Annotated in this window: 97 protein-coding genes, 5 tRNA genes, 1 pseudogene and 1 riboswitch (2 of these 104 running past the window's edge); of the genes and pseudogenes, 75 read left to right on the forward strand and 28 right to left on the reverse strand. The window is 62.2% G+C overall.

Features of this window, described 5'->3' with window-relative positions:
* On the reverse strand, positions 1–338 hold the 5' end (the start) of the coding sequence (locus LK434_RS09245; RefSeq protein WP_006720543.1) for an ABC transporter ATP-binding protein. It extends 1,333 nt beyond the left edge of the window; only the first 338 of its 1,671 coding nucleotides appear in the window; the start codon lies at positions 336–338; the stop codon falls past the left edge of the window.
* Positions 335–880 (reverse strand): ECF transporter S component, encoded by a 546-nt coding sequence (locus tag LK434_RS09250; protein ID WP_006720544.1) that lies wholly within the window; start codon positions 878–880, stop codon positions 335–337. Before LK434_RS09250 ends, LK434_RS09245 begins: the two co-directional genes overlap by 4 nt.
* Before the next feature lie 7 nt (positions 881–887).
* Positions 888–1,035: riboswitch (FMN riboswitch) on the reverse strand.
* 681 nt (positions 1,036–1,716) lie between these two features.
* Here LK434_RS09250 and murB point away from each other — a divergent pair.
* The gene (gene murB, locus LK434_RS09255) at positions 1,717–2,667 is read left to right on the forward strand and encodes a UDP-N-acetylmuramate dehydrogenase (protein WP_006720546.1); all 951 of its coding nucleotides are present in this window, start codon (positions 1,717–1,719) and stop codon (positions 2,665–2,667) included.
* A gap of 172 nt (positions 2,668–2,839) precedes the next feature.
* Here murB and LK434_RS09260 read toward each other — a convergent pair whose 3' ends face one another.
* Together LK434_RS09260 and LK434_RS09265 are read right to left on the reverse strand one after the other, a co-directional pair.
* Entirely contained in the window at positions 2,840–3,910 is a 1,071-nt protein-coding gene (locus LK434_RS09260; protein ID WP_006720547.1) for an FAD:protein FMN transferase, read from the reverse strand.
* Positions 3,897–4,592, reverse strand: a complete 696-nt coding sequence (locus LK434_RS09265) for a Gx transporter family protein (RefSeq protein ID WP_006720548.1) — start codon at positions 4,590–4,592, stop codon at positions 3,897–3,899. Before LK434_RS09265 ends, LK434_RS09260 begins: the two co-directional genes overlap by 14 nt.
* A gap of 56 nt (positions 4,593–4,648) precedes the next feature.
* On the opposite strand from LK434_RS09265, the gene LK434_RS09270 reads away from it, so the two are divergent.
* A complete protein-coding gene (locus LK434_RS09270) occupies positions 4,649–5,008 on the forward strand; it encodes an arsenate reductase family protein (RefSeq protein ID WP_006720549.1) in 360 nt (119 codons plus the stop codon).
* 269 nt (positions 5,009–5,277) lie between these two features.
* Here the strand turns inward: LK434_RS09270 and nagA are convergent, their stop codons facing one another.
* The 5 genes from nagA to LK434_RS09295 form a co-directional block, all read right to left on the reverse strand.
* Complete coding sequence (nagA, locus tag LK434_RS09275) at positions 5,278–6,438, reverse strand: N-acetylglucosamine-6-phosphate deacetylase (protein WP_006720550.1); 1,161 nt, start codon at positions 6,436–6,438, stop codon at positions 5,278–5,280.
* A gap of 9 nt (positions 6,439–6,447) precedes the next feature.
* Positions 6,448–7,269, reverse strand: a complete 822-nt coding sequence (locus LK434_RS09280) for a sugar phosphate isomerase family (protein ID WP_006720551.1) — start codon at positions 7,267–7,269, stop codon at positions 6,448–6,450.
* Positions 7,270–7,399: 130 nt separating this feature from the next.
* Positions 7,400–8,470 (reverse strand): ABC transporter substrate-binding protein, encoded by a 1,071-nt coding sequence (locus LK434_RS09285; protein ID WP_006720552.1) that lies wholly within the window; start codon positions 8,468–8,470, stop codon positions 7,400–7,402.
* 163 nt (positions 8,471–8,633) lie between these two features.
* Positions 8,634–9,425, reverse strand: coding sequence for an ABC transporter ATP-binding protein (locus tag LK434_RS09290; RefSeq protein ID WP_006720553.1), 792 nt, complete (start codon positions 9,423–9,425; stop codon positions 8,634–8,636).
* On the reverse strand, positions 9,401–10,183 hold the full coding sequence (locus tag LK434_RS09295) for an ABC transporter permease (protein WP_006720554.1): 783 nt from the start codon (positions 10,181–10,183) through the stop codon (positions 9,401–9,403). The genes LK434_RS09290 and LK434_RS09295 overlap by 25 nt, the downstream gene beginning before the upstream one ends.
* Before the next feature lie 410 nt (positions 10,184–10,593).
* Between LK434_RS09295 and LK434_RS09300 the strand changes: the two genes are divergently transcribed.
* From LK434_RS09300 to mazG, 12 genes are all read left to right on the forward strand, one after another.
* Entirely contained in the window at positions 10,594–11,643 is a 1,050-nt protein-coding gene (locus LK434_RS09300; protein WP_006720556.1) for a LacI family DNA-binding transcriptional regulator, read from the forward strand.
* A gap of 77 nt (positions 11,644–11,720) precedes the next feature.
* Positions 11,721–12,878, forward strand: coding sequence for a class II fructose-bisphosphate aldolase (locus tag LK434_RS09305; RefSeq protein ID WP_006720557.1), 1,158 nt, complete (start codon positions 11,721–11,723; stop codon positions 12,876–12,878).
* A 2-nt stretch (positions 12,879–12,880) separates the two neighbouring features.
* Positions 12,881–14,041: a diphosphate--fructose-6-phosphate 1-phosphotransferase gene (locus LK434_RS09310; protein WP_227917733.1), complete on the forward strand. Its 1,161-nt coding sequence runs from the start codon at positions 12,881–12,883 to the stop codon at positions 14,039–14,041.
* A gap of 124 nt (positions 14,042–14,165) precedes the next feature.
* Positions 14,166–15,005: a triose-phosphate isomerase gene (locus LK434_RS09315; RefSeq protein ID WP_006720559.1), complete on the forward strand. Its 840-nt coding sequence runs from the start codon at positions 14,166–14,168 to the stop codon at positions 15,003–15,005.
* Positions 15,006–15,073: 68 nt separating this feature from the next.
* Positions 15,074–16,570, forward strand: a complete 1,497-nt coding sequence (locus tag LK434_RS09320) for a lactate racemase domain-containing protein (RefSeq protein ID WP_006720560.1) — start codon at positions 15,074–15,076, stop codon at positions 16,568–16,570.
* A 95-nt stretch (positions 16,571–16,665) separates the two neighbouring features.
* On the forward strand, positions 16,666–16,968 hold the full coding sequence (locus tag LK434_RS09325; RefSeq protein ID WP_006720561.1) for a PTS sugar transporter subunit IIB: 303 nt from the start codon (positions 16,666–16,668) through the stop codon (positions 16,966–16,968).
* 509 nt (positions 16,969–17,477) lie between these two features.
* Positions 17,478–18,248 (forward strand): nickel pincer cofactor biosynthesis protein LarB, encoded by a 771-nt coding sequence (larB, locus tag LK434_RS09330; RefSeq protein ID WP_006720563.1) that lies wholly within the window; start codon positions 17,478–17,480, stop codon positions 18,246–18,248.
* A gap of 356 nt (positions 18,249–18,604) precedes the next feature.
* Positions 18,605–20,182, forward strand: a complete 1,578-nt coding sequence (larC, locus tag LK434_RS09335; protein ID WP_227917734.1) for a nickel pincer cofactor biosynthesis protein LarC — start codon at positions 18,605–18,607, stop codon at positions 20,180–20,182.
* Positions 20,183–20,308: 126 nt separating this feature from the next.
* Positions 20,309–21,481: a DNA (cytosine-5-)-methyltransferase gene (dcm, locus tag LK434_RS09345; protein WP_006720565.1), complete on the forward strand. Its 1,173-nt coding sequence runs from the start codon at positions 20,309–20,311 to the stop codon at positions 21,479–21,481.
* Positions 21,462–22,679 (forward strand): type II restriction endonuclease, encoded by a 1,218-nt coding sequence (locus LK434_RS09350; RefSeq protein WP_006720566.1) that lies wholly within the window; start codon positions 21,462–21,464, stop codon positions 22,677–22,679. The genes dcm and LK434_RS09350 overlap by 20 nt, the downstream gene beginning before the upstream one ends.
* 25 nt (positions 22,680–22,704) lie before the next feature.
* Positions 22,705–23,274, forward strand: coding sequence for a phosphodiesterase (gene yfcE / locus LK434_RS09355; protein WP_006720567.1), 570 nt, complete (start codon positions 22,705–22,707; stop codon positions 23,272–23,274).
* Entirely contained in the window at positions 23,274–24,146 is an 873-nt protein-coding gene (gene mazG / locus LK434_RS09360) for a nucleoside triphosphate pyrophosphohydrolase (protein ID WP_006720568.1), read from the forward strand. Before yfcE ends, mazG begins: the two co-directional genes overlap by 1 nt.
* On the opposite strand, the gene LK434_RS09365 is transcribed toward mazG, so the two are convergent.
* On the reverse strand, positions 24,133–24,564 hold the full coding sequence (locus tag LK434_RS09365) for a hypothetical protein (protein WP_006720569.1): 432 nt from the start codon (positions 24,562–24,564) through the stop codon (positions 24,133–24,135). The genes mazG and LK434_RS09365 overlap by 14 nt on opposite strands.
* Before the next feature lie 225 nt (positions 24,565–24,789).
* On the opposite strand from LK434_RS09365, the gene LK434_RS09370 reads away from it, so the two are divergent.
* Positions 24,790–26,001, forward strand: coding sequence for a septum formation initiator family protein (locus LK434_RS09370; protein WP_227917735.1), 1,212 nt, complete (start codon positions 24,790–24,792; stop codon positions 25,999–26,001).
* 3 nt (positions 26,002–26,004) lie between these two features.
* Positions 26,005–26,994 (forward strand): Ppx/GppA phosphatase family protein, encoded by a 990-nt coding sequence (locus LK434_RS09375; RefSeq protein ID WP_006720572.1) that lies wholly within the window; start codon positions 26,005–26,007, stop codon positions 26,992–26,994.
* A gap of 296 nt (positions 26,995–27,290) precedes the next feature.
* Here LK434_RS09375 and LK434_RS09380 read toward each other — a convergent pair.
* A tRNA-Leu gene (locus LK434_RS09380) sits at positions 27,291–27,377 on the reverse strand.
* A gap of 249 nt (positions 27,378–27,626) precedes the next feature.
* On the opposite strand from LK434_RS09380, the gene LK434_RS09385 reads away from it, so the two are divergent.
* Positions 27,627–27,711: transfer RNA gene (locus LK434_RS09385), tRNA-Leu, on the forward strand.
* Between the two features lie 426 nt (positions 27,712–28,137).
* Here LK434_RS09385 and LK434_RS09390 read toward each other — a convergent pair.
* Positions 28,138–29,490, reverse strand: a complete 1,353-nt coding sequence (locus LK434_RS09390) for a hypothetical protein (protein WP_006720573.1) — start codon at positions 29,488–29,490, stop codon at positions 28,138–28,140.
* 214 nt (positions 29,491–29,704) lie between these two features.
* Between LK434_RS09390 and LK434_RS09395 the strand changes: the two genes are divergently transcribed.
* The gene (locus tag LK434_RS09395; protein ID WP_006720574.1) at positions 29,705–30,682 is read left to right on the forward strand and encodes an SPFH domain-containing protein; all 978 of its coding nucleotides are present in this window, start codon (positions 29,705–29,707) and stop codon (positions 30,680–30,682) included.
* A gap of 128 nt (positions 30,683–30,810) precedes the next feature.
* Complete coding sequence (locus LK434_RS09400) at positions 30,811–31,230, forward strand: hypothetical protein (RefSeq protein WP_006720575.1); 420 nt, start codon at positions 30,811–30,813, stop codon at positions 31,228–31,230.
* 82 nt (positions 31,231–31,312) lie between these two features.
* On the opposite strand, the gene LK434_RS09405 is transcribed toward LK434_RS09400, so the two are convergent.
* Positions 31,313–32,398 carry an acyltransferase family protein gene (locus LK434_RS09405; RefSeq protein WP_227917736.1) on the reverse strand — a complete coding sequence of 362 codons (1,086 nt, stop codon included), beginning with the start codon at positions 32,396–32,398 and terminating at the stop codon, positions 31,313–31,315.
* Between the two features lie 129 nt (positions 32,399–32,527).
* Here LK434_RS09405 and proC point away from each other — a divergent pair, with 129 nt between their 5' ends.
* Positions 32,528–33,316 carry a pyrroline-5-carboxylate reductase gene (gene proC / locus LK434_RS09410; RefSeq protein ID WP_006720577.1) on the forward strand — a complete coding sequence of 263 codons (789 nt, stop codon included), beginning with the start codon at positions 32,528–32,530 and terminating at the stop codon, positions 33,314–33,316.
* 82 nt (positions 33,317–33,398) lie between these two features.
* On the opposite strand, the gene LK434_RS09415 is transcribed toward proC, so the two are convergent.
* Positions 33,399–33,566: a DUF6724 family protein gene (locus LK434_RS09415; RefSeq protein WP_006720578.1), complete on the reverse strand. Its 168-nt coding sequence runs from the start codon at positions 33,564–33,566 to the stop codon at positions 33,399–33,401.
* A 135-nt stretch (positions 33,567–33,701) separates the two neighbouring features.
* Here LK434_RS09415 and serS point away from each other — a divergent pair, with 135 nt between their 5' ends.
* On the forward strand, positions 33,702–34,994 hold the full coding sequence (gene serS / locus LK434_RS09420) for a serine--tRNA ligase (protein ID WP_006720579.1): 1,293 nt from the start codon (positions 33,702–33,704) through the stop codon (positions 34,992–34,994).
* A gap of 368 nt (positions 34,995–35,362) precedes the next feature.
* Here the strand turns inward: serS and murQ are convergent, their stop codons facing one another.
* Both murQ and LK434_RS09430 read right to left on the reverse strand, forming a co-directional pair.
* On the reverse strand, positions 35,363–36,271 hold the full coding sequence (gene murQ, locus LK434_RS09425) for an N-acetylmuramic acid 6-phosphate etherase (protein WP_006720580.1): 909 nt from the start codon (positions 36,269–36,271) through the stop codon (positions 35,363–35,365).
* An 11-nt stretch (positions 36,272–36,282) separates the two neighbouring features.
* Positions 36,283–36,633 carry a PTS lactose/cellobiose transporter subunit IIA gene (locus tag LK434_RS09430; RefSeq protein WP_040360861.1) on the reverse strand — a complete coding sequence of 117 codons (351 nt, stop codon included), beginning with the start codon at positions 36,631–36,633 and terminating at the stop codon, positions 36,283–36,285.
* A 395-nt stretch (positions 36,634–37,028) separates the two neighbouring features.
* On the opposite strand from LK434_RS09430, the gene LK434_RS09435 reads away from it, so the two are divergent.
* From LK434_RS09435 to LK434_RS09480, 10 genes are all read left to right on the forward strand, one after another.
* Positions 37,029–37,874, forward strand: a complete 846-nt coding sequence (locus tag LK434_RS09435) for a MurR/RpiR family transcriptional regulator (protein ID WP_006720584.1) — start codon at positions 37,029–37,031, stop codon at positions 37,872–37,874.
* 17 nt (positions 37,875–37,891) lie between these two features.
* Positions 37,892–38,194: a PTS sugar transporter subunit IIB gene (locus tag LK434_RS09440; RefSeq protein ID WP_006720585.1), complete on the forward strand. Its 303-nt coding sequence runs from the start codon at positions 37,892–37,894 to the stop codon at positions 38,192–38,194.
* A 44-nt stretch (positions 38,195–38,238) separates the two neighbouring features.
* Entirely contained in the window at positions 38,239–39,522 is a 1,284-nt protein-coding gene (locus LK434_RS09445; protein ID WP_006720586.1) for a PTS sugar transporter subunit IIC, read from the forward strand.
* 102 nt (positions 39,523–39,624) lie between these two features.
* Positions 39,625–40,722 carry a DUF871 domain-containing protein gene (locus LK434_RS09450; protein WP_040360862.1) on the forward strand — a complete coding sequence of 366 codons (1,098 nt, stop codon included), beginning with the start codon at positions 39,625–39,627 and terminating at the stop codon, positions 40,720–40,722.
* A gap of 2 nt (positions 40,723–40,724) precedes the next feature.
* Positions 40,725–41,630 (forward strand): N-acetylglucosamine kinase, encoded by a 906-nt coding sequence (locus LK434_RS09455; protein WP_006720589.1) that lies wholly within the window; start codon positions 40,725–40,727, stop codon positions 41,628–41,630.
* A 10-nt stretch (positions 41,631–41,640) separates the two neighbouring features.
* Entirely contained in the window at positions 41,641–42,813 is a 1,173-nt protein-coding gene (gene anmK, locus LK434_RS09460; RefSeq protein WP_006720590.1) for an anhydro-N-acetylmuramic acid kinase AnmK, read from the forward strand.
* Entirely contained in the window at positions 42,813–43,259 is a 447-nt protein-coding gene (locus LK434_RS09465) for a hypothetical protein (protein WP_006720591.1), read from the forward strand. Before anmK ends, LK434_RS09465 begins: the two co-directional genes overlap by 1 nt.
* A 459-nt stretch (positions 43,260–43,718) precedes the next feature.
* Complete coding sequence (locus LK434_RS09470) at positions 43,719–44,066, forward strand: hypothetical protein (protein WP_227917737.1); 348 nt, start codon at positions 43,719–43,721, stop codon at positions 44,064–44,066.
* Positions 44,067–44,192: 126 nt separating this feature from the next.
* Positions 44,193–44,269, forward strand: a tRNA-Arg gene (locus LK434_RS09475).
* A gap of 176 nt (positions 44,270–44,445) precedes the next feature.
* Positions 44,446–44,522, forward strand: a tRNA-Arg gene (locus LK434_RS09480).
* A 508-nt stretch (positions 44,523–45,030) separates the two neighbouring features.
* Here the strand turns inward: LK434_RS09480 and LK434_RS09485 are convergent.
* Positions 45,031–46,005 (reverse strand): DUF5692 family protein, encoded by a 975-nt coding sequence (locus tag LK434_RS09485; protein WP_006720594.1) that lies wholly within the window; start codon positions 46,003–46,005, stop codon positions 45,031–45,033.
* 153 nt (positions 46,006–46,158) lie between these two features.
* Positions 46,159–46,791, reverse strand: coding sequence for a TetR/AcrR family transcriptional regulator (locus tag LK434_RS09490; RefSeq protein ID WP_006720595.1), 633 nt, complete (start codon positions 46,789–46,791; stop codon positions 46,159–46,161).
* 175 nt (positions 46,792–46,966) lie between these two features.
* Here LK434_RS09490 and hypB point away from each other — a divergent pair, with 175 nt between their 5' ends.
* The 3 genes from hypB to LK434_RS09505 all read left to right on the forward strand — a co-directional run bounded on the left by hypB (position 46,967) and on the right by LK434_RS09505 (position 51,584).
* A complete protein-coding gene (gene hypB / locus LK434_RS09495) occupies positions 46,967–47,791 on the forward strand; it encodes a hydrogenase nickel incorporation protein HypB (RefSeq protein ID WP_006720596.1) in 825 nt (274 codons plus the stop codon).
* 524 nt (positions 47,792–48,315) lie between these two features.
* On the forward strand, positions 48,316–51,111 hold the full coding sequence (locus LK434_RS09500) for an FAD-dependent oxidoreductase (RefSeq protein WP_006720599.1): 2,796 nt from the start codon (positions 48,316–48,318) through the stop codon (positions 51,109–51,111).
* Positions 51,112–51,212: 101 nt separating this feature from the next.
* Complete coding sequence (locus tag LK434_RS09505) at positions 51,213–51,584, forward strand: hydrogenase maturation nickel metallochaperone HypA (protein WP_006720600.1); 372 nt, start codon at positions 51,213–51,215, stop codon at positions 51,582–51,584.
* Between the two features lie 79 nt (positions 51,585–51,663).
* Here the strand turns inward: LK434_RS09505 and baiCD are convergent, their stop codons facing one another.
* Together baiCD and LK434_RS09515 are read right to left on the reverse strand one after the other, a co-directional pair.
* Complete coding sequence (gene baiCD / locus LK434_RS09510; RefSeq protein ID WP_006720601.1) at positions 51,664–53,583, reverse strand: bile acid Fe-S flavoenzyme BaiCD; 1,920 nt, start codon at positions 53,581–53,583, stop codon at positions 51,664–51,666.
* Positions 53,584–53,672: 89 nt separating this feature from the next.
* Positions 53,673–54,956, reverse strand: a complete 1,284-nt coding sequence (locus tag LK434_RS09515) for an ATP-binding protein (protein ID WP_006720602.1) — start codon at positions 54,954–54,956, stop codon at positions 53,673–53,675.
* Positions 54,957–55,801: 845 nt separating this feature from the next.
* Here LK434_RS09515 and LK434_RS09520 point away from each other — a divergent pair.
* Complete coding sequence (locus LK434_RS09520) at positions 55,802–60,607, forward strand: discoidin domain-containing protein (RefSeq protein WP_006720605.1); 4,806 nt, start codon at positions 55,802–55,804, stop codon at positions 60,605–60,607.
* A 426-nt stretch (positions 60,608–61,033) separates the two neighbouring features.
* Here LK434_RS09520 and cysE read toward each other — a convergent pair whose 3' ends face one another.
* Positions 61,034–61,819, reverse strand: coding sequence for a serine O-acetyltransferase (gene cysE / locus LK434_RS09525; protein WP_083784197.1), 786 nt, complete (start codon positions 61,817–61,819; stop codon positions 61,034–61,036).
* 261 nt (positions 61,820–62,080) lie between these two features.
* Here cysE and LK434_RS09530 point away from each other — a divergent pair, with 261 nt between their 5' ends.
* The 5 genes and pseudogenes from LK434_RS09530 to LK434_RS09550 all read left to right on the forward strand — a co-directional run bounded on the left by LK434_RS09530 (position 62,081) and on the right by LK434_RS09550 (position 68,070).
* A complete protein-coding gene (locus tag LK434_RS09530) occupies positions 62,081–62,731 on the forward strand; it encodes a DedA family protein (RefSeq protein WP_006720609.1) in 651 nt (216 codons plus the stop codon).
* A gap of 472 nt (positions 62,732–63,203) precedes the next feature.
* A pseudogene (locus LK434_RS09535) lies at positions 63,204–64,247 on the forward strand (branched-chain amino acid aminotransferase); the annotation flags it as partial.
* A gap of 271 nt (positions 64,248–64,518) precedes the next feature.
* A complete protein-coding gene (locus LK434_RS09540; RefSeq protein WP_006720613.1) occupies positions 64,519–66,324 on the forward strand; it encodes a fibronectin-binding protein FnbA in 1,806 nt (601 codons plus the stop codon).
* A gap of 201 nt (positions 66,325–66,525) precedes the next feature.
* Positions 66,526–67,209, forward strand: coding sequence for an orotate phosphoribosyltransferase (pyrE, locus tag LK434_RS09545; protein WP_006720614.1), 684 nt, complete (start codon positions 66,526–66,528; stop codon positions 67,207–67,209).
* A gap of 300 nt (positions 67,210–67,509) precedes the next feature.
* Positions 67,510–68,070 carry a hypothetical protein gene (locus tag LK434_RS09550; protein WP_006720615.1) on the forward strand — a complete coding sequence of 187 codons (561 nt, stop codon included), beginning with the start codon at positions 67,510–67,512 and terminating at the stop codon, positions 68,068–68,070.
* A gap of 245 nt (positions 68,071–68,315) precedes the next feature.
* On the opposite strand, the gene LK434_RS09555 is transcribed toward LK434_RS09550, so the two are convergent.
* The gene (locus LK434_RS09555; protein ID WP_006720616.1) at positions 68,316–68,987 is read right to left on the reverse strand and encodes an HAD family hydrolase; all 672 of its coding nucleotides are present in this window, start codon (positions 68,985–68,987) and stop codon (positions 68,316–68,318) included.
* Positions 68,988–69,317: 330 nt separating this feature from the next.
* Between LK434_RS09555 and LK434_RS09560 the strand changes: the two genes are divergently transcribed.
* Positions 69,318–69,719 (forward strand): type II toxin-antitoxin system HicB family antitoxin, encoded by a 402-nt coding sequence (locus LK434_RS09560; RefSeq protein ID WP_006720617.1) that lies wholly within the window; start codon positions 69,318–69,320, stop codon positions 69,717–69,719.
* 90 nt (positions 69,720–69,809) lie between these two features.
* Here LK434_RS09560 and LK434_RS09565 read toward each other — a convergent pair.
* The 3 genes from LK434_RS09565 to trxA all read right to left on the reverse strand — a co-directional run bounded on the left by LK434_RS09565 (position 69,810) and on the right by trxA (position 71,447).
* Positions 69,810–69,883: transfer RNA gene (locus LK434_RS09565), tRNA-Gln, on the reverse strand.
* Between the two features lie 45 nt (positions 69,884–69,928).
* Complete coding sequence (locus LK434_RS09570) at positions 69,929–70,837, reverse strand: peptidoglycan-binding domain-containing protein (RefSeq protein ID WP_006720618.1); 909 nt, start codon at positions 70,835–70,837, stop codon at positions 69,929–69,931.
* A 289-nt stretch (positions 70,838–71,126) separates the two neighbouring features.
* Positions 71,127–71,447 carry a thioredoxin gene (trxA, locus tag LK434_RS09575; protein ID WP_006720619.1) on the reverse strand — a complete coding sequence of 107 codons (321 nt, stop codon included), beginning with the start codon at positions 71,445–71,447 and terminating at the stop codon, positions 71,127–71,129.
* A 145-nt stretch (positions 71,448–71,592) separates the two neighbouring features.
* Here trxA and LK434_RS09580 point away from each other — a divergent pair, with 145 nt between their 5' ends.
* The 5 genes from LK434_RS09580 (at position 71,593) to LK434_RS09600 (ending at position 76,252) form a co-directional block, all read left to right on the forward strand.
* The gene (locus tag LK434_RS09580; protein ID WP_006720620.1) at positions 71,593–72,180 is read left to right on the forward strand and encodes a uracil-DNA glycosylase family protein; all 588 of its coding nucleotides are present in this window, start codon (positions 71,593–71,595) and stop codon (positions 72,178–72,180) included.
* Between the two features lie 148 nt (positions 72,181–72,328).
* Positions 72,329–73,321: a quinolinate synthase NadA gene (gene nadA, locus LK434_RS09585; protein WP_083784198.1), complete on the forward strand. Its 993-nt coding sequence runs from the start codon at positions 72,329–72,331 to the stop codon at positions 73,319–73,321.
* Positions 73,322–73,347: 26 nt separating this feature from the next.
* On the forward strand, positions 73,348–74,754 hold the full coding sequence (locus LK434_RS09590) for an L-aspartate oxidase (RefSeq protein WP_006720622.1): 1,407 nt from the start codon (positions 73,348–73,350) through the stop codon (positions 74,752–74,754).
* Positions 74,755–74,793: 39 nt separating this feature from the next.
* On the forward strand, positions 74,794–75,645 hold the full coding sequence (gene nadC / locus LK434_RS09595) for a carboxylating nicotinate-nucleotide diphosphorylase (RefSeq protein ID WP_006720623.1): 852 nt from the start codon (positions 74,794–74,796) through the stop codon (positions 75,643–75,645).
* Between the two features lie 49 nt (positions 75,646–75,694).
* Positions 75,695–76,252, forward strand: a complete 558-nt coding sequence (locus tag LK434_RS09600) for a transcription repressor NadR (protein WP_006720624.1) — start codon at positions 75,695–75,697, stop codon at positions 76,250–76,252.
* A gap of 740 nt (positions 76,253–76,992) precedes the next feature.
* On the opposite strand, the gene LK434_RS09605 is transcribed toward LK434_RS09600, so the two are convergent.
* A complete protein-coding gene (locus tag LK434_RS09605; RefSeq protein ID WP_050754962.1) occupies positions 76,993–77,352 on the reverse strand; it encodes a helix-turn-helix domain-containing protein in 360 nt (119 codons plus the stop codon).
* A gap of 337 nt (positions 77,353–77,689) precedes the next feature.
* Here LK434_RS09605 and LK434_RS09610 point away from each other — a divergent pair, with 337 nt between their 5' ends.
* The 15 genes from LK434_RS09610 to LK434_RS09680 all read left to right on the forward strand — a co-directional run bounded on the left by LK434_RS09610 (position 77,690) and on the right by LK434_RS09680 (position 92,506).
* Positions 77,690–78,268 carry a transcription termination/antitermination NusG family protein gene (locus tag LK434_RS09610; RefSeq protein ID WP_006720627.1) on the forward strand — a complete coding sequence of 193 codons (579 nt, stop codon included), beginning with the start codon at positions 77,690–77,692 and terminating at the stop codon, positions 78,266–78,268.
* A 148-nt stretch (positions 78,269–78,416) separates the two neighbouring features.
* Positions 78,417–79,247 (forward strand): sugar transferase, encoded by an 831-nt coding sequence (locus LK434_RS09615; RefSeq protein ID WP_227917739.1) that lies wholly within the window; start codon positions 78,417–78,419, stop codon positions 79,245–79,247.
* Complete coding sequence (locus LK434_RS09620; RefSeq protein WP_006720630.1) at positions 79,248–80,021, forward strand: WecB/TagA/CpsF family glycosyltransferase; 774 nt, start codon at positions 79,248–79,250, stop codon at positions 80,019–80,021. It abuts the gene before it with no gap.
* On the forward strand, positions 80,022–81,071 hold the full coding sequence (locus LK434_RS09625; protein ID WP_006720631.1) for a polysaccharide biosynthesis protein: 1,050 nt from the start codon (positions 80,022–80,024) through the stop codon (positions 81,069–81,071).
* Complete coding sequence (locus tag LK434_RS09630; protein ID WP_006720632.1) at positions 81,071–82,288, forward strand: polysaccharide biosynthesis C-terminal domain-containing protein; 1,218 nt, start codon at positions 81,071–81,073, stop codon at positions 82,286–82,288. The genes LK434_RS09625 and LK434_RS09630 overlap by 1 nt, the downstream gene beginning before the upstream one ends.
* A 4-nt stretch (positions 82,289–82,292) precedes the next feature.
* Positions 82,293–83,474 (forward strand): UDP-N-acetyl glucosamine 2-epimerase, encoded by a 1,182-nt coding sequence (locus tag LK434_RS09635; protein ID WP_006720633.1) that lies wholly within the window; start codon positions 82,293–82,295, stop codon positions 83,472–83,474.
* 2 nt (positions 83,475–83,476) lie between these two features.
* Positions 83,477–83,992 (forward strand): acyltransferase, encoded by a 516-nt coding sequence (locus LK434_RS09640; protein ID WP_227917740.1) that lies wholly within the window; start codon positions 83,477–83,479, stop codon positions 83,990–83,992.
* Between the two features lies 1 nt (position 83,993).
* Positions 83,994–85,064 carry a glycosyltransferase family 4 protein gene (locus LK434_RS09645; protein WP_040360867.1) on the forward strand — a complete coding sequence of 357 codons (1,071 nt, stop codon included), beginning with the start codon at positions 83,994–83,996 and terminating at the stop codon, positions 85,062–85,064.
* On the forward strand, positions 85,051–86,358 hold the full coding sequence (locus tag LK434_RS09650) for a hypothetical protein (protein ID WP_006720636.1): 1,308 nt from the start codon (positions 85,051–85,053) through the stop codon (positions 86,356–86,358). The genes LK434_RS09645 and LK434_RS09650 overlap by 14 nt, the downstream gene beginning before the upstream one ends.
* Positions 86,327–87,595: an oligosaccharide flippase family protein gene (locus LK434_RS09655; RefSeq protein WP_156777680.1), complete on the forward strand. Its 1,269-nt coding sequence runs from the start codon at positions 86,327–86,329 to the stop codon at positions 87,593–87,595. The genes LK434_RS09650 and LK434_RS09655 overlap by 32 nt, the downstream gene beginning before the upstream one ends.
* 4 nt (positions 87,596–87,599) lie before the next feature.
* Positions 87,600–87,950, forward strand: a complete 351-nt coding sequence (locus LK434_RS09660) for a hypothetical protein (RefSeq protein WP_040360870.1) — start codon at positions 87,600–87,602, stop codon at positions 87,948–87,950.
* A gap of 23 nt (positions 87,951–87,973) precedes the next feature.
* Entirely contained in the window at positions 87,974–88,795 is an 822-nt protein-coding gene (locus tag LK434_RS09665) for a LicD family protein (protein ID WP_006720639.1), read from the forward strand.
* 42 nt (positions 88,796–88,837) lie between these two features.
* The gene (locus LK434_RS09670; RefSeq protein WP_006720640.1) at positions 88,838–89,944 is read left to right on the forward strand and encodes a pyridoxal-phosphate-dependent aminotransferase family protein; all 1,107 of its coding nucleotides are present in this window, start codon (positions 88,838–88,840) and stop codon (positions 89,942–89,944) included.
* Positions 89,941–91,317, forward strand: a complete 1,377-nt coding sequence (locus tag LK434_RS09675; RefSeq protein WP_006720641.1) for a Gfo/Idh/MocA family oxidoreductase — start codon at positions 89,941–89,943, stop codon at positions 91,315–91,317. The genes LK434_RS09670 and LK434_RS09675 overlap by 4 nt, the downstream gene beginning before the upstream one ends.
* Position 91,318: 1 nt before the next feature.
* Positions 91,319–92,506, forward strand: a complete 1,188-nt coding sequence (locus tag LK434_RS09680; RefSeq protein WP_006720642.1) for an ATP-grasp domain-containing protein — start codon at positions 91,319–91,321, stop codon at positions 92,504–92,506.
* 229 nt (positions 92,507–92,735) lie between these two features.
* Here the strand turns inward: LK434_RS09680 and LK434_RS09685 are convergent, their stop codons facing one another.
* Positions 92,736–93,437: an IS1595 family transposase gene (locus tag LK434_RS09685; RefSeq protein ID WP_227917741.1), complete on the reverse strand. Its 702-nt coding sequence runs from the start codon at positions 93,435–93,437 to the stop codon at positions 92,736–92,738.
* Positions 93,438–93,676: 239 nt separating this feature from the next.
* On the opposite strand from LK434_RS09685, the gene LK434_RS09690 reads away from it, so the two are divergent.
* The 3 genes from LK434_RS09690 (at position 93,677) to LK434_RS09700 (ending at position 97,118) form a co-directional block, all read left to right on the forward strand.
* A complete protein-coding gene (locus tag LK434_RS09690; protein ID WP_006720645.1) occupies positions 93,677–94,441 on the forward strand; it encodes a glycosyltransferase family protein in 765 nt (254 codons plus the stop codon).
* Between the two features lie 51 nt (positions 94,442–94,492).
* Complete coding sequence (locus tag LK434_RS09695; RefSeq protein WP_006720646.1) at positions 94,493–95,356, forward strand: HD domain-containing protein; 864 nt, start codon at positions 94,493–94,495, stop codon at positions 95,354–95,356.
* A gap of 478 nt (positions 95,357–95,834) precedes the next feature.
* A complete protein-coding gene (locus tag LK434_RS09700; RefSeq protein ID WP_006720648.1) occupies positions 95,835–97,118 on the forward strand; it encodes a sensor histidine kinase in 1,284 nt (427 codons plus the stop codon).
* A gap of 92 nt (positions 97,119–97,210) precedes the next feature.
* On the opposite strand, the gene LK434_RS09705 is transcribed toward LK434_RS09700, so the two are convergent.
* Positions 97,211–98,269 carry a ribonucleotide-diphosphate reductase subunit beta gene (locus tag LK434_RS09705; protein WP_006720649.1) on the reverse strand — a complete coding sequence of 353 codons (1,059 nt, stop codon included), beginning with the start codon at positions 98,267–98,269 and terminating at the stop codon, positions 97,211–97,213.
* A 348-nt stretch (positions 98,270–98,617) separates the two neighbouring features.
* Between LK434_RS09705 and LK434_RS09710 the strand changes: the two genes are divergently transcribed.
* The 11 genes from LK434_RS09710 to LK434_RS09760 all read left to right on the forward strand — a co-directional run.
* Positions 98,618–101,377, forward strand: a complete 2,760-nt coding sequence (locus LK434_RS09710; protein ID WP_006720650.1) for a ribonucleoside-diphosphate reductase subunit alpha — start codon at positions 98,618–98,620, stop codon at positions 101,375–101,377.
* A 962-nt stretch (positions 101,378–102,339) separates the two neighbouring features.
* Positions 102,340–102,735, forward strand: coding sequence for a transposase (locus LK434_RS09715; RefSeq protein ID WP_006720651.1), 396 nt, complete (start codon positions 102,340–102,342; stop codon positions 102,733–102,735).
* 398 nt (positions 102,736–103,133) lie between these two features.
* On the forward strand, positions 103,134–104,318 hold the full coding sequence (locus LK434_RS09720) for an FprA family A-type flavoprotein (RefSeq protein ID WP_006720653.1): 1,185 nt from the start codon (positions 103,134–103,136) through the stop codon (positions 104,316–104,318).
* Positions 104,319–104,804: 486 nt separating this feature from the next.
* Positions 104,805–107,687 (forward strand): proton-conducting transporter transmembrane domain-containing protein, encoded by a 2,883-nt coding sequence (locus LK434_RS09725; protein ID WP_006720655.1) that lies wholly within the window; start codon positions 104,805–104,807, stop codon positions 107,685–107,687.
* Positions 107,688–107,699: 12 nt separating this feature from the next.
* Entirely contained in the window at positions 107,700–108,386 is a 687-nt protein-coding gene (locus LK434_RS09730; RefSeq protein WP_006720656.1) for an NADH-quinone oxidoreductase subunit B family protein, read from the forward strand.
* A complete protein-coding gene (locus LK434_RS09735; RefSeq protein ID WP_006720657.1) occupies positions 108,387–109,169 on the forward strand; it encodes an NADH-quinone oxidoreductase subunit C in 783 nt (260 codons plus the stop codon). It begins immediately after the preceding gene.
* 2 nt (positions 109,170–109,171) lie between these two features.
* Positions 109,172–110,266 (forward strand): hydrogenase large subunit, encoded by a 1,095-nt coding sequence (locus tag LK434_RS09740; protein ID WP_006720658.1) that lies wholly within the window; start codon positions 109,172–109,174, stop codon positions 110,264–110,266.
* Between the two features lie 6 nt (positions 110,267–110,272).
* Positions 110,273–110,770, forward strand: coding sequence for a 4Fe-4S dicluster domain-containing protein (locus tag LK434_RS09745; protein ID WP_040360877.1), 498 nt, complete (start codon positions 110,273–110,275; stop codon positions 110,768–110,770).
* A 139-nt stretch (positions 110,771–110,909) separates the two neighbouring features.
* Positions 110,910–112,772 (forward strand): asparagine synthase (glutamine-hydrolyzing), encoded by a 1,863-nt coding sequence (gene asnB, locus LK434_RS09750; RefSeq protein ID WP_006720660.1) that lies wholly within the window; start codon positions 110,910–110,912, stop codon positions 112,770–112,772.
* 237 nt (positions 112,773–113,009) lie between these two features.
* Positions 113,010–114,593, forward strand: a complete 1,584-nt coding sequence (locus LK434_RS09755) for a Mur ligase family protein (protein WP_040361062.1) — start codon at positions 113,010–113,012, stop codon at positions 114,591–114,593.
* A gap of 206 nt (positions 114,594–114,799) precedes the next feature.
* Positions 114,800–115,028, forward strand: the 5' end (the start) of a protein-coding gene (locus tag LK434_RS09760) for a beta-N-acetylglucosaminidase domain-containing protein (RefSeq protein ID WP_006720662.1). 4,874 nt of this gene lie beyond the right edge of the window; the window shows 229 of its 5,103 coding nt (coding positions 1–229); the start codon lies at positions 114,800–114,802; its stop codon lies off the right edge, out of view.

Consider the following 115,028-nt stretch of genomic DNA (forward strand, 5'->3'; position numbering starts at 1 on the left):
GCGACGTCGTCCGCGACGATGCTTGTCACCATCTGATCTTCGGGGTGCTGGAACACGCTGGCGGTGCGGCTGCGGATCTCGAGCGCCCGCCCGGGCTCGCGCGTGTCGATGCCCGCCACGTGCACGGCGCCGCTCGTGGGGAGCGCCAAAACGTTGACGAGCTGCAAAAGCGTCGATTTGCCGGATCCGTTGCTGCCCAGAATGCAGACGTGTTGCCCCGTGGGGATGGAAAGGGAGACGTCTGCGAGCGCCTCGGTTTGAGAGCCGGGATAGGCCAGGTGCACATGCGTGAGCTGTATGAGCGTGCCTGTCCGTTCGGGCGCCTCGGTGTTTGTCATGGACGCACCGCTCCCTGCGCCTTGAGTACGTTCATGCATGGCGCAAGCAGTGCCTGCCCTGCCGCGATGTTGATGAGCATCTTGAGGGCGTTGAACGGAAGCAAGATGGGCAGGATCATGCCCGCGACCTGCTCGATGCTGATGGCGGTGTAGAGGGGCGTGACCAGCAGGTTCATCGCGCAGGAAAGCACGATGGACAGCGCCGCGCCGAGGGCCATGCCCGCAAGCGAGGCCCTGCGCGTCCGTTTGCCCTTGAGGTACACCAGGGCGGCGGGAACGATGAAGAGGCAGGTGGAGAGCATGCCCATGGGTGCTCCGAACGGGTCGAGGAAGACGCGCGGGAGCCACGAGATGATCGCGACGCTCGCTCCGAGCTTGGGGCCAAAGGCGAGCGCGGCGATAAGGCAGACGATGCCCGAGGGATCGTACATGAGCCAAGGGGCGGCGGGGAAAATGGGAATCTGCACAAAGCTCAAGATGAGCGATGCGGCGGTGAAGAGCGCCGCGAGGGCGATTGTGCGGGAATCGATGGCGTTGTTCATGAGGGTGACCTCGTTTCTCTCATCCGGACTATACCGTCGGCCCCGGAATCTCACCAGGTCAACCGCTGTGCGCGGCTCGCGGGCTCATGCGCGCAACGCGGGTTGCGTTTGCATTTACCGCCGGTGGGGAATTGCGCCCCGCCCTGAAACAATATCGACTATAACGCGCCTCCCTGCGGTGCGCAACGGTCCGTCCGGGCGCGCGGGGTTTTGACACGCAAACGTCCTCGGTGCCGAGCTTTGCTCGGCATCCTGCGGAATGTTTGCTTTGCCAAAACCCCGCGCGCCCGGACGGCTGCTGCGAAGCATCCTCGAAAGGGTTATGGAGTCCGTGCGAGGGAGGGGGCGGGCTCGCCGATGGCCCAGGGGTCGTGTGTGGACGGTTGAAGCCGCAAATCGGGCGAAAAGGTAACGAATTTCTGGATGTCCCGAGTAGACCGTGATTTTGAGCGGGGTCTTCCCAGATAAAATCGTTTATCAACAGGGTCTACTCGACCCCTCTTCAAATTCGTTACCTTTTCGCCCGATTTGCGGCATCCTTCCCTTTTTGCGGGGGCATATGCAGGGAAAATCGGCGTCGCTGAGAGGTGCAGCCGCGGTGGGGCTGCATCTGGCGTCCAGTGGGCGTGACGCCGCACTGCCGTGGCGTGACGCCGCGCTGCCGTGGCGCGCGAATGCGCTGCCGCGGGGCTGCGGTCGCTCGGGGTGGGGCTGTCGATTCGTTCGCATCGCTGTCCGGGTTGTCCTCCACATGCGGTGCAGAGTCGCGTGATTGGCGCGGCCGCTTGGGTATAGTGGGTCGTGACGATTTTGTATCCGGCCAATGGGAGGGCCCTATGCACGAGCACGAGTATGTGAGCGAGGAGATGCTCTGCGTGTTGGCGCAGATCGCGGGTGAGGACAATGTGCTCATGACCGAACCCATGCGCGACCACACCACGTTCAAGATCGGCGGTCCCGCCGACGTGATGGTGACGCCCACGACGCCCGAGGCCCTCGTGCGGGTGCTCGATACGTGCTACCTGGGCAATGTGCCGGTGACGGTGGTGGGCAACGGGTCCGACCTGCTGGTGGGTGACCGCGGCGTCCGAGGCGTGGTGGTGTTGCTGCGCGACAACCTGTCCGAGGTCGAGCTCGACGCCTCGCGCTGGCGCGTGACGGCGCAGGCCGGCGCGCTTTTGCGCGACGTGGCCCTTGCCGCCGCCGACGCGGGGCTCAGCGGCATGGAGCCCCTGTGGGGCATTCCCGCCACGGTGGGCGGCGCGTGCTTTATGAACGCGGGCGCCTACGACGGCACGACGGGCGAGGTTTTGGAGTCCGTTCGTGCGTATGTGCCCAGCAAGCAGGGCAATCGTGGCTCGGTGGTGACGCTCGAGGCTCGCGACCTCAACATGGGGTACCGCAAGAGCCGCGTCCACGACGATGGGCTGATCGTCATCTCCGCCACCTTCAAGCTGTCTCCGTCGACCCCGGCGATGGTCCGCGCGGCCATGGATGACTATCAGGCGCGCCGCGAGGAAAAGCAGCCGCTCGAGATGGCGAGCGCCGGCTCTACGTTCAAGCGCCCGGCGGGCTATTTTGCCGGGAAGCTGATCATGGACGCAGGGTTGCGCGGCGCGCGCGTGGGCGATGCGCAGGTGAGCGAAAAGCATTGCGGCTTTGTGGTGAATACCGGTCACGCGAGCGCCAAGGACGTGCTCGGGCTGATCGAGCACGTGCAGAGCGAGGTCAAGGCCCAATTCGGCGTCGATTTGGAGCCCGAGGTCCGCATGGTGGGCGAGTTCTAGGAGCTTCCCCATGTCATGTGCACATGGAGAGACGTTCCGTTGACGCGGTGAATCCGTCCCCTCTGTGCAGCGCGGCTCTTGCGCATGCTTTCGCGCGCGCCTCATGAGTGGAGGGCGGCGGGCGAGCTCGGTAGCGTGTACATGAAATCCGCGCGTTTTTGCACAGGGACGGCTACGCGCGGAAGTCGGTGAGCTCCTGCCAGCGGGAGGACTCGGCGGTCGTGCCGTCTTGCAGGATAAAGTACGCGGCGGTGCCCTCGCGGGCATCGGCGAGCGCGGAGCCCCCGCGGCTGCCGGCGACAAAGAGCGTGGTGGAGAGCGCGTCCGCCAGCGTCGAGCTGGGGCAAAAGATGGTGTCGCTCACCACGTCGGTCTGCACGGGCAGGCCGGTGCGCGGGTCGAGGATGTGCCAGTACGTAACGCCGTCCAGCTCGAACGTCCGCTCGTACAGGCCGCTGGTCACCAGCGAGCCGCCGTCCACGCGCGCGGTTCCCACCACGGAGGCGCCGCCGGGGTCGTTGGGGTCGCGGATGCCCGTTTCCCAGGGCTCGCCGTTGGGCTTCTCCCCAAAGAGCGCGATGTTGCCGCCTAGGGAGAGGACCGCCGCGGTGGCGTGTGTCTCGCGTTCGATCAGCTCGCAGAGGCGGTCGGCAACGTATCCCTTCGCGATGCCGCCCAGGTCGATTTTGGCCTCGGGGTCGGCGAGGCGAACGGTGGCCTGCTCCGCATCAAGCTCGACACAGCGCCAGTTCACATGGGGCAGGGCGTTTGCGATGTCGGCGTCGCTCGGGCGCACGCCTGCCGAGAAGTCCCAAAGCGTGGACACGGCGCCGATGGAGATGTCGAAGAGGCCTTGAGCCGATGCGCAAAACGCAAGCGCTTGCTCCAGCAGGTCGAGCGTGGCGGGGTCGACGGTGACTGCGGCGCCCTTGGCCGCATTGACGCGCGCGATGTCGGATGATTCGTCGTAGAGGTTGAACAGCTTGTCGTAGCGCGCGCATTCCTTGGCGAGCAGGGCCGGCGCCGAGCCATCGCCGTATACGGTGAACGTGCAATACGTGTCAAAGGCGAAGGTCGATCCCGTGGAGGGCTCTGATCCGGCGTCGCTTGATTGCTGAGTGGCCGGCGTGTTGGCGCAACCGCTCAAGAGGGGGGCGGACAGCAGGGCCGCTGCGGCGGGCAGCAGGGAGATGGCCCCGGCGCACAGTGAGCGCCGGCTGAGGTTGCCGCTAGCGCTGCCCATAAAACGCCTCTTGGGGGATCGCGCGGAGCACGAGTTGCGCGACGACGCCCACGGCAAGGCCGCAGAGCGTGCCGGCGATCGCGAGGATGGGCGCATTGACCAGGGCGACCTGCGTGGAGAGCAGGGCCGCAACCGCGAGAAGCTGCCCCGCGTTGTGGGCGATGCCGCCCAAGACGGACGTGGCGATTGGCGAAAACGCCCCGCTGCGCACGGCGAGCGCCATGACGGCCCATGAGAGCAGGCCGCCTGCCAGCGAGAACACCATCATCTGCAGGTTGGCGAAGAGCAGGGACGAGGCGAGGACCTTGGCGAACATGAGGTAGAGCCCGGGCTTTGCGCCGAGGCGCTCGAGCGCGATGAGCACGACGGCGTTGCCGAGTCCCAGTTTGACGCCCGGAACGATCGAGGGTGCCGGAATGAGCAGCTCGAGGTATCCGCACACGAGGGCGGCGGCGGTGAGGACGCCGTACAGCGCCGCGCGCCTCCCCGGCGACAGGGTTGCGGCAGGCGAGAACCCTGCGCTTGGCGTTTCGATGCTGGAGCCTTTGGCGGCGGAGGCCCCCATGCCCGCTTCACTGCTGTTCTGGGCGTCGGCGATGGGGATGTTCTCGTGGGCACGTGAGCCCTTCGGTTCGCTTTCGCCAATTCCTGATATGTCGCGCGTGAATTTCATGGTTGCCATTATACGGGCTAGGGTACGCTGTGGGGAGTTGACGACCCATTCGAAAGGGGAAGCATATGTCCGTGTTGTTTGTCGAATATCCCAAGTGCACCACCTGCAAAAAGGCGAAGAAGTGGCTGGACGAGCACGGGGTGGAGTACGTCGATCGGCACATCGTCGAGGACAACCCGACCGCCGCTGAGCTCAAAGAGTGGCGCGAGCGCTCCGGCCTGCCGCTGCGCCGCTTCTTTAACACGAGCGGCATGAAGTACCGCGAGCTGGGCATCAAGGCCAAGCTCGACGCGGGCATGACCGACGAGGAGGCGTACGAGCTGCTCGCTACCGACGGCATGCTGGTCAAGCGTCCCATCGTCGTCACGGACGCGACGGTGCTCACGGGCTTTAAGGAGGCTGCGTGGGAAGATGCCCTGCTGTAGGCAGTCGCCTCGTCGCCTTACATGGCAATAGCAGGGAGGGCCACCGATCTCTCATCGGTGGCCCTCCCTGCTTGTAACGGCATGGTCGCGTTGTCGGGGCTTCGCGGTGCCCGACTGCTCGGCGTCGTCGAGTCGGTGGGCCATGCCGTGGCTCCGGCGGGCTGCACCGCCGCGACGACGGGATGCGCCGGCGGGCATTGGCGTCGGAGCGCTCCGGAACGGGTGTGCCCGCACGCGCGCCATCGTTGCGTGCGGCTCCTGCCCGGGCGTTACGCTTGGTAGACGGTTCTGCCGCCCACGATCGTGCGGACCACCTCGTACGAGGCGTCGACGAGGGTGAGGTCGGCGTCGGACCCGCACGCGATGCGGCCCTTGCCGGCAAACCCGATGAGACGCGCCGGGTTGTCGCTCATGAGGCGCACGGCGTGATCGACGTCGGTGTCTGCGAACGCCATGATATTGCGCAGCGCCTGGGCGAGCGTGAGCGTGGAGCCCGCACGCACGCCGGTGCTGGCGAGCTTGGCGTCGCCGTCGACCACCACCACGTCGTTCACGCCGAGCTTGTACTCGCCGTCGGGCAGGCCTGCTGCCATGATGGAGTCGGTGATCGCCACAACGTGGTCCCAGCCCTTGGCCTTGAGGTACAGGCGCACGCTGCCCGGGTGGAGGTGGCGCCCGTCGCAGATGGCCTCAACGTAGACATCGGTCTCAAGGCCCGCGCCAAAGATCGCGGGGTTGTGCTGGTGGAAGAGGCGGCATGCGTTGCCGCAGTGCGTGATGGCGGCAGCGCCGGCATCGATACACGTGATCGATTCATCGTAGCCAGCCCCTGAATGTCCGATGGCGCAGGTGATGCCCAGGGCGTTCAGCTGCGGGATGAGGTCCTCGACGCCGGGGATCTCGGGCGCGAGGGTGGTGTAGCGCACATGGCCGCCCGAGGCCTCCTGGTAGGTGCGGAACAAATCGACGCTCGCCTCGTGCATGAGCAGGTGCTCGGGCATGGCACCCTTGTACTCACTCGACAGGCACGGTCCCTCCAGATGAATGCCCAGCAACGGCGCCCCGTCGTACGGGCCTCCCTCGATGACCTTGCGGGCCTGTTCCATGCACCAAAGCGTTTGCTCAGGCGTATCGGTTAGGACGGAGCACAACCAGCCTGTGACGCCTTGGCTTGCAAAAAAGCGACCGATGGTGCGCAGACCCTCTTCGTCGGCGGCGTTCACGTCGATGCCGGCACCGCCGTGCGTGTGTACGTCGATGAACCCGGGCAGGACGGTCAGGCCCTCGGCGTCGATCTCGGGCAGCTCCTTAATGTTGGCGTAGCGCGCGGGCAGGCCGGTTATCCTGCCGTCCTCAACCACGATGTCGCGCTTTTCACTGCCGCTGGGGAGCGAGACAGTCGCGCCCTTGATGTAGAGAGAGTCGTTCATGATGCCTCCCTAGCAGGCCGCTTGGGCGGCGTTGGCGTTGACGTACACGCGCGCGTCCGGGTGGTTTTGCAAAAGCGTCGCGGGGAAATCGGAGCTGACCTCCCCATAGGCGGTGCGGCGGATCACGGCGCGATGCCAGTCGCGGAACACGCCGAGGCGGACCTTGCGCGCCCCCAGGATCTCGCTCATGCCAATGGTTACGCAGCGGTGCGGCATATCCTCGAGCGCCCCGCCCAAATCGCCGATGCAGTTGGTGGCGCGGGTCTCGGCATGGATGTCGAGCGTGCGGGTCTTGAGCTGGGCGAACTCCTCCGGCGTGAGGGAGGGGTCGGGCTCGTTGAACGCGAGGTGGCCGGTGATGCCGATACCGCCAAAGGCGATGTCGACGCCGCCGAGCTCCTCGATGAGGGCGGGAACGCGACCGGGATCGAGCGGGTCGGGGAACACGCGCTGCTCGGCGGGCATGAGGAGCTCCGGGTCGATCTGGCCGTACACGGTGCGGTTCATAAAGCCGCGGAACGAGAGCGGGTCGTCCTCGTCGATCCACTCGTCATCGTCGGTAAGGTACTCGTCCATGTTGATGAACCAGCAGTTTTTGAGCGAGAGCCGCTCCTCGTTGACCAGGCGGACAAAGATGGGGTACTGGCCCACGGGGCCGACGGGGCAGATGAAGACGGTCCTTTCGCCGCGCTCGTTGTGCTCGCGGATGGTGTTGACCATCTCGAGGGCGAGCTCGTAGAAGACCTCGCCCGAGTCGCCGAGCACGGTGAGCGGCACGCGCGCGCCGCGCCCCAGCTCCTCGGCGGGGATGTGGTAGTAGTCATGAACCATGGTGACTCCTCATTCGTTGCGTAGTAAAACAGCCGGACGCTGCATGGAGTGCAAGGCCCGGCTGGTGCGGTTGGAGGGCGCTGGCGCCCGGGGTGCGTGGGCGCCAGCGCGTAAGGGGGCGTGTCGGCGCTTACTTGATGTCGGCGTAGACCTTCTGGGCGTCGGTCATGACGTCCACGAGCACGTAATCCTCGACCGGCACCTCGGCGTCGATGGCGCCGCCGTCGAGGAAGACCTTTTGCTGGGCCTCGTAGTAGCCCTTGACGGTCTCTACGTCCTTGTCGGCTTCGACGGCTCCCTCCCAGTCGCCCTCTCCCACGGAGGCAACGAGAGTGTCCTCAGGAAGCTCAAGCTCCTTGGCGAGCATCTTGGCAAGGTCCTCGGTGTGCTCGGCGCGGTAGATGTGGGCCTTGATGATGGCGGCGCCAAAGCGGGCGAGGATCTCGGAGTTCTTCTCGGCGTAATCAACGGCGCAGATGTAGGAGCCGGGGAAGGCGACCTTGTCGGAGTAGTCGACGTTGGTGCCCAGGACCAGGTAATCGTCACCGAGCTCCTGCTCGAGGGTGACGGTCGCCGGCGACCAGGTGGCGGCAGCGTCGATCTGGCCGGAGATGAGGGCGGTGGTCATGCCGGAGACGTCCATCTCGGTGAGGGTCACGTCGTCCTTGGTGAGGCCGGCGTCCTCGAGGACGTACTGGAGGATGATCTCGGAGGACGTGCCGGCGGCGACGCCCACGGTCTTGCCCTTGAGGTCGGCGGCCTTCTCGATGCCCTTGGCCTTGTTGGCAACCACGGCGTCGGCCTTGGAGAGCTGGTCAAAGGCAAAGATCTTGGCCTCGCCCTGGATGCACAGGCTGTGGGCGCCGTGGCCGATCTGGGCGATGTCGATGTCGCCGGACTGCAGGGCGGTGATCTCCGCGGGGCCCTTCTGGAACTGCTGGGGCTCGACGGTGATGCCGACCTCCTCAAAGTAGCCCTGGTCGATGGCGGCGAACAGCGAGCCGGCGGAACCGAGGTTGGGCATGTAGGCGACCTTGAGGGTGACGGGGTCGTAGGAGGACTCGGCCTTGGCGGGGGTAGAGCCAGCAGGCTTGTCCTCGTTGCCGCCGCCGCAGCCGGCGAGACCGGTGGCGGCGAGGCCGAGGCCCGCGAGGCCGGCGAGCAGGCTGCGGCGGCTCATAGTGAAGTCGAGGTTGGACATGATGAACTCCTTTGCGTTCGTCGCGCCCCATGTGGGTGCACGTATCTACCTTGGTCATCTGCGGAGCAATGGGCTGCGTACCCTCGTGTCGAGAAGCCGTAGACGTTCTCCGGCACGAGGGCACGGGGCGGGCAAGTGGAGTACCGTCGGTCCCGCGGATCCGTTATTTGCGGACGGAGAGGTACTCCTGGTACACCTGGCTCCAGATCTCGTTCTTGAGCTCCAGGAACCGGGGACTCATCTTGGTGGACTGGTCGCGGGGGTAGGGGATGTCGATGTCGATGATGTCCTTCACGCGGCCGGGGCGGGCACTCATGATCACGCAGCGCTGGCCCAAGATGATGGCCTCCTCGACGTCGTGGGTGATGAAGAAGCAGGTCTTGCGCTCCTTTTCCCATGTCTCGATGAGCTCCTGCTGGAGCTGGGTGCGCGTTTGGGCGTCGAGGGCGCCAAAGGGCTCGTCCATGAGGAGGACCTGCGGGTTGGTGGCGTAGGCGCGGGCGATGGCCACGCGCTGCTTCATGCCGCCGGAGAGCTCCTTGGGGTAGTGGCCGGCAAAGTCCTCGAGCTCGACCATCTTGAGGTACTTGTGCGCGATCTCGCGCGCCTCCTCCTTGGATTTGCCCTGCAGCTTGAGGCCGAACATGACGTTCTTCTCAACGGTGAGCCACGGGAAGAGGGCGTACTGCTGGAACACGATGCCGCGCTCCGGGCTGGGCCCGTCGACCGGCTTGCCGTCGACGGTGACGGTTCCCTCGGTGGGGACGTCGAGGCCGCCGATGATGTTCAAGAGCGTGGACTTGCCGCAGCCGGACGGTCCCACCACCGTGATGAACTCGTTCTCGTGGATGTCGAGGTCGACGCCGTTGAGCGCCACCATCTCGCCATTGCGCGTTTGGAACTTCTTCACCACATGGTCGATATGGACCTTTACTGCTGAGCCGTTTCCTGCCATCCGGTGAACCTCCTTTCAAGGAAGCGAACGATCTTTTCGAACAGGATGCCGATGATGCCGAGCATGATGATGCCGAGCAGCACGACGTCCATCTGGTAGTAGCCACTGGCCTGCTGGATCATCATGCCCAGGCCGCGGTCGCCGCCGACGATCTCGGAGGCCATGAGGGTGGTGAGGGAGGTGGAGAGGCCAAGGCGCGCCGCCACGAGGATGAAGGGCGTGGTTGCGGGGATGGTCACCTTGAAGAAGATGTCGGACTGCTTGGCGCCCAGCACGCGGGCGGCCTTGATGAGCGTGGTGTCGACGCCCTTGATGCCCTGGTAGATGGTGACGACCTGGACGAGGAAGGACGCGATGAAGATGACGGCGACCTTGCTCTCGTTGCCAATGCCCAGCCAGGCGATGAGCAGGAACACGTAGGCCAGGGGCGGGATGTTGCGGATGAACTGGATCCAGGGCTCGATGATGTGGCGGAACGGGTCGTACCACGCCATGAGGAACGCCACCGGGATCGAGGTCACGAAGGCAAGGCCAAAGCCGGTCAGCACGCGGGAGAGCGAGGCCCAGGTGTGCGCCCAGAGGGTGCCGCCGGTGGCGCGCTCGACGAACGCGGCCCACACCTCTGCGGGCGGGGCGAAGACGGCCGGCAGCTCCGCCGACACAAAGAGCCAGAGCGCGACGGCGCAAAGGAGGGAGATCGCCATCCACACGCCGTTGGGTATGCGCGCCCAGATCGGTACGTTCTTCTTATGCTCCATCTTATGGGGCTCCTTTCTCACGTGCACCGCCTTTGAGGCTTAAATGCTTAAACGTTTAAGTGATAAAAGCACAACACAACAGAGAAAAACTGACATCTGCTCGAGGAACAATCCGGTTCTTATCTGATGGTTATATACTAGGAAGCTGTTGAAACGGGCAATTACGTGAACGTATATAAAATGCCGGTAAACGGTTTCAACATATAAATATGCAGGTAAACATGGTGGTAAGCCCCATATGTCTTTGCTGATGCCGCAGATGAGCGGCTGTGTTGCGCCGGTGAGCGGCAAAAGTCTCCACGCCTACATAAAGTCTTCATAACCGCAAGAAAGCCGAATTGGCAACTTAATCGTATAACTAATATGATGGGCGAACGAATACCGGCTCGCGAGGCAAGGGGACAGGACGCATGAACAAGCGCGCGACGCTCAAAGACGTGGCCCGCGAGGCGGGCGTGACCGCCGCCACCGTGTCCTATGTCGTCAACAACACGCCCGGCCAGACGGTGCGCCCCGAGACGAGGGATCGCGTGCTCGCGGCCGTCGCCAAGCTCAACTACATCCCCAACACCCATGCCCAGACGCTCAGGAGCTCCTGCATCCCCTGCGTGGGCGTGGTCATTCGCAAGAACCTGGCGGTTCCGCGCTTTGCGCAGATGGTCTTTGGCATCCAGGAGCGACTCGAGCAGGAGGGGCACAACGCCCTGCTGCTGGGCAACGCCGTCGACGGGCGGGGCTTTACCGATTACGTGGGGGCCTACCTGGCAGGGCGCGTGTCGGGCATCATCTTTATCGGAACGGAGAACATGGGTCCCGACAAGAAGAGCCTCGAGTTGCTGCAGGCGGAGCGCGCCCCGCTCGTGGTGTTCAACTGCCAAACCGAGGGCGACTTTTACAGTACCGTCGATCTTGATTACCGGGGCGGCGCCCGCCTGATCACCTCTCGCGTGCTCGCGCGGCGCTGCCGTCGGGTGCTGTATTTTAGGCCCGACGCCGACACCCCTCAGGAGCGCCTGCGCGAGCAGGGCGTGCGCGACGCGGTCGAGGGGCGCAGCGACGTCGAGCTCATCGTTCGCTCGGCGCCCATCGCGCTCGACAGCATCGAGGTTTGGGACGCCCGGTACTACGCCGGCGACACCGACGAGGGGCTGCGGCTCAACGAGGTGTTCATGGAGAGCGCCCGCGAGGCGCTCGCCCTGGTGGAGGACGGCGACGCGGTGATCGCCTCGTGGTCCACGTGGACGCATTATTTCCGTAAGGCCGAGCCCACGCGCGACATCGTGTACGCCGAGCTGGCGAACAACGGCGAGAGCTGGGTGGCGTCCGACCTGTATACCCGCATGCCCAATTACGACGCCGGCGTCGCGTGCGCCGACGAGATCCTGTCGCTGGTGAACGGCGGCGCATGCTGCGCGCGCACCATCAAGCTTGCCAATGTATTCGAGGCCAGGCAGCCCTAGGGGCTTTTCTGGACCTCGCGTGGATTGAGGAGAGCAGCCCGACTCCTACGCTCCGGGCACGACACGAAGGAGGCACCATGCCACTTGTTCCGCTTAAGCCCGTCCTCGACGCTGCGCGTGCCCACGGCTACGCGCAGGGAGCCTTCAACGTCAACGCGGTGTGCCAGGCCAAGGCCGCCATCGAGGTGCACGAGATGTTCCGCAGCCCGGTGATCCTGCAGGGCGCCGACCTCGCCAACGCCTTCATGGGCGGGCGCGCCGATTTTGCCAACGGCACGGTTGAGGACAAGATCCGCGGCGCCAAGAACATCGGCGACGCGGTGCGAAAGTTCGGCGAGAACAGCCCGGTGCCCGTGGTGCTCCACCTCGATCACGGCCGCGACATGGAGAGCGTCAAGGCCGCCATCGCGGGCGGCTACACGTCGGTCATGATCGACGGCTCTTCCCTGCCCTTCGATGAGAACGTCGAGCTTACGCGCGAGGTCGTTCGCTATGCGCATGAGCGCGGCGTTTCCGTCGAGGGCGAGCTGGGCGTGCTGGCGGGCGTCGAAGACCACGTGTTCGCGGCGACGAGTACCTACACCAACCCGCTTTCCGCGGTGGACTTCGTTCGCAAGACGGGCTGCGATGCGCTCGCCATCAGCTACGGCACCATGCACGGCCCCTCCAAGGGCGCCGGCGTCAAGCTTCGCCGTGAGATCCCCATCGCCATTCGCGAGTGCCTGTCCCACGAGGGGCTCGAGTGCGCGCTGGTGAGCCATGGCTCCTCGACCGTGCCCCGCTATATCGTCGACGAGATCAACGAGCTGGGCGGCGACATCCAAAACGCGCACGGCATCAGCCTGACCGAGCTCAAAGCGGCGATTCCCGCCGGCATCAACAAGATCAACGTGGACACGGACATTCGCCTAGCCGTGACGCGCAACATGCGCGAGCTGTTCGAGCGTCGTCCCGAGCTGCGTGAGAGCCCCTCGATCGGCGGCGTGTACGATCTTCTGGCGGCCAACCCCTCCCAGCCCGATCCGCGCGCCTTCCTGCCGGCCATCTACGACACGGTCATGTACGGCGTGGTGCCCGACGAGGACACCCAGACGCTGGTGGACGTTGTCGAGGCGGGCGTCAAGGAGGCCGTGGGAACGCTGATCGTCGAGTTCGGCAGCTTTGGCAAGGCCCCGCTCGTCGAGATGGCGACGCTGGACGAGATGGCCGAGCGCTATGCGAAGGCGGGTCGATAGCCGTGGCGGGAAAGAACCTGTTGGTGATGCACGGCGGCGGCCCGACCGCCGTCATCAACGCATCGTTGTACGGCATCGTCGACGAGGCCAAGCGCTCGGGCGCCTTTGTGCACGTGTACGGTTCGCACGGCGGCCCCGCGGGCATGCTGAGCGGAACGTACATCGCGCTCGATGAGATTGACGACGACGTGCTTGCGGGGTTGCGTGACGCGCCCGGGTCGGCCATCGGCACGGGTCGCGATGCGCTGGGCGGGCATTACCCCCAGATGGTCGAGGTGCTCGTGAAGAACGGCATCGACGTGGTGATGCTCACGGGCGGCAACGGGACCATGAACACCTGCGCGCTGCTGCAGGAGGCGTGCCGCGAGGCCGGTGCGGACATCCAGGTGATCGGCGTGCCCAAGACCATGGACAACGACATCGCCGAGATCGACCACGCCCCCGGTTACGGCAGCGCCGCGCGCTATGCCGCGCAGAGCGTGGGCGAGGTGTGCTGCGACGTGCACAGCATGCCGATCCATATCGTGGTCGTCGAGGTCATGGGCCGTAGCGCCGGCTGGGTCGCCGCGGCGACCGCCCTTGCCGAGCAGTGCGGCCAGGGCGGGCCCGACCTTATCTACGTCCCCGAGCGCGCGTTTGACGAGGAGGCCTTCTTGGCCGACTGCAAGCGCCTGATCGAGGAGAAGGGCGGCGGCGTGGTCGTTGCGAGCGAGGGCCTGCACGACGCCGAGGGCAACCCGATCGTCGACCCGATCATGGAGGTCGAGCGCGAGACCTACTTTGGCGACGTGTCCTCGCACCTGGCGAATCTCATCGTGGCGCGCTTGGGCTACAAGGCGCGCTCGGAAAAGCCGGGCCTGCTCGGCCGCGCGTCGATGACGCTGCGCAGCGAGCGCGATGTGGACGAGGCCGAGGAGGTCGGCCGCGCCGCAGTGCGCGCCGCGCTCGACGGGGCGACCGGCGTGATGGTGGGCATCAAGCGTGTGTCCGGGGAGGAGTACGCGGTCGCCACCGACCTCATCGACGTGGAACGCGTGCGCCTGATCGAGCGCCTGCTACCCGACGAGTTCATCAACGAGGCGGGCAACGGCGTGACCCAGGCGTTCAAGGACTGGGCGGCCCCGCTTGTGGGCGACCTGCCGCAGTTCGTGAGCTTCCTGTAGGGAGGGCTCGCCGCGCGCGTTGGATTGCCCACCGGGTCCGAACGCCGCGGCCGCCCGTGACGTTCGGTTCCCGTCGACCGCCGTTTGCCCCGTAAAGGTGCGTAGATTCTGAAAGGTATCAACCATGAAGCACATCTTCTTAAACCTCAAGCGCTTCGACATCACGCCGGAGCTCGGCGGCGTCAACCGCCTTGCCGAGCCGAGTGCGTGGGGCGAGGCGGTGACCTCCTCCATCAAGCAGGTCGCCGAGCGCTACGCGGACATCGCGGAGTTCGCTGCGTTTTTGCCCGAGGCTCATCTGATCGGCGCGGTCCGCGGCGCGGGGCAGTCTCCGCTTGGTGTGGGTTGCCAGGGCGTCCATGGCACCGACACGGCGGTGGGCGGCAACTTTGGCGCCTTCACGTCCCTGCGCACGGGCAACGCCGTGGCCCAGCTGGGATGCGGTTGGGCGCTCATCGGCCACTGCGAGGAGCGCATGAACCTCCGCGCCGTGATGAGCGAGGCCGGCGCCGCCCCCGAGGACGTCGAGCGCGCCGTCAACCGTGTGCTTGCGCGCGAAGTTCTTGCCGCGCAGGCGGCGGGGCTCAAGGTGCTCTTTTGCATGGGTGAGCGCAGCGAGGAGGTCGAGCGTTGGGAGGAGGTCCTCACCGCGCAGGTGACCGCGGGCCTCGAGGGCGCCGACCTCGCGAACGTGCGCATCGCCTACGAGCCCGTGTGGAGCATCGGGCCGGGCAAGACGCCCGCGGACGCCCCGTACATCCAAAAGGTGGCGCGCCTGGTCAAGTCCGTGGTTCCCGGGGTGGATGTCGTGTACGGCGGCGGCCTCAAGGCGGACAACGCGGAGATGCTCGCCGGTATTCCCGAGATCGACGGCGGCTTGATCGCGCTCACGCGGTTTAGCGGCGAGATCGGCTTTTACCCGGATGAGTACGCCCAGATCGTCGATTTGTATCTCAACGCGTAGGAGCGTGCGGGCCACGGGCGCAGCATTCGGGGCCGGATAACATCTACGTTTAGCGAAAGGAACAGCTCATGAAACTCGAATTCGAATATGGCACCGGCAAGATGGCCGCCGACTTGCCCGACAGCACCGATGTGTTCATCACGGGCGAGACGGTCAAGGACCCCGAGTGCCTCCCGCAGGATTGGGACTCCCTGTATGCCGCCACGCTCGAGAGCGTGCGCAACCCTATTGGCATGGAGCCCCTGGCCGACCTTGCGCATCCCGGCGCCAAGGTGGTCATCATCATCCCCGACATCGTAAAGGGCGGCACGCAGCCCACCTCGCACCGTCGCGTGTCGATTCGCGTGTGCCTGGACGAGCTGTTCGCCAACGGCGTCTCGCACGATGACGTGCTGTTGCTGTTCTCCAACGGCCTGCATCCCCGCACGAGCGTTGAGGAGGCCCGTCAGATTCTGGGCGACGAGCTGTTCGGCGAGTTCTACGACAGCGGCCAGATCACGAGCCACGACTCCGAGGACTACGAGCACCTGGTCGACCTGGGCTTTACGCCCCAGGGCGATCACGTGATCATGAACAAGTACGTCTACGACGCCGACATCGCCATCCTCATCGGCCATACGCAGGGCAATCCGTATGGCGGCTACTCGGGCGGCTACAAGCACTGCGCCACGGGCATCACGCACTGGCGCTCCATCAGCGCGCATCACGTGCCGCGCGTGATGAGCCGCCCCGACTTTGTGCCGGTTTCCACTTCGAGCCTCATGCGCAGCAAGTTTGACCAGCAGGGCATGTTCATGGAGCAGAAGATGGGCAAGAAGTTCTTCTGCTGCGACGCCGTGCTCGACACCTGGAGCCGCCAGATCGAGATCAACTCCGGCTATGCCGCCGAGATGCAGCCCATTGCGTGGAAGACCGCGGACAAGCGCACGTATGTGCACTGGGCCGAGAAGAAATACGACATCGTGGTCATGGGCATGCCCACCAAGTTCCACTACGGCGACGGCATGGGCACGAACCCCATCCAGATGATGCAGGCGGTCTCCGCGCAGGTGATTCGCCACAAGCGCATCCTGTCCGACCACTGCGTGTTCGTGATCGCGAGCTACTGCAACGGTTGGTTCCACGACGAGCGCTGGCCGTACCTGCGCGAGCAGTGGGAGCTGTGGCAGACCGACAAGATGAACACCCTCGACGACATGATCAAGTACGGCGAGTACTTTGCCACCAACGAGGAGTACATCCGCAAGTACCGTTTTGCCGGCGCGTTCCACCCGTTCCACGGCTTTAGCATGATGAGCTGTGGCAATCTGGCCGAGAAGTACCTTTCTGCGACGTATATCGTGGGTGCGCAGCAGCCGGGCATCGCCCGCACGATGGGCCTCAAGACCCGTCCGACGTTCGAGGAGGCGATCGCCGACGCCACCCGCAAGTACACGGACGGCAACCCGAATATCCTGGCGCTGCCCGGTGCGTACGTGAGCGCCGTGCCGCATCTGTGCATGAAGGATCCCTCTCAGAACTCCCACTTCCGCGACGATGCGCCGTCCCACCCCTGCGGCTGCTAGCGTTTGACCTTGCTATGATGTGAGCGCTGCGCCTTTTCGACTGGAGAAGAGGCGCAGCGCGCGCCCGTGTGGGCGAAACCGTGAAAGGACATGCCATGAAGAACGTGACGATGCTGTGTGCCGCCGGCACCTCCACGCATATCTTTGCCGTGAAGGTTCAGGAGGCTCTAGACGAGCAGAATGCGCCCGTGCGCGTGAACGCGTGGTCGGTTGCCCAGGCCAAGGAGCAGGGCGTGGATTCGGAGCTGATTCTGCTGACCCCTCAGGTCCAGTTCGAGGCCGAGCTCGTGCGCGCGCTGTTCCCCGACAAGCGCGTCGAGGTGATCGACTTCAACGCCTTCGCCGCCATGGACGCCGACGCGGTGGTTGCCCAGATCAAGGAGGCTCTGGGCCTGTAATGTGCCTGGGCTGGAAGGGCCGCCGGCTGTGAGCGTGCGGGGCTCGTTTTCCGCTCAAATTTGCGGGGCGTTCGCCCGTATGGGGGCATTTGACTGCTTTGATGGGTGATGCGCTTGCGCCGGTGGCGGTGCTTGACACCATGACGTGCTGAGCATGTGGCGCCCCGTCGTCTTGCTGCGATGCGCAGGGCGGCGGGGCGCCGTTGTGCGAGGGCGTATGGCCGGATGAGCGGTGGGGAAACGATCTTGCGGCGTGAACGCGCGCAGACGGATGGGTTGCGTGCGAACGGGTGCCGTATGAGAGGGGCCGTATGCGGGGGCGTTGCAAGCCCTTGCTGCCGTTGCGGCAAGGAGGCTCCGGTGCGGCAAGGGGGCTCTTGCTCTCTTGGGCCGCGTCGCGTCGTGCAAGGGCTGCTTGGAATGCCGAATGGGCTTGCGGCTTGAGCGCGCTCTAGGGATATGATTGCGCGGGGAAATGCGCGTCGAGCCGGCGCGTCGATTGGAAGGGGATGCCCGTGGATGAGCAGGAAGTTCGCGCGCTCGCGCAACGTGTCGCCGCAGGCGAGATGCGTCCGAGCGAGCTTGTCGACCGCGTTCGTTCGGCGTCCGTGTGCGACGTGGGGTTTGCCCAGCTCGATATGGACCGCGCCGCGCGCACCGGCGTCCCCGAGGTGGTGTATGGCGCGGGCAAGACCGCTGAGCAGATCGCGGGGATCGTGCGTGCGTTGCTCGGTGCCGGCCAGGAGCGCGTGCTCGTGACGCGTCTCGATGCGGCCAAGGCTGCGCAGGTGCGTGCACGTGGGATTGACCTGGCGTTTGACGAGGTGTCGCGCCTGGGCGTGGTGGGAGGCGTGCCCGAGCCCGACGGCTGCGGCACGGTGCTGGTTGTCTGCGCGGGCACGAGCGATATGCCGGTGGCCGAGGAGGCGGCGCAGACCGCGGAGTTTTTGGGCAATCGAGTCCAGCGCCTGACCGACGTGGGCGTCGCGGGCATCCATCGGCTTTTGGGGCACCTTGACGACATCCAACGCGCCCGCGTGATCGTGGCGGTGGCCGGCATGGAGGGGGCGCTGGCCAGCGTGGTTGCCGGCTTGGCGTCGTGCCCGGTGATCGCCGTGCCCACGAGCGTGGGGTACGGGGCGAGCTTTGGGGGCGTGACGGCCCTGCTCGCGATGCTCAACAGCTGCGCGAGCGGCGTTTCGGTCGTGAACATCGACAATGGGTTTGGGGCGGCGTTCCAGGCGTCGCTCATTAATCATCTTCCCGGCAAGGAGGCATAGGTATGGCGCAGGGAACGATGCGGGACCGGGAGGCCGTTATGGGCGCTGTCGGGGACGCCGTCCGGAATGGTGCTGGGGAGGACGCTGTGAGCGGTGCTGGGGAGGACGCCGTACGCGCTGCCGCGGAAGACACCCGGAGCGGTGCCGGGGAGGCTCTCGTGAGCGGTGCTGTGAGCGGCGTCGGAGAGGTTGCCGTGCGCGCCGTCGGGGGCGCCATCCGGAATGCGATGGGGGAGACGCCCCATGATGCGCGCGGTGGGATGCCGGCGCATCGAGAGTTAACTCTCAGGGCGAAAAACGGCGGAAATGCCGAAAAAAATGCCGCGAAAGTTAACTCTCGCGGAAAGGGGCATCGCGTGGTCGCCGATGGGCAGCCGGACGGGGAGCGCGATGGAGGCTCCTCCGCATGCGATGGAGGTGCCTCCATAGGTACGACGCTTTGGCTGGACTGTCAGTCGGGCATTGCGGGGGATATGCTCGTCGCCGCTTTGATTGACGTGGCGGAAGATCCCGCGGGGGCGGAGCGCGCCGTGCGCGAGGTCTTGGCGAGTCTGCCGGTCGAGGGGTTCGCGGTTGAGGTGAGCCGCGTGTACAAGGCCGGCATCGCTTGCCGCGACTTCAACGTGATGCTCGACGCGGCACACGAGAACCATGATCACGATATGGAATATCTGCACGGAGGCGGCGGGGGAGCACTTGCCGCCCGTTCGGCATGCGACCATGCGCTCCACGAGCACGCCCACGAGCACGCCCACGAGCACGCCCACGAGCACGCCCACGAGCACGCCCACGAGCACGCCCACGAGCACGCCCACGAGCACGCCCACGAGCACCGCGGGCTTGCCGAGGTCGAGGCGCTGATCGCCGCAGCATCCATGACGCCCGCCGCACGCGCGATTGCCCTGCGAGCGTTCCGCATCCTCGCGTCTGCCGAGGCGGCGGCCCATGGCACCACGATCGACCAGGTGCATTTCCACGAGGTGGGTGCCGTCGACTCCATCGTCGACATCATTTCGGCGGCCGTGCTCTTCGACTATCTGCACATCGAGCGCGTGATCGTCCCTCAGCTCGTCGACGGCCATGGAACCGTGCGCTGCCAGCACGGCATCATTCCGGTCCCGGTCCCGGCGACGCTCAACATCTGTCGGGAGAACGGCCTGCCGCTCGGCATCTGCGATGTGGAAGGCGAGCTCGTCACACCCACGGGCGCCGCGCTGGCGGCGGCGGTCGTGACTGGCTTTGACCTCCCGGAGCGCTCTGTCGTGCGCCGTGTTGGCCTGGGTGCCGGCAAGCGCTCGTACAGCCGTCCGTCCATTCTACGCGCATTGATTGTCGAGCCGATTAACGGCAGTACGGGCACGAAGCCCCAGCCCTGTGCCACGTCTGGGGGCGCGGAAGGCGACCCCGGGCGTGCGACGCTCGGTGAGCGCGAGGACGATCGCGTCCCGCTCCGCCGTCCCGCCGCCCCGCACTCCCACGAGCTCACCGCGCCCACATCAGTCGTGAAGCTCGAGTGCGACATCGATGACGCGACGGGGGAGGAACTGGGCTACGTTGCCGAGCTGTTGCGCGAGGCCGGTGCCCGCGAGGTCCACTGGCTGCCCATCTTTACCAAAAAGGGACGCCCGGCCTATCAACTGCAGGTCATCTGCGTGCCCGAGGACGTAGCGCGTATGGAGTCCGTCATCTTCCGCGAAACGCCAACGCTGGGTATCCGCCGCGTTCCCATGGAGCGCACGGTGCTCAGGCGCCGTCGTCTAACGGTCGAGACTCCATACGGCTCCATCCGCTGCAAGGTGGCAGAGCTTCCCGATGGCTCGGTGCGCGTCGCCCCCGAGTTCGAGGATTGCCGCGCCGCCGCGCGCGCGTTTGGTGCCCCCTTGCGCGAGGTCATGGCTGCCGCGCGTGGAGCCGTGTCCGGACAAAATGGATAATCGATTAAAAAGAAAGACGAGTTCTCACGTTCATTTTCTGGGTCGCGGGATGTCTTTCGCTCATATTATGAACTCCTGTGTCAAAATGAGGACACATTGTCCTATCGGTTATCCAGAAGGTTTGTTATGCAGTTGTCATCAGGTGAGGTCAAGGCGAAGCGGCAAGAGCTTGGCTTAACTCAGAAGGAGTTTGCCGCCGCTTTGGGCATGGGCTCCAACGGCGAGCGCACGGTGCGTCGTTGGGAGGCGGGTGAGACGAAGCCTACTGCCGCTGAATCAAAGTACATCTCTACCCTTGGGCATCACGCGCCCTTTGAGCCCAATGAGGAAAGGGAGCCCGCCTTTACCTTCATAGACCTGTTCGCAGGAATTGGTGGGATTCGTATGCCGTTCCAAGAGCTCGGTGGCGAGTGCGTCTTTTCTTGCGAGTGGGACAAATTTGCGCAAAAGACCTATCGCATGAACTATGGGGAAACTCCCGCGGGCGATATCCGTGAGGTGGCTGCATCTGACATTCCTGACTTTGACGTTCTGCTGGCGGGTTTTCCGTGCCAGCCGTTTTCGTTGGCGGGAGTGTCTAAAAAGCGATCCCTTGGTCGTGCCACGGGTTTCGAAGACAAAACGCAAGGCACCCTTTTCTTCGAGGTCGCTCGCATCTTGAACGAAAAACGCCCAAAGGCGTTCCTGCTCGAGAACGTAAAGAACTTGGTCAGTCACGACCGTGGCAACACATTTGATGTCATAATGCAGGTTTTACAGGATGAGCTCGGATATCACGTCCACTACAAGGTCTTGGATTCCAAAGGCTGGACTTGTCAGCACCGCGAGCGCATTTACATCGTTGGCTTTCGAGACGACGTTGATTTCTCATGGGACGATCTCGATTGCCCGCAGAATGGGCAGAAGGCTGCGGAGATCTTAGAGACGGACGTCGATGATCGATATGTTCTCTCCGATAAGCTGTGGTCGTATCTTAAAGCCTACAAAGCCAAGCACGAAGCGGCTGGAAACGGATTCGGCTACGGTCTCATAACCCCTTCGGATACTACGAGGACGCTCTCCGCGCGTTATCATAAGGACGGAAGTGAGATCCTCGTTTCGCGTGGCGAGGGGCTGAATCCCCGCAAGCTGACTCCAAGGGAATGCGCGCGACTGCAAGGGTTTCCCGATCAATTCATTATTCCGGTCTCCGACACCCAGGCCTACCGCCAGTTCGGCAATTCCGTGACGGTCCCTGTCATTCGCTCGGTGGCCAAGCTTATGATGGAGGCGTGTCAGGATGGATTACGGGGCGCTTAGCAGTTATTTTGACGGCGCTGTGGCCAAGACGCTTGCAGACGTCGACATCGATGCAAGTAAAAGCAACCAGCATGAATTTAACGGCACCCGGCCCTTGAGGTCGTTGTTTGGCGATGATGATATTCGCGACATCTGCACCACGTTCGCTTACATGTGCGATGACGCGGAGCCCGAAATGTGCGACGGTACGGTGACTTGGTACGATGCGCGCCGCAGTCACCCTACCCGCACTGAGTACCGCCTCTACTACAAAGACAACGCTGCGATACGACTCGCATCGGCCGGGGACCTCATGGTGCTTGCCAACTCGGATGATCTGGGTTTGCTTATCCTGTTTGCGAAGAGGGGGTCGAACATCGAATCTCAGTTGAGGTGGCTGTTCGGCTTTGGGGAGCCCGATCGCTCGGGCTATGCAGTGTCTAAGGGCGAACGGAATAGAATTGGTGCAGTCGCCTCCCGTATCTTGGCGATGATCGGCATCGAGACACGTGTGCCGCTAAGCGCCGACGCCTATCTAGAAGATATGGTCGAGAGGTTTGGCGGTGCGTTCCCGCGGGGCATTGATTTCACGGAGTACTCCGTATCCACTCTGGACGATCTTGACTGGAGGGGCAACCCCGATCGCAGCCTCTTGGCATGTTACGAGCGTGAGGAAATGCTCTTCAAAGTGTTTGAGCGTCATTTGCTTGAGAGGGATTTGGCTCCTTACTTAAATGGGGTTCTTGACGTCGACGGCATCCTCAAGACCACCATGTCGACGTTCCAGCGCAGGAAGTCGCGTGCGGGCACGGCATTTGAGCATCAACTTGAGTTTCTGTTCAAAGGACGGGGTATCCGATATTCATCGCAGCCGTATACGGAGGGTAAGTCAAAACCGGATTTCATCTTTCCCTCCATTGAGTGTTATCGAGACGATGCATTTCCGCCAGATTGCCTTACGATGCTCGGCGCGAAAACAACCATCAAAGAGCGCTGGAGACAGGTTCTTGAGGAGGCCAATCGTATAGCGCATAAGCATCTCATTACTCTTGAGCCTGCAGTGAGCGTGGATTATACGAATGCCATGCGAGCCAGTAGCCTCCAGCTTGTTGTGCCCCACGAGTTATTTGCCACCTACACCACCTCTCAGCAGGAATGGTTGATGGATGTTGCCTCCTTCTGCTCCATGGTTGAAGAGCGGCAAAGCGAGCTGGACTAAGAGATAGCCTTCAGAAAGGACGCTCATGAAGATCCTCATCGCCTCGGACATTCACGGCTCGGCCTATTGGGCGGAGCGGCTCATCGAGGCAATCGATGCCGAACGGCCCGATCGCGTGGTGCTGTTGGGGGACCTGCTGTATCACGGCCCGCGCAACGACCTGCCGCGCGACTATGCGCCCAAGCGCGTGATTCCGCTGCTCAACGACTTGGCGGCGACGGGCCGCTTGACGGCGGTGCGCGGCAATTGCGAGGCGGAAGTCGACCAGATGGTGCTCGACGTGCCCTGCATGGCGGACAGCTCGATGCTGGTGGACGACCATGGGCGCACGTTGTTCTTTACGCACGGGCACGTATTTGGCGCGGGTCTGCACAACAGCGTGGACAACGTGCCGGCGTTGCCGCAAGGCGCGGCGCTCGTGTACGGCCACACGCACATCAAGGTGAACCAAGAAAGCGCAGGGCATCCCGGCCTGTGGCTGTTCAACCCGGGCAGCGTGTCCATCCCCAAGGACGGCACGCACAGCTACGGTATCTACGAGAGCGGCTTGCCGGTTGAACAGGCGTTCAGGCACGTGGTTTTGGAGGAGCGGTAATGGCAGAGTGGAAAGAGACGGGCGCGGGGAGCCTGGCGGGGATCACGCGCGACACGTCGACGCTGGTGGACGCGCGCGACGAGATGCAGCAGCTCGTCGAGACCATCTGGCGGCTGCGTCAGCCCGACGGCTGCCCGTGGGATCGTAAGCAGACCCACGCCTCCATTGCCAAGAACATGATCGAGGAGGCCTACGAGGCGGTCGATTGCATCGAGGCGGACGACGCCGCCCATTTGCGCGAGGAACTGGGTGACGTGCTCATGCAGGTGGTGCTCCATGCCCAGATCGCTGCCGATGCGGGTGCCTTCACCATGGCCGACATCGCACGGGACATCAACGAAAAGCTCGTTCGCCGTCATCCGCACGTGTTCGGCTCGACGGCGGCGCAGGCGAGTTCGGCAGACGACGTGCTGGCGATCTGGGACAGCGTGAAGCTTGCCGAGAAGGGTGCCAAGGACGAGGGCGCTGTGGAGTCCGGCGAGCGCCCCGAGGGGCTGCTCGATGGTGTTCCCCGTGCGTTGCCCGCGCTCATGCAGGCGCAAAAGGTGTCGCGCAAGGCTGCTGCCGTGGGGTTCGAGTGGGAGACGACCGCCGACGTGTGGGACAAGGTCGCCGAGGAGCGCGCGGAGTTCGAGGCGGAGCCCGCCGGTAGCGAGGCCCGCGAGCTCGAGTTCGGCGATATGCTCTTCGCCTTGGTGAATGTGGCGCGCCGCGAGGGCGTCGACGCCGAGAGCGCGCTGCGGGCGAGCACGGCGAAGTTCCGCGCCCGCTGGTCTGCCATGGAGGACGCCGCCTATAGGCGGGGCCGCCGCATCGAGGACTTCTCGACAGAGGAGCTCAACGAACTGTGGGATCGCGTTAAGCAGGCGTGACCTCAAAGCGCAGCCAGTTGACGCCAAATCGAATGCCCGCGCAGGTGAGCGCCGTGCCCAAGCCGGTGTAGAACACGGCGATGAACACCTCGGGCGCGAGCCCGAGCGAGCGAATGGCGATGCCGCCCGTCATCATGACGGCCATGATGACGAATGCCGGGATGTCGAAGAACTTGAGGAAGAAATGGCGCTCATCGGCATACGAGCTGATGCGCGCCGTGTGCTTGACCACGAGCTTGCCGAACACGAACATCCAGAACACGGCGCCGACCGCGACACTGAGCGCGACGTTCAGGATGCTGAGGTGGCCGTTGGCGTACGCCTCGAGGCCGATACGCGCGATGTTGACGCCGGCGGCGAGCCAGACGAAGCTTGCGATGAGCAGCAGGGTGCGTTTGCTAACGGAGAACAGGGACATGGGGACCTCCCAAAGTGAGACGGGCGGGACGCGGTACCGTACCGCTATCCGCCCGTGAGGGTTCGTGAAATTTGACAGTGAAATACTGACACTTTGCGTGCGGATTGCAAGTGCGGTGCCCTCAAGGGCCTGGGAGCGCGCAAAGCCTGCACACATGCGTGCGGGCGCCATGCCATAATGGGTGGCATCAAAGCGCACATACACCCTCAACCGCACAAGGCGCCTATGACGAACTCTCAGAACAACCACGAGCGCACTGCCCCTGTTGCAGGCGGCGATCCCGGCAAGACGGGCGATCTTTCCGCCGCCGCGCAGGCCGTGGCGGTGCGCGCCGCCACAAAGGTCGCGGCGTCGAGGGGCGGCGCTCAACACGTCGCGACCCCGGCGGCATCTGCCCCGGCGTTTGGCGCGACGTCTGCCCCGGCGTCCAACTCGGCGGTCGCCGGGAAATCGGTCGCCGGAAAATCGGCCCCTCAAAAGGAAGCGCCCGCGCAAGGATCCTCTTCTTCAAAGCCCACGCGGCGCTCGGCGCGCGGCAGCGATGTCGCCGCCCGCGAAAAACAGGAGCGTCGTGAGACGCGCAGGCACAAGGCCCATGGCTCCGAGCGGACGCCGTCTCGCCGCGCGACCGCTTCTCGTCGCGGCTCGCGCGCGTCCTCGCAAAACACGACGGAAGCGCGTGCTGGTGCGACCAGCCTGGCACGTGGTGCGGCGGATTCTGCGCGGGGTGCACGGCGTCCCGCTTCGGCATCGGGCTCAGCTCGCGAAACGCAGCGCGCCTCGATGAAATACGCGACGGACAACCGCGTTGTGAACTGGCTGTACGACCTCACCACGGGGCCCCGTCGGCACTTCTTCTATCTGATCGTGGCGCTGCTGGTGGGCGTGGGCATCTACATGCCCGTTCGCGATTTCTACATCGCGCACCGCACCGAGGCGATCTTGCAGGAGCAAAAGGCCATTCGCGAGAAATACAACGATTCGCTGGGCAAGGAGGTCGAGAGCCTGCTTTCCCAAGAGGGCATCGAGGACGCGGCGCGCAGGGACTACGGCATGGTCATGCCCGGAGAGCAGACCATCACCGTGGAGGGCCTGGACGAGGACGGCAACCCCGTGGTGGTTGATGTGAACGACCAGGACGGTGAGGATGCTGCGGCGGACGGCGACGGCGGTGACGCGCAGGATCCCTCGACGGCGAACGGCGCGGCGTCCAAGGACAACGCGGGCACGCTCAAGGGCGAAGACGCCGCAGATAAGAGCAAGACCGGCTCCGATACAACAGATGTCAGCTCGGGCGACACGCCAGTTACCTCGGCGGAGGTTGAGGCGGCGGAGCGGGCGGTGCTTGAAAACTCCGCTTGGTACTGGAAGGTGCTCGACGCGCTCTTTTTCTTTGACGGTGTCAACGGCATGGCGGTTGTTTCGACGGGAGAGTAGGACATGGGGGAAGCGCGCTTTGCGGCAATTGACCTGGGTACGGTGTCGTCGCGCTTGTTGTGCGCGACGGCTCGCGACGGTGTTGTGGTGAACTCGACCAAGCGCACGGTGATCACCGATCTGGGCGAGGGCGTGGACGCGTCTGGCGTGTTTGCCCCGGGCGCGATTGAGCGCGTGACGCGTGTGTGCGGCGAGTTTGTGAACGAGGCCCGCGCGTATGGCGCGACCTGCGTGAGCACGACGCTGACGAGCGCCGCGCGCGATGTCTCAAATGGTGAGGAGCTGCTTGTCCGTCTGCGCGATTTGGGTCTGGAGCCTCAGGTCATTTCCGGCAACGTGGAGGCGCGGCTTACCTTTTACGGCGTGGCGCACGATTTTCCCGGCGAGCGTATCGCCGTCGCGGATTCGGGCGGCGGTTCGACTGAGCTCGTGGTGGGCGCGTATGCGCCGAGTGAAGGGAAGCGCGCTTTTGCGCTCGATTGCGCTCAATCGCTCAACATAGGTTGTCGGCGCGTGACGGAGCGGTTCTTTGCCCAAGAACCCCCGGCGCAAGATGAGATCGAAGCGGCGGTTGCATGGATGGCCTCGCAGTTTGAGGCATATTGGAGCGAGCTCCCCGCGCGTCCCGATCGCCTGATCGCGGTGGGCGGTACCGTGACTTCGCTGGTTGCCATGGTTCACGAGCTCGCCGTATACGACTCGCATTTTGTGCATCTTCGCGATTTGACAGCGGAACAGGTCGATGACGCTATCGAAATGATGCGGGGTTTGTGCGTTGAGCAGATTGCCGACTTGCCGGGGATTCAGCCCAAGCGCGCACCGGTGATTTTTGCCGGCGCCGTGATCGTGCGGGAACTAATGCGCGCCGGCGGGTACGAACGGTTGACCGTGAGCGAAAACAGCCTGCTTGCCGGTGCGGCGGCAACGATTTGCGAGGCGATGACCGGGGACGAGCCCGTAATCGGTTGGGCCCCGACCCTCAGCGCTCTGTAGGGGCAAAAGGCGACGGGCTCCCTTGCACACATGTTGGCACGTATATGGGAACGGCGGGCGCGAGCCCTGGGGCTGCGGTTGGCCGCCTCTGTTTTGGGGAGTGTAGGATGCTGCCGCAATCGGCGGCTATCGACTCGTTGCGCTCGGTTGCCGCCGCCTCAGGAATTGCGGAATGGCACCGTGAGCTTTTTGCCCGGTAAGTCACGTTCTGCTCAATGGTCCAGCTTTTAAGGAGCCAGCTGTTAAAGGGAATCTTGATATGAAAAAGGCTCCTTGATGGAGCCTCTCAGTTCTTATGGTGCGGGCGAAAGGACTTGAACCTTCACGGGGTTGCCCCCATATGGACCTGAACCATACGCGTCTGCCAATTCCGCCACGCCCGCATGGATTCCTATACTAACGAAAGGCAACGCGAGGTTCAAGAACTTTTTTCTGAGTTTTGGCGGGTTTATAGGACGCACTTTTGCCCCATAAACCCGCTTTGGCGCGGTGGGGTTCCAAGCGTGAGGGCGTCAGGTCCTGGCTGCTGTTCCGTTGAACGTGCCGTGCGCATTCGAGGAGGCTCTGCGAGCTCTCGAAGAAGCTCCGTGCGCGCTCGACGACGACGGGGCGTGGTACACTTGCTTGCGCATGGGGGCGTGGCGGAATTGGCATACGCAGGAGACTTAAAATCTTCGGCCTTCGGGATTGTGGGTTCGAGTCCCACCGCCCCTACCATGCGAGTAATGGCTCCGGCGACGGGGCCGTTTTTGCGTCCGGGCCCGCCGCCCGGACTCGAACCCGCGAGGGCGCGGAGCTGAGGAAACGCGAAGGCGTTTTCCAGCGTAGCGTGCGAGGGCCCGTAGGGCCCGAAGCGAATCGCGGGCGGCTGTGCCGCACGCGGAGCCCCACCGCCCCTACCATGCGAGTGGCCTTCGATACGCCATTGAAACTTCGATGCACCTGAGAAAACTCGGTGCACCTGAGAAACTTCGATGCATCTGGCGACCGTGCCGGGCGGCTTTTTTGGTCGATAGGTGCACCGAGTTTTTTCAAGTGCTCTGAGTTTTGGTTCTGGGCTGTTGAACGCGTTGCCTCCCGCTCGCGTGTCGAGCTTAAGACGCGTGTGGAGGCTGCCGTCGGGCGCGCGCTGCTGGCAGCGGATTACCAGATGCCCAGCACCAGGTCCATCTCGCCGGCAAATGAGTCCTCGTCGGCCTTCCATTCGCCATCCTCAAAAACAAAATCGATGCAGGAAAACCCCGGATCGTCTTGCCAAGAGTCGTCGAGTGCCTCGGCAAATAGGGCGCGGACTTGGTCCTTTTGGGAGTCGGTGAGCGGTTCGGGCACCTCGGCGAAAAAGTCAATCTCCTGGTACAGGCGGTCGAAGATATCCTCGTCGGCGGTGTATGCGATTGTGCTTGCGCTGGGGCACCAGACGTTAAAGTACACGGCCGCCGTGTCTTCATCCGTGTGCACGTAGCACGACTCGATTTCGTAGGAGAAGTTCTGCAGGGCCCAGACGGCAAAGGCGTCCGCGTCGATGCCGAGCTCCTCGGCGGTGTATCCCAAAGAGTCTGAGAAATAGGTGTTCAAGAAGGCGACGATGCGTTCGCGCTCGGGGCCGTCTGCCGACGACACTTCGTTGAGGCGCGCCGTTGCGATGTCCAGACACTCCTGCTTCGCGATGTCATCGGGGCTCTCTTCGGGGGTTTCTACGGTGTCGTCGCTGGAGAGGCCGTCGCCGGAGAGGTCGTCGTCCGAGGGCGTGTGCGCGGGCTCGTCGTGGGGGGCGTCGACGCTGGGGCGTGAATCGAATGCATCGAGCAGCGAGATGGCGCCGGTGCATGCAATTGGGGCCACGTTGAAGAAGAGGATCACGAAGATGATGGTTCGTATGGCGGTGCGACGGGATGTGCTCGTCTTGCTGGTGCCACGGTTGCCGCTGTTCGGCTTTGCGCGCCGCTTGGTGTCCCGCCTGCGTGAAGCACGGGCAGAGGCCGAGGGGCCAACGGGACCCGAGGGGCCAACGGACCCCGAGCCGTTGGTGGAACCCGAGTCGACGGCATGTGCCGAAGCGCCAACGGATGTCGAGTGGCCAGATGGCACCGAGGTGGCCGAGCTGCCAGGGAAAGTTGAGGAGTCCGAAGCGCCGACGGGACCCAAGTCGCCGGCGCTTGCAGAGGGTCCGCCGGCCTTGCTGGCGCGCGCCCGATGCCGCCTGCGGCCCGCCTTCTTGCTGTTCCCGTCCTGCTCGCCGTTCTTGCTCAGCGAAAAAAGCTCGCGCAGGTACATGGGGTCAATACTCGTAATGGGTTCCTGCTCTTCATCCGCTGCGGGCGCGTTGTAGTTGTCCGGTTCCTTGGTGGGACCGTCGTACGGCTCGTCGCCAAACGCGCACTCCTCGACGGCTTGGTCGTCCTCCCCAAACGGCGAGGGAGATTCGTCCCAAGGCAGGGTGGGCTCACCTGCGGTAAAGGGGTCGACCTGCGCGTCGTGCATGATGCGGCGTGCCATGGGGTCTCCTTACTCGAGGGGACTGTTCGCGGCGCTTTGCCGGGGCGTTCAAGGGTATGGCCGGATGGGTCCCGGCGGTTGGCTCAGTATACCGCCCGCCCTCCTCGAGGCCGTCGCGTCGACCGTTTGCGGGAAACAAACGGTATGTGAAAGCGGGGTGAACGGCGAGCGGGTATCATGCATCCATCTCTGCAATCCGTTCTAAGGACCGGTCATGTTTATCTTCGATCTTTTGGGTGGGCTCGTGGGGCTGGCGGTTGTCGTCCTTATCATCGGCCTGGTTTCGGGCAATCTGTTCTACGTGGTCAAACAGCAACACGCGGTGATCATCGAGCGCCTGGGCAAGTTCCACACCATCGTGGGCGCGGGCTTTCACGTCAAGATTCCGTTCATCGACCGCAAGGCCGCCACGGTGAGCCTGCGCACCATGAAGAACGGTTTTGACATCGACGTCAAAACTGAGGACAACGTGACCATTGGCCTGGAGGTGTCCGCCCAGTATCACGTGAGCTACGAGATGGGCAACGCGCCGCAGGAGTCCGGCGTGTACAAGAGCTACTACATGCTGCAGCAGCCGGTGGCGCAGATGCGCGACTTCATTACCGACGCGCTGCGCTCCTCCATCCCGGTCTACACGCTCGACGAGGTGTTCGCCAAGAAGGATGACATCGCCAAGGACGTGAACGCCACGGTGTCCGAGCAGATGAACGAGTACGGCTTTACCCTGGTGAGCACGCTGATCACCAAGATCGCGCTGCCCGCCGAGGTCGAGGATTCCATGAACCAGATCAACGCCGCGCAGCGCACCAAGGCCGCCGCCCAGGACCTGGCCGAGGCCGACCGCATCCGCCGCGTGACCGAGGCCAAGGCCGAGGCGGAGGCCATGGAGAAGGCCGGCGAGGGCATTGCCAACCAGCGCAAGGCCATCGCCATCGGCATCAAGGACTCGCTCGAGACCATTCAGGAAACCGGCGTGGGCAACGACGAGGCCAACCAGCTGTTCATGTTCACCCAGTGGACCGAGATGATGAACGAGTTCGCCAAGAGCGGCCGCGCGAGCACCGTGGTGCTGCCCACCGACTTCACGCAGAGCGCGGGCATGTTCGAGCAGATGCTCGCGGCGAGCCAGGCAAACGATTCCGCGCCGGTTCCCGTGGCGCCGCCGGTGCCCCCGGTGGACCCGCGCGCGTAAACGGTTCGGGTGCAGGCAAAACGGACACGGCCCCTTTTACACATCGAGGGGCAAAATGGGTATAAGCAAGGCAGCGTGAACGAGGGGTCGCCAAGAAGCGACCCCTTTGCCTGACGAGAGGGGAAGCGATGAGTGGATCGCGCAAACTGTTGAAGCTCGTGTCTATCGTGGCGGCCATCACCGGCCTTGCCATGCTGACGTTTGGCTTGGCCGTGGCGGGCTGCGGCCTGTTTGGCGGCACGGCGATTTCCGGTACCGACGCCGCACCGCTGTACATGGGCGTTTCGGGCGTGTCCGCCCTGTGCTTTATCGTGATGGGCCTTATGGGCATGCGCGCGTCCAACGTGCCATCGCGCAGCGGGACCGCCGTGGCATGTGCGTTTGGCAGCATCGCCGTCACCGCCGTCGCGGTGGTGTTCTGGGCGTGGCAGGGCTTTGTGAAGATCGACATCCCCAACGCCGTGCTGCTTGTGGTGGGCGCGCTTGAGGCGGTTGCCGTTCTGCTTTTGGCCCGCAAGGTCAAAAAGGAGCACGACACCTGGCACTAATTGCGCAGCTGGCGCATGATGCGTGTCTGTCGCACGCAGGCGATTGGTTTGGGCGAGACGTTGGGGCAGACAGAATGCTAGCTTACAGCTCGACCGATTGATTTGACCACAGGGCCTCCTGGATTCGCGTTACAGAAGCGCGGAGACGGGAGGCCTTTTTGCGCCAGGGGAATGCAACGATGCCGTTGGCTAGCGGCTCGAGGAGCGGTGTGGCGCACAATGCGGTGAGGGCCAGGGACGCCACCACGATGATGACGGAGCCGGCAACCGGGCCGAGCAAGACCGGTGCGCCGTAGAAGGGCGTTTGAAACGTAAGGGCTCCGCGAACCAGGCGATGCACGATGTAAACCTGCAGAGTCCGACGGCCCAGGACCGTCAGCCACGATGTCGAGCGCGGCACGAGCTTAATGCACGCAACTGAGAGCAAGGCGCCGGAGCCCAGGGCGGCGATTTTGCGCACAACGCCCATGGCAACGTGTGGCCCGTAAGGGTTGTCGCCGTAGACCAGCGGGAAGAACCATTCGTAGGCATGGGGGCTGGCAACGCGCGCTGCCACGATAATCGCGGCAAAGAACACCGCGAGCCAGGGCCACGAGGAGTTGGCGGCTCGTTCCACGCGCGCAGGCGTGAGATAGTATCCGAGCGCAAAACAGGGAAGGAACGCGAACATGCGGCTCAGTGCGAGAAAGCCGCCCTCCATGTCGACGAGTCCCCACAAAAACGAGGCGACAAGGGAGCAGATCATGCCGCGCCGCGCTCCCATCCAGGATAGAAGGGGCGTGAGCAGTCCCCACCATGCCATGGCGATGAGATACCACGGCGCCGAGGCGAAGCGCAGCATGGACGCGAGCGTGATGTCCTTGCTGCTTACGGCGAGCAGCGCCGCTTGGTATGCGATGCCCAGCACGGCAAAGGAAATGATGCGGTCGTAGTTGAGCGAGCCGTTACGGTAGGTGCTCTTGGCAAAAAGCCCCGACATGAATACGAAAAGGGGCATGTGGAAGAGATATATGATGTCGAATGTGGTGCTCAACGTGGGGTTGTCGTTGTGAATGGGTTGCATCATGTGGCCGGCGACCACCAGGATAATGAGCAGGCCCTTGATGTTGTCGAACAGGGCGATGCGCGTTCGTCTCTGCGTTTGGGCCATCATGGTGCTCTCGGCCACACAAACTCCTTCCAACGCGTCAAGCTCAACAATCCTAGCGCGGTGGGCGGCGTTCTTGGGATGCCGTAAGATATCTGCATATTTGAATGGCACGCGGATGCGCCGCGCGCTCGAGAAAGGCTGGCTGGCATGGATATGAGCGATATCAAGATCGGCTTTATAGGCTTTGGCAACATGGCAAGTGCCATGGCGGACGGTTGGATTGCCTCCGGTAAGGTTGCGCCGGGGAAAATGAGCGCGTGTGCGGGTCGGTACGAGGCGCTGATTCCGCGCTGCGAGATGCGCGGCATGCGCGCGCTGCCCGATGCAACGGCGGTTGTCGAGGCGTCTGATGTGGTGGTCGTTGCCGTCAAGCCGTATATGATTGAGGGCGTTCTGGCTCCCTTGACAGAAAAGCTGCAGGATAAGGTGTTGCTCTCAGTTGCCGCCGGTTGGAATTGCGAGGCGTACGAGCGCGTGATTCCGGGGACGCGCCACCTGTCGACGGTCCCCAACACGCCTGTTGCCATCAACGAGGGTGTGATTGCCTGCGAAAAGACCTCGACGCTCACGCATGACGACCATGAGCTGGTGTATTCGCTGCTGGGTCTGCTCGGTCGCGTCGTCGAGGTCGAGACCCGCTTGCTGTCTGTTGCGGGCACGGTGGGTGGTTGTTCGCCCGCGTTCATTGCCATGGTGATCGAGGCGCTGGCGGACGCCGCCGTCAAACACGGTATTCCGCGTGCGATGGCATATGAGATGGTGAGCCAGATGGTTGCGGGAACGGCTAAGCTGCAGATGGCGACCGGCATGCACCCGGGCGCGATGAAGGACGCCGTGTGCTCGCCTGGCGGGACCACCATCCGCGGCGTCGCGGAGCTCGAGGCGTCCGGTATGCGCTCCGCGTTCATCCACGCAATCGATGCAATCGAGGGCTAGGCTGTAGCCAATAGCTAGGTGCGCTTTGCCGTGGAGCCTTGTATGATGCGGGCCCGCGGTGAAGCGCATGGCGAGTTGCGACCTAGAACAGGCTGTCCTCGTCATTCGGCTTGGGGCCACGATCGACGTAGAGCTTGTGCGTGCGCTTTTCGAGAATAAACGCCGCTACGGCAAAGGCAACAACGCCAATGGTAAACAGGACGGCCACGCCCGTGCGGGTGCCAAACAGAAAGGTGAAGATCTGGTCCATTGCGCTGTCCTGCTTTCTTGCTGGAATACATGGCGAAATACGGTCACCAGTATATACTTGCACTGCGCAATCTTGCACCCTTGCATTCGGCGGGGCGTGTAGCGATAGACGTTACGGCACGAATTCGGAGGCATCATGCTCGATATCAAATTTGTTCGCGAGAATCCCGAGGCGCTCGACGCTGCCATGGCCAGCCGCCAGGGCAGCTGGGATCGCGAGCGTTTCTTTGCGCTCGACGAGGAGCGTCGCTCCGTCATCACGCAGGTCGAGGAGCTCCAAGCCACGCGTAACACCGAGTCCAAGAAGATCGGCGCGCTCATGAAGGAGGGCAAGCGCGAGGAGGCCGAGGCTGCCAAGGAGGCCGTGCGTCAGGTGAACGAGCAGATCGAGGGTCTGGCCGAGCGCCGCTCCGAGCTCGATGCCGAGGTCGCCGGCTTCATGGCGCGCATCCCCAACATCCCCTGCGAGGCCACGCCCGTGGGTAAGGACGAGAACGAGAACCCCGAGCGCCGTCGCGTGGGCGAGCCCCGCGACTTTGCCGCCGAGGGCTTTGAGCCCAAGGCCCACTGGGACCTGGGTACCGAGACCGGCATCCTGGATTTCGACCGCGGCGCCAAGCTCTCCGGCGCCCGCTTCACGGTGCTCTCCGGCGCCGGCGCGACGCTCGACCGCGCGCTGCAGAACTTCTTCCTCAACACGCACATCTCCCGCGGCTTCAAGGAGTTCATCCCGCCGGTGATCGTGAACCGCGAGATCATGTACGGCACGGGTCAGCTGCCCAAGTTCGAGGATGACGCCTACCACACCGGCGAGGACCAGTTCCTGATCCCCACCGCCGAGGTCGCGCTCACCAACCTGCACGCCGGCGAGGTGCTCGACGCCGCCCAGCTGCCGCTGCGCTACACCGCGGGCACCCCGTGCTTCCGCGAGGAGGCCGGCTCGGCTGGTCGCGATACCCGCGGCATCATTCGCCAGCACCAGTTCACCAAGGTCGAGATGGTCAAGTTCGCCCGTCCCGAGGAGTCCGACGCCGAGCTCGAGAGTATGGTCGCCGAGGCCGAGTTCATCCTGCAGCAGCTTGGCCTGCCGTACCGTGTGATCAGCCTGTGCACCGGTGACCTGGGCTTTTCTGCGCGCCAGACCTACGACATCGAGGTGTGGCTGCCCAGCTACAATGCGTACAAGGAGATTTCCTCCTGCTCCAACTGCGGTGACTTCCAGGCTCGTCGTGCCAACATCAAGTACCGCGACCCCGAGAACTTCAAGGGCACGCGCTTTGTGCACACCCTGAACGGCTCGGGTCTGCCCACCGGCCGCACCATGGCCGCCATCATGGAGAACTACCAGAACGCCGACGGCTCCATCACGGTGCCGGAGGTGCTGCGTCCCTACATGGGCGGCATCGAGAAGATCGAGCCCGTGGCGTAAGGCGCGGGGCTACGAAAGTGCGTCGATGAAGGGCGGCTGCCGTGAGGTGGCCGCTTTTTCATGCGAAGACGCGTGGTACTGTTTTGCGGCGAGCGGTTCACGCGCCCCGCGACAATGTGCGGAAACCACCTTTTGAAATGGGGCGACTTATTTTAAACCGTTGATAAAGCACATTACCATAGCGTTTCCTGTGAAGAACCAGCGTTTTGAAGCGATAGGGGCCGTTTCAAAGCGATGGTTCTTCACATTGCCGGCGTCGGTGGGTGGCGCTATGACGAAAAAAGAGGCCGCCTCGGGAGTCTTACCTCGAGGCGGCCTCTCGTATGGGGTGGGGATTCAGAAGGGACTTTGTCCTACAAATATGTCGTCTAATGTTTCTTGCGATCCTCGAGTGCTTGGCGAATATGTCCGCCCGAAGCTGTCAGGGCCTTTGCCGCCTGATCGGCGGGCAGGTCGAGCAAAATGCTCGTTATAGCGAGCTTGACGCTGCCATCCGCCTCTTCAAGGGCGGCACTTGCAACCTCGGGATCGCAGTCGCATGCCTCAACAACGATATTGCGGGCGCGTGCGTGCAGCTTTTCGTTGGTCTGTTTAACATCGACCATGAGGTTCTGATACACCTTGCCGGAAAGCGTCATCGCTCCGGTGGAAATCATGTTGAGGACGAGCTTTTGAGCGGTGCCCGCCTTGAGGCGAGTGGAGCCGGTGAGGACCTCAGGGCCCGTGACGGGCTCGATGGCGAGTTCGGCGATTTCGCCAACGGCTGATGAGGGGACGCAGGCTATTGCCGCGGTTTTGCATCCCAGCTTACGCGCATAAGTTAGTCCGCCAAGAACATAAGGAGTTCGGCCGCTGGCAGTGAGGCCAACGATGAAGTCGCGTTCAGTTATCTCGATACCGCGTAGGTCCTTTTCACCCTGCAAGGCATCGTCCTCGGCTCCCTCTTGCGCTTCTACGAAAGCGTTCTTTCCGCCTGCGATTAGTCCAACAACCGCGCCGACGTCCACGCCAAATGTTGGGGGGCATTCCACAGCGTCGAGGACGCCAAGCCTTCCGCTGGTTCCTGCGCCGAGATAGACAATGCGTCCTCCCGCAGACAGGCATTTGGCTGCAAGCTCAATGGCTTGTGCGACCTGTGGCAGTGTGTGTCCGACAGCTTTCACTGCATTGCTGTCTTCGAGATTCATCGCCTCTGCAATTTGCATGGCGCTAAATGTGTCGAGCTCAAGCGTGAGAGGGTTTCGCTGCTCGGTTGTGAGTGTTGAGAGGTCTAGCATGTTGCATCCAATCAGATAGCCACGTGTCGTTGTCCGTTGTTTTTTATCGTTTGATGCAGTTCGATTAGCTCTGCAATAAGTTCTTTGGCGAGGATCGCTGTCATTAAATGGTCTTGTGCGTGGACAAGCAGAATGCTGAGCTCTTGGTGGCACCCGCTCGCCTCCTTTGAAAGAAGCGAAGTTTGGATTTGATGGGCTTCGAGGATGGATTCCTCTGCCTGCCGCATGAGCTCATGCGCTTGTTCGAAATCGCCCTGCTTCGCAGTGAAAAGGGCTTCGTATGCTTTACTTCGTGCGTCACCAGCCTGGGCGACAAGGCCGAAGGCAATCATTTCGGGGGAAGTGCTGGTTGATTCGGTCATTTCGAACCCTTCGCGTCTTGATGTGGAAAAGGTTTTAGATGCGAGCTCGAGTTGAAGATAGACGATGTGTCCGAGTGCGACAAGCGCGCCGATTATGGCCGAGTGTCTTTCCTCGCAATGAGCCAAAAATGCTTTTTCAGATATTTGAATTTTGTTAAATAAGCAGGTAAACAGCTATGTTGATCTTGCTGAAAGCCGGGCTAGAGCCTACCCGGTATTTGAGTTCCCAAGGTCGAGGTTGCCGAATGAGTCAAAAGCGGCTCCGCAGGCGGCAGAAACTAACCGTTTGGCGCGCGTTCTTGTCAGAAGTTGAAATTAAATTTCTTGTAATGGAATCGACAATGACAAATAATTTTCACTATCTACAATGAGGGCACAGGTTGGAGGAATGCCTCATGGTAAGCCTGCTGGTTCGTTTAAAGCAGTATAGAGATAACGCAAGTCCGGCCGAGAGGGAGTTGATAGAACGCATTCTCGATGATCCGGAGTCCATTTCTGGATTAAGTATTCATGAACTCGCCGCGTATGCATTTGTATCACCGTCGACCATCACCCGGTTATGCAAAAAACTGGGGCTCAAGGGTTATAAGGAGTTCCAGCATTTACTTATTTACGATTTAGCACTTTTAAGAGAGAGCAGCTCGTCAAAAATCGAGGATCTGGCGCCAACTGACACATCGCGGCAAACGATAGAAAAGGTAACAAGAGACAATATCGACTCCCTGCGATTAGTTGAAAAGCTCAACGATCCAGAAACGTACGAAGCTTGCGTTGATCTTATGAGCGATGCCCGAACTATCAACCTGTTTGGAATGGGAGCGTCTCTGCTCTCGGCCCGAGATATGCACTACAAACTCTTGAGGATTGGAGTGAGTTGCAACCTGATTGATGATTGGCATGGACAGTTGCTATGCGCCTCGAACAGTGGTCCGGAGGATTTGTCGATTGCAATTAGCTATTCAGGTCTAACCGAAGAAGTGAACGTCTGTGTTGGTCGGGCGCGAGAGCGGGGAGGAAAGGTGATTGCAATTACGGGGTCAGCCTTTGATTCCAAGCTTGCGAGGCAAGCGGATGAAGTGCTCCTCGTGGGATCGACAGAGCCTCTGATGAGATCGGCGGCCATGGCGTCTCGTATTGGGCAGCTTGGCGTTATCGACATCCTGTTTAAGTCATTCGTCAATCGTAATTACGCGCGCTTTTCTGAGGTTTTGGAGCAAAACCAGATTAGAAAGCAACAGTGAAAGGTGGGGTGATTGCAATGAGAGACTACAAGATTTTGCTCGTTTGTTCTGGAGGTATGTCTACTACCATCTTGATGACGAAGATGCAGAAGTATGCCGAGGAAAAGGGCTTTTCCCTGGAAATCGACGCTTGTTCTGCCGCTGTATGTCAGGACAAGGCTTCTCATTACGATGTGGTCCTGCTTGGTCCGCAGATTGCATATCAAAAAAGTAGCATTTCAGCCAAGCTTTCTAACCCGGTTGCCTCGATACAACCGCAAGATTACGCGATGGCTCGTTGCGAAAACATTTTCAAACAGGTTGACGAAATGATGAGTTAGAAGTTGGTGCCATCGTTGGGGCACGATTGAAAGGAAGTGATTGCATGGAGAAGTTTCAGGCATTTCTCGACAGGACTCTCGGTCCATTGATGAGCAAATTGGGCTCAAACCGATACCTGATTGCCGTGCGAGACGGCGTGGTCTCTGCGTTGCCGCTCGTTATCGTTGGATCGTTCTTTATGCTTGTGGCGAGTCCTCCGTTGCCACAAGATTGGGAAGTCTATAAGTTTTTAACTGCGAATTCGGCAACTATCATGCTGCCGTATCGAGTCACGATGCACATCATGACCCTGTATGCGGTTTTTGGAATGGGCAATAGCCTCGCAAAGTCATTTGACCTTGATGGCGTATCTGGCGGTGTTCTGTCCGTTGCCGCTTTTATGCTTACTATCGTTCCGGTTAACATTCTTCCCGATGCGGGTGTTGGCGTTTCGGGCTTTGTGCTGCCTACGGCTAATTTGGGCAGCGCGGGTCTGTTTGTGGGAATGATCGTCACCTTCTTTGCCATCAACGTTTTCCGCTTTACGAACAGCTCGAAGTTTAAGATCGTTATGCCCGAGCAGGTTCCTCCGTCGGTTGCGCGTTCGTTTGAGGCGTTGACTCCCACTCTGATTGTCGTACTTGTTATCGGCGGTCTGACCTACTGGGCGGGATTCAATTGGTCTGCGGTGATTTCCACCCTGATCTCCCCATTCATTTTCGCCTCCGACTCTCTAATCGGCGTGTTGGTGATCGTGTTCTTCAACCGCTTCCTTTGGTTCTTTGGAATTCACGGCGCATCCGTGGTTGGTGCGGTCGCACGCCCTCTTTGGCTTGCCCTCATCGAGCAGAACGCTTTGGCTGCGGCTGCTGGAGTTTCCGGAACCGAGCTTCCGACCATCGCGCCCGAGCCGTTCTATCAGTGGTTCGTCTGGGTTGGCAATTTCGCCCTGCCGATTCTCCTAGTGTTTGTGTGCAAGTCCAAGTATCTAAGGGACCTTGGAAAGCTGGGCTTTGTCCCATCGATGTTCAATATTAACGAACCGATTACCTTCGGCATGCCTTTGGTTTTGAACATGACCCTTGCCATTCCGTATATCCTGATGCCGATGATTTTGGCATGCGTGTCGTGGTCAGCGATGTCGTTCGGGTGGGTCAATCGCGTGATCATTACTGCTCCGTGGACGCTGCCTGGTCCTATTGGCGCTGTTCTGGCTACGGGCGGCGATTGGCGTGCGGCTGTGCTGAGCATCGTTCTTCTCTTGCTCGCTTGCTTGATTTATCTGCCTTTTGTCAAGGTGTATGACAAACAGTTCTGCAAGCAGGAAGAAGAGGCGGCTGCAGAATAACCATCGAATTTAGATTCGGTAAACATTGGGGCGGCGCGTTGAGTTGGAGACGCGTCGCCCTTTGAGTTGATGTTTGAGAAAAAGAAAATTGAAAGGTGAGATATGAAACGCTTGGGAATATCCGTGTACCCCGCAAGAAGCTCAACGCAAGAGATTCATGAGTATATTGACCGAGCGGCAGAGATGGGGTGTACTCGGCTCTTCTCTTCTCTGTTGCCCGTGGATGACCCGCGAGAAAAAATAAAAAACGACTTTCTTGAGATGAATCGACACGCTCATGACAGGGGCTTTGAAGTAGTGCTCGATTGCAATCCAAGTGTTTTTTCTAAACTGGGTGTTTCCTACCGAGATCTTGAGTTCTTTAAAGAGATTGAAGCGGATGGAATAAGGCTTGATATGGGTTTCACCGGCAATGAAGAAGCCCTTATGACGTACAATCCGCAAGGCCTGATGGTCGAAATCAACATGAGCAACAATACCCATTATCTGGATACGATCATGGATTATTGCCCTGATCCCAACAAGCTTATCGGTTGTCACAATTTTTATCCTCACACGTATTCAGGTCTTACCGTCGATCATTTCTGTGCTTGCACAGATAACTTTAGGAAGCACGGGTTGAGAACGGCGGCATTTGTGACGTCGCAAGCGCCGGATACATTTGGTCCTCGACCGATTGCTACCGACGGCCTGCCCACGCTCGAGATGCACCGCCATCTGCCGCTGCACCTGCAGGTGGAGCACTTCATCTCCATGGGCACCATCGACGACGTGATCATCTCGAACTGCTATCCGAGCGACGAGGAGCTCGCGATTTTGAAGGATCTTCCGCGCAACCTCGTATGCTTCGATGTCGAGCTCATCGACACCCTGCCGGAGGTCGAGCGCAGCATCGTTCTGGACGAGCTTCATTTTAACCGCGGCGACGTTTCGGCCAACTTCCTGCGCTCCACGCAGAGTCGCGTTAAGTACAAGGGCCACGAGTTCAAAGTTCTCAACGCTCCCGCCACGATCCGTCGCGGCGATGTGGTAATTGAGAGCAGCGAGTACGGCCACTACGCCGGCGAGCTGCAGATCGCGCTCGCTGACATGGAGAACAGCGGCAAGAGCTCCGTGGTGGGTCATGTGCCCGAGATCGAGCACTTCCTGCTCGACACTATTCGTCCCTGGCAGAAGTTCCGCTTTAGGGAGGTGCGCTAGGTATGCAGTGGATCGGCGTGGACGGCGGTGGAACCAAGACGCTGTTTGAGCTATATGATTCCGACATGAACGTGCTGCAGCAGCTGAGGCTGCCCACGTGCCATGCGGGTCAAGTTGGGTACGACGGCATGCGCGCGGTGCTTTCCGAAGGAGTGGAGGCATTGCTTGCCGAGGCGAGCGATGACGTCGGTATGGGCTTTGGCCTGGCGGGTTATGGACAAGATGCGCGCATCCGCGCTTCGATTGAAGAGGTCGTTCGCGCAGTTGCTGGCGGGTATCCGTACGAACTCGTAAATGACGTGCGGGCTGCATGGGCGTCGAGCCTTGCCGCTCGTGACGGGGCTGCGGTGATTTGCGGCACCGGTTCAATTGCCTACGCGGTGCGCGGTGAGCGCGATTGCCGCGCTGGCGGTTGGGGCTTTCAGATAGGCGACGAAGGAAGCGGCTGGTGGATGGGACGAGAGGTCCTGCGCCTGTTCAGCCGCCAAGCCGACGGGAGAGACCCCCGCGGTCCCCTGTACGATGTGGTGCTGGACCGCCTTGGGCTCAGCGACGCATACGGGCTCATTGCCTATGTTCGCGATGAGCTGCAAGGCGACCGCGCAAAGGTCGCGTCGCTCACGCGCGTGCTGCGCGAAGCGGCAATGGCGGGGGATGCGTGCGCGCTCGATGTGTACGACCGGGCAGCAAGCGAGCTTGCCCAGATTATCACCGCGGCCGCTCGAGGGATGTTTGATCCTAGCGATCCAGTGCCCGTGGGCTACGTGGGCGGCGTGTTTGAGGGCGCCGGCGAGTTGCTGCTCGGATCGTTGCGCCGCTTGCTGCCTAACGGGTTTGAGCTTGTGGAGCCGGCGTATGGTCCGACGGCGGGCCCATGCCTGCTGCTCGCGCGCCGGTTGTCCGAGTGAGGGGTTTGGGATGTTGGCAGTTGGCTTGATGTCCGGGACAAGCCTGGATGGCGTGGATTGCGCGCTGGTGGAAATCGAGGGCGTTGACCGCCAGACGACCGTTGCGCTGCGTGAGTTCATGACGTATCCCATGCCCACGGCTACCAAGGCTCGCATTCTGGAGGCGTGCGCGCCCGGCGGCGGCGATTCGCGCCTGCTGTGCTCGTTGCATGCGGAGCTGGGGCACCTGTTCTCGCGTGCAGTCGGCGCAGTGTGTGCCGCGGCGGGTGTGAAGCCTTCTAGCTTAGGGTTTGTGGCAAGCCATGGCCAGACGATCTGGCATGAGCCCGATGCCTCGCGTGCGTACGAGGATGACGAGCGTTATCACGCCGGCACGCTGCAGCTGGGCGATGCCGCGCGCATCGCGTGGGACCACAACGTCCGCGTGGTGTACGACTTCCGCGCCATGGATATGGCAGCCGGTGGTCAGGGCGCCCCGCTCGTTCCATTTTCCGAGACGGTCCTGTACGGCTCGCGCGCACTCAATCGCGTGCTGCTCAACGTGGGCGGCATTGGTAACGTTACGGTTTTGCCCAAAGGCTGCAATGAGGACGGCGTGTTCGCGTTTGACACCGGTCCGGGCAACATGGCTGTCGATGAGGCCTGCCGTCGCCTGTTTGGCGTCGAGTACGATGACGGCGGCTGCATTGCGGCGCGAGGCCGTGTGAACGAGCAGGTGCTCGCGGACCTGATGTCCAACGAGTTTTTTTCTGCTGATCCGCCCAAGTCGACGGGGCGCGAGATGTTTGGTGCGCAGTTTGTGGAGGACTTTTTGCGCGCACATGCGGATATGGCTGCGGAGGATGTCGTTGCTACCCTTACCGAACTTACTGCGCTCAGCGTTGTCCGTGCGTGCGAGCAGTTTGTTGTGCCAAGGCTTGATGGGGCGCTCGATGAGCTGATCGTGGGCGGCGGGGGCGCCCATAACGCCACGCTCATGGCGCGCATCGCGCAACGCATGCCTGGGGTGCGGGTGTGCACGCAGGATGAGTTAGGGTATTCTTCGGACGCAAAAGAAGCGATTGCCTTTGCGGTTATGGGTAATCAGACGATCGTCGGACGTTCCTCAAACGTCCCCTCTGCAACGGGAGCGTCTGCCAGAGCGATTTTGGGAAGCATAATCAATCCTCCAAGGAGCGAGTAATGGCAAAGAAGAGCAAGGCGCAGCTCGCTGCGCGTGGTACGGTGGCTGATCCAACGCGCAAGGACGCCGATCGCCTGCGCACCGAGGCTAAGCAAAGCGTGGGTAAGTCTGCAAAGCTCGTGGGCGTAATGCCCGAGGACATGGCAAACGAGGTGCAGGCGACTGGCACCGTACCTTTTACTTTTAAAAGCGCGTTCTTGCTTGCAGGCGCCGTGTTGCTGGGAACGATCGCCATTCCGTTTTTTGCTTCTCAGGTGGGCGTGAGTGTAGGCGTTTCCACAACTTGTGCCGCACCGATGCTGACGGCGGCAGCCCTGGCGTTTGGTCGGTACTTCGTCGATTCCAAGCGGGGGCTGTGCCGTGGGTTTTACCTCACGTTTTTGGTGGCGTTCGGTGCGATGACGCTAATCTGCTGGCTCCTGTTTTTCCAAGGCATTTTGGTGTAGTGGCCAACCGGGTCGTGCCGCCGCGTGCATCAAAAGCGGCTCTTTCGATGTGGAACGATTCCTATTAGGCGAGATGCTTCTCATCCGTTGCGCGATGCCTCCCGGCTGTGTCAAACGAATACGTCCGTGTGAAGCCCCTGATGCGATGGTGCGTCGGGGGCTTCGTGGTGTCCGTGCCGCCGATTGGGTTCTGCGCGGTGATAGATAGAGAAGTTGCGGATACGTAGCTTTCGCGCACGACGGGGAGAGTGGCGTTTGCACACGACGGCGAGCGCTGCGTTCGCATGGCGCTCGATGGAGGGGTTGCGGGTTCGCCGCTCTCGTCCGTGGTCCATGGATATGTCCCTCGTCAAGCCCTCAATTCTTCATGCAATACGAACAGAAGTTCTACGAACAAATGTTCTATTTTGGGTATACTGTAGCCAGAAGGGTTGGCAAGGAGGAGCGGAGAGGATGTCGATGGACGTATTCGATTGCGGCGTGGTGTTGTTTGAGAGTCAAGAGGACGAGGAGGATTTGCGTGTTGAGTGCGTGGTGACGCCAGAGGGTGCATTGGAGATCCTGCAGGAAAGTGATGGGCCAATAACGCGGTGGTGCTTTGAGGAGAGTCCCCATCGCATTGAGGCGGTTGTGGAGCCAATGGGGCTCGAGGCTCTTATGGGATATTTCCATGTCGACGAGCCGTGGCAGCTGCCTGCCATCTTGCGTCTTGAGTACACGGGATACGACTGCTTCTCTCGCATTCGCGCGCTCTTGCGGCGCCTCGTGGTTCCCTATGCCGTTTACGAGGCTCCGATCGCTCGCTAAAGGAAGGAGCGCGCGCCGTTCTTGAGGCTGTCGATACTGGAGGCAGTGGTGATTCCAAAAAAATGAAAAACTGCGCTTTATTTCCTTGACGAGATGCATGATGGGTGGCATAGTATACCTCGCGTTGCGGCGTTACCTCAGCTGGATAGAGGGTCTGACTACGAATCAGAACGTCACAGGTTCGAATCCTGTACGCCGCACCAGTCGACTTGAAGACCCGGACTGCTCAGGCGGCCCGGGTTTTTCTTTTCTGCCCCTTCGTGGCTTGCGGCGGCATGGTGGACACGGGCTGCGAAATCGCACCGACTCGACAGCTTTCAAAAAAAAGCAAATTGTGCTTGACTCTACTAAAGGCGAGTGGCAATATATTCCTCGCGTTGCGGCGTTACCTCAGCTGGATAGAGGGTCTGACTACGAATCAGAACGTCACAGGTTCGAATCCTGTACGCCGCACCAGCCGAATTTGAACCCGGGTCGTCTGATCGGCCCGGGTTTTTTCCGTTCCTTCGTAGCTGATGACAGAGCGGTGATTGTGTAGCAAAGAGCAGTGGGCTATAACTCAAAAAGTGCGTCTTGCATTGGTTTGCCCACCTGCGCAGATAGCCCAATATGGGGCACGCTTTTGCCTCATAGACCTAAGAAACAGATGTAGCCGGTGCGTCGAGTGAGCGCTTTTCCAACGTTTGACGTATGTTAAACGTTGGAAAAGCGCTCACTCGACGCACCGGCAGTATTTGGGGGACGGAACTTTGATTGGGGTTTCGAGGAGACCCTTCATTGGGCCTTTCGATACAAAACACCCGCGCAGCGCGATGGCGCTACGCGGGTGGAAGTTGTCTTGAGACAAAAGGCGCTGTCGGCACGCTGGACGTTGCGGCGCAACGGGCGGGTGCCTGCGCCTCTCGATTCGCGGGGAGCTCAAACGCCCCAGCCAACAGACGCTCGCACAGCTCAAGGCCAGCTGCTACTCGGCGCGGGCCATGGCCTGCTCAAAGTCGCGCGTACCCTTGAAGACCTCATGCTTGTAGGGGTTCACGCCGAGCTTCTTGGCACGGTAGATGATGTAGCCCAGCGCGGCGACGTTGGCCGCGAGCGCGATCACGGACACCACCAGGTTCACGCTGGGGTTGTTCACGGAGTTCGTGGAGAACACGGAGTAGTCCTGGAACATGGGGAACACCTGCGCGAACATGCACCACAGCGCGAGCGTGTTGGCGCGGTTCTGGATCCAGCCGCCCTTGTTCCACAGCATGTTGGCAACGGTGGGGGCAAGCAGCAGCGCCAGGCCGCAGTACCAGGCGTGCGTGGGCAGGCAGTTGTAGGTGTAGCAGAAGTTCCACAGGTCGTAGGCAACGATGTAGACCCAGGTCATGTCGGGCCACAGCATGTCGTCGCCCTTCTTGGAGCGGTAGATGCCCCACCAGCCGGTCATGCAGAAGATGTTGATCAAGCCGGCGATGCCATTGAAAACGTTGTGCCAGCCGCCCATGAGCTCAACGCCTTCGGAGCTGATCCACGTGGTGCCGAATGCGCGGAAGGCGCTCTCAAAGTCGCTCACCACGGCGATGAGGATGTTGATGGCCACGATGGCGAAGGGGAACACCTTGAACGCCTCGCTGCGGCCGAGCTTGCCCCAGCCGTACTTGAGCATCATGAAGCCGATGCAGCCGGCGGTTGCCGCGTAGAGCTTGGCGTAGTGGAACCAGCTGTTCATGTGCACGTACGTGGGGTTTGTGAGTGCCCACTTCATGCCCATACCGGCGCAAACGTAGATGGAGATGAAGTAGACCGTGAGCACGGCGGGGATGCCGAGGAAGCACACGATGCCGCCGATCTTGGAGCGACGTGCGATCTCGTTGGCGATGATCAGGCCGGCAAAGACCATGATCCATCCCAGCCACTGGGACATGGCGTTCTCGCCATAGACTTGGAACAACATGGGTTCCCCTTTCTATATCGAGCCCCAAAGGGCTTGGTACACAGCGGTGCAAAGAGTGAGCGAAGGTGTGGTCGGGCTCGTCGGCCTCAAATGAGCGTCTGTCCCCAATTTGAGGCTGAAAACCTCAGATTGGGGACAGGCGCTTTTCTGAGGTTATCGGGTGGGGCGACGCTCAGGGTATTTGGCAGTGTAGCCCTCGATGTGCAGCGTGCTCGCGATGATGTCCTTGACGGTTTCCTCGGGGACGTCCGGATTGGCGCGCACAAACATGACGAGTCCCGTGATGAGCACGTAAAACGTCTCGTAGAGGTGGTCGATGCGGACCTCGTGGAGCGCGGCGAAGTCGACCACGGTCGACTGGCAGATATACCGCGCGGTGCGATCGGCGACGCGGTGTACGAAGGTCGCGTACAGCCCCGCGTTACCGCCGGTTGCAACGGTGTGCGGCATGGCGTCGTCCTGCTGAAGGACCAGGGTTTTGAGCATATGGGCAGCGCTGTTGAGGGCGCCTTCGATATCGCCGGTGACGCGCTGGTCGTTCCATGCCGTCAGCTGCGCCATAAACGCGTCGATGCTTTGATCGAGCGCGGCTTGCAGGGCGTCCTCTTTGGTGGGGAAATAGTGGTAGAACAGCGAACGGGTGCAGCCCACGCGCTTGGTGACGGCGGAGATGGACAGGCGGCTGATGCCGCTTTCCGCCACGACGGCGCGGACGGCGTCGATGATCTCGTCTCGCCGGTCGTCGTGCGCGAGGCGCTCGTGATGACCTGATATGTCGGAAGCCATGACCGCTCCTCCCCACAGCTGGATGTCTTGGCCGAATCTAGTCTTGACCTTTGTTGACAGAACGTCAATATGTAATTTGACAAACTGTCAACAACTTTCGCCAAATGGAGAGCTGCCGCGATGGCGTTGCACGGCGAGGCCGTGCGCGCGATGGGGCGGCAGGGGAGGAGGGCCCATGGGCGATGTCCGGGTCATCGAGGTCAAGCAGAGCGTGTTTGCGGATAACGACCGCAAGGCCGACGAGCTGCGCGCCACGCTGCGCGAGCGCGGGACGTTTTTGCTTAACCTCATGTCGAGTCCGGGGTCGGGCAAGACCACTACGCTCACGCGCACCATCGAGGCGCTCAAGGACGAGCTCAACATTGCCGTCATGGAGGCCGACATCGATTCCGATGTGGACGCGCGCACCATTCTCGATACGGGCGTGCGCGCAATCCAGCTGCACACGGGCGGCATGTGTCACCTGGACGCCTACATGACCGAGCAGGGTCTGGACGAGCTGGTGCGGGGTGCCGCGGAGGCCGCCCACGCCGATGCTGTGGCTGGCGATGCCGTCGAGGCGGGTGCCGAGTGCCCCGCTGGTTCCACGGACGAAGAAGCCGTGGCGAGCTCCGCTGTGCCCGTTAAAGCGGCGGGCACGGGCGATCCGGCGGGAGCGTCCGTCGACCTGGCGATCCTCGAGAACGTGGGCAACCTCGTGTGTCCCGCCGAGTTCGACACCGGCGCATCCGCCAACGCGATGATCCTCTCCGTGCCCGAGGGCGACGACAAGCCGCTCAAGTACCCGCTCATGTTCAGCATTTGCGACGTGGTGCTCGTCAACAAGATCGACGCGCTGCCCGTGTTCGACACCTTTAGCATGGAGCGCGTGCGCGAGAACATCCTCATGCGCAATCCCAACGCGACCATCATTCCCATCAGCGCCAAGACGGGCGAGGGCATCGACGAGTGGGCGGATTGGCTGCGCACCCAAGTCGCCGCCTGGAAGGCCGGCGCGTAGCGTAGCGCCGGCCGGCAGGCGGTTGCGCGCGGCGGTCGACACGTGGCCGCTCGCGGCGAGCCATCATACCGAACGGCACGCGGTTGCGCACGGCGACCCGGCTCGTCGGCAGGGCGCGGCACCGAACATCATTCCGGCGGGGCGCGGCGCTGAACGGCACACTGCCAGAACGTCACGCAAGTCGGCAGGCCAGCAGAACGTGCCGCGACCCCCGTCAACGCCCGTGTCATCAGGTGCGCCGAAAACCTGCCTGCGCCGGCGGCCACTGCCCGGAAGGCTCACCGCGTTGACGCTTCGCCGCATCGAGTGAGCGCTTTTCCAACGTTTGGCGCGCTCAAACGTTGGAAAAGCGCTCACTCGAGAAAACCGACCGGTGGCGGGGCGCTCACTCGAGAAGGCCGGCCGACGGCGTGGCGCTCACTCGCGAAGGATCGCCAACGCTGCGACACCGGTCGGCGCGTGACCGCGTGCCACCGAACACCTGCAAGCCCCCTCAACGTCACAGCACGAGGAAAGGACCAGATATGATTCTCAATGGACCCGGCATTTCGTTTACCGAGCCCGACATCGGCGCGGAGTTCGTGCCCGAGCTGCCCGAGCACCCGCGCGAGAAGATCGTGGCGCTCTGCGAGCACTGCACCAACCGCCTGCTGGGCCGCAAGGAGCTCAAACCCTTCGAGTACTGGAGCTTTGCCGCCGTCACCACCGACGAGATGGCCGACGTCCTGCTCAAGATGAAGATGCGCAAGTCCTATACGCTGCCCATGCTGCTTAAGGAGACCGGCCTGCCCGAGGACAAGCTGGTCAAGCTCCTCGACGAGATGAGCTACATCGGCCTTATCGAGTACAACTGGGAGAATCCCGAGCGCGACAAGCAGTGGGTCCTTCCCATGCTCGTGCCCGGCTCGGCGGAGTTCCTCAACATGCGCATGTCCCAGCTGGAGGAGCATCCGGTGCTCGCCAAGTTCTTCGAGCAGGCCTCCAAGGGCGCGCTCGCCCGAGCCACGCCCATGGTGCCGCCGGGCGGCGCGGGCATCGGTATGCACGTCATCCCGGTTGAGCAGGCCATTTCCATGGAGGACCGCTCCGTTTCCATCGAGCACATCGAGCACTGGCTCGACAAGTACGACGGTAAGTACGCCGCCAGCGCGTGCAGCTGCCGCATGAGCCGGTCCATCCTGGGCGAGGCGTGCGGCGACGATCCCAACGACTGGTGCATCGCCGTGGGCGATATGGCTGATTACGTGGTCGAGACCGACCGCGGCCACTACATCACGCGCGAGGAGGTCTACGACATCCTGCGCCAGGCCGAGGACAACGGCTTCGTCCACCAGATCACGAACATCGACGGCGAGGACAAGATCTTCGCCATCTGCAACTGCAACGTGAACGTGTGCTACGCCTTGCGCACGTCGCAGCTCTTCAACACGCCCAACCTCTCCCGCTCCGCGTACGTGGCGCGCACCGAGGCCGACAAGTGCGTGGCGTGCGGCCGCTGCGTCGAGGTATGCCCGGCGGGCGCGGTCAAGCTGGGCCAAAAGCTCTGCGCCGCGAGCACGGGCGAGGTGCCGGAGTATCCCAAGCAGGAGCTGCCGGACGCCGTGAAGTGGGGCCCGGAGAAGTGGAGTCCCGACTACCGCAACAAGAACCGCATCGAGACCTACGACACGGGAACCGCGCCCTGCAAGACGGCGTGCCCGGCGCACATCGCGGTCCAGGGCTACCTCAAGCTCGCAGCTCAGGGCCGGTATCGCGACGCGCTCGCCCTCATCAAGCGCGAGAATCCGCTGCCCGCCATCTGCGGTCGCATCTGCAACCGTCGCTGCGAGGACGCCTGCACCCGCGGCCGCGTTGACGCTGCGGTGGCGATTGACGAGGTCAAGAAGTTCATCGCCGAGCAGGACCTCGTCGCCGAGCACCGCTACGTGCCCGAGCGCGTGACCCCCACGCGCAAAGGCGGCTTCGAGGAGAAAATCGCCATCATCGGCGCCGGCCCCGCGGGACTCTCCTGCGCGTTCTACCTGGCCGAGAAGGGCTACAAGCCGGTCATCTTCGAGAAGAACGCGCGCCCCGGCGGCATGCTCACCTATGGTATCCCCAGCTACAAGCTGGAGAAGGACGTTATCGAGGCGGAGGTCGCCATCATCGAGGAGATGGGCGCTGAGATTCGCTACGGCGTCGAGGTCGGTCGCGACGTGACGCTCACCGAGCTGCGCGAGCAGGGCTTCAAGGCGTTCTACGTGGCGATCGGCTGCCAGGGCGGCCGTCTGCCCGGCATCCCGGGCGAGGACGCCGAGGGCTGCTCGGTGGCGGTGGACTTCCTGCGCGCCGTTGCCGAGCAGCAGGAGAACGGCGGCGAGGCCTCCGCGCTTCCCGGCCGGACCATCGTGGTGGGCGGCGGCAACGTGGCCATCGACGTGGCCCGCACCGCGGCGCGTCTGGGCTCCGAGCACGTGGAGATGTTCTGTCTGGAGAGCTCCGAGGACATGCCGGCAAGTACTGAGGAGGTCGTGGAGGCCAACGAGGACGGCGTCCACATCTCCTGCGGATGGGGCCCGGTCGAGGTCCGCACCGGCGAGGACGGCCGCGTGAGTGAGATCGTCTTCAAGCGCTGCCGGCGCGTCTTCAACGACGAGGGTCGCTTCGACCCGACTTATGACGAGGGCGAGCTGCGCACCGTCTCCGCCGACCGCGTGGTGTTCTCCATCGGCCAGTCCATCCAGTGGGGCAACCTGCTTGAGGGCACGGCCGTCGAGCTGGGTCGTGGCCAGGGCGCCGTGGCCGACCCCAAGACCTACCAGACCGCCGAGCCCGACATCTTCGTGGGCGGCGACGTCTACACCGGCCCCAAGTTCGCCATCGACGCCATCGCCGCCGGTCACGAGGCCGCGGTGTCGCTCCACCGCTTTGTGCAGAACGCCACGCTCACCATCGGCCGCAACCAGCGCAGCTATCGCGAGCTCAATAAGGACGACGTGGACTTTGGCAGCTACGATACCGCGAGTCGCGGTGACGCCGTGCATAACTACGAGGCCGAGCGTGAGCGCCCGTTCCGCGAGTACGTGGAGACGTTCACCGAGGAGCAGGTCCGCGCCGAGACCGCGCGCTGCCTGGGCTGCGGTGCGAGCATCGTCGACGAGAACAAGTGCATCGGCTGCGGCCTGTGCACCACCAAGTGCGCGTTCGACGCCATTCACCTGCATCGTGAGCATCCCGAGTGTTCCAACATGGTGAAGTACGAGAAGAAGGTCCCCATGCTCGCCAAGTACGCGCTCAAGCGCGAGATCAAGATCCGCTTTGGCTCCAAGGGATCCAAATAACCCATCTTGCCCTCAGCCGGGGGGGTGACCAAAAGGCCTAGTCCTCTCGGCTTTTAAGGCGATCTGGGGCATTTTGACCCTTTGAGTTTGGAGTTTTGTTCATGCATGAATTGGGCATTGTCTTCCATATCATCCGCAGCGTTGAGGAGGTTGCGACGCAAAATAATCTGCGTCGCGTCTCCTCGGTCACGTTGGAGCTCGGCGAAGTGTCGGGCATCATCCCGAGTTACCTCACCGACTGCTGGAACTGGGCATGCGCCAAGCATGATTTGATGCGCGGGGCCGAGCTGGTGGTCGAGGAAGTTCCCGCGGTTACATATTGCGAGGCGTGCGACAGCACCTATGGCACGGTAGAGCACGGACGCATCTGCCCGCGTTGCGGGAGCGAGAGAACGTATCTGATCCAAGGCGATGAGACGACCATCAAGGAGATTGCCACGCCGGATGAGGAGAGGTCTGAGGCCACGCGGTAGGAGCGATGGATGCGCAAGAAAAACCCCATCGGGTTAAACGGTCCGATGGGGTTTCTTGTTGCGCAGGGGCGTGATTACTCTAGTCCTCAAGTCCGGCCAGGAAGCCCTCGCGGATGGCGTCCAGCGCGCGGCGCGGGCGCTCGGCGTCGCCCACGGTGCAGTGCGGGATGCCCGCAGCGTCGAGCGCGGCGACGAGCTCGGAGTTATCGCGGGCGCGGGAACCGACGGCAACCACCACGGCGTCACAGGAGATCTCGCGCTCCTCATCGCCGGACTTCACCCGCACGCCGCCCTCGGTGAGGCCGGCAAAGGCGGTGGAGGCGAGGATCTCCACACCGAGCTTGGCGAGCTTGCCAAAGACGCAGGTCGCACGGGCGGAGCCCAAGTCGGCGCCGGCGCGTTCGGCCATCTCCAGCACGGTGACCTTCTTGCCGGCGACCGCCAGCGCATCGGCGACCTCCAAGCCCACCAGACCGCCGCCGATCACGACGGCGCGCTCGCCCGCGACCGGCTCGCCCTCGAGCACGTCGTGCGCGACGTGTACGTTCTCGCCGGAAAGGCCCATGGTGATGGGGGAGGCACCGTTGGCGATGACCACGCGGTCGAAGTGCTCGCCGGCGATGGTCTCGGGCGTGAACGGGGTGTTCAGACGCACCTCGACGCCGGAGCGCTTGGCCTGCTCGCCCATGAGCGCGGCTGCGACCTCCATCTCATGCTTGCCGGGTGCCTTGCCGGCGGTCACGAACTGCCCGCCTAGGTGGTCGCCCGCCTCGAACACCACGGCCTCGTGGCCGCGTGCCACGAGGGTCTCGGCGGTCATGAGGCCGGCCACGCCGCCACCCACGATGGCGACGCGCTCGGGCTTGTCGGTGGTCTCGACCTTCCAGTCAAGCTCGTGGCCCACGAGCGGGTTGCGCAGGCAGGTGATGTGCTCGAAGTCGCGCAGATTGGCAAAGCCGTCCAGGCAGCCCTGGTCGCAGCCCACGCAATACACGATGCTGTCCGTCTTGCCCTCGCGCGCCTTGTTGCAGAACTCGGGGTCGGCGAGCTGGGCGCGGCCCATGACCACGAGGTCGACCTGGTCGTCCTCGAGGATCTTCTCGGCGAGCTCGGGGGTGTTGATGCGGCCGACGCCGATGGTGGGCATGCCGGTCTCGCGGCGGATGCGCACGGCGTTGTCGATGTTGAAGCCGGGCTTGAGGTCGATCGGAGGCACCTCGAGCGCGTTGGCGGCGGTGACGATGTTGCCGCGCGAGACGTCGAGCACGTCGACGCCGGCCTCGCGGGCCATCTTGCAGAACTCGATGGTGTCCTCGATGGTCATGCCGTTCTCGAGGCAGTCGTCGAACGCGCCGATGCGCATGAACAGGGGCATGTCTTCGGGGATGTTCTCGCGGATGGCGCGGATGCAGGCGAGCGGGAACTTGGCGCGGTTCTCCAGGGAGCCGCCCCACTCGTCGTCTCGGTGGTTCAGGCCGGCGGAGAGGAAGGAGTGCGGCAGGTAGTTGTGGGCGCAGTGGAACTCGATGCAGTCGTAGCCCGCCTCGACGCAGCGCGCGGCCGCCTTTCCATAGCAGTCGATGACCTCGTGGATCTGCTCGACGGTGATGCCGGGGATTTCGAAGCCGTGGACGCTCATGGTCTGGGGCACGATGATCTGCGCTTTGGGGTCCATGGCGACGGCGATGGAGCCCTGCCACAGCTGGATGCCGGCGCGCCCGCCCTCGCCGTGGATGGCGTCGGTGAGGCGGCGGTGCCCCTCGACGAAGCGGTCTTCGGCGATGGACAGGAAGCAGTTGGGGGCACTGGGCGCGTGGACCGCGGAGACTTCCACGATGGAGAGGCCCACGCCGCCGGCGGCGCGGACGCGGTGGTACTCAACGAGCTTGTCGGTGACCTCGCGCTCATGGCACATGCGTGTGCCCATGGCGGGCATCACCACGCGGTTGCGCATGGTGAGCGACTTGATGGAGAAGGGCTCGAAGAGCTTGGGGAACATGGTACTCCTATCTGATTCGGGTTGGTACCTGCGAGATACATCATATCGCATCGCCCGTGTCGCGCATGATGGGTGGAGGGCCTTCTGTTTTACAGCTCTGCGCTCCCCGTGAGGTAATCGATGATGTTGATGATGCGTATCCCGTCCTCGTCGGTGGGGTGCACCTCGTCGAGTGTGAGCACGATCTTGGGGAACTCATCGGGGATTTTCCGGAGCGGCGCCAGTTCCCGCTCTCGCGTCTCTTCGGAGAGCATGGTCTCGGTCACCTGTATGTAGAAGCGCTCTCCGGAGTTTCCGCTGGCGACAAAATCGATCTCACCGGCTCGCAGGTGCCCCACGTGTACGGTATATCCGTCAAAGACGAGCTGGTTGTGCACGATGTTCTCCAAAAGGCGTCCCGTGTCCGACCCTCTGTATCCGTTCAGATGATTCCGAAGCCCGGTGTCGCAGATGTAATATTTCCCGCCGGTTGCGAGAAGGGCCCTTCCCTTGATGTCGAAGCGGTCGGCACGGGTGAAGAGATACGCCTCCAAGAGGGCCTCGATATAAGAGTCGACTGTTTTGTTTGACGACGCAGCCCCGTTCTCTTTGAGCGTGCCGACGATCTTGTTGATGGATGTCTTGTTGCCGATATTGTCGGAGAGGTACAGGCAAATGCGCTCCAGGAGCTTTCGGTCGGTTATCGTCTTGTGGCCGCGCCGCTTTTCTCGGGCGAGTATGTCTCGCACCACGATCGTCTGGTAGAGGTCGCGGATGTATGCAGAGCAGACGGCCTTTTCTGGCTTTTTGGTCGCAAGGTATGGGAATCCGCCGTAGGCCATAAAATCTGTGAACAGGCTCTTTGTCGTGGCGAATGACCTGTCTCCAAGTTGGACTACGCCGGAGCTGCCAAGGTCGCCCTCCGGCAGACTCGCCCCCCGAAAATCAAGGTACTCGGAAAACGTGAGGGTCTGCATGGGTATCTCGACGTATCTGCCGGAAATGAGGGTGGCGATCTCGCTGGAAAGCAGGAATGCATTGGACCCGGTTATATAGATGTCGCAGTCGCAGTCTACGCGCAGCGAGTTGATCGCCTTCTCCCAGCCCTCGATGTTTTGCAGCTCATCGAAGAAAAGATAGGGGTGCTCGACTCCTTTGATTCGATCGAGGGCGATATGGTAGAGCTCGCGGTAGTCCTCGATGCCGTCGAATTCCATGGATTCCATCTTGAAGGTGAAGAGGCGGCTGGGGTCGACTCCGTCACCCACGAGCTTTTGCCTCATCATCTCGAGCATCGTTGATTTGCCGCAACGGCGGATACCTGTGATCACCTTGACGAGGTCGGTGTCTTGGAAAGACGTGAGCGCGTCGAGGTATTTCTGCCGGATGATCATGTTTTCCTCCCGATTCGACCCTTAGGAGTATTGTATGCAAGTTTTTGGAACCGACTCCAAAAACTTGCATAATTGACAAGTTTTTGGAGTCGGCTCCAAAAACTTGCGCGCTATGACAAGGGCGGTTCGTCTCGTCCGCAGCCCCCCCCATAAGGCGTAAGCCTTATATCCAAGAGGGCGCTCTCGTCCTGGACTTTGCGAGGTTGCTACTCGGCAAAAGGGACTCATAGATGTCGCGATGGCGGTCGCAAGAATCGGTTTAGTTGCGCCAGAATCACAAATTGCAAGGGGCTGGAAAGGCGGTATGTCGTCTACCTGCATCTTTGTGATTTTGGCACACAGGTTCTAGTTGCCTTCTAGTTATCATCTTGTTATCAAGGCATGTTCCGTGCGCACGGTTGGGAATGACCTGCGGGGACATGTTTGTCCGCGCTGGAAATGTAAAGTTTCTTGCGGCCGGGAATGGGATTTGAATCCCAAACAATCCTCAAAAGTAATACCAGTAAAAGTAGACACGCATAAACTGTGCGTTATCCAGCGGATTATAGCTGCGGCTGGTATCAGATTGGTATCCTGGTCCCTACCACTCATCGGCATATCGGCACCGTTTGCCGATGGACGGGAATTTCATCGGGGGGAGGATATTCCCATAAGGTAAATTGGTTGAACTGTTGGCGCACTATGTCTATTCGGCGTGTGTGGAAGCTGGGGAATGTTACGCCCTGGACGAGGAAAGGAGATTTGGATGGCCAATCAATGGCTCAAACGCTGTTGCGTGGGCGCCATGATTGCGGCTGTGACCGTATCATCGCTGCCCATGCAGGCGTTTGCCGAGGCGGGGGGGGGTGGCCTATGCCGGCGGCAACGTGACCGTCGCGAAGAACGGCGACTCCGTGACTATCGGAAACGACGCCATCTCGCGTACGTTCAGTATTGCCGACGCCAAGGTCAAAACCACCGAGATTAACAACAAACGCGCGAATGTCAAGCTGAACCCCGGCGAGGGCAGCGAAGAGTTTATCATCAAGCGCACTAAGAAGGACAACAACGCCGAGCCCGAGCAGCAGCCGCTCGACCAGACCGGTTGGACTGCTACGGCTGACTCCGAGGAAAATATTGGTGAGAGCGCGCCGCATCACGGCCATGATGACAACCTCATCGATAACAACCCGAACACCTTCTGGCACACCGCATACAAAGATGGGCAGGCTAATCAGCCGGGTAACCGCGAGATGCCCCATGAGGTCGTTATCGACCTCGGCAAGCCCACGTCCTTCAAGGGCTTTTCTTACGACCCGCGCTATACCCAGCAAAACGGCACGGGCATCAACGGTAACATCAAGGACTACGCCCTTTGGGTGAGCACCTCCCCCGACGCCCCCTCAATCGAGGGAGACCATGCCACCGCCGGTTGGACCAAGGTCATGGAGGGCACCTTCAACTACGAGGGAAACAAGGGCGAGGCGATTCACGTCAACATCCCCGAGGGTAAGCAGGGGCTGTGTGCGAACGTCGAGTGCGTCATGCTCGAGGCCAAGTCCAGCGTGAACAACAACAATTTTGCTGGTGGCGAGGAGTTCGACCTCTACGCCGAGCCGTGGGTCGAGCCGGAGCAGCAGGAGGCGACCCCGTTCTTCCTCAAGTCGAGCGACCTCACGCTTGCCGGCGATCCCGTGATGGAGGACACCACTGCGGTCATCAACAAGCAGGAGAAGACGGGCAAGAAGCTCTCTTTCAAGTTCAGCCCTGTCGAGTTCAACGGTGCCACCTACACCATCACCGAGAACATCGTTGCGTATAACGACGACCACTACATGCGCAAGTATCTCGAGATCTCCGTTCCCGAGGAGGACAAGCTCGACGCCGAGATCGACTACATCGATCTCGAGTCGCTCGATGTGACGGGTGCTGAGGGCCAGTGGACCATCCCGACCGACCAGGGCGGCATCGTCGGCCAGCCTGCCGCCCGTGCCATCCTCGGTCAGCCGTTCTATGCCGACGGCATGTTCTTCGGTTGCGAGTTCCCTGCTGCGGACACGCAGATCGTCGACGAGCAGGGCAAGAAGATCGGCCGTCCTCGGTACTACACGGGCAAGACCATGGATCGCTTGGCGAACGATGGTCAGGCCGTGCGCACTGAAGATGGCGCCATTCGCTACAGCACGTGGCAAACGGTTGCCGGCGCCGCCGCCGCCAAGGACTATCGCGTCGTTCAGGCGGACTTCTTCGATTACATCGACGATATTTCCGCGCCTTCCGAGTTCCGCGTTCAGTACAACTCTTGGTACGACAACGAGAAGAACATCACCGAAGGCAACATCACCGAGGCGTTTTCCGAGATCGACAAGGAGTTCGCCAACTCCGAACTGGCCCCGCTCGACACGTATGCCGTTGACGATGGCTGGACCGACTACAATGCACCAAAGGGGTTCTGGACGTTCAACAACAAGTTCCCCGATGAGTTCAACTCGATCGCGAAGCTTGTGCAGAACTTCGGCTCCGACCTGGGTGTTTGGATCGGCCCACGCGGCGGATACGGCACGAACGGAGCCATCGCCAACTCCCTGCAGCAGCAGGGCCTGGGCGTGAACGCCGGCGGCTCGATCGACGTCGCCGACCGCACGTATCTCGAGAACTACGCCAATCTCGTCTGCGACTTCCAAAACAAGTGGCATGTGAACTACTGGAAGTGGGACGGCTTCGCGGACGAGGGGCAGTACAACCACTTCGGTGCCGGCGTGGACGGCGTGCCCGGGCACTCGGGCAACGACAAGGTCAAGGGTCACATGACCGGCGGCGCGAACCAGATGTACCACTGCACCGACATGTGGGAAGGCTGGATCGACCTGTACGAGACGGTGCGCAAGAACGCCGAGAAGAATGGCATCGCCAACTACTGGATCTCGAGCACCACGCACACGATTCCGAGCGCCTGGCTGCTGCAGTGGGTCAACTCCGTGTGGCTCCAGTGCCAGTTCGATCACGCCCGCACGGCGCACGGAAGCACGGTGCATGACGGCAACCTGAACGCCCGCGATGCGGTGTACTACAACTTCATCAACGGGCACCAGTTCCAGTTCCCGCTCGCCCATATCTACAACCACGATCCGGTGTACGGCAAGACGGGTACCGCGATGACCCAGACGACCGCCACCGCCGAGGGTTTCCAGAACTATCTCTACACCATGGCTGGCCGCGGCACGGCGTTCTGGGAGCTCTACTACTCCGACGCGATTTTTGACGAGGAGAAGTACGAGGTCAACGCCGAGTTCCTCAAGTGGTATGAGGAGAATTTCCATCTCCTTCGCAATGCTCGCATGTTCGGTAAATGGCCTGTCGAGGGCGTCGACCTCATGACGGGCGGAGCGGCTCATTCCGCCGAGGGGCACGACCAGCTCAACAATGACGGCAAGGGCATCTACAACACCTACGGCTATGCCGGCTTTGAGGGCGATGAGGGTATCCTGACCGTCCGCAACGCCAATGCCGACAAGGCCCAGACTCTCGACTTCACGTTCGATGACGCCACGCTGGGCGTCAAGGGCAACGCCGGCGACACGTTCAACTACGTGATTGAGCGCCGTCACACCCAGCCCGGTGACAAGTCTGAGATCGCTGACAAGGGCACTTTCACCATTGGTGAGAAGGTCTCCCTCATGCTTCAGCCGGAGGAGTCCCTCACCATCCGCGTGAGCAAGCCCGGCGAGGGCGACAAGCAGGGTCCGTCCGTCGAGACCGTGCGTCACGACGGTGCCGCTGAGCTGATCGTCCGCATGGATGAGAAGGTCAAGGGTGAGGCCGTCTTTACCGTCAACGGTCAGAAGATCGACGCCTCCAAGGTCAAGCGCTCCGCCGACGGCGTGACCTTCCACATCACGCTCGACAAGGTGCCTGCACAGGGCGAGAAGCTCGAGGTGAAGGTCTCCGGCATCACCGACATGGCTGGCAATGCCATCGCGGGCGACACCGCCTCCGTCGATTTCCACAAGGACAACGTTGTCGCTTCCCGTTGTCCGTCCCGCCTGACCACCTACACCAAGAAGCTTGCCTCCAAGGACGACTCCCTGGTCTCCAAGACCGGTTTCTCCGTGTTCTCTCAGGTTAACACCACGGGTCATGGCCCGCTGGTAAAGCAGGAGGGCGCCTACGAGCTCGGCATCGACGAGAATGGCATGCCGTATTTCGATGTCAACGGCATTCGCACCACCGGTAGGGTCAAGGTCAATGACGGCGCCAAGCACACCGTCGCCGGCGTTCGCGAGAACAATGGCATGCTCAAGATTTACGTCGACGGCACGAACTCGCGCTCTGCGTATGATGTGAAGAGCTTCCATCACGAGCTTCCCGCGGGTGACATCCTGTTTGCCGGCGGCGCCTTCGACAAGTCCAAGGACGAGGCTTCCGCGAAGGTCTACGACCGCGCTCTCGGATACGACGAGGTGGCGAAGCTGCACGAGAAGTTGAACCCCAACACGGAGGAGCACAACCTCGCCCAAGGCAAGAAGGCGACGGCTGCGTGGACCGATACTGGCAATGATGCCGTTAAGGCCGACGAGGGCTCGATGAGCAACATCACCGACGGCAACAAGGACTCCGGCGCGTTTGGCGTGTTCGGTGCTGACCACAACACGAAGAGTTCTTACATGCAAGTCGACCTCGGCGCAGTCCGCGAGGTTTCCTCCGTTGGCCTCTGGCGTTACTTCCAGGACGGCCGCACGTATCGCGATACGGTCGTGGTGCTGTCCGAGGATGAGACGTTCACCTCTGAGGATACGATCCTCTACAACTCCGACAAGGACAACGTTCACAAGCTCGGAGCTGGCCAGGATGAGCCCTACGCCGAGACGAAGGACGGCAAGACGTTCCCCGTGCCTGCCGGAACCAAGGCGCGCTATGCGCGCGTGTACATGCGCGGTCAGACCGACGACAAGACGACCAACCATGTTGTCGAGTTCGAGGTCATCGGTCGCGACCTGCCCGTCGACCCCGGTGCCGACATCGACACCTCCAAGCTCTACCAGCGCATCGACGAAGTCCGTGATGCCATCGCCAACGGCATGTGGACGCCCGAGAGCATCCAGAAGGTCATGGACAAGCTGGAGGCCGCCGAACTCGTGGCCGACTGCCCCAAGGACAAGGCTCAGGTCGATGAGGCCCTGAAGGGTCTTGAGGACATCGAGTCCCTGCTCAAGAAGGCCGTCACGGTGACCTTCGCCTTTACTGGTGACGTCCCCGCCGGCGTTGAGACGCCCGCCGCGCTCGACATCGAGCAGGGCACCGCGCTTGGTGACAAGCTGCCCGTTCCCACCGCCGAGGGCTATGTTTTCGCCGGCTGGTTCACGGACGAGGCTTGCACTGCGGGCAACGAGTTCACGGCCAAGACTAAGGTCGCGAGCGACATGACGGTCTTTGGCAAGTGGGTCAAGGATGACGGCACGGTTCCGCCTACGCCTCCTGTGCCCGGCCCGGAGACCCCTGAGCAGTCCAAGCCTGAGGTCCCCGAGCAGAAGCCGAGCCAGAAGCCGAGCAAGCCCGGCGCCGGTCTGCCCCAGACGGGTGACAGCTCCCTGCTGCCCATCGCCGCGTGCGGTGCCGCCGGTGTGGCGCTGGTCGCCACCGCTCTGGTGATCCGCAAGCGTCGCGAGGCGTAGCGGTTCCGCTTTAGTAGCGGCAAAACGCGCATAAGCGCTCAGACGGGCGTCCCAGTTGTATTTGGGGCGCCCGTTTTGTATGGATCGAGGACTGGAGGGGTCTCATGTGGGTTGGAAGAGCCTTGTATGGAAGCTCGTCTGTACGAGGTGGCTCCGTTCGCCGCGGCGAGCGGCGGCAAGCTGTTCCACTACCGCGACGGACTCAACAGGGAGATAGACGCCGTGGTGGAGCTGGCGGATGGGCGTTGGGGCGCTTTTGAAATCAAGCTCGGGGCGAATCAGATCGATGCAGCTGCGGATTCCCTGCTCTCCCTCAAGCTCGACGTGGAGTACGGCGCCCGTGCCGTGCCCCCTGAGGTGCTCGTGGTCATATGCGGCCTTTCCTCGTTCACCTATGCGCGCCCCGACGGCGCCATGATGACCCCATTACCGCACTGGAGGTTTGAGTTCGCGTTTTTCGTGAGGGGCTGGACTGGTTTTATCCCCTTGCCCTTTTCGGCCTCGCGTCCATTCTTCGCCCTCGAGGGTCTTGACCAATGCCTCAAGCTCGGTAACCTGTGCCTCGAGCTCGGCGATGCGCCGCGCGTTGCCCGCGATGCCCTCGCGGTTCATGATCGAGTCCTCCTCGACGGGGTCGGGCATGTTCTCTCGGTGGCAGCTTGCATCGAAGCTTTCGCTCATCACACGGCATCCGTTGCGCTTGACCACGCGCCCGGGGATGCCGACAACCGTGCAGTTGTTGGGCACGTCCTTCACCACAACGGAGTTGCCTCCGATGCGTACGTTGTCACCAATATGGATATTGCCCAAAACCTTGGCCCCCGTTCCCACGGTGACATTGTTGCCAAGCGTGGGGTGGCGCTTGCCGCTCTCGTTGCCCGTGCCTCCCAGGGTGACGCCTTGGTACAAGACGCAGTCGTCGCCGACAATGGTCGTCTCGCCTATCACGACGCCCATGGCATGATCGATGAAGAGACGCCGCCCAAGCTGAGCGGCGGGATGAATCTCGACGCCGGTGAAAAACCTCGTGACCTGCGAAAGGACGCGACCGAGGCCGCGTGCCCCGTGCTCCCATAACCAATGTTCGGGTGTGTGCATCCACTTGGCGTGGAGCCCTGGGTAGGAGAGGAAGATCACAAAGCTGCTCTGCGCGGCGGGATCGTTGGCCTTGACGGTCGCGATGTCCTCGCGGACGGTGGCGATGGCTCCCATGTCTTCCTCCTGGGGCGCTTGGCTTTTTTGGCGTGTGAGGTGCAAGTGTACGCGCCCTCCCGTGTAATGTCGAGAGAATCGCTAGGATTAACAAGATGGAGACAGAGGCGGGGCCGTGATCGCGCAATGTCGCACACCTCCCATGTCAAGGAGGTTCTGGAAAGACTGCGCACATTACCAAGGCGTTATGCGCGACCGCTATTATGGTGAACATTGCATTTTGCAGCAGTTGATCAATGCAGTCGCTTAGAAGGGCATCACATGCAAGAGGCATTCTTCAGTTTCATTAGCCAGTTTGGCTATTTTGCGGTCGCAGGCCTCATCTTGTTCGAGAACGTGTTTCCTCCCATCCCGAGCGAGCTCATCCTGCCGCTGTCCGGTTTCCTCGCAACGCAAACCGCGATGACGCTCCCGGGAGTCATCATCGCTGCCACTGTGGGCTCCGTTGTGGGCGCGTACTTCCTCTACGGCATCGGTCGCCTGCTTTCGCAGGAGCGCCTCGAGGGCTTCTTCGACACCAAGCCCATGCGCATGCTGGGCTTCCATTCCGACGATGTGGCCAAGGCCATCGGCTGGTTCGACCGCAAGGGCCAGACTACGGTACTTGTCTGCCGCTGCATCCCCGTGGTGCGCAGCCTCATTTCCATTCCCGCCGGAACTGCCAAGATGAACATGGTCCGCTTTGCGATCTACACCCTCGTGGGCTCGCTGGCGTGGAACGCCATCCTGTGCACCCTCGGCTTTTGGGCCGGCGGCGCCTGGGAGCAAATCACCGCTCAGGCCGAGTGGGTGTCCAGCGTCGTGAAGGTCGTCATCATTGTCGTAGCTGTCGCTGTGGTGGCTTGGTGGATCAAGTTCCGCATCCTGCCGGCGCGTGCCGAGCAAAAGCGCCGCAACGCGGAAGGTAAGTAGGCTCCAGAGCGGCAAGGCGCTTCGAGGTCCCTCGTTGCAGCGCCGCCGCGCTATCCTCGCCCGCCCGCGCTTCAATTGGTGGCACAGCTCGACAAAACTTCGCCGAATCCTGAAGTTTTGTCGAGTTGTGCTACCGTTTCTCGTTGAGGGTTCGAGCCCCGTCGCCCAAAGTTCCCGCGTGGGCTTCGACTCGTCTGCGATCCTTCGCGTTCGCATGGAAATCGAACTGCCCGGCACGCGGCCACATCGGGGCAATGCACTCGAGGGCATTGCGTCTCCTTCGTTAAAGATTTCGTACATATGCCACGCTTTATTTGAGCGCAGTACAATGAACTTCGCCGCAAAACCGACTGGGCGGTTTTCGCCTGGCTTTGTTGCCGGTATACAAACACCGCGCGCTCGCGCGGGAGGGTGCACCCGAGCGTCGACCACCCCCTCTCGCGAACGCACGGGCACGAGTGCGAAGGAGCATGCTATGACCGTTGAGAAGAAGGACTTGGACTGGGGCAACCTCGACTTCAGCTACCGCAAGACGGATTACAGCTACGTGTCCAACTACAAGGACGGCGCATGGGACGAGGGCTGCCTCACGACCGACCATACCGTCACACTGTCTGAGTGCGCGGGAATCCTCCATTACTGCCAGGAGGTCTTCGAGGGCCTCAAGGCCTACACCACCGAGGACGGCTCCATCGTCTGCTTCCGCCCCGACATGAATGCCCAGCGTATGGCCGATTCCGCCGAGCGCCTCGTGATGCCCGCCTTCCCGCAGGACCGCTTCGTTGAGGCCGTCAAGCAGGTTGTCGAGGCGAACGCCGCGTGGGTGCCGCCGTTCGGGTCCGGCGCCACGCTCTACGTGCGCCCGCTCATGGTCGCCACGGGCGACGTCATCGGCGTCAAGCCCGCCGACCAGTACCAGTTCCGCATCCTCGTCACGCCCGTGGGCCCGTACTTCAAGGGTGGCGACACGGCGGTCAAGCTCTGCGTGTCCAAGTACGACCGCGCCGCGCCCCACGGCACCGGCAGCATCAAGGCCGGCCTCAACTACGCCATGAGCCTCAAGGCCGGTATGGAGGCACACGCTGCTGGTTACGCGGAGAACCTCTACCTCGATTCTGAGTCTCGCACCTACGTGGAGGAAACCGGCGGCGCCAACGTGCTGTTCGTCGCCAAGGACGGCACGCTCGTGGTGCCCAAGTCTCATACCGACTCGATCCTGCCGTCCATCACGCGCCGTTCGCTCGTGCAGGTTGCCAAGGATCTGGGTATCACCGTTGACGAGCGCCCGGTCACGTGGGCCGAGGTCACCTCGGGTGCCTTCGTGGAGTGCGGCCTGTGCGGCACCGCCGCGGTCATCTCCCCGGTGGGCGAGATCCACGACGGCGACACGGTCGTGGTCTTCCCCGACGGTCACGAGACCTCCGGTCCGGTGATGAAGAAGCTTCGCGAGACTCTCACCGGCATCCAGGGCGGCAGCATCGAGGACAAGCACAACTGGGTGTGCAAGATTTGCTAAGGCGAGTTGTCGCTTGAAAGCATATGCCGCGAGGGGAACGGGCGCGAGGGCGTCGGTTCCCCTCGTCGTTTCAAGGCGAGTGCCCCCGGGGCCGCGCGGAACCCTCGGCAACGGCGCGTGGGCTTGGGGTGAAGAATAAGAAGATGCGCTCCAAAACGCATATTCGGGACGCATCTTTTCGTTCATACTGGGTGTATCCCTTTGTGGCCTTGCCGCAAACGCATCTTAAACGCAGCCATCCCCATGTGGAGGGCGGACCCGAGGAGGACATATGCCTCAGCATCGCAATAAGGCGGTTGTCGCCGGACTTGCCGTTACGCTTGCGTTCGGCGGTGTTGCCCTGCCTGCCGTCGCCAGCACGGAGCAGGCGCCTGCCACGGACAGCGACCCCAACGGCGTGGGGGATCCCGCGCCCGCGGACTACGACAAGGCGGACTACTACGAGGGCACCGAGGGCGTTGCAACGTTCGCCTCGGCTCGTTCTGCCTCTACGCTTTCCCCCGTGTCGCTTTCCGACGAGATGAAGTACTTCACCAAGTACGAGAGCGGTTGCGATTACGACAAGGGCCTCTCGTATGGCGACGGCTACAACGCGATGGGCTACTACCAGTTTGACCGCCGCTACAGCCTGCTGCCGTTTATCGAGCAGGTGTACGGCTACAACTCCACCAAGTACGACATGCTCAGGGCGGCGCTCGCGTATCGCGATGTGCTGCAAAATCCGTCGTACGAGATGTACGACTACACGTCGCGCCAGCTCAGCGCGCCCGCGCAGATCCTCAACGGGGCGTGGCACGCGGCGTATGCGGCCGACCCCGCTGAGTTCTCCGCCCTGCAGGATTCCTATGCGTATAACAACTACTACCTGCCGGTTCAGAGCTCCCTGCTCAACACCTACGGCGTTGACGTGCGCGACCGCGCGGATTGCGTCAAGGGCCTGGTGTGGGGCATGTGCAACCTGTTTGGCCAGGGCGGCGTGCAAAAGTTCTTTAAGGGCGCGAACATCGACAACAGCATGACCGATCGCGAGCTGATTACGGCTCTGTGCGACACGGTGGTTGAGTACGTCGACGATTGGTATCCCAGCCAGCCTCAGTATTGGGACGGCTGGAAGAACCGCTATAAGAAGGAAAAGGCCACCTGCCTGGCGTACATGGACCAGCATGACGCGGAGCAGAACGCGAACGGCCAGGGGCAGACGGACGATCAGCCGAATGCCGACGAGCCCGGGCAGGACGATTCCGGTGCCGGTCTCCCGATCGCGCCCGATGCCCCCAACGGCTCCGAGGGGCAGAATGGCGATGGGGGTGGCTCGCAAGGCGATGCCGATTCCGGCGAGAGCGGCTCGGATGGCGGAGCGGCGCATGGCGGCGATTCGGGTTCGGATGGTGCCGTGACGCCCGAGGGCGGCCAGGGTTCCGATGCCGAGCAGAACGCCGGTGGCAGCCAGAACTCCGATGATGATGCGGACGACGCCCCCAACGCTTCGGTCCCCGATGGCAATGCGGGCCAGGGCTCGTCGGGTGACCAGGAGAACGCGGGCGGTTCGGGGTCCGGCAGCGCAGGCAACTCCGGGTCCGCGCAGGGCGGCACCGGCAACAACGGCGGCTCGACGCAGGACGGCTCCGCAGGTACGGGCAACTCCGCAGGTACGGACGGCTCCACGGGCAACGGCTCCACGCAGGACACCACGACCGGCGGCGGTTCCACGCATGCCGGGGAGGGTCAGGGCTCGTCGGACGACGAGCAGACGGATGCCTCCACGGGCGATGAGGAGGACGACGGCAAGACGACCCCGAAGGACCCTGCGCCTCAGCAGAACACCACGCGCGACCCCATGAATTCGCTCGGCACCACGGGTGACAAGACCACCTCTGGCCAGGGGGACGGCGCGCAGGGCACCTCGGCTTCCGGTGCGGGCAAGGCGACTGCGGGCGGACTGCCGGGCACGGGCGACATCGCGACGATGGTGCTGACCGGCGCGGCGGGTCTTGCCGTCGCTGGCTCCTCGTTCCTCTCTCTTGCCAAGAAGGAGCGCGCGGGGGTCGACGAGAGCGCCGATTCCAACGACGAATAACGCATGGCGTTTTAGGCGCGCACGGTGGCGCGCCCTGTGGCACGCCCTGCAGGCGATGCGTCCAGTGCGCGCTGTCCCGTTGGCGAGGCAGCCACCACGCGCCTCGGACCGCTTGCAAGCGGCCGGGGCGCGTTTTTGCTACCCTTACAGGCAGCCAATACATGCTCAGCACTATGACCGGGCAGGTCGAAGGGAGTCCTCATGGAGGCTTACAAGCAAGAGTTCATCGAGTTCATGGTCGAGTCCGACGTGCTCAAGTTCGGCGACTTCACGCTCAAGAGCGGCCGCAAGTCCCCGTTCTTCATGAACGCCGGCGCCTACGTGACGGGCGAGCAGCTCATGCGCCTGGGCGAGTACTACGCTCGCGCCATCCACGACAACTTCGGCCTGGACTTCGACGTGGTGTTCGGCCCCGCCTACAAGGGCATCCCGCTGTCCGTGGTGACCGCCATCGCCATGCACAAGCTGTACGGCAAGGAGGTCAAGTACTGCTCCGACCGCAAGGAGGTCAAGGACCACGGCGCCGACAAGGGCGGCATGCTGGGCTACGAGCTCAAGGACGGCGATCGCGTGGTGATGGTCGAGGACGTGACCACCTCCGGCAAGTCCATCGACGAGACCTACCCCAAGCTCATGAACGCCGCGAACGTCGAGGTCAAGGGCCTGATCGTGAGTCTCAACCGCATGGAGGTCGGCAAGGGCGGCGTGACCACCGCTCAAAAGGAGATCGAGGCCAAGTACGGGTTCCCGGTGGCGAGCATCGTGTCCATGGCCGAGGTGACCGAGCATCTCTACAACCGCGAGGTTGCCGGCCGCGTGGTGATCGACGACGAGCTCAAGGCCGCGATCGACGCCTACTACGAGCAGTACGGCGCGCGCGCCTAGACCCGCGGCGTCCCGTCTCGGCGCGTGGCCGCCGTGCCGGACAGCCCGTTTGTGGTCAGTTCAGTGCCAGACATATTTCGCATGAAATGAGCCTCGGAGTGCATAAGCTCCGGGGCTCACGTGTTGACGCGTGCCACGTGTCCGTATACGCCGTTCGCCGATGAACGGTTCCCTTTTGGCGGCATCCCCACGCGCGCGTTGAGGGTGCGGTCCGGGCTCGGCTATTATCACAGCATTCTGCTAGGTTGTGGCACCGTGACGCGCATGGGGTGCGTACGCCACCGATGCTGGGAGGAAGCGATGAAGAAGAAGTTCTGGGCCATTCCGATGGTGCTGGTGGCGGCGTTGTGCACGGCGTTGCTGAGCGCGTGCGGCGGCCCTTCGGTCGAGGAGCTCATTCGCCAGGATCTCGAGAGCGCATTTGGCGAGATCTCCGCCGACGATGAAGAGCTGGTGGAGGCCATGAGCGAGAGCTCCAGCGGCAGCTTTGAGATGCTCGGCATCGATACGCAGGATTTTGCCGAGAGCTACCTCGACGGGTTTGAGTACAAGATCGACGAGGTGACCGTTGACGAGGAGAACGGCGTGGCGACCGCCGTGGTCAAGGTGAAGATGAAGTCCGTCACCGACATCATGACCGAGTTCTCCAGCCAGTTCGAGACCTGGATTATGGGGCTCGACCAGAGCGCGCTTCCCACCGAGGAAGAGCTGTACGCCAAGGGCGGCGAGATTTTGATGGAGGTGACCAAGGCGGCCGAGCCCCACGAGAGCGACGTCGTCATCGACTACGCCAAGGACGATGAGGGCACGTGGAAGGCTGCCGAGGACGCCGAGATGGCCATCATGGACGCCATGCTGTAGCGACTGCTCGCGCCTGTGCGTCTCCCTTTTTGGCGCCGACGGTAACGTGACGTCGGATTGCCCACTCATCTGAGTCTCAACGAATGACGGCTACCGACGGCTGATAAAAAGCGGTTGCACCAATGCCCGGGATTATCGCGTCCGGGCGGCGGTGCAGCCGCTTTTTGCCGTACAGGGCTCGACCCGCCGGCGTGGTGAGATTTATGCCGGTTGCAGAGGCGATATTTGCTAGAGGGGATTTGCGGTTAGCGCTCGGCCGGCATTCCGGTCACGATGTCGAGCAGCTCCATGGGCGTGTCGACAACGTAATCGGCACCCGCTTCCTCGAGCTCGCGGCGCCCGCGGAAGCCCCAGGCAACACCGCAGGCGTGCAGCCCCGCGTTATGCCCGCAGGCGATGTCGACATTCGAATCGCCCACATAGAGCGTTGCGGCGGGATCGGCCCCCAAGCGCTCGAGGACATGTAGCGTGATGGGGGCTTCGGGCTTGGGCGGGAACGCGTCGATGCGTCCCTGAACCACGTCGAAGCGGTCGCCAAAGTACTTGCGGACGAGCGGTTCGGTGGCGGCGTGGTCCTTGTTGGAGAGCACCGAGAGGCTTACGCCCTCGTTGCCGAGTTGATCGAGAAGCGTAAGGATTCCCTCGTACGGGGCGGTGTGGTCTTCGCGATGCTCGGCATAGTAGGAGCGGTAATCGGCGAGGGCCTGCTCAAGAACGCGGCCGTCCCCGGCAAACTCCGCGGGAATGAGGCGCTCGACCAGCTTGACCTGGCCATTGCCCACCTTGTAGCGGAACTGGTCCTGCGTGAAGGTTGGCCAGCCGCGCATTTTGCATACATGGTTGCCCGCGCAGGCAAGATCTTCAAGGGTGTTGAGTAGCGTTCCATCTAAATCAAATATCACATGCGTGTAGGTCATGCGGCGCGCCTTTCGACTGAGGTTTAAGCGCTGCCATGATAGCGCAACCCTTGTTCGTGGGAGTTTGAAGCATGAATGCGGGTCGATGTGGACCGCTTATTTCAAGAGGGCGAGTTCGCCGTCTGAAGTGCCCTAGTTTATTTCGCGGCGGCATCGGTTTATTCCAATTAGCCGCCGTTCGACTTTCGGTAGCTAAGCCCTCATTGCACTGATTGCATGAGTTGTTGCAGCCCTCATCAGGGGAGGAGTAGCGTAAAGCCATGGGGAGTGCATTGAGAGGCAGTGGGGCCTGAGTTTCCCGTAGTCCCGTGTATCCGAAAGGAGCCTTGCATGAAGAAAGATGACCGGTACTTTTATCCTGCGGTATTTACGTATGAGCCCGATTGCGAAATAGCCGTGACCCTCCCGGATTTTGATGTGGCAACGAGCGGCGTGGATGAGGGCGACGCGCTCATGAGCGCGCGAGAGCTGTTGGGTATCACCATTTTTGGCATGGAGCAGGATGGGGAGGAATTGCCCGTTCCCTCGCATGTCAACGATGTGAAGGTTGAGGAGAACGAGCGTGCTGTGCTCGTTGATGTGTTCATGCCGTCCATTCGCATGGCCAACGTGAATAAGTCCGTCACACGTACAGTGACGTTGCCCGCTTGGCTCAACGCGCTTGCCATGGAGAACGGGGAGAACTTCTCTCAGGTGTTGCAGGAAGGGCTGCGCCAGCGTTTGGCGGTGTAGCGAGTGACGTCGGGTGTCTGTGGCTGGGGCGTTCGGGGCCATCTAAGCAAACAGGCCGGAGCGCGCGTGCACTCCGGCCTGTGACCTTTTTGGCTGGGGTAGAGGGATTCGAACCCCCGTAACTGGTACCAAAAACCAGGGTCCTGCCGCTGGACGATACCCCAATCGCGGTGGTCGCGTAACAGCGCGACCGTTATAGTGTAGCGTACCTAGTCGCTCAGTGCATCGCACAAACCGTCGAGCAGGCGAACCGCCAGGGTTTGTGCATCACTTGCGGTGAACATGCCGTACTCCGTGATCCCGGTGAGCTCGATACGGAGCAGGATGGGTTTGGAGGTGGCGGCGGCAACGGCGGTCTTGATGCGCAGAGAGAGGTTCTGGCATTCGGCAAGCGCGATGGTGGCGCGGGGTTCGGCATCCTCGGGCAGCTCGTCGGAGGCGACCTCGACGATGAGGTCCACGTCCTTTGGCGCGGTGTCATCGTACAAAACGATGCCGCTACCGTCGGTGGTTGCCGAGGCGATGTTCCACACGCGCGACGCGACGTTGCGCGCGATGGCGTCCTCGCCGCCAATGGCGATGTGCCAGCTCTCGAGCACGTTCGCAGCGCGGGCAAAGCCCATGCGCGCCTCGGCCTCGACGTCGATCACCGAGGGCTTGCCCTCCCATACGTGATGCAGGCGGTTGATGTAGGCGAACGTGTCTTGGAACGCCATGCCGTCGGCAAAGAGCCCCACGTTCTCCTGGAATTGCTGGAGCGCCGCCTCGGTGTGCGGGCCAAAAAAGCCGTCGTCGACGCCGCAGGCAAAGCCAAGGGTGTTGAGGGCGCGCTGCAGTGCCTGCACGTCTGCGCCGTGGAAGTTGGGCAAGCGCAGGTACAGGGTGCGGTCACCCAGCTTATAGGACGCGTCGACTAGGGCGCTCCATGCGGCGCCATCAACCTCGTCACCCGGCTCGAGGCCCTGGCTGGCGCGAAACGCGCGCACGGCGGCGGCGGAAGTGGTGCCGAACTCCTTTGCGGACGTCTCGGCCTCGTCAATCGTATATCCCAAGGAGGTCAGGCGCGTCTGCACGTCCTCGACGGCAGGCCCCTGCATTCCCTGTGCAATGGACTCCATGCGGATCCCCTAACAAACCTTGCGCATCGCGGTTCAGAACGCAGTGCGCGGGATTTCGAGCGCGCGGAATCACCTGCGCCGCGCGACATACACTCTACAGTGTACCAAGCCTGGGGAATGCACGCATAAGCTCCACTGAGCCGATTGAACAGGGGCTCCGCGCGGCATGTAGGGCCACATAACGCAAAAAGCGGCCGCGCCTGGGGGAAGGCGCGGCCGCGGGGGTGGGGCGAACGGCGAGGTTGTCGCGATTGCGCGTCACCGGGGTTCGCAAGGGGGAGATGAAACCCTAGAGATTCGCCTCGATATCGCCCTTGAGCTTGGGCTTGGGCACGGCTCCAACGGAGCGCATGACCTCGGAACCGCCCTTGAGCATCACGATGGTGGGGATGGACATAACGCCGTACTTCATGGCGAGGTCCTGGTTCTCGTCGACATTGCACTTGGCAACGACGATCTTGCCCTCCAGCTCGCCGGCGATCTCGTCGACGACGGGGGAGAGCATGCGGCACGGGCCGCACCACGGCGCCCAGAAGTCAATGACAACGGGCAGGTCGTTGGTAAGCAGGTCGTCAAATGTGGCGGCGTTTGCTTCGATGATGTTGGCCATAAGAGCCTCCTGTATGGGTAGGTTCGCGCCGGAGCGGCGCGAGGGTTGTTCTCATCGAGGTCGTTATACCCACACGCGCGTAGGCGTTACACAGAGCGCTAGAATGTTTTCACATGAATGAGGCGATGCCGGCAAGGGGGAGCGCATGACAATCACGACGGGCGAGCGCAAAGAGGCTCTGGCTGCGGCGGTCGAGCAGGAGATGGCGTCGCTCCAAGCACGGGGCGTGAGGGTTTCCGGCAACGCCTTCTCGCCCGTGCTCCTCGTAAAGGGCGATCTCAACGTGGATGAGCGGCAGGGGGCTGAGCTTTTGTCCGGTGCGGACGGCCGCGCGCTGCGGGCGGCGCTCTCCGCCATTGGATGGGAGCCCCAGGATTTCTGCACCCTCGCGACGGTGTTTGGAGAGGCGGACCCCTCGATTGCCGATTGCCCGCAGGCGGGTGAGCCCTTGCCGGTTGATATGCTGCGCGAGGCGGTCGAGGCGCTGGATCCCGAGGCGATCGTTTTGCTAGACAATGCCGCTGCGGACGCCCTGCGGGAGACCTATGCGGATGCCCTCGCCATTATTGAGGACTTTGACACCGCCATGCTCAAGCCGGGGCTGGTCGCACCCGTGCTCGGTCGTCGCGTGCTGGCCCTCGACGGCTTTGAGGCCTCGCTTGCCGACCCTGCGCAGAAGCAGCGCATGTGGGCGTACCTCAAGCAGTTGACCCCGCTGGGCGCCCCGTACTAGGGGGGGTGCCGCTGCGGGGGCGTGCTCGAAGGTGAGTGCGTGGGCCCGCTCTCGTCGGATTATTTTGCTGTCTTGTCACCTGTCTTGTCAGTTGCGTCGTGCAGTGCCATACTTCCTCCAACAAGACACGATTCGTCGGGAGGACGTCATGACGGAGACGACGAAGAATCCTGCGGTAATGGAACCCACCGCGCTTGAGCGCGCCAGCGCCGTGCCTGCCGAGACGCGCGCGCGGATCGAGGCCCTCAAGGCGGAGCGCGATGCGGTGATTCTCGCGCATTACTACGTGGAGCCCGAGGTCCAGGCCGTCGCCGACTACGTGGGCGACTCGTTTTACCTGGCAAAGCTCGCCAAATCGCTGCCTCAGCAGACCATCGTGCTGTGCGGCGTGGAGTTTATGGGCGAGAGCGCCAAGCTGCTCAATCGCACCAAGACCGTGCTGCTGCCCGAGCCGGCCGCGGATTGCCCCATGGCGCACATGGTGCAGCGCGCCACCATCGACGCCGCTCGCGCCGAGTACGGCGACGACCTGGCGGTGGTGTGCTACGTGAACTCGACCATGAAGATCAAGAGCTGGAGCGACGTGTGCGTGACCTCGTCCAACGCGGTCAAGATCGTGCGCGAGCTGCCCCAGAGCCACGTCCTGTTCATCCCTGACCGCAACCTGGGCAGGTTCGTTGCCGAGCAGGTGCCCGAAAAGCACGTGATCCTGAACGACGGCTGCTGCCCGCGCCACGAGGCGATCTCGCTGGCTGAGCTGCAGGAACTCAAGCGCGAGCACCCCGAGGCGCTCGTGCTCGCACACCCCGAGTGCACCGCCGCGGTGCTCGCGGAGGCGGACTACATCGGATCGACGGCGGGCATCATCGCGTATGCCGAGCAGAGCGCTGCGCAGGAGTTCATCGTGGTGACGGTCCAGGGCGTGCTCTATGAGCTCGAGCGCCGCTGTGCCGCGTCGGGCAAGCGGTTCTTTGTGACGCGCACGCCCCCAACCTGCGGCGACATGGACGGCATCACGCTCGAAAAGCTCGTGCGCTGCCTGGAGACGGGCTCGGGCGCGGTGGAGATCGGCGTTGACGAGGCCGCTGCGCAGCGGGCCCAGGCAACGCTCGACCGCATGCTCGAGTACGCCGCGCGATAGCTCGATTTCACGAAAGGAGTCGCGCGATGGCGACCTCGTACACGGATATGACGTGCGATGTGGTGATTGCCGGTTGCGGCGTGGCCGGCCTGTACGCCGCGCTCAATTTGCCTGAGACCGCGAACATCATCATGCTCTCCAAGGGGCGGCTCGACGAATGCGATTCCATGCTCGCCCAGGGCGGCATGTGCGTGTTGCCCGAAGGCGCGGATTACGATGCGTTCTTTGAGGACACGCTGCGCGCCGGCCATTACGAGAACCGCCGCGAGAGCGTGGACATCATGATCCGCTCGTCGCGCTCGGTGGCCAACGACCTGGTGGCGCTGGGGGCCGATTTCAACCGCGAGGAGGACGGTGGGCTTGCCTTTACGCGTGAGGGCGCCCATTCGCGTCCGCGTATCGTGTTCCAGGCCGACGTGACGGGCAAGGAGATTACCGAGACGCTTCTGGCGGCGGTGCGCCGTCTGCCCAACGTGACGATTCTCGAGCATGTCGCCGTGATTGACCTGCTCACCGAAGAGGCGTCGGGCGGCGACGAGGAGCAACCGGAGGGCGGTTGCGGCATGGTGTGCCGCGGCGTGCGAGCGGTGCCCGTATCTGCCGAGGCCTCCGTGGCGACCATCGAGGAGCTCCGCGGCGAGACGGACGCGGCGCAGCCTGCACGTCCCGAGGGCGTGGGCGAGCCGTTTGAGATTCGAGCGGCCAACACGTTGCTCGCCACGGGCGGCATTGGCGGCGTTTATCAGCACTCGACAAACTTCCCCCAGCTCACGGGCGATGCGTGCTTCCTTGCCAGCGAGTATGGCATTGAGCAGGAGCACCTCGACTACGTGCAGATTCATCCCACGGGGCTGTATTCGGACAAGCCCGGGCGGACGTTTTTGATTTCTGAGAGCTGTCGAGGCGAGGGCGCGATTTTGCTCAACCACGCCGGCGAGCGCTTTACCGATGAGCTGCAGCCGCGCGACGTGGTTGCCCGCGCCATTCAGGACGAGATGCGCGACGAGGGCGTTGAGCATGAGTGGTTGAGCTTTGAGCCGGTCGATCGCGAGGCGGCGCGGACGCATTTCGCCAACATTCGCGCGCACTGCCTGGAGGAGGGGCGCGACATCCTGTGCGAGCCCATCCCCGTGGTTCCAACGCAGCACTACTTTATGGGCGGCGTGTGGGTCGACCGGGATTCCGCAACGACCATGCCGCACCTGTATGCGGCGGGAGAGACCGCGTGCAATGGCGTTCACGGGCGCAACCGGCTGGCCAGCAACTCGCTGCTCGAGTCGCTGGTGTTTGCGCGTCGCGCCGCATGGAAGATGGCCACCGGCACGAGCTTGGAGGTCGAGGCTGCGGGCGAGCCCGCGCTCGACGGCGTTCATCGGTTGCTGCCTGGCCAGGCGGGCTGGCGGCTCAACATCGACGTCGTGTTGGATGCGTAAAAGGGAGCGGGTCCCGTTTGCGCATGGAAGGAGCTGTGCATGAATCCGATCACTATGAATCTGGTTGCCGACGACATCATTCGCTTTGCCCTGCGCGAGGACATGAACGCGGGCGATCTTTCGACCGAGGCCGTTTGCCCCGGTCCGCGCAAGGCCGAGGTTCAGCTCATCGCAAAGGCGTCGGGCGTCATCGCGGGTTTGGATGTGTTTGAGCGCACCTTCGCGCTACTCGACCCCGCAACGTCGTTCGAAGCGCTTGTTGCGGATGGCGATGAGGTCACAGCCGGCCAGCTGCTGGGGACCGTGCGCGGCGATGCGCGCGTGCTGCTTTCCGGCGAGCGGGTGGCGCTCAACTTCTTGCAGCGTATGAGCGGCATTGCCACGTACACGCACGCCATGGCCAAGGAGCTCGAGGGTACCAAGACCATGTTGGTGGACACGCGCAAGACCACGCCGGGCCTGCGCATTTTTGAGAAGGCGGCCGTGGAGGCGGGTGGCGGGCACAACCACCGCTACAACCTGTCGCAGGCCGTGATGCTCAAGGACAACCACATCGGCGCTGCCGGTGGCATTGCGGCGGCGGTGGCGGGGGCGCGCGCCCACGCGCCGTTCGTGTGCACAGTCGAGGTCGAGTGCGAGACCATGGACATGGTGCGCGAGGCATTGGATGCCGGAGCGGACATCATCATGCTCGACAACATGACTCGCGAGCAGATGGCCGAGGCGATTGCCGTGATCGATGGCCGCGCGATGGTCGAGGCCTCGGGCAATGTGGACGCCGGCAACATTCGCGAGCTAGCCGATCTTGGTGTCGACATCATCTCGTCTGGCGCCCTGACGCACTCCGCCCCGATTCTGGATCTTTCGCTCAAGCACCTGCGCCTGCTGTAGTTCGCGCGTTGTGTGGCTGGTGAGTCGATGCGAGACGGGAGGTGCGGAGATGCCGTTGATGGGGCATGAGCGAAGAGATGCGATTCTTGAGTGCCTGCGCGGCGCTCGGTGCGCGGTGAGCGGGACCTCGCTTGCCAAGACCGCGGGCGTGAGCAGGCAGGTGATTGTGCAGGACATCGCCCTGTTGCGTGCCGACGGTCACGACATCGTGGCGACCAACCGCGGGTACGTGCTGCGCGAGGGCGCGTCCGAGCAATCGGTGCCCACGCGCCTCATCAAGGTTCATCATACCGTCGATCAGCTCGAAGAGGAGCTCGAAACCATCGTCGATTTGGGCGGAACCGTCCAGAGCGTCATGGTGAACCATCGCGCGTACGGCAAGATCACCGCCAATCTCGATATTCGCAGCCGGACGGGCATCGAACGGTATCTTGAGGACATCCGCACGGGCAAGAGCACGCCGCTCATGACGGTGACGAGCGGCTACCACTTCCATCGCATTTCCGCCGACAACGAGGCGGCGCTCGACGCCATTGAGCAGGTCCTGGCTGCCAAGGGCTTTTTGGCCGAGGTGCTTCCGTATGAGAAGGACAACCTGGACGGCTGACCTCAAATTAGGGACAGGCACCAATTTGGGGTCGCTTCGTTTTTTTGAGGCCGCTTCGTTTTTTTGAGGCCGCTTCGTTGGGCTTTGGCATGGTGCGGAGCCGCAACGTCGACCGCACCATGTTGGGCGCTCGTTACCTTAGGCACCCGCCACCGCTTCGCTCTGCTCTTCCTGAATGCTTGGTTTGCCGACGACCAGGATCGCCCCATGTGCATCGGTCGTCAGTACTACGTGGGCGCCCGCTGCCGATTCGCTCTGTAGCCCGTAGGGGCCGGAATGCAAAATGTGTGGGGTTTAGCCGAGCGACACGTGGGCAAGCTCCGCTGACGCCCGGGGTCGGCATGCAAAATGTGTGGGGTTTAGCCGGGGGGATCCGAGTATAGCGATCGTTTCCGGGACCATTTCCGCAGGAAAAAGTGGCGAAAGAGTGCCCGCTACCCGGCCCGCCCGGATAAACCCCGCACATTTTAATTAGCAACACCCCGCCGCGAGGTTTACGGGCCTCAAGTGTGTGCGAGTGGGAGCTGTTCCGGTGGGAGCTGTACCGGTGGTGAGTTGCTCCGTGGGAGTTGCTTCGCTGGCTAAGACGACAAAGACGTGCGTCCGCGCGTTCGTACTTGCGCCGAGTGTGCGCTTTCCCAACGTTTGAGGGTGTTGAAACATTGGAAAAGCGCACACTCGCGGGATGCTCACACTCGCGGCGCTCGCTTGAAAGGCGCTCGCAGGCCGCTGGGCCGCCGCTACCCGATGCGCCAGCCCTTTACCGTGGTCTGCATGATGTCGAGGAGGTCGTGGCGAATGTTGGGCGGGCACGAGCGAAAGAGCTTGAGCGCGTGGAGTTCCTCGGCGGTGAGGGCCTCGTAGCGTTCGGGCTCGCCGTGCGCCGCGCTGGGCTCGTGGCCATACCCCAGGATGTCGTTGGGCGTGCAGCACAGGCGCTCCGCCAGCGCGACGAGCCGCGCGGCGCCAAGCTCGATGCGCCCGCTCTCCCACGAGCTGTACGTCGCCTTGCTCACGCCAAGATCGTAGGCGATTTCGGACTGGGTGAGTCCTCGTGCGCGGCGCAGTTGTGCCAGCCGAGTTTTGTTTCGCTCACCCATTGGTACCTCCTAGTTTGGTCATAGGAGACACGCTGTCAGGTTTTGCGGCGTAAGTTTTGTGTTAGTAAATTTATTGCGAATGTTGGCGCAAGAGGTTTACTCAGAGTAAACTATCGATATCAATTCAACGACCCCTCGGGGTTGATTGAGCGAGCCGCCCGGTGTTGCCCAGAGCACGCCGCGCGGAGTTGTCCATACCCGCTTGTCGACGTGGTGCCAAGAGCAGACCTCGATGGGTTGGGGAATGCATAGAGGTTCAAAACCGGCCACAAGGTCGGTCGGCGTAGCCGTAGACGTGCATCCCCGCCCGCTCGATAGGAATGTTCTGAAGGCGGTGATGCGCGTGCAGTGGTATGTGATTCAGGTAATGAAGGGCCGCGAGGACTCGATGGCCTCGCTCATTGGGCGCGTGGTGCCCAAGTCCCTGTTGCAAGAAGTGTTCTCACCTAAATACGAGACCGAGATCAAGGTCCGCGGCCGCTGGGTTCCCGTGCAAAAAACGCTGCTTCCGGGTTACCTCATCGCCGTCACCAACGACCCGGAGGGCCTTGAGGCCGTGCTTCGCGATTTGCCGGAGTTCGCGCGCCTGCTTGCACAGGGTAATGAGTTTGTGCCGCTGGCGCCCGCCGAGGTCGAGGTCATTGGGTCGTTTACCAGCCCCGGCAAGCGCGTGGTGCCCATGAGCATTGGCGTTAAGGACGGCGACCGCGTGGTGGTGACGGGCGGCCCGCTGGTGGGCCACGAGGCCATGGTCAAGGAGATCTGGCGTCGTAAGAGCATTGCGATTCTCGAGGTCAACATGTGTGGCCGCGTGGTGACCACGCGCGTTGGCCTGGGCGTTCTTTCCAAGGAGAAGTGGCTGATGCGTGACCTTCGCATCGAGCACGAAACCGCACCTGAAAGGGGTGTTGCGTGAATCAGGGGGGGGGCTAGCTCCTTGCTAGAAAAAATCGGCATAGGCGCTGCCTGCAACGAGGTTGCGCGTGCGAGCTGGGCGGACGGGCCGTGCCTGTTCGCTCTTTTGTGCTGCGGAGCGGATCTGTGCGGGCGTGAAGTGGTGAGCCATGAGTAGCGAGTGCATGGACGAGATGCAGAGCGGCGCCTCGGGCGCTGGCACGGTTCCCGAGGACGGCATGGCCGCAGGCCGCGAGGACGGCGTGGTGGCCGCCCCCGTCCACACGCCCGTGGCCGGCACGCGCAGCGCCGCCGAGGACGGGGAGCGCTCGGTGCGCAGGCTCTCGCTCATGCGCAGCGCCGAGGCCTACGACCGCGAGCGCCTGGGCTACCGCGTCGCGAAGCGCGCCTTCGACATAGCCTTCTCCGCCGCGGTCATCGCCGTCGGGCTCGTGCCCGGCGCGATCCTGTGCGCCGCCATCGCGATCGACAGCCCCGGCTGCCCGCTCTACGGCCAGAGGCGCGTGGGCCGCATGGGCGCGGACGGCCGCCCGCGCGAGTTCACCATGTGGAAGTTCCGGAGCATGGTGAAGGACGCGGACAAGATGAAGGACGCCCTGCTGGCCGAGAACGAGGTCGAGGGGCCCATGTTCAAGATGAGGGACGACCCGCGCGTCACGCGCATCGGCCGCTTCATCCGCAGGCACTCCATCGACGAGTTCCCGCAGTTCGTGAACGTGCTTCTGGGCGATATGTCCGTGGTGGGCCCGCGCCCTCCGCTGCCGCGCGAGGTGGAGCAGTACGACGAGTGGGCCATGCAGCGCCTGGCGGTGAAGCCCGGCCTCACCGGCCCCTGGCAGGTGGGCGGCCGCTCCGACGTGGACTTCGACGACATGGTGCGGCTCGACCTGGGCTACATCGCCCGCAGGTCCGTGTCCATGGACCTGAAGATCATCCTGCAGACGATCGCGGTCGTCTTCACCGGGAAGGGGGCGGCGTAGATGCACGACCCGTCTGACCCGCGCCTCGCGCGCACTCCGGTGATCGACGTCCCCATCACCGCCACGAACATGGGCGACGCCCTCTCGTTCATCAGCGAGAACCTGGACTCCGTCAGGGGCGAGTACATCTGCGTGTCGAACGCCCATACGACCGTGATGGCCCACGACGACCCGGCGTATTACCGCGTGCAGGCCGAGTCCCTCATGTCGGTGCCCGACGGCAAGCCGCTTTCCGTCGTGGGGAGGAGGGCGGTCCCGACGATGGGCCGCGTCGCCGGCCCGGACCTCATGCGGGAGGTCTTCGAGGTCTCTGCGGAGCGCGGGTACCGCCATTATCTCTACGGCAACACGCGGGAGAACCTCGACGCCCTCGTGGAGGCGCTCGAGCGCGACTACCCAGGCATCGACATTTGCGGCTGCGAGCCCTCCGTGTTCAGGGACATGACTCCCTTGGAGGAGGCGGAGCTGGCGGGGCGCATCAACCGCACCGGGCCGGACTTCGTCTGGGTCGCTCTCGGCGCGCCTCGTCAGGAGGAGTTCTGCTATCGCATGCGCGGGCGCATCGACGGCCTCATGATCGGCGTGGGCGGGGCCTTCAACATCCTCGCTGGGATCACGCCCGAGGCGCCCATCTGGATGCAGGACCTCAGCCTCGAGTGGCTGTACCGCCTCATCCAAGAGCCCAGAAGGCTGCTCAAGAGGTACCTCGTCACCAACACGAAGTTCATGTTCTATCAGCTCGCGGGGAGCAAGAGAAAAAAGGGAGAAAAGTAGATGAGTTCGTTCGCAGGTAAGACCCTCATGATCACGGGCGGCACGGGCAGCTTCGGCAACACCGTGCTCAAGCACTTCGTGGACACGGACTTCGAGGAGGTCCGCATCTTCTCCCGAGACGAGAAGAAGCAGGACGACATGCGCCACCGCCTGCAGGAGCGCAGCCCCGAGCTCGCCTCCAAGGTGCGCTTCTTCATCGGCGACGTCCGCAACGCCCAGAGCGTGCGCGACGCCATGCACGGCGTGGACTACATCTTCCACGCCGCCGCCCTCAAGCAGGTGCCCTCCTGCGAGTTCTTCCCCATGGAGGCCGTGCGCACCAACGTCATCGGCACGGACAACGTCCTGCACGCCGCCATCGACGAGGGCGTCGACCGCGTCGTGTGCCTGTCCACCGACAAGGCCGCCTACCCCATCAACGCCATGGGCAAGTCCAAGGCCATGATGGAGTCCATCATCTACGCCAACGCCCGCAACGGCGCCGGCCGCACCACCATCTGCTGCACCCGCTACGGCAACGTCATGTGCTCGCGCGGCAGCGTCATCCCGCTGTTCATCGACCGCATCCGCCGCGGCGAGCCGCTCACGGTCACCGACCCCAACATGACCCGCTTCCTCATGAACCTGGACGAGGCCGTGGACCTCGTGCAGTTCGCCTTCGAGAACGCCAACCCCGGCGACCTATTCATCCAGAAGGCGCCGGCCTCAACCATCGGCGACCTCGCCGAGGCCGTCCAGGAGGTCTTCGGCCGCGTGGGCGTCAAGGTCATCGGCACCCGCCACGGCGAGAAGCTCTACGAGACGCTTATGACGTGCGAGGAGCGCCTGAGGGCGGAGGACATGGGCGACTACTACCGCGTCGCGTGCGACAGCCGCGACCTCAACTACGAAAGCTTCTTCGTGGAGGGCGACGTCAAGACCCAGGCCGACGAGGCCTACACCTCCCACAACACCGAGCGCCTCGACGTCGCGGGCACGGTCGCGAAGATCAAGACCGCCGAGTACGTGCGGCTGGCCCTCGAGGGCCGCGAGCGCGAGGCGGTGCAGTGATGCGCGTCCTGGTCACCGGCGCGGCGGGCTTCGTCGGCCGCAACCTCTGCGAGGCCCTCAAGGCCATCCGCGACGGAAGGGACCGCCGGGAGCGCCTCCGGGCCCTGCTGCCCCTCGAGGTCATGGAGTGCGACCTCGGGACCACGGCGGAGGAGCTCGACGCCATGTGCGCCCGCGCGGACTTCGTCTTCAACCTCGCCGGCGTGAACAGGCCGGAGGACCCCGCCGAGTTCATGGCGGGCAACTTCGGGTTCGCGAGCGACCTCCTCGCCGCGCTGGAGCGCCACGGCAACGCGTGCCCCGTGATGCTCGCGAGCTCCGCGCAGGCGAGCCTGGCCGGGCGCTACGCGGGCTCCGCCTACGGCGAGTCCAAGCTGGCGGGGGAGCGCCTCTTCCGCGAGTACTCCGGGCGCACGGGCGCGCGCGTGCTGATCTACCGGTTCCCCAACCTCTACGGCAAGTGGTGCCGCCCAAACTACAACTCGGCGGTGGCGACGTTCTGCGACGCCATCGCCAACGGGCGGCCCTACGCGGTGAGCGACCCCTCCGTCGAGCTGGAGCTCCTCTACATCGACGACCTGGTCGACGAGATGCTCTCCGCCCTGCTGGGCGAGGAGAGCCGCTGCGGCTACGACGGGCTGGAGGAGGTCGAGGGCGGGGACTTCTGCGCCTGCCGCCCCACCGACCGCGCGACGCTGGGGGAGATCGTTTCGCTACTTGAGTCATTCAGGGCGAGCCGCGATGACCTTATGGTCCCGAATCTTGCTAACGACTCGTTCCCCAAGAAGCTCTGGAGCGCGTTCGAGAGCTACTACGGGGAGGGATCCCGCGCCTACCCGCTCAAGGCCAACCGCGACGGGCGCGGCTCCTTCACCGAGTTCCTGCGCACGCCTGAGCGCGGGCAGGTCTCCGTCAACGTGAGCGGTCCCGGAATCACCAAGGGGAACCATTGGCACCGCTCAAAGTGGGAGCGGTTCCTGGTGGTCTCCGGCGAGGCGTCCATCCGCATGCGCCGAGTGGGCCTCGACGCCGACGGCGAGCCGTTCCCCGTGGACGAGTACCGGGTCTCCGGCGACGACCCCGTGGTCGTCGAGATGGCGCCCGGCGCGACCCACTGCATCGAGAACCTGTCAGATTCCAGGGACCTCGTGACGGTCATGTGGGCCAACGAGCCCTTCGACCCCGAGGACCCCGACACCTACTTCGAGGAGGTCTAGCCCCATGGCAGCCGACTACTCAGACGTCTCCTTCGCCAACGACGGCCGCCTGCGCCTGCTCATCATCGTGGGCACGCGCCCGGAGGTCATCCGCCTCTCCGAGGTCATCAAGAAGTGCCGCCGCCACTTCGACTGCCTGCTGGCGCACACCGGGCAGAACTACGACTACACGCTCAACGGCATCTTCTTCCGCGATCTCGAGCTCGATGATCCCGATGTTTATCTAGATGCCGTCGGCGACGGGCTCGGCGAGACCATGGGCAACATCATCGCGCGCTCCTACGACCTGATGAGGGAGGTCGAGCCGGAGGCGCTGCTCGTCCTCGGCGACACCAACTCGTGCCTGTCCGCCATCGCGGCCAAGCGCCTGCACATCCCGATCTTCCACATGGAGGCGGGCAACCGCTGCAAGGACGAGTGCCTGCCGGAGGAGACCAACCGCCGTATTGTGGATGTTATCTCGGATGTCAACCTTGCTTATTCCGAGCACGCTCGTCGCTACTTGAAAGATACCGGCCTGCCGCCTGAGCGCACGTATGTGACCGGTTCGCCTATGGCTGAGGTCCTGCGCGCCAATATCGATAAGATTGAGGCTTCTGATATTCATGTCCGACTCGGTCTTGAGTCCAAGAAGTACATGCTTCTCTCCGCGCACCGCGAGGAGAACATCGACACGCCTGAGAACTTCGAGAGCTTGTTCGGCGCCATCAACAAGCTCGCCGAGGTCTACCGGATGCCCATCCTCTACAGCTGCCATCCCCGCAGCCGCAAGCGCCTCGAGGAGACGGGCTTCGAGCTGCACCCGCTCGTGCGCATGCACGAGCCCATGGGGTTCCACGACTACAACCGCCTCCAGTCCGACGCGTCCTGCGTGGTCTCAGACTCCGGCACGCTGCCCGAGGAGAGCTCTTTCTTCGCTTCCATCGGCAGGCCGTTCCCGGCGGTCTGCATCCGCACCTCGACCGAGCGCCCCGAGGCGCTCGACAAGGCGTGCTTCACGCTCGCCGGCATCGACGGGCGCGGCCTGCTCAACGCCGTGCGCACCGCCGTCGCGCTCGACGGGGAGGGCTCGCTGCCCCAGGCCCCGGTGCCGGACTACGCGGACGAGAACGTGTCCACCAAGGTCGTGAAGATCATCCAGTCCTACACCGGCATCGTGGACAAGATGGTGTGGAGGAAGCGGTAGGCATGAAGTTCCTGTACAGACTTCTCGACGGCGCCTCCCGCGCCTGGAACAAGCTCGTGCTCTCCCCGTGCCTCAAGCGTTCGTTCGCATCGTGCGGCGAGAACGTCTCTATTGGTCGGCGTTTCGAGATCGCGGGCGTCGAGAACATCCACATGGGCCATGACATCTACCTGGGGCCGGGGGCGACCCTGATCACCTCCCGCGCCAAGATCGAGGTGGGGGATTACGTCATGAGCGGGCCCAACCTCACCGTCATCACCGGCGACCACCGAACCGATGTGCTCGACCGCCCCATGATGTCGATCACCGATGCCGAGAAGCTGCCCGAGAACGACCAGGACGTCGTCATCGGCAGCGATGTGTGGCTGGGCTCCGGCGTGACCCTTCTGAAGGGCGTCCATGTCGCCGACCACTGCGTCGTGGCTGCGGGCGCCGTCGTCACCAAGGATGTCCAGCCCGAATTCTCCATCTGGGGGGGGATACCCGCCCGCGTAATAGGATCGCGGTTTAAGGATTAACATGGCTGCTTCATTTGCGCATATGCCCACCAAGGTCTTGATGATTGGCCCTGACTTATCCCTCCATGGAGGAATTGTTTCCGTGGTGGATGGTTATTTCAAGGGCGGTCTTCCCGCGATATGTGACAGTTTCGAATATCTGGGGACGGGTTTGGGATTTACCAAGATTGGGAAATCCTGGTCCTTTATTAAGACCCTGGTCACTTTCAAAAAGATGCTGCCCTTGTATGACATTGTGCACCTGCACATTAGCGCGTGCGGTTCATACTGGCGCAAGTCAATTATGGCGCGTTTGGCGCACAAGGCTGGAAAGCGGGTCATTCTTCACGACCACGACGGAGAGTTTGCCGTGACTTTCGAGCAGAGTGGAGAAGCGTACCGCCGAAACGTAAAGGAAACCTTCGGTTTAGCTGATTGTGTGATTGTGCTCTCTGAGGAGTGGCGTGACTACTTTGCGGAGAACGTTTGCGACCGAAATAAGATAGTTATTTTGCACAACAGCGTGAAAGCACCGGAAGATCCGTGTACGCCTTGTTCGCATCGAGACGTCCTATTTTTAGGACGTCTCGATGCGAACAAGAGCCCTGACGTGCTCTTGCGCGCCGCGGCGGAGTTGACGCAAAGGTATCCCGAGGTGAGATACAGGTTCTGCGGCGATGGGGAAGTGGCGCGGTATCAAGCGTTAGCTGATTCCTTGGGAATTGCTGGCCAATGCGATTTCACCGGCTGGATTGATGGCAAAGAGAAGGAAGCCATTATACGAGATAGTGGGATTTTCTGTTTGCCGTCTCGCAATGAGGGGATGCCCATGAGCATGCTCGAAATGATGGCGTTTGGACTTCCGTGCATCGTAACACCCGTCGGTGGTATTCCACAGGTAATTGAAGATGGGAAAAACGGTTTTATGGTGCCGGTTGGCGACGAAGAGCTTCTTGCAAGCAGGCTGGGTGACCTGCTCGAGTCGCCTAACTTACGGGCGGAAATCGGTCACAACGCCAGAGAGATGGTAAGCGAACAATTTAGTATCGAAAAGAACATTGCCGAATTGGGGCATATTTATGCGGGGCTTTAGCCAGACGTTGCGCAGTACCGGCTCTCTTGGTGATAGGAGAAGCGGCAGCATCAATATCGGTGATATACGCGTTTCTGAGCTGCTGTTTGCTATTGCGCTCGTACTGCTTGTTTTTGAAGACCCCATTTCTGGTGCTTTGCCGATGGCAGGGTATTTCGACGAGGCAGTCGCATGCGCGGGATTGGCCTGCCGGATGATTCCCGGGAGGCGCTGGGCGACTAGCTTTGAACCCCTGCTGATCATGTATGTGTTTTTTGGAGCCGTTAGTTGTATTGTCAATCCGGTACAACCCATGGTTGCTGTACTGGGTGATGCGTTCCTTAACCTTAAATTCTACTTTGCGATCTTTTTGGGGTACTCGGTTTCTCAGAACTTTTCTGAATTGCTGTTTACTTTTTTGTCTAAATTGGCCAGAACTCTAACAATTGTCCTTACTGTTCTTCTTCTGTTTAACATGGTGGCTCATGTCTTTCCGGGGCAAGAATACAGGTTTGGTTTTCAGATACCGAGGTTATTCTTCTCTCACTCAGAATATCTTGCTGGCGCACAGGTTGTTCTTCTCGCGCTGGGTATGATTGGGGGCTTTAGGCGAACGGTTGGAGAGGGGTTTTGGCTGCTGCTCGCGGTTTTGAATATAGCTCTCACTCTCCGGTATAAAGCATTGGCGGCTGCGATATTTGCAGTAATGCTTGTTTACACTGCGATTGTACGTGACAGGAGATTTTCAAAATGGAATTATGTTTTGCTCTTAATCGTGATAACGCCAATCGCGTGGGAGCAAATCATGGTGTACTTCGGAGATGCAAGTACAGCCCGCGGTGCCTTGGCAATCTCATCTTTCGAAATCGCATCAGACTATTTTCCCTTGGGGACAGGATTTGGATCGTTCGGAAGCTATATGTCCAGAGTTTATTATTCTCCGGTTTATTATGCGTACGGACTGAATCAGATTTATGGGCTCATGAACCTTCCCGGGGCTGATACGTTCATTTCTGACACATTCTGGCCGATGGTACTTGGACAATCAGGTGTGTTGGGCACGCTTTGCTATATAGGCACCCTAGTGATTCTTTATAGAGAGGTTGAGGGGCTGTTTTGCCAGAACAAGGCGATGTATGCGATGACGCTCTTGCTCTTTGTATACCTTGTTATACAGTCAACTGCTTCTGCTGCATTCGTTTCACCTGTATCCGTTTCAGCCGGTGTCATCATCGGGGCTGGAATCGGTTATGGACAGAGGAAGCGCATCGATGCTGTGATTTGTGAAGAGCGGGAAGCCGAAGTCAATGTCTAACAATCACACGGCTTTCTACAAGAATGCACTGTGGCAATACGGCCTGCAGGCGGTGAAGTACCTTCTTCCACTTATCACGCTCCCGTACCTCACGCGCGTCCTCGAGCCAGAAGGTTATGCCGTATACGCCTACGTCGTCTCATTCATGACGTTCGCCCAGACGTTCGTCGATTTCGGCTTCAATCTGTCGGGGACGAAGGAGGTGGCCGCCGCCTGCGACGACGAGGAACTGGGTGCCGTCGTCGGGTCTATTACCCAGGCAAGAATCCTGCTGTGCGCGGTCGCGGGCGCCGGTTGCGCGGTCATCGGGTTCTTCATCCCCATTATGCGCGAGAACGCGCTGTACGCCTCGTTGGCCTACCTTGCGGTGTGCGGGCGCGCGCTCGCTCCGGATTTCCTGTTCCAGGGCAAGGAGCGCATGGCGCCCATCACGCTGCGCTACCTTGTCTCAAAGGGCGCGTCGACGGCCCTCACGTTCGTCTTCGTCCATTCTGCGGCAGACTTGCTCTGGGTTCCGGTTCTGGACATCCTCGCGAGCGCGATAGCGCTCGTCTGGTCCTTCGCGGCAGCCCGAAAGTTATTCGGCCTCCGAATCTCCTGGGCGGGTGGGCGCAGGGTCGCTCGCGAGTTGGCGACGTCTGGGTACTACTGCCTTTCGAACATGGCCTCGACCGCCTTCAGCGGCCTGACGACGTTGATCATAGGCGTGTCCATTCCCGACCCCGCGCAGATATCCTACTGGTCGCTTGCGATGACGGCGGTCGGCGCGGTGCAGGCCCTGTACGCCCCCATAACGAACAGCCTGTACCCCCATATGGTCGTGGGCGGGGACTTCGGGTTCGCAAAGCGGCTCCTCAAGCTCTCGGTTCCCTTCATCCTCGGTGGCACGGCCCTCTTCTTCGTAATCGCCGATCCGATCGTCCTCATCTTGGGCGGGCCGGAGTACCTGCCCGGTGCATACGTCCTGAGGATCGTGTCCCCTGTGCTCGTTTTCTCGTTCTACGGGATGCTGATTGGCTGGCCGGTCCTCGGTGCGATGGGCAGGGTCAAGGAGCTCACCAGGACAACTGTGGTGTCGTCTCTCGCGAGCGTTGCTGCCCTTTGCGCTGCGGCAGCCTCGGGGCACGCCTCGGTCGCGCTGTTCGCGCTTATCAGGAGCGGCACCGAGTTTCTGATGTGCGCCCTGAGGGCGTACGAGTGCTGGAGGGCTTTTAACGCTGGGAGGGAGGGGTTGTAGGCAAATGGAGAAGAGACCTTTCTCTGCCTGGAAGTGCGCATCTGGGCAATCGTCCTTTGAGCCCGCTTCTTCTTCATGGTTGCTTTACGCCGCTGCTCCCTCCGTCATCGAGGGCTACTCCTCCCTGATGGTGAAGATCGGTGACCGCCGGAGGATCGCCGAGGGGCCTAGACACCACGCATCCGGCGGGGACGGGGGTTCCATCGACGCCTCCCCGCTCGATCTTGTGGTCTCGGCGTTGGGCGCCCGTGCGGCGCTCCCTGGCCCTGAGATGTCTCTAGAAGTGCGTCCGGTCATGTTGGTCGACGGGCGTTGGATCGCGGGTGGCGGTGACAACGCCGCCCTGGTGTTTTGATTCCGTTCTATAGGAGGTTGGCTATGGCTAAGGCCGTGGATGACGGGCGCGTGTACCTGTCGCTCGAGGAAGTGCACGAGGAGCTCCTTAAGCTGCTGTTGCTTTTCGATGATTTCTGTAAAGTGCATGGGCTTCGCTACTCGCTCGATTCCGGGACTTTGCTTGGCGCGGTCCGTCATAAGGGGTTCATCCCATGGGACGACGATTTGGATGTGTCAATGCCGCGCCCGGATTACGAGCGCCTGCTTTCCCTCGATGGGGAGTTGCCCGAAGGCCTTCATTTGGTGAATGCTCTGAACAGCGTCTTCGCATTTGGGTTCTGCAAGCTCTGCACGGATAAGATCCGTGCCCAGGAGCCCTCGTATGAGGGCCGCATGGACGAGATGCTGTGGATCGATATCTTTCCAGTTGATGGCATTTCCCCCGATCTTGATGAGGCTTTGAAAACGTGGAAGGCTGTTCACAGGACGACTAGACGAAACGTATGGGCGACCGTGAATCATCAGGCCGAGCGCGGCCTTCGGAGGGTTTTGAAGACCGCGTGCGGCGCCCTCTTAAGGCTCGGCGACCCGCGGGGTGAAATGCTTCACGCCATTGCCGATGCCGTGTCCAACCCCGGTTACGAGCGCGCTGGGAGGGTGTGCTGTCTCGTTGGTGGCGAAAGCGGTCTCTGGACGCTTCCCAAGGATGGATACGAGGCAACCGTGGAAATGGAGTTTGAGGGGCACTTGCTGCCCTGCATGTGCTGCTGGGACGAGTTCCTCAACGAGCTCTACGGCGACTACATGCAGCTGCCACCCGAGGAGGAGCGGCGGACGCACTGCATCAAGGCATGGCGCGTATGAGCGCGCCCGCATAAGCTCGATTCGCTAGAGAGAGGAACGCGTATGCTAAATTTCGCCGTGGGTCCTGTGCCCTCATCTGCTGCCGTTAAGGCCATCGGTGCCTTAGACAGCCCTTATTTCCGCACGCCTGAGTTTTCTCAGATCATGCTCGAGAGCGAGCGCTTGCTTTGCCGGCTGGCTTGCGCACCCGAGGGTTCGCGAGCTGTGTTCCCGACGTGCTCCGGCACTGGCGCCATGGAAGCTGCTGTCATGGGCTTGCTCGATTCGGAAAACGATAAGGCGATAGTCGTTGATGGCGGTAGCTTTGGTCATAGGTTTCGTGGCATGCTTGACCTTCACGGCATCACCAACGTTCCCATCGTGCTTGAGCCCGGAACCCCGCTAACCGAGGCGGACCTAGCTGCCGTGGATACCGATGGGTGCACGGCATTTTTGGTTAACCTGGGCGAGACCTCGCAAGGCATTCTTTATGATGCCGAGCTCATAGGAAGTTTTTGCCGTGAGCACGGGTTGCTCCTGATCGTTGATGGGATCAGCTCCTTCCTCGCCGATCCGTTCGACATGGAGGAGATGGGCGCGGACGTGCTCATCACCGATGCCCAGAAAGCGCTGGCTTGTCCGCCGGGCGTGGCTCCGATGGTCCTTTCGCCGCGCGCGATCGAGCGCGTGGGCAGACTCAACCAACCGTGCATGTATCTGGACCTTCGTGTCATGCTATCGGACCAGGAGCGTGGACAGACTCCGTTCACTCCTGCAGTGACTACGATTCTGCAAATTCACGAGAGGCTCGATGCTATCAGCCTGACGGGTGGTGCCGGGTCGGAGGTTGCTCGTTGCGCCAAGACGGCTGAAGATTTTCGTGAGCGCCTTGCGGCTTCCGGCCTGCCTTTCAAGATGCGTTTGGCATCTCCCTCGAACGCCGTGACGTATATCGAGAGCCCTGATGTTTCTGCGAAATCCCTGTTTGCCATCCTCAAGGATGAGTATGGGATCTGGCTGTGTCCCAATGGAGGGGCGTCCGCCGATGTCTCCTTCAGAGTTGGGCACATCGGAGAGCATCCGCTCTCGGACAATGCGCTGCTAATCGCAGCGTTGACGGCGGCGTGCTCGCGTCTTTTCGACGCTTCCGACTGTGGGGCCCGAGGATGACCAAGGTCATAACCTATGGGACTTACGACCACTTGCATCGCGGTCATGTTCGTCTCCTGGAGCGCGCTAGGTCTTTGGGTGATTATCTAATCGTGGGTGTCACCTCTGATGACTTCGACAAGCAACGTGGAAAGATCAACGTCCAGCAGCCGCTCGAGGAGCGAGTCGCTGCGGTGAGGGCGACTGGTCTGGCCGACAAGATAATTGTCGAGGAGTATGAGGGCCAGAAGATCGATGACATCAAGCGCTATGGCGTGGATGTTTTCACTGTGGGCTCTGACTGGGCGGGTCGGTTCGATTATCTTAAAGAGTATTGCAGGGTCGTTTATCTCGAGCGTACCCGCGGCGTATCTTCAACCGAGATTCGCAGCACAAAACGGCTTCGCTGCGGCTTGGTGGGCTACACGGACTATATGAATCGAGTGTTCGCCGAGTGCGGGCTGGTGAACGGCTTGGAAGTCGTGGCGATTTGCGCCAACGATAGAAGCTTGTTGGAAGAGGGCCTTCTAGGCGTATCGCTCATCACGGATGACTACGACGAGATGCTCGATGCGGTGGATGTTGTGTATATCCATTCGCATCCAGATTGTCATTACGATCAGGCGAAACGGGCGCTTGAGGCGGGAAAGCACGTTATGTGCGAGTCTCCAATCGCGAAAAGCTCGGCAGAGTGCGATGAATTGTTCTCCCTCGCCGATGAGCGCGGCTTGGTGTTGATGGATTCCCTGCGAACTGCGTACTCGACTGCCTTCGCGCGCATGTTGCTTCTTATTGCCGGCGGGCGAATCGGCGACGTGGTGTCGGTTGATGTCACGTGCACGAATCTTAATACGAATCGTCCCCCCTACTCCCTGAGCCGCAAAACCGCTTGGAGCAGCATGGAGGCGTGGGGCCCGACAGCCCTGCTTCCGATCTTCCAGATTTTGGGCTCTAGGCCGGAATCTGTGCGAATTTCTTCGCTTTGCGAATCGAGGGATGCCTCCTTCGATTACTTCTCACGGATTGATATCGAATTTCCTGGGGCTGTTGCCAGCGCTAAGGTTGGTGCCGGTGCGAAATCGGAGGGCAGCCTCGTGGTTTCCGGCACGAAGGGATACGTGTACGTTCCAGCACCTTGGTGGAAAACCGATTATTTTGAGATTCGCTACGAGGATCCAGCTGATAATCGACGCTATTTCTATCAACTGGATGGAGAGGGAATCCGCTTCGAGTGGGTCGCCTTCTTAAGGATGATCGAGTCCATGGCCAAGGGACTGGACGGTGAGGAGGCCCTACGCCGGGAGGGCGGTATCGGGCGTGAGATAACGCGTGCAACCTGCGAAGTAATAGGTTCGTTCGGGCTGGGTTCCAACGTGAGGTATATGGAGGGATAGAATGAAGAGAATCCTTTTTCTGGGGGGTCCCGTTTTTCAAAAACCGGTAATCGAAAGAGCAAAGTCCATGGGGCTGTATGTGGGTGTAGCCGATATTAGCCCAGATGCCCCCGCCGCATCACTTGCTGACGCCTTTTTCCAGGGCTCGATAAGGGACTATGATGCCATGCTCGCGGTAGCTCGCGAGTTTGAGCCCGATGGCATCGTGAGCGGCGCTTGCGATACCTCCGTCGTCACTGTTGCGCGGCTTTGCGAGGAGCTGGGGCTTCCGGGTAATTCTGTGGAGGCGGCGCTTAATTCAACCGACAAGTATCGTATGATCAAGTGCTTCGCGCGAGAGGGCGTCGCGCACCCTTCGTTTGCCGTTATTGGAAAGGCGGAACTCGATCATTTTGTGCCTCCTTTCCCGTATCCACTTATCACCAAGCCCACGGATAGCGCCGGAGGCAGGGGCGTGAATCTGGTTCAGTCCCCCAAAGAGCTCGCGGACGCCCTTGTAAAGGCCTCTGGGGCTGGCATTTCTGGAGATGTTCTCGTCGAGGAGTGCATGACGGGGCCAGAAGTCAGCGTTGAGGTCGTTGTGTCGGATGGTGAGCCTCACGTTCTCCAAGTAACAGATAAATTAACCTCGGGCGCGCCAAACTTTTTTGAAATCGGCCATAGCCAGCCGACAAGCTTAAGCTTTGATCAGCGCAAGGCAATATCAGACCTCGCATCTTCCGCCGTGTTGGCAGTCGGCCTCAGGAATAGCGCGGCGCATGCCGAAGTTATGCTGACTCCCGACGGTCCTAAGATGGTGGAGCTCGGTGCTCGACTTGGCGGGGATTGGATCACCTCCCACCTCATCTGGAATTCCGTGTCAGGTGTCGATATGGTCGAAACCGTGATTAGGTTGGCGCTGGGTGAGCGGATTCATGGGTTGAAATACGGTGATAGCGGCAAATGCGTTGCAACCAAGTTTTTGCCTGCGAGCGAAGGCCTGCTGACCGCCTTGGATGGCATCGAGTCTGCCGAGAATTCCGCAGGCGTCATCCACGTTGAAATCCACGGCACTATTGGGGAGCGCTATGGGAAGGCTGTTGACGATTCTGCTCGTTTCGCCTCCGTAGTCGCTTGCGGAAGCTCAAAAGAAGAGGCTTTGGCAAATTGCGACCGTGCCCTCGGGCTGATTAGAGTCCAGATGGGCTAAGGCTTTCAAGGGGCCTTTCAATCTGAGTGCCGAAAATGATTTACGGGCGCTTAATCGGTAGCGTTGGAAATTATGGTGCAATGCGTTTTCCAAAGGATTGCGTCGGAAATGTTGGCGTAAGCGATGTTGATGGAGGGGCGGTCTCCGCTTGGAATTAAATCGGCCACGAACTTTGCCGACACCCTGTTTGTAATCGACTTGCAGCGACGGCATAAAGTTTGGGGCTTGCCTAGTTTAGGGGCCTCTCGCGGAGCTCTCGAAGCATGAACTTGTACATGTCCCGCCCCCGCATGTTGAACCTGAACTCGCATTCCTTCAGATGGAGGTATAAGTCCTCCTTGGGTATCCCCTGGTATTTTACCAGCCTGTTCTTGGCGTAGCCCCAGAAGCTCTCGATGCCGTTGATGTGGTTTCCCGGGTTGCCCCTCTCGACGAACTCGTTCTCGCGGTGGCGCACGCGGTAGTGGTGGCGGTAGCCCCAGTCCACCAGGCCGTCGTAGGACGCGAACCCGTCGGTGTACATGGTCGAGTCCTTGGACACCTTCCCCTCGATGACCTGCATCAACGTCCTTCTGGTGACGTCCGGCACGATCCGCGTGTAGACCCTGCCGCCGCGCTTGAGCAGCCCGAAGACGATGGTCTTGCCGCGCGCCCCGCGCCCCCGGACGCCCCTCACCCGCCTGGCCCCGAAGTAGCTCTCGTCGGCCTCCACCTCGCCATCGAAGGGGCTGTCGGCCTCGCAAATCTCGGCGATCCGGACGCGGAGCATGCCGTAGTAGCGGTTGACCGTGTTGCGGTTGAGGCCCGTCAGGGAGGCCGCCGAGAGCGCCGTGACATCGGCGCAGAAGAGCCTCAGCAGCTCCCTGAACTTGCGCTCCGAGAGGTGCGAGTTTTTGACGTACTTGTTCTTCGGTGCCTTCTTGCTGCTCATGGCCTAATTCTAGAGCCTTTCCGGCCCCTAAACTAGGCAAGCCCCTTATTTTAAGTGCCAAACAGGGCGTCAGGTGATTTGTGCATCTCACAATACCGATTTATTCAGTAACAAGGTTTTGCGGCCTGATTGCCTCTACATCCTTTCTGACCACGGAATCACTTCCGCTGCAAATGCCACGAACAGGGAATTGAGGGAGGGCCACAATCTCGAGAAGCTGTATAAGGCGGGAGAGTTTGATGTCTAGAAAAAGGATTCTGCTCGTCGTCGAGGGTAAAAAGCAAGAGGTCAGTCTCTTCCGGGCGCTGTTTGCCTGCTATCGTCTTGATCTTGAATACGAGATTGTCCCCTATGGGACAAACATTTACGAGCTCTATGAAAGGATGTTTGCCGATGGAGCTCAAGACGATTTGACGTTGCTCGGCGTGCTCAAGGAGAGGGCTCCGGCGGAAGACAGGTGGCTGTTTGACCAGAATTATTCAGACGTGCTGCTGGTTTTTGATTATGAACCTCAGGACAACAGGTTTTCTCCGGAGCGTCTGGCCGAAATGCAGCGTTATTTTAACGAGAGCACGGATAACGGAAAGCTGTACGTTAATTACCCTATGGTGGAGGCTTGCAAGCACTTCCGCAAAATGCCGGATGGGGACTTTCTTAACAGGGCGGTTGCGTTAGAAGACGTGTTTCGCTACAAGGCCATAGTTGCTGCCGAGTCAAAGTATCAGAATTTCGAGAGGGAGTTCAAAAGGTCCGACGTCGATGCAATCATCGCGTTGACTGCTCTTAAGGCTTTGCAGATATGTGGCGAGAGTCTCGAGGGGAACAATGCTGCCTTTTATAACGATGTGGATCATGAGGCCGTTTTGCGGGCTCAGAACAAGCGGTTGAAGTCCGAGGGCAAGATTTGGGTTTTGGGCACGTGCCTTTTGTTCATCCTTGAATACTCGGCGAATATGGTTGATATTGCCCAGTTCACCTCAGAAAAGGGACAGGCACTAATCTGAGGTTTGAGCGTGCCAAGGGGCGCTGGGGGGCGAACGGCAGAGGTGAGTGAAATGAGTGACGGCCAGGCGAGCACGGCGTTTTCTCGGGCAGATGCAAAGCGCGCGTTCGGCGCGTATGTTTCTCAGTTCGATCTGGATGACGAGCGCATTGCGCTCAAGGTGGAGCATACGTACCGGGTTGCCGACGCCTGCGATGCGATAGCCCGGGGGGAGAGCCTTGAGCCGCGCGACGTAGACCTTGCGTGGTTGTGCGGACTTCTGCATGATATCGGTCGCTTTGAGCAGCTGCGCCATTGGGACACGTTTAACGACGCGCGGTCGTGCGCCCATGCTGCCCTGGGCCGGTATATTCTCGAAGGGCCCGTGGAGGGCTGCCGGGGTAAACGGCTTTGGAGGGTCGACGACGCGACGGTCATCGATCTGTATCCCGGGGGTGACCTAGCGTCCTTTACGCGCGACGCCGAGTGGGCGCCCGTTATCGTGCGCGCCGTGGGGCTGCATAGCGACCTCTCGCTCCCCGATGACCTCACTCCGCGCGAGCGCCTGTTCTGCACCATTGTGCGGGACGCCGACAAGATCGACATTCTGCGCGTTTTTTCGCAGTCGAGCTGCCGTGCGGTGCTCGGCATCGAGCCGCGGGAATTCGCGACGGGGACCATTTCCGATGTCGCCATGTGGGGTTTTGCCGAGCGCCGCTGCCTTGCCCGCAACGAGCGACCGGAAAGCCTCGATGGGCTGGTGGGGGCAATCTGCCTGGTCTTTGAGCTGGAGCACGCGACTGCGCGGGATGTGCTGCGTTCGCTTGGGTATGTGGGCGAGCTCCTGCACCGCCCCTTTGGCCTTGCGTCGGACTTCTCCAACGAGCAGACGCGTGCCCGTTGGAATACGATTTGCCGTCAGATGGACGCCTACTAACCCTCGAAGGGACAGGCACTAATTTGAAGTCGCGTGCCGCGAGGCCCGACCTCAAGTTAGCGCCTGTCCCCTTTCTGAGGTGGCGGGCTTAATCCTCACTTAATGTGACGCGGGGCCACATGGGTCGGGTCCGTTTTGGCCATAATGGAATGCGAGCACAATGCGACGATAGGGGCGCCTGCGGCGATGCGCCCGGGAGCGAGGGGCCATGCGGAAGAGCGAGTGGAGTTCGAGACGGTCGGGGCACGCCCCCGTCAACCCCATGACGGGCATACCGAATACCGGTGCGCACACCGGCGCGGCTCCCACAAGCCCGATCACAGAAGATCCGCTGCATGCACCCATGGCCGAGCCCGGCGCTTCTTCGCACACCAGCGCGCCCGCGCGCGAAGGATCCGCGCCGAACGGCGGCGCGACCTCCCCAGGCGATGCTCCTCTGCGCGCCGGAGCGCCAAGGCCCGCGAGCGAGCCCTCGTACATGCCTCTCGATCACGAGCGGGGCCTCGGTGCATCGACGCCGTTCTCCCTCGATGAGGACCGCGTCTTCACCACCTCGAACGACTCCATGGACGAGCTGCTCGCAAGGCTGCGCGGTGTGCTCGACAGCCGCCTGCTCTCCATCGTGTCGCTCGTGCTCGTGTCCTTTGCGGTGGTGGCAAACGAGAGCCTGCCCGTGTTCCTCATCGTGGTCGTGGTGGGCTACATGCTCATCGACCGCTTTATCATGGCGCGCCGCGTCGTTACGCTGGGCGGCCTGTCCTGGTTCTTCGTCCTGCTCCTCGGCCGCCTGTTCATCATGAACGTGGGCGCGCTGTACCTGGACATCGACTACCTGTTCATGTTCTGCGGTTTCCTGTTCGCCCTGGCGGTGTGCGGCGTGTTCTTTGCCGGCCGCGCCATGTATTACATGGGGTACGACCGCGGCCAGGCGCTGGCGGATCGCGCCATCGCCGCCCACATGGTCGAGCGCCTGATCGACCATCCCGAGAACGTTGCGAACCTCGACGGGACGTTCCTCGAGGTGGAGGGCGCCATCAACCGCGTGCGCAGCCGCGAGCGCCAGGTGGCCGACGCCCTGCGCGACGAGGCCCGCCGCAAGGACGACCTCGTCACCTACCTCGCCCACGACCTCAAGACCCCGCTCGCCAGCGTGGTGGGCTACCTGTCGTTGCTGGAGGAGGCGCCCGACCTTCCCGCCGAGCAGCGCTCCCGTTTTACCGGCATCGCCCTGGACAAGGCGCATCGCCTGGATGCGCTCATCGAGGAGTTCTTCGACATCACCCGCTTCGACTTCCACGACATCGTGCTCACGCGCGGCTACGTCGACCTGTCGCTCCTGCTGGCGCAGGTTGCCGACGAGTTCTATCCCACCCTCACCGAGCAGGGCAAGCACGTCGAGGTCCAGGCCCCGCCCAGCCTGATCGTGCTCATCGATGGCGACAAGATGGCGCGCGTGTTCAACAACGTGATGAAGAACGCCATCGCGTACAGTTACGAGGGCTCGACCATTCGCATTTTTGCCGAGCAGGAGGGTGGCAGCGTGACGGTGCGGTTTGAGAATCAGGGCGACCCGATTCCCGCTCCCAAGCTCGGCATGATCTTTGAGAAGTTCTACCGCCTGGACGCCGCGCGCGCGACCAACCGCGGCGGTGCGGGGCTGGGCCTGGCCATTGCCAAGGAGATCGTGGGGGCGCATGGCGGCTCCATTAGCTGCGAGTCCACGCCCGAGCACACGGTGTTCACCATCGTCTTGCCGCTGTAGCACCTCAGAAAGGGGACGGGCACCAATTTGAGGTGGCGCGCCGCGCGACCCGACCTTAAATCATCGCCTGCCCCCCTGAGGTGGCGGCGTGCCTACAGGTCGTCGACCAGGGCCGTGCTCTTGGCGTACGCGGTGCTCTTCGCCTCGAAGAAGTCCGTCTTCACCATGTTGGCGTTCGAGTACTGGCTCACCCACGCCATGTCCTCGGGCTCGCTGCGATAGCCCTCGTAGAGCTGGCCAAATCCCAGCGAGCTCCAGCGCAGGTTGCCCAGGTACTTGATGTAGCCCTCAACCATGTCCCCCGTCAGGCCGGGGATGGCGTCCCCCAGCACGTAGCGGCCCCAGGCGATCTCCTGGCGCACGCCCTCCTCGAGCATCTGCCGGAGCATCTCGACGTTTTCGCTGGTGAACAGCTGCGGCTCCTCCTTTTGCAGCTCTAGGATGATGTTGCGGAACAGCCAGAGGTGCGTGTTCTCGTCGCGGTTGATGTAGCGGATCTCCTGTGCACTGCCGGGCATCTTGCCCATGCGCGCCAGGTTGTAGAAGAACATGAAGCCGGAGTAAAAGTACACGCCCTCCAAAATGAAGTTCGCCATGAGGACGCGTAGGAACGTGCGGGCGTCGCGGCGCTCCTGGAACTCGTTGTAGAGGTTGCCGATGAACGTGTTGCGCGCCAACAGGGGCTCGTCGGTTTTCCACTGATAGAGGATCTCGTTGCGCTTGGCCGGGTCGCAGATGGTGTCGAGCATGTAGGAGTAGCTCTGCGAGTGCACGCTTTCCTGGAACGCCTGGATGGACAGGCAGAGATTGACCTCGTTTGCCGTGATGTACTCGGCGATGTTGGGGAGGTTGGCCGACTGCAGGGAGTCCAGGAATACGAGGAATGACAGGATCTTGTCATAGGCGGCCCGTTCGGCGGCGGTGAGGCGCGGGTAATCCTTCACATCTTGGGTGAGGTTGATCTCCTCGGGGATCCAAAAGTTGTTCATGGCCTGGCGGTACCAGCTCGAGACCCAGGGGTACTTCATGTTGTTGAAGTCGTTGAGGTTGGTGGTGTTGCCGCCGATCATGCGGCGATCGCGCACGTCGAGGTCGCCGTCCGGGTTGAACAGGGGTTTTTTGACGAGCGGCTGGCTCTCTTCGATGGTCATGGCTGGTCCTTTCTTGATCGGCGGGGCGCCGAGGGTGGAGGGCTGTCAACCCGACGGCGCGTGGTCGGGCGGCGTGCTGTCAGTCGATGGCGCGTCGTCTGACAACGACCCGACAACCCGGTAGCGTTCCGTCCGACAACGACCCGACAATCCGACAGCGCGCCGTCGCGCGACCGAGGGGCCGCTGGGCGCCCTCCGCAGGCCGGTGGCGTGCGCTTGCTTTGGGCTTTTAGTATACGATACAAAACGGGAAACAGTTAGGCTATGCTTACACTCACGACATATTGATTACTGTGACGGCGAGCATCTATATATAGTGCTCCGCCGCGTGACATGTGGGGAGATGCAATGGAGCACGTGGAGAGCGGCGCGTCAGTTTTGGAGCGCACCGCTGCGGGCGTTATCAGGAAGCGCGACGGCAGGACGGAGCCGTACGAGCCGGGCAAGATCATCGAGGCGATGCGCCGCGCATTCGCCGACGTGTACGGCGATGCCGGCTGGCAACGTTCGGGCACGCAGGCCGCCGCGAACGACCAGCGTCCCGATGCGCCGGCAGGCCCTGACGGCCAGCTGTCCCGCGAGCGCTCCGAGGCCCACACCGAGCGCCCCGCTGCCGACCAGGAAGACGAGCTCCTCGCCCTGCTCGCGATGGTCGAGCGCTCCATGTCGACCTCGGCAATCCAGAGCGTCGAGGACATTCAGGACCTGGTGGAGCGCGCCCTCATGGAGCGCGGGCACTTTGAGGTCGCCAAGAACTACATCTTGTATCGTCACCATCGTGCGGAGAAGCGCGCCGCCCGCCTGGAGCTCGCCAGCGACGTGGCGGTCGATGGAGTTGATGACGTTTTGGCGCGCATCCAGCGCGATTTTCCCGAGGAGGCGTACGATCTGGCGGTGCTGTCCGCCCGGTTCCGCACGTTCACGGGGGAGGGGCAAGACGAGCCCGCGCGGCTCGAGGCACTCATCCGCGCGGCGATCGAGCTGACCAGCCAAGAGGCTCCCCGATGGGAGTTCATCGCGGCCCGGTTGCGCGACTTCGCGTTCGCCCGCGACCTTGCCGCAGCGCGCTCGGCGCTCGGCATTGAGACGTTCTCGCAGCTCATCCATCACCTGACCGACCAAGGGCTGTACGGCGCCTACATCTTGGCGGCCTATTCGGGCGCGGAGCTCGACCAGGCCGCGACCTACATGGATCCCTCGCGCGACGAGCTGTTCACCTATTCGGGTCTCGACCTGCTCATTCGCCGATACGTCATTCATGGCCACGACCACACGCCGCTCGAGAGCCCGCAGGAGATGTTTTTGGGCATCGCCCTCCACCTCGCCATGAACGAGCCGCCTGCCCAGCGCCTTGCATGGGTCAGGCGTTTTTATGACATGCTGAGCCGCCTCGAGGTCACCATGGCCACGCCCACCATGAGCAACGCGCGCAAGCCCGACCATCAGCTCTCCAGCTGCTTTATCGACACCGTGCCCGACTCGCTGGTGGGAATCTACCGCAGCATCGACAACTTTGCCCAGGTGAGCAAATATGGCGGCGGCATGGGTATGTACCTGGGTAAAGTGCGCGCAACGGGAGGCAGCATCCGCGGGTTTGAGGGCGTTGCGGGCGGCGTGATCCGCTGGATCCGCGTCATCAACGACACGGCCGTGGCGGTCGATCAGCTCGGCATGCGCCAGGGCGCGGTCGCCGTGTACCTCGATGCGTGGCACCGCGACTTGCCGGAGTTCCTCAACCTGCGCACCAACAACGGCGATGACCGCATGAAGGCTCACGACGTTTTTCCGGCCGTGTGTTACCCGGATCTGTTCTGGCGCATGGCGGAGGAGAGCCTTGACCAGCAGTGGCACCTCATGTGCCCGCACGACATCCTCACCATCAAGGGCTACGCGCTGGAGGACAGCTACGGCGAGGAGTGGGAGCGCCGCTACCGCGACTGCGTGGCCGACCCCCGCATTCCCACGCGCACCATCCTCATCAAGGACCTGGTGCGCCTGATTCTCAAAAGCGCCGTCGAGACCGGCACGCCGTTCGCGTTCATGCGCGACACGGTGAACCGCGCGAATCCCAACAGCCACGAGGGCGTCATCTACTGCTCCAACCTGTGTACCGAGATCGCGCAGAACACGAGCGCCATCCAAGAGGTCACGCGCGAGGTGCGTACCGAGGACGGCGATACCGTGGTGGTCACCACCACGCGCCCCGGCGACTTTGTCGTTTGCAACCTGGCGAGCCTCTCGCTCGGTCGCCTGCCGGTTGAGGACGACGCCGCCATGGGCCGGGTGATCGAGACCGCGGTGCGCGCGCTCGACAACGTGATCGACCTCAACTTCTACGCGCTGCCCTATGCGCGCATCACCAACCACCGGTACCGCTCCATTGGCTTGGGGGTCTCGGGGTATCACCACATGCTGGCCCGCCGTGGGGTGAGCTGGGAGAGCGAGGAGCACCTGCGTTTGGTGGACGAGGTGTTCGAGCGCATCAACTACCATGCGATTTGCGCGAGCGAGCGCCTGGCCGAGGAGCGCGGCGCCAACGGGGTGTTCGAGGGGAGCGAGTGGCAGTCCGGCGCGTACTTTGCCAAGCGCGGCTACTGCCCCTTGCCGTGCGATGGCTCTGAGCCCGAGGCCGCGTCTGCCGTTGTCACTCGCGAGGGAGCCATCGGTTCCAAGCGTTGGGGTGAGCTTGCCGCGCGCGTCGCCGAGCACGGCGTGCGCAACGCCTACCTGCTGGCGGTCGCACCCACCAGCTCGACGTCCATCCTCTCGGGTACCACGCCGGGCATCGATCCCATCATGCGCAAGTTCTTCCTTGAGGAGAAGAAGGGCGCCATGTTGCCGCGCGTCGCGCCGGAGCTCTCGCCGCAGACCTATTGGTACTACAAGCCCGCGCACTACATCAATCAGCACTGGAGCATTCGCGCCGCCGGCATGCGGCAGCGCCACATCGACCAGGCGCAGTCGATGAACCTCTACATCACCAACGACTACACTTTGCGCCAAGTGCTCGACCTGTATATCGGGGCGTGGCGCCAGGGCGTCAAGACGGTGTACTACGTGCGGAGCAAGTCGCTCGAGGTCGAGGAGTGCGAATCCTGCTCGGCGTAAGCGAGCCGCCTCAGAAAGGGGACGGGCGCTCAGAAAGGGGGCAGGCGCTAATTTGAGGTCGTGCGTTTGGGTCGTCCTTTTCACATGGGAGGACTTCGGGCAAAAAGCCCTTGGCGGCCAGGGTCCGATCGACGGCATCGGGCGCGGGCACGCCGAAATCCCAGATTGGCGCCTGGCCCCAACTTGAGGGGCCCGGCGCCGACCTGAAGTAGGCCTCTGACCTCAAATTGGCGCTCGTCCCCGATCTGAGGTGGGGCTCCTGACCTCAGATTTGGACCTCAGATTGGCGCCCATCCCCGATCTGGGGTGGGGTCCTGACCTCAGATTTGGACCTCAGATTGGCACCCGTCTCTAATCCGAGGCTCCCAATCCGAGGCCCGTGAAACGCGTGGCGGGGTGTTGGAAATTAAAATGTGCGGGGTTTATCCGGGCGGGCCGGGTGGCCCCGCCCCCTCGCCGCCCTTTTCCTGCGGAAATGACCCCGGAAACAGTCTCTGTACTCGAGTACCCCCGGCTAAACCCCACACATTTTGCATTCCGGCCCCTGCGGGCTACAGAACGAAGCGGTAGCGGGCGCCCACGTAGTGCTGACGGCCGATGCACACGGGGCGATTGTGGTCGTCGGCAAACCAAGCATTCGGGAAGAGCAGAACGAATCGGCAGCGGGTGCCTAAGGTAACGAGCGCCCAACATGGTGCGGTCGACGTTGCGGCTCCGCGCCACGCCAAAGCCCAACGCAGCGACCTCAAAAAACGAAGCGATCTCAAATTGGTGCCTGTCCCCTTTCTGAGGTGGCGTCTCGCAAGTAACAATCGTTCATAAAGTCACATCTGTGCTGTCCCTGTGCGCTTTTCGATATACCTGTCTTCCTAGTGGGATTTTATAGGGGAGCGGCTATACTGGCTCAAGTCAAACGATGGATATTCGCGGTGCGAGCACGAGCGAGTCAAGAGGTGAATGTTGTGGCCGAACAGAAAACGGGGCGGGTGTATACCGCCAAGGTGCGCCGTCAGGCGGTGGCTGCGCTATCTGAGGGCGCGGGCCATCGCGCTCTTGCCTCAAAGCTCGGCATTCCCGACGCCACGGCTCGCCAGTGGGCGCGCGCGTACGCGGTGGGCGGTCGCGCCGCGGTTCTCAACGCCGGGACGCGCCATCGCGTGTACCCCTTTGAGCTCAAGCTCTCCGCCGTCAAAGACCGTCTCGAAAACGGCATGACCGTGCGCGAGGTCATGGTCAAGCACGGCATCCCCAGCGAGTCCTCAATCAAGACCTGGTGCCGCCAATATCGCGAGCGCGGTCCGGAGGCGCTGGTCAACAAGCCGCGCGGCGTCAAGCCCAAGCACCTGCGCGAGGAGTAGCCAGGGGCTTTGGGGGCCGCCCCTCTGGTAAGGGCTGCGCACGGCCGTTCTGGGCATATCGCAAGTCTCCTATGGATGACGGGGAGCACGCGGAAGACGAGGGCGCTGCTGCGGGATTGCGACGGGGGTTTCGCTGCGGGGCTCCGACAAGTACTCTGCCACATATGCCCATGCGGTGGCGTCGGCGCGACCCGTGCGCAGCGTTGTCGCGGTGTTGCAGCGGGATTTGCCGCGTGCCAGCGGACGTTGCCATGCGCCCCGTACCGCGCCGCTGCCCCGTGGACAGCAGTGCGGACAAGATGCCGTGTGCGGATAAATCGGCACGGGTTGCCTGCCATTTTTGCGTGCTATTATGCTGTCTCGAGTCATCAGCTTGAGCATGGAGAAAGGGATCAAGCATGCTGAACGCGATTGAGATTTCCCCTAAGGTTTGGTGGGTTGGCGGCATCGACTGGAACGAGCGCCTGTTCCACGGCTATACCACCGAGCGCGGTATCACCTATAACGCCTACCTCATCATGGATGAGAAGGTCACCCTCATCGATACGTGCAAAGCCACGTTCTCCGACGAACTCGTGCAGCGCATCTCGCAGGTGGTCGATCCCGCCAAGATCGACGTGGTCATTACCAACCACGTGGAGATGGACCACTCCGGTTCCCTGCCCGTGATCCACCGCATCGCCCCCAACGCCGCGATCTACGCGTCGGCGGGTGCGGGCGTGAACGAGGTCCGTGCGCACTTTGGCATCGAGGCGACTCCCGTCAAGAGCGGCGACACCTTGTGCATTGGCGAGCGCACGCTCACCTTTGTGACCACCCCCATGGTTCACTGGCCGGACAACATGGTCACCTACTCCGACGTGGACCAGATTCTGTTCTCCAACGACGCGTTTGGCCAGCATTTTGCCACCACCAAGCGCTTTGACGACGAGAACGACCTGTGCGAGATCTTCAAGCAGGCCAAGAAGTACTACGCCAACATCGTGTGGCCCTACGGCATGCAGGCTCACAAGGCGCTCGAAGCCGTCAAGGGGCTCGACCTCAAGATGATCGCCCCGAGCCACGGCTGCATCTGGCGCTCTCACATCGATGAGATTTTGGAGAAGTACGAGGCCTGGACCACGTATCAGACCGAGGAGAAGGCCGTCGTCGTGTTCGACTCCATGTGGCACTCCACCGAGTCCATGGCGCGCGAGATCTGCGACGCGTTTATTGCCGAGGGGGTTTCCGCGCAGCTCGTGGACGTTAAGACCACCCATATCTCGGACATCATGCTGTACATGTGCGACGCCAAGTACGTCGCGGTGGGCTCTCCGACCCTCAACTCCAACATGCTGCCTACCATCGCGAGCTTCCTTACGTACATGCGCGGCCTGTCGCCCAAAAACGAGCAGCGCATCGGCCTGGCATTTGGCTCCTATGGTTGGGCGCCGCTTGGCCCCAAGCAGGTGTACGCCGAGCTCGAGAACGCCAAGTTCCAGCTGCCCGTGCCGGTGGTTGCGCAGCAGTGGATTCCGAGCGAGGAGAACCTCGCCGAGCTGCAGGACACGGTGCGCAAGATGATCGAGGCCGCCCGCGCCTAAAGCCGCATTGTTTGCGCCCAAAGCCACCCCGTCCGCGCCCGGTCTTCGTTCAATGCGAGCGGAGGCCGGGCGTGTGCATTTGAGCCCCGGGGACGCATTCCAGCTTCCGCGCATGGCGAACTTCAATGCAGAAAATGAAGTCCGGTGCACATGCCGAAGTTCGGTGCACTTCTCGACCATTTTCCCTTCGAGAAATGGTCGAGAAGTGCACCGAGTTCCGCCGGACGCACCGAGTTCCGCCGGGCGCACCGAGTTCCGCCGGGCGCACCGAGTTCCGCCGGGCGCACCGGGTTCCGCCGGGCGCACCGAGTTCCGCCGGGCGCACCGAGTGTGATTGGCATCTTGGTTGCCAAAAGCATCCGCCGCTCGACCGATTTTTGGCTCCGCTTGTCGTGCGAAAGGTCTAAACTAAAACATCTGACATAGCATGCCGCAGTGCACCTGCCGCTTGGTTTTGAGCGACAGCCCGGTGGAGGAGAGGGACCTATGGGACTGATTTGGTGTTTGATAGCGGTGCCGTTGATCACGGCCGCGTTGCTGCTCGTTTGCAAGGGCGAGCGGGCGCGTCGGCCCATCACGGTTGGCGGAGCGGTGCTGACGGCGGCGCTGTCGGTTGCCGTCGCCGCGCAGACGTTCAGCGTGGAGGCGGGTGTCCTGTGCGCGGGCGCGCAGTTCGAGTTCCCGCAAGAGCTGAGCTACCTGATCTCGTGGGTCATGACGGGCATCGATGTGGTGTTGTGTGCCGTGATCTTGTGGAGCGCTGTTCGGTACAAGAACCGCATCGCCTTGGTGCTCGGCTTGGTGCAGACGGTGGGCGTGGTCCTGTTTGCGCAGATGACCTTGGGCGCGGGGGCGAGCCACATGCTCGCCGCGCCGGTGTACATCGACACCCTGTCCCTGATCATGGTCCTGATCGTTGGCTTGGTGGGCAGCGCCATCTGCGTGTACGCCTTGGGCTACATGCACGACTTCCAGCATCATCAGCCTGCGGACGCCCCCGACCGCCGGCACGTTTTTGCCGCGCTGATGTTCACGTTCCTCGCCGCGATGTTCGTGATCGTCCTCTCGGACAACCTCGAATGGCTGTTCACGGGCTGGGAGATCACCACCGTGTGCTCCTTCCTCATGATTGGCTACACGCGCACGCCCGAGGCCATCAAGAACTCCTTTACGCAGATCAACCTCAACATGGTGGGCGGCCTGGCGTTCCTTGCGGCGCTCATCCTGATCCACGCGGCGGGCCTGCCCCTGTCGCTTACGGGGATCATCGCCGCGGGTGAGGGCTCCCAGGCCGAGCTGCTCATCTTGCCGCTCATGCTCCTTTCGGTCGCCGGTCTTACCAAGGCCGCGCAGATGCCGTTCCACCGCTGGCTGCTGGGCGCCATGGTCGCGCCCACACCCACGAGCGCCTTGCTGCACTCCTCGACCATGGTCAAGGCCGGCGTGTTCCTGCTCGTCAAGCTCGCGCCGCTCTATCTGGTCTTCCCTGCGGCCTCCGTCATGGTGGTCTTTGTGGGCGGCATCACGTTCGTGCTCTGCAGCTTTATGGCCATCACGCAGAGCAACGCCAAGCGCGTGCTCGCGTACTCCACCATCGCCAACCTGGGCCTCATGAGCGCGTGCGCCGGCGTGGGCACCGCCGAGGCCGTGTGGGCCGCCATCTTCCTCATGATCTTCCACACGGTGTCCAAGTCCACGCTGTTCCTGTGCGTGGGCACGGTTGAGCACCGCATCGGCAGCCGCAACATCGAGGACATGGATGGGCTATTCAGCCGCCTGCCGCACCTCACGCGCTTTATGATGCTCGGCATCATGGGCATGTTCGTGGCACCGTTCGGCATGCTCGTGTCCAAGTGGGCCACGCTCGTGTCGTTTGCCGAGACGGGCAACGTGTTCTTCCTCATCATGCTCGCGTTCGGCTCCGCCGCCACGTTCTTTTACTGGGCCAAGTGGCTCGGTAAGCTCGCCGGCGTGTCCCAAAAGGCCGAGAACCAGGAGGCGGGCGTCCACAAGAGCGAGTGGACGGCCATCGGGTTCATCTCCGCGCTGCTGCTCATTTGCTGCGTGTGCCTGCCGCTGATTTCCCAGGGCGTGCTCGCGCCGTATCTCACCGCGACGTACGGCACCGCGCCGCGCCTTATCGACCTGGACAACATGCTCATCATGGCGGTCATCGTGGTGTTCATCTCCATCGTGCTGCTCACGCCGTGGGGCCGCGCCACCAACAAGCGCCGTATGGCGGTCTACCTGGGCGGAACCTGCACCGATCCGGACAGCCGCCGGTATCACGGCTCGATGGGCCGCACCATGACCTCATCCAAGCGCAACTGGTACATGGCCGACGTGTTCCCCGAGGGCGCTCTCACCAACCTGGGCCTGATCTTGTGCGCCGCGGTGATTCTCATGGGGTTTGCGGCGTGCTTCATCTTTGACGAGGGCGCGCTCGCGGGCGGCAGCTTCCTGATCGAGCGCACCGTGCGCCTGGTGGGGCCCGGCTTGGGCGGTATCGCGCTGGGCGTGGTGGTCTTTGCCGTGTGCGCCCCGGTGCTGGGCTGCCTGCTCGACGGGCTCGACCGCAAGGTGAGCGCGCGCATGCAGGGCCGCGTGGGCCCGCGTTTGCTCCAGCCCTACTATGACCTGCGCAAGCTGTTCATCAAGGAGCAGGCGACGGTCAACGCGGTGGACGAGGCGTACGTTACCTGCGGCCTCATCTTCGTGATCCTGGCGGGCGGCCTGTTCATCTCCGGCTCCAACCTGCTCATGTGCGTGTTCCTGGTAACGCTGGGCACGCTGTTCGTGATCGTGGCCGCATACTCCTCGCGCTCGCCGTACTCCGACACCGGCGCCGACCGCGAGTGCCTGCAGGTCATGAGCTACGAGCCTATGCTGCTCATCATGACCGTGGGCTTTTTCACCGCGACACAGAGCTTCGACATCGCCTCGCTCACCACGCTCGACGCGCCCATCATCTGCGCGCTCGTCCCGATTTTTGCCGGGCTGGTGTTCATCCTCACCATCAAGCTGCGCAAGTCGCCGTTCGACCTCTCCTATAGCCACCATGCGCACCAGGAGATCGTCAAGGGCATCACCACCGAGATGAGCGGGCGCACGCTCGCCATCGTCGACGTGATGCACTGGTGCGAGAGCGTGCTGTTCCTCATGTGGGTGGGCATGTTCTTTATTTGGGACAACCCCATCTCGTTCGCGGTCGCCGCGGTGGTGGTCGCCCTCGTGTGGCTGTTCGAGGTGTGGATCGACAACAACTTCGCCCGCGTCAAGTGGCAGCTGTGCCTCAAGCTCGCGTGGCTGGTGGCGCTCGTGATGGGTGTCGTCAACCTGTTCTACGTGCTCATCACGCCGTTTATCTAAGGGAGTTGTGAGATGGGATATTCTTCCAAATCGCCGTGGCTCATCCACTATGACGGGTCGAGCTGCAACGGCTGCGACATCGAGGTTCTCGACTCCATGATGCCGCTCTACGACATCGAGCGCTTTGGCATCATCAACACGGGAAACCCCAAGCACGCCGACATCTTTTTGGTGACGGGCTCGGTCAATGCGCAGAACATCGAGGTGGTGCGCCACATCTACGACCAGATGCTCGAGCCCAAGGTCGTGGTGGCGTGCGGCATCTGCGCGTGCACCGGCGGCGTGTTCCGCGATTGCTACAACGTGATCGGCGGCGTGGACAAGGCGATTCCGGTGGACGTGTACGCCCCGGGGTGCGCCGTGCGGCCCGAGACGATCATCGACGCGGTACTCAAGGCCGTTGAGATTTTGGACGAGAAGGCAAAGCTCATGGCGGCGGGCAAGGATCCGGCGACAGCTCCGCGCAAGGGGCTGCTGCCGCGTAAGGGCTGTGCGGCGTCGTGCGGTGCCGAGGAGACCGGGCGGGAAGGCGCGTGCGCGGGCGGTGCCGCGGCGGATGTCGCTGTTGCTGCGCCGACAGTCGCCGCGCCGGGGGTCGCTCCGTCCGCCACGTCGATCGCTGCCACGCAGACCGCTGCTCCGTCCACCGCGCCGACCGCTGCGCCCGCACATGAATCCACCGAGAAGAAGGAGGCGTAAATGTACACGACGTCCTTTGTGGATGTGCCCCTTGAGGAGCTGCTCACGCGCGTGCAGACGCTCAAGCACGAGGGCATGCGCTTTGTCCAGATGTGCGCCGAGACCACGGAGCAGGGCATCGACCTGCTGTACACGTTTTACGACGAGACGCGCGAGCATGCGCTCAACCTGTGCGTGTACGGTATCGACGCTGAGAGCCGCGTACCGTCGATCCAAGGGCTGTATTTTGCGGCGTTCTCCTACGAGAACGAGACGCACGACCTGTACGGCGTGCGCTTTATCAACATGAAGCTGGACTTTGGCGGGCACTTCTTCAACGTGGCCACCAGCGAGCCCATGACCATCATCACGCCCGAGATCAAGGCGGAGCGTGAGAAGCTTGCCAAGAAGAAGGCGCTCGCCGCGGCGAAGGCCGAGGCGGCGGCGAAGAAGGCTCGCGAGGAGGCCGAGGCGGCGCAGGCCGAGCGTGCCCTGCACACGAGCGGCGCCGAGGCCGATTCCGCCGCGGTTGCTGCCGTGAACGCCGCGGCGCCCGCGGGCGATGCCGCACCGACGGATTCTGGATCTGCGGCTGGGGCTGCAAAGGCTGCTGGGGCCCCTGCGAGCGCATCTGCTCAGGCGAAAGCGGCCCCCGCTCCCAAACCCGCCATGACCGCGGAGGAGCGCGCCGCCAAAATGGAGGCCAAGCTCGCCGCGATGGACCCGGAAAAAGCGGCGAAGGTTCGCGCCGCGCTTGCGGCGAAGGCCGCCAAGGACGCCGCTGCTGGAAAGGACGGTGAGTAGGCATGGCGACTCGTTCCGTCATTCCCTTTGGCCCTCAGCACCCGGTACTGCCGGAGCCCGTGCATCTTGACCTGGTGGTCGAGGACGAGCATGTGATCGAGGCCATCCCGCAGATCGGTTTTGTGCACCGCGGCCTCGAGAAGCTCGTGGAAAAGCGCGACTACAACCAGTTCGTCTACATCGCGGAGCGCGTGTGCGGCATCTGCAGCTTCGGCCACGGGTACGGCTACGCCAGCGCCACCGAGAAGCTCCTGGGCATCGAGGTCCCGCGCCGTGCGGAGTACCTGCGAGCCATCCTGGAGGAGCTCTCCCGCGTGCACTCCCACCTGCTGTGGCTGGGCCTTTTGGCCGACGCCTTTGGCTTTGAGAGCCTCTTCAACCACTGCTGGCGCCTGCGCGAGACGGTGCTCGATATTTTCCAGGAGACCTGCGGCGGGCGCATCATCCTGTCCATCTGCATCGTGGGCGGTATGGCGCACGACATCGATGACGCGATGCTGTGCGGCGTGTGCGACAAGCTCGACGGCATCCAGCGCGATTACCGCGAGATCGTGGACACCATGCTGAACGACTCCTCCGTGCGCAGCCGCTTGGAGGGCGTGGGCGCCATCAGCTTTGAGGACGCGCTCGAGCTTTCCATGGTGGGCCCCTTTGCCAAGGGTTCCGGCGTTGAGCACGATATGCGCACCACGGGCTTTGGCGCGTACGGCGACCTCGAGCATTTCGAGCCCATCATCGCTACGGAGGGCGATTGCTACGCCCGTTGCAAGGTGCGCTGCCAGGAGGTTTTCCAGTCCATCGCCATCATCAAGGAGCTTGTGGCCAAGATTCCGCACGACGGCATCGGCGGCAAGCCCGCGGCCAAGGTGCTTCCGCCCGAGAACGGCCAGGCGCACGTGCTCATCGAGCAGCCGCGCGGCGAGGCGTTCTACTATGTGCGCGGCAACGGCACCAAGTACTTGGACCGCTTCCGCCTGCGCACGCCCACGTCGCAGAACCTCGCCGGCATGGTGCGCGCCATGCAGGGCGTGGATGTGGCCGACGTGCCCATGATCATCCTGACCATCGACCCGTGCATCTCCTGCACTGAAAGGTAGGCCATCGTGGGTAGCTTCAAGCTGGGAAAAATGACCCTGCGCTCGTTGTTCGGCAAGCCGGCAACGGTGCAGTATCCTGCCGAGCAGGTGCCCGCCATGTCCTACGAGCATATGCGCGGCCACGTGGAATGCGACATGGACACGTGCATCCTGTGCGGCATGTGCCAGCGTGCGTGTCCGGTTGGCGCCATCGCGGTCGATCGCAAGGGCGGCACGTGGAGCATCGACCAGTACCGTTGCATCCAGTGCGCGAGCTGCACGCGCGAGTGCCCCAAGAGCTGTCTGTCCATGGGCACCTCGTGCGCTCCCGCCACGACGGACCTGGCAGTGACCACGCTGCACAAGCCTGTTGAGGAGAAGCCCGCCACGGGTGAAGGCGCGTCTGGTGCCGGGGCGGAGAAGCCCGCTCGCAAGAAGGTGCGGCTCACGCCCGAGCAGGAGGCGCGTGTCGCCGCCGCCCGTGCACGCAAGGCCGCCAAGGAAGCCACGAGGGCGGATGTGTAAAAGGGGCAGTCCCTCTTTTGCACATCGTTTACACTGACAACGCTGTTTTATTGAAGGGCGGGTTGCGGCCCGCCCTTCGTTATACAATTTTGGACATACGTGATTTTTGCTAAGGAAACTGCGCAAGAAAGGTTTGTCCATGTGCGGATTCGTAGGTTTTACCGGCCATGTTGAGAACGACGAGCGCGTTCTCAAGGCAATGATGGATCGCATTGTCCACCGCGGTCCCGACATGGGCGGAACCCATATCAAAGATGGCGTGGCGCTGGGTTTCCGCCGCCTGTCCATTCTCGACCTCACCGAGGCTGGCGCCCAGCCTATGGGCAACGAGGACGGCTCCGTCTTCGTCGTCTTCAACGGCGAGATCTACAACTTCCAGGAGCTCCGCGCCGAGTTGGAGGCCGCCGGCCACACCTTCCACTGCGATGCCGACACCGAGGTTCTCGTGCACGGCTATGAGGAGTGGGGAGAGGGCCTGGTCGAGCGCCTGCGCGGTATGTACGGCTTCGTGGTGCACGACATGCGCTCTGGCAAGCTCTTTGGCGCGCGTGACATCTTCGGCATCAAGCCGTTCTACTACTACCAGTCCGACGAGGACGACTTGCTGTTTGGCTCCGAGATCAAGAGCTTCCTCGAGCATCCGCATTTCAAGAAGGCCGTGAACAAGCAGGCGCTGCGTCCGTATCTCACCATGCAGTTCCCCGCGACCGACGAGACCTTCTTCGCCGGCGTCTTCAAGTTGCCGGCGGCACACTGCTTCACCTACGACATCGCCGCGGCGCGCATGGACGTGCGCCGCTACTGGGATGCCGATTTCTCGGACGACAATTCCAAGACGTTCGACGAGTACGTGGAGGAATGCGACGAGGTGGTCCACGAGAGCGTTGCCGCGCACCGCATCGCCGACGTCAAGGTCGGTTCGTTCCTCTCCGGGGGCGTGGATTCCAGTTATATCGCCGCGTGCCTCATGCCCGACAAGACGTTCTCGGTGGGCTTTGACTACAAGGACTTCAACGAGACGAATTACGCCAAGGAGCTGTCCGACAAGCTCGGCATCGAGAATTACCGCAAGATGGTGACGGCCGACGAGTTCTTCGAGGTGCTACCGCAGATTCAGTACCACATGGACGAGCCGCAGAGCAACCTGTCGAGCGTCCCCCTGTGGTTCTTGGCCCAGCTTGCGGCTGAGCAGGTGACGGTCGTGCTCTCCGGTGAGGGCGCCGACGAGTTGTTCGCGGGGTACGCCTATTATGAGGATGTGCCGTCGTTGGCTCGCTTCAAGCGCGTGGTCCCTCGCGGCATCCGTCGCGCCCTGGGGAACTTCGTGGCCGATAAGCCGTACTTCAAGGGCAGGAACTTCCTGCTCAAGGCGGCGGAGATGCCCGAGAAGTGGTTCACGGGCCAGGCCTTCGTGTACCGTCCCGACGAGATCGACGACATCGTGAGGCCCGAGTACGCCGGCGGCCCCGACGCGTTCGAGTTGTGCGCACCGGTGTACGACCGCGTGCAGGACTGCTGCGACCTGTCCAAGCGCCAGTATCTCGACATGAACATGTGGCTGCCCGGTGACATCCTGCTCAAGGCCGACAAGATGTGCATGGCGCATTCGCTCGAGCTGCGCGTGCCCTTCCTGGACAAGCAAGTCATGGAGTTTGCCGAGCATATCCCCGCGCGCTTCCGTGTGAACGAGAACGGCAACAAGCAGGTGGTGCGCCACGCCGCCAACCGTGTTCTGCCCGACGAATGGGCCACGCGCCCCAAGAAGGGCTTCCCGGTCCCGCTCAAGTTCTGGCTGCGCGAGCAGAAATACTACGACTACGTGAAGGAGTACTTCACCGCCCCGTGGGCCGAGGAGTTCTTCGACACGTCCAAGCTCATGCAGATGCTCGACGACCATTTTGAGGGCCGCGCGCTCAACCAGCGCAAGATCTACACCGCGCTCACGTTCCTCATCTGGTACAAGCGCTACTTCATCGATGAGGACGCGGCGGTGGCGGCGTAGCGGCGTAGCGCGCTGCGGCTCCGGCGCGGGTTCGCCGAGGCGGGGCCGCGATGCCCAAGACGCCCTTTTGCATTCCGGTATGATGCGGGGGCGCAGGAAGAACGAATGCAACGGGCAGCGCGAGTACGTTCGCCTGCCCGTTGTATATAAAAGGGGCAGGCGATGGCCGAGGAGATGGCGCCCGGGGAGGGCGCATTCGGCTCAACGTTGCCTCAAGAGGAGATGCTTGGAGTGCATATGCCCGAAGAGAAGAAGCCCCTGACCTTGTTCGACCTGGTCGACGTGCTGCACGCATCCGACGTGGAGGCTCGCGTGTTCGGCGATGGGGCCGCCTGCGTGGACGGCATGGCCATCGATTCGCGCGAGGTCGCTCCGCGCAACCTGTTCGTGTGCAAGGGCGCGGGTTTTCGCCCGGCGTTCTTGGAGAGCGCCGTTGCGGCGGGCGCCGCAGCCTACCTGTGCGAGGGCGTGGGCGAGGGGCTGAGCATTCCTTCCGAGCTCGTGGCCGCCGCCGCGGTGACGCCCGCGCTTGTGGTGTCCGACGTGCGCCGCGCCATGGCGCTGGTGGCTCCGGTGATCTATCGCCACCCGGAGGACCAGCTGCACGTGGTGGGCATCACCGGCACCAAGGGTAAATCGACGGTCGCCTACATGCTGCGCTCCATCCTTGTGGCGGCTGGGCAGGAGCCGTCTATCTTGGGTTCCATTGAGACGGATGACGGCAAGGTGCGTTACGAGAGCCACAACACCACGCCCGAGGCTCCCGACCTGTGGCGTCATTTGCGCAACACCGTTGACGCCGGCCGTCGCACCATGGTGATGGAGGTCTCGAGCCAGGGCCTCAAGTACGATCGCGTGCTGGGCTTGCCGTTTGAGATCGGCTGCTTCCTGAATATCGGGCGCGACCACATCTCCGGCGTGGAGCATCCGGACTTCGAGGATTACTTTGCCTCCAAGCTGCGAATCTTCAACCAGTGCGAGGTCGCGGTGGTGAATCTTGCCACAGATCACGTGGATCGCGTGCTGCAGGCGGCCAAGTCCGCGCCGTGCGTGGCGACGTTCGCGGTCGAGCATGCGGGGGAGGGCTCCCATGGCGGCAAGGTGTGGCCCGTCGAGCCGCTTTTCATCGCGTCCGGCGTGACGCAGCTGCCTACGGGAGGTCTGGCGTTCACCGTGCGCGAACGCGCCGCCGAGGGCGAGATCGCGTGCGAGGAGCACATCGAGCTGGGCATGCCCGGCCTGTTCAACGTGGACAATGCCCTGGCGGCCATCTCCATGGCCCGCCTACTCGGCGTGGGCTACGATGCCATTCGCGCGGGCCTGGCGCAGATTCGCGTGCCCGGCCGCATGGAGCTCGTGTCCTCTGCCGACGGGCACGTGCTTGCTATCGTGGACTACGCGCACAACGAGCTCTCCTTTGAGACGCTCTTCAAATCCGTGAAGGCGGAGTACCCCGACCGTCGCGTGGTGGCGCTGTTCGGCGCCCCCGGCGGCAAGGCGCAGGAGCGCCGCGAGGCCCTGCCCCGCGTGGCGGGCGCCTATGCCGACCATCTGGTGTACACCGAGGAGGACCCGGCCCACGACCGCGTGGAGGACATCTGCGCCGAGCTGGTAAAGAACACGCCTGCCGGCGTTTCCCACGAGGTCATCCTTGACCGTGAGGAGGCGGTGCGCACGGTGCTGGAGCGCGCCCTCGCGTGCGGGGAGCCGTCGGTCGTCCTGCTGCTCGCCAAGGGCGATGAAGAGACGATGCATCGCGGCGACGAGTATCCCGAGGTCAAGAGCGATTTGGCTATCGCCCGGGAGGTTCTTCTCCGATAGGGGCACGCTTTGCCGCTCGCTCCAGTTGTGTGCAGTCGATGGATATGCACACATACATAGGGGGTTTGTGATTTAAACGCCGATTAACGGTCGCCGCTTACCGAAATGACGGTCAATCCGCTCGCGCCATGCGCGAAAGTTGCACCGCATCTGCCGATACCCCGTGCCGCTTGGCGGTGCGGGGTTCTATTAGAAAAGGAGGCGGTATGACGCAAAGGCTTAGAGCGCGCATCTGCGCGTTCGCCTCGCTCGCGCTGGCATGCTTGTGCATGTTCGGTGCACCGAGCGTGGCGCGAGCGGCCGAGGGAGACTATCAGATCTACCCCACGCCGCAAGCTATCTCGTACGCAAAGGGGGAGGTGAAACTAGAGAAGAAGGCCACAACGGTCGTGGAGTCCGGCATTGATGCCGAGACCAGGGCCCGCTTGGACGAGA

The organism is Collinsella stercoris DSM 13279 (assembly GCF_020735465.1).
Classification (GTDB): domain Bacteria; phylum Actinomycetota; class Coriobacteriia; order Coriobacteriales; family Coriobacteriaceae; genus Collinsella; species Collinsella stercoris.

What these genes read in the sequence shown, in the direction of transcription:
- LK434_RS09270 (WP_006720549.1), top strand. Translation starts at nt 4,649, where the DNA reads ATGTCCGTGTTGTTTGTCGAATATCCCAAGTGCACCACCTGCAAAAAG.
- LK434_RS09305 (WP_006720557.1), top strand. Translation starts at nt 11,721, where the DNA reads ATGCCACTTGTTCCGCTTAAGCCCGTCCTCGACGCTGCGCGTGCCCAC.
- LK434_RS09315 (WP_006720559.1), top strand. Translation starts at nt 14,166, where the DNA reads ATGAAGCACATCTTCTTAAACCTCAAGCGCTTCGACATCACGCCGGAG.
- LK434_RS09620 (WP_006720630.1), top strand. Translation starts at nt 79,248, where the DNA reads ATGCACGACCCGTCTGACCCGCGCCTCGCGCGCACTCCGGTGATCGAC.
- murB (WP_006720546.1), top strand. Translation starts at nt 1,717, where the DNA reads ATGCACGAGCACGAGTATGTGAGCGAGGAGATGCTCTGCGTGTTGGCG.
- LK434_RS09350 (WP_006720566.1), top strand. Translation starts at nt 21,462, where the DNA reads ATGGATTACGGGGCGCTTAGCAGTTATTTTGACGGCGCTGTGGCCAAG.
- nagA (WP_006720550.1), bottom strand. Translation starts at nt 6,438, where the DNA reads ATGAACGACTCTCTCTACATCAAGGGCGCGACTGTCTCGCTCCCCAGC.
- LK434_RS09650 (WP_006720636.1), top strand. Translation starts at nt 85,051, where the DNA reads ATGCGGGGCTTTAGCCAGACGTTGCGCAGTACCGGCTCTCTTGGTGAT.
- LK434_RS09470 (WP_227917737.1), top strand. Translation starts at nt 43,719, where the DNA reads ATGGACGTATTCGATTGCGGCGTGGTGTTGTTTGAGAGTCAAGAGGAC.
- LK434_RS09560 (WP_006720617.1), top strand. Translation starts at nt 69,318, where the DNA reads ATGAAGAAAGATGACCGGTACTTTTATCCTGCGGTATTTACGTATGAG.
- LK434_RS09710 (WP_006720650.1), top strand. Translation starts at nt 98,618, where the DNA reads ATGGAGCACGTGGAGAGCGGCGCGTCAGTTTTGGAGCGCACCGCTGCG.
- serS (WP_006720579.1), top strand. Translation starts at nt 33,702, where the DNA reads ATGCTCGATATCAAATTTGTTCGCGAGAATCCCGAGGCGCTCGACGCT.
- LK434_RS09675 (WP_006720641.1), top strand. Translation starts at nt 89,941, where the DNA reads ATGACCAAGGTCATAACCTATGGGACTTACGACCACTTGCATCGCGGT.
- pyrE (WP_006720614.1), top strand. Translation starts at nt 66,526, where the DNA reads ATGGAGGCTTACAAGCAAGAGTTCATCGAGTTCATGGTCGAGTCCGAC.
- LK434_RS09390 (WP_006720573.1), bottom strand. Translation starts at nt 29,490, where the DNA reads ATGGCACGCCGCATCATGCACGACGCGCAGGTCGACCCCTTTACCGCA.
- LK434_RS09445 (WP_006720586.1), top strand. Translation starts at nt 38,239, where the DNA reads ATGGAGAAGTTTCAGGCATTTCTCGACAGGACTCTCGGTCCATTGATG.
- LK434_RS09440 (WP_006720585.1), top strand. Translation starts at nt 37,892, where the DNA reads ATGAGAGACTACAAGATTTTGCTCGTTTGTTCTGGAGGTATGTCTACT.
- nadA (WP_083784198.1), top strand. Translation starts at nt 72,329, where the DNA reads ATGACGGAGACGACGAAGAATCCTGCGGTAATGGAACCCACCGCGCTT.
- LK434_RS09735 (WP_006720657.1), top strand. Translation starts at nt 108,387, where the DNA reads ATGTACACGACGTCCTTTGTGGATGTGCCCCTTGAGGAGCTGCTCACG.
- LK434_RS09700 (WP_006720648.1), top strand. Translation starts at nt 95,835, where the DNA reads ATGCCTCTCGATCACGAGCGGGGCCTCGGTGCATCGACGCCGTTCTCC.
- LK434_RS09250 (WP_006720544.1), bottom strand. Translation starts at nt 880, where the DNA reads ATGAACAACGCCATCGATTCCCGCACAATCGCCCTCGCGGCGCTCTTC.
- LK434_RS09415 (WP_006720578.1), bottom strand. Translation starts at nt 33,566, where the DNA reads ATGGACCAGATCTTCACCTTTCTGTTTGGCACCCGCACGGGCGTGGCC.
- LK434_RS09435 (WP_006720584.1), top strand. Translation starts at nt 37,029, where the DNA reads ATGGTAAGCCTGCTGGTTCGTTTAAAGCAGTATAGAGATAACGCAAGT.
- LK434_RS09685 (WP_227917741.1), bottom strand. Translation starts at nt 93,437, where the DNA reads ATGAGCAGCAAGAAGGCACCGAAGAACAAGTACGTCAAAAACTCGCAC.
- LK434_RS09365 (WP_006720569.1), bottom strand. Translation starts at nt 24,564, where the DNA reads ATGTCCCTGTTCTCCGTTAGCAAACGCACCCTGCTGCTCATCGCAAGC.
- LK434_RS09550 (WP_006720615.1), top strand. Translation starts at nt 67,510, where the DNA reads ATGAAGAAGAAGTTCTGGGCCATTCCGATGGTGCTGGTGGCGGCGTTG.
- LK434_RS09635 (WP_006720633.1), top strand. Translation starts at nt 82,293, where the DNA reads ATGGCAGCCGACTACTCAGACGTCTCCTTCGCCAACGACGGCCGCCTG.
- LK434_RS09695 (WP_006720646.1), top strand. Translation starts at nt 94,493, where the DNA reads ATGAGTGACGGCCAGGCGAGCACGGCGTTTTCTCGGGCAGATGCAAAG.
- LK434_RS09490 (WP_006720595.1), bottom strand. Translation starts at nt 46,791, where the DNA reads ATGGCTTCCGACATATCAGGTCATCACGAGCGCCTCGCGCACGACGAC.
- LK434_RS09325 (WP_006720561.1), top strand. Translation starts at nt 16,666, where the DNA reads ATGAAGAACGTGACGATGCTGTGTGCCGCCGGCACCTCCACGCATATC.
- LK434_RS09570 (WP_006720618.1), bottom strand. Translation starts at nt 70,837, where the DNA reads ATGGAGTCCATTGCACAGGGAATGCAGGGGCCTGCCGTCGAGGACGTG.
- murQ (WP_006720580.1), bottom strand. Translation starts at nt 36,271, where the DNA reads ATGCTAGACCTCTCAACACTCACAACCGAGCAGCGAAACCCTCTCACG.
- hypB (WP_006720596.1), top strand. Translation starts at nt 46,967, where the DNA reads ATGGGCGATGTCCGGGTCATCGAGGTCAAGCAGAGCGTGTTTGCGGAT.
- LK434_RS09590 (WP_006720622.1), top strand. Translation starts at nt 73,348, where the DNA reads ATGGCGACCTCGTACACGGATATGACGTGCGATGTGGTGATTGCCGGT.
- LK434_RS09670 (WP_006720640.1), top strand. Translation starts at nt 88,838, where the DNA reads ATGCTAAATTTCGCCGTGGGTCCTGTGCCCTCATCTGCTGCCGTTAAG.
- LK434_RS09645 (WP_040360867.1), top strand. Translation starts at nt 83,994, where the DNA reads ATGGCTGCTTCATTTGCGCATATGCCCACCAAGGTCTTGATGATTGGC.
- LK434_RS09395 (WP_006720574.1), top strand. Translation starts at nt 29,705, where the DNA reads ATGTTTATCTTCGATCTTTTGGGTGGGCTCGTGGGGCTGGCGGTTGTC.
- LK434_RS09680 (WP_006720642.1), top strand. Translation starts at nt 91,319, where the DNA reads ATGAAGAGAATCCTTTTTCTGGGGGGTCCCGTTTTTCAAAAACCGGTA.
- LK434_RS09320 (WP_006720560.1), top strand. Translation starts at nt 15,074, where the DNA reads ATGAAACTCGAATTCGAATATGGCACCGGCAAGATGGCCGCCGACTTG.
- dcm (WP_006720565.1), top strand. Translation starts at nt 20,309, where the DNA reads ATGCAGTTGTCATCAGGTGAGGTCAAGGCGAAGCGGCAAGAGCTTGGC.
- asnB (WP_006720660.1), top strand. Translation starts at nt 110,910, where the DNA reads ATGTGCGGATTCGTAGGTTTTACCGGCCATGTTGAGAACGACGAGCGC.
- LK434_RS09740 (WP_006720658.1), top strand. Translation starts at nt 109,172, where the DNA reads ATGGCGACTCGTTCCGTCATTCCCTTTGGCCCTCAGCACCCGGTACTG.
- LK434_RS09285 (WP_006720552.1), bottom strand. Translation starts at nt 8,470, where the DNA reads ATGTCCAACCTCGACTTCACTATGAGCCGCCGCAGCCTGCTCGCCGGC.
- LK434_RS09370 (WP_227917735.1), top strand. Translation starts at nt 24,790, where the DNA reads ATGACGAACTCTCAGAACAACCACGAGCGCACTGCCCCTGTTGCAGGC.
- LK434_RS09505 (WP_006720600.1), top strand. Translation starts at nt 51,213, where the DNA reads ATGCATGAATTGGGCATTGTCTTCCATATCATCCGCAGCGTTGAGGAG.
- LK434_RS09450 (WP_040360862.1), top strand. Translation starts at nt 39,625, where the DNA reads ATGAAACGCTTGGGAATATCCGTGTACCCCGCAAGAAGCTCAACGCAA.
- LK434_RS09615 (WP_227917739.1), top strand. Translation starts at nt 78,417, where the DNA reads ATGAGTAGCGAGTGCATGGACGAGATGCAGAGCGGCGCCTCGGGCGCT.
- LK434_RS09465 (WP_006720591.1), top strand. Translation starts at nt 42,813, where the DNA reads ATGGCAAAGAAGAGCAAGGCGCAGCTCGCTGCGCGTGGTACGGTGGCT.
- anmK (WP_006720590.1), top strand. Translation starts at nt 41,641, where the DNA reads ATGTTGGCAGTTGGCTTGATGTCCGGGACAAGCCTGGATGGCGTGGAT.
- LK434_RS09630 (WP_006720632.1), top strand. Translation starts at nt 81,071, where the DNA reads ATGCGCGTCCTGGTCACCGGCGCGGCGGGCTTCGTCGGCCGCAACCTC.
- LK434_RS09665 (WP_006720639.1), top strand. Translation starts at nt 87,974, where the DNA reads ATGGCTAAGGCCGTGGATGACGGGCGCGTGTACCTGTCGCTCGAGGAA.
- LK434_RS09400 (WP_006720575.1), top strand. Translation starts at nt 30,811, where the DNA reads ATGAGTGGATCGCGCAAACTGTTGAAGCTCGTGTCTATCGTGGCGGCC.
- LK434_RS09265 (WP_006720548.1), bottom strand. Translation starts at nt 4,592, where the DNA reads ATGGCAACCATGAAATTCACGCGCGACATATCAGGAATTGGCGAAAGC.
- LK434_RS09375 (WP_006720572.1), top strand. Translation starts at nt 26,005, where the DNA reads ATGGGGGAAGCGCGCTTTGCGGCAATTGACCTGGGTACGGTGTCGTCG.
- LK434_RS09500 (WP_006720599.1), top strand. Translation starts at nt 48,316, where the DNA reads ATGATTCTCAATGGACCCGGCATTTCGTTTACCGAGCCCGACATCGGC.
- LK434_RS09610 (WP_006720627.1), top strand. Translation starts at nt 77,690, where the DNA reads ATGCGCGTGCAGTGGTATGTGATTCAGGTAATGAAGGGCCGCGAGGAC.
- LK434_RS09485 (WP_006720594.1), bottom strand. Translation starts at nt 46,005, where the DNA reads ATGTTGTTCCAAGTCTATGGCGAGAACGCCATGTCCCAGTGGCTGGGA.
- LK434_RS09540 (WP_006720613.1), top strand. Translation starts at nt 64,519, where the DNA reads ATGCCTCAGCATCGCAATAAGGCGGTTGTCGCCGGACTTGCCGTTACG.
- baiCD (WP_006720601.1), bottom strand. Translation starts at nt 53,583, where the DNA reads ATGTTCCCCAAGCTCTTCGAGCCCTTCTCCATCAAGTCGCTCACCATG.
- LK434_RS09755 (WP_040361062.1), top strand. Translation starts at nt 113,010, where the DNA reads ATGCCCGAAGAGAAGAAGCCCCTGACCTTGTTCGACCTGGTCGACGTG.
- LK434_RS09515 (WP_006720602.1), bottom strand. Translation starts at nt 54,956, where the DNA reads ATGATCATCCGGCAGAAATACCTCGACGCGCTCACGTCTTTCCAAGAC.
- LK434_RS09730 (WP_006720656.1), top strand. Translation starts at nt 107,700, where the DNA reads ATGGGATATTCTTCCAAATCGCCGTGGCTCATCCACTATGACGGGTCG.
- LK434_RS09530 (WP_006720609.1), top strand. Translation starts at nt 62,081, where the DNA reads ATGCAAGAGGCATTCTTCAGTTTCATTAGCCAGTTTGGCTATTTTGCG.
- LK434_RS09260 (WP_006720547.1), bottom strand. Translation starts at nt 3,910, where the DNA reads ATGGGCAGCGCTAGCGGCAACCTCAGCCGGCGCTCACTGTGCGCCGGG.
- LK434_RS09720 (WP_006720653.1), top strand. Translation starts at nt 103,134, where the DNA reads ATGCTGAACGCGATTGAGATTTCCCCTAAGGTTTGGTGGGTTGGCGGC.
- proC (WP_006720577.1), top strand. Translation starts at nt 32,528, where the DNA reads ATGGATATGAGCGATATCAAGATCGGCTTTATAGGCTTTGGCAACATG.
- LK434_RS09455 (WP_006720589.1), top strand. Translation starts at nt 40,725, where the DNA reads ATGCAGTGGATCGGCGTGGACGGCGGTGGAACCAAGACGCTGTTTGAG.
- LK434_RS09295 (WP_006720554.1), bottom strand. Translation starts at nt 10,183, where the DNA reads ATGGAGCATAAGAAGAACGTACCGATCTGGGCGCGCATACCCAACGGC.
- LK434_RS09430 (WP_040360861.1), bottom strand. Translation starts at nt 36,633, where the DNA reads ATGACCGAATCAACCAGCACTTCCCCCGAAATGATTGCCTTCGGCCTT.
- LK434_RS09555 (WP_006720616.1), bottom strand. Translation starts at nt 68,987, where the DNA reads ATGACCTACACGCATGTGATATTTGATTTAGATGGAACGCTACTCAAC.
- LK434_RS09625 (WP_006720631.1), top strand. Translation starts at nt 80,022, where the DNA reads ATGAGTTCGTTCGCAGGTAAGACCCTCATGATCACGGGCGGCACGGGC.
- LK434_RS09300 (WP_006720556.1), top strand. Translation starts at nt 10,594, where the DNA reads ATGAACAAGCGCGCGACGCTCAAAGACGTGGCCCGCGAGGCGGGCGTG.
- LK434_RS09705 (WP_006720649.1), bottom strand. Translation starts at nt 98,269, where the DNA reads ATGACCATCGAAGAGAGCCAGCCGCTCGTCAAAAAACCCCTGTTCAAC.
- nadC (WP_006720623.1), top strand. Translation starts at nt 74,794, where the DNA reads ATGAATCCGATCACTATGAATCTGGTTGCCGACGACATCATTCGCTTT.
- larB (WP_006720563.1), top strand. Translation starts at nt 17,478, where the DNA reads ATGCCCGTGGATGAGCAGGAAGTTCGCGCGCTCGCGCAACGTGTCGCC.
- mazG (WP_006720568.1), top strand. Translation starts at nt 23,274, where the DNA reads ATGGCAGAGTGGAAAGAGACGGGCGCGGGGAGCCTGGCGGGGATCACG.
- cysE (WP_083784197.1), bottom strand. Translation starts at nt 61,819, where the DNA reads ATGGGAGCCATCGCCACCGTCCGCGAGGACATCGCGACCGTCAAGGCC.
- LK434_RS09600 (WP_006720624.1), top strand. Translation starts at nt 75,695, where the DNA reads ATGCCGTTGATGGGGCATGAGCGAAGAGATGCGATTCTTGAGTGCCTG.
- LK434_RS09660 (WP_040360870.1), top strand. Translation starts at nt 87,600, where the DNA reads ATGGAGAAGAGACCTTTCTCTGCCTGGAAGTGCGCATCTGGGCAATCG.
- trxA (WP_006720619.1), bottom strand. Translation starts at nt 71,447, where the DNA reads ATGGCCAACATCATCGAAGCAAACGCCGCCACATTTGACGACCTGCTT.
- yfcE (WP_006720567.1), top strand. Translation starts at nt 22,705, where the DNA reads ATGAAGATCCTCATCGCCTCGGACATTCACGGCTCGGCCTATTGGGCG.
- LK434_RS09690 (WP_006720645.1), top strand. Translation starts at nt 93,677, where the DNA reads ATGTCTAGAAAAAGGATTCTGCTCGTCGTCGAGGGTAAAAAGCAAGAG.
- LK434_RS09580 (WP_006720620.1), top strand. Translation starts at nt 71,593, where the DNA reads ATGACAATCACGACGGGCGAGCGCAAAGAGGCTCTGGCTGCGGCGGTC.
- LK434_RS09280 (WP_006720551.1), bottom strand. Translation starts at nt 7,269, where the DNA reads ATGGTTCATGACTACTACCACATCCCCGCCGAGGAGCTGGGGCGCGGC.
- LK434_RS09605 (WP_050754962.1), bottom strand. Translation starts at nt 77,352, where the DNA reads ATGGGTGAGCGAAACAAAACTCGGCTGGCACAACTGCGCCGCGCACGA.
- LK434_RS09290 (WP_006720553.1), bottom strand. Translation starts at nt 9,425, where the DNA reads ATGGCAGGAAACGGCTCAGCAGTAAAGGTCCATATCGACCATGTGGTG.
- LK434_RS09640 (WP_227917740.1), top strand. Translation starts at nt 83,477, where the DNA reads ATGAAGTTCCTGTACAGACTTCTCGACGGCGCCTCCCGCGCCTGGAAC.
- LK434_RS09725 (WP_006720655.1), top strand. Translation starts at nt 104,805, where the DNA reads ATGGGACTGATTTGGTGTTTGATAGCGGTGCCGTTGATCACGGCCGCG.